Here is a 101,182-nt window from a genome sequence, read left to right as displayed (position 1 = left end):
ATTTTCTTAAAAATATTTCATTTGATTTAAACGATAGAACAGATTAAATGATTGCAAAAGATACATTTCAAATTTATGAAAGTAAAATTCAATGTAAATAAAATTTAACTTGTCAAGACTAATCTGTCTATTTAGTATATTTTTATTTCACTCTGGGAGAGCAAGTAAAATCAATAAAACTCATAGATTCATGAGTAACCATCTTTCTCTTGAGGTCAAGTTCTTAGATAGTTCAAAACCACACTCAATATCAAAAAAATTAAACTATTTGGCGTTATAGTTTTAAAGAATATTGCGAGTTTTAAGTTAGAGAAAAAGAAAAAGGCCTTTCCACTCAAAAGAACTTTTATTTAAGTATAGATTTATATTTTAGACTTCCAATAATTAGCTTTTTCAGGACTATATTTTGAACTACTATCATCCGAATAAATATTAAATAACAACTCTGCTCCAGATTTATTTCCATTGCGCACAGCTATTTCTGCATATCGGATTGATTCATCTAAATTCTGTTTCATACCTGCACCATTATAATATTTAAGAGCAGTATTATATTGCGCTAGCGCATGTCCATGATCAGCAGCGCGTTTAAACCAGACAAGTGCTTGAAGCGGATCTTGCTCTACACCATCACCTCGCTCATAAGCCAAGCCTACATTATTTTGTGACTCAAGATCTCCCTGTTCAGCAGCTTTTAATAACCACTTAAAAGATGTTTTGATGTCTTTCTCAACACCATCACCTACATATAATTGAGCAGCAACTACCGGCTGGGATTGTATGAGTCCTAATTCAGCAGATCGAATAAAATATGTAAAAGCTTTTGCTCTATCCTGTTTTACATTTAAACCTTTGTAATAGGCCAACCCAACATTGTGAATTGCGGAAGGATTTCCCTTTTTAGCTCCTTCTTCAAACCAAATTAAAGCTTTTTGATCATCTTTTTTAACAACTTCATTGCCATTTCGATAAATCAGTCCTAATTGAAGCATGGCATTTGAAGAGCCTAGTTGTGCAGATTTCTCAAATAATTCCAATGCTTTTTTTGAATCAAATTTTTCACCTTCGCCTGTAGCATACATAGATGCCAATACAAAAATAGCCTCTGCATCATTTGCCTTCGCAGCTTTTTCCAGATCAGGTTTAGACTTATATTCAGATACATCTTTATAATCTTTAGTCAAAGTTCCGTGAGTGTATTCTTCTTTCTGTTGGCTACATGCAGATGTGACTAATATTAGGGCAATGACAAACAATCTAAGTTTCATTAAACAACCTTTTACGTCAAAAATTTTTGTTATCAAAATAATCTTCTGGATAAGGGTCTTTCCCTTTCAGATTTTTTCTATATTTCATTACACTAATCTGGACACCATCATCCGTTAAAAAATCATTATAGAAATCCTGTTCTTTTGGATTTTCAAAACCTAATTTTTCAAATATTTGTTCAGATAAATAGCCAAAATTCTCGTATGATTTTCGAAAACTAAAATAATTTATGAATATAGAAAATGAAACTGAAATAAAAAATGTTATAAGCACTGCCTCAAAGAAGAATATTATACTCTCACCAGAATAATCAGAAGAAGAGATAAAACTGAATATAAGTATCACCATGAACAAGCCAAATGACAGAGCACTAAAAAAAACAAGACTGCATTATAATAGCTCTATATCCCATTTTTACTGAACGACCCATCTCATAAATCATATATAATAAACCAGACTTCGGGTCGAGAATTGCATAAACTTGATGACGCCCATTCACAGGTTTTTCGCTAATTACAGCAATCAACTCATCATTTTCTTCAAAACGTGTTGTCGTAAATTGCCCTATTACTGGATATCCATCTATTTCACCTGTAAAAGTTATCCCATCTTTTGCTTTTCCAGCCATTAATAAAATAGGTGAGCTTGTGAGTAAGGAGCTGCTTCCAGCAAGTACACCTGCAAAAGCGGTACCTGCTGCGATGCCACCCATATCCTGATTTACAGGTATTTTAGATTTGGCTTTATCTAGAGAATGGATTGGGCCCTGAACCAGTTGAAGATGTAATTTCAAAATCTTTACCTTTAAATAACCTTTTAGCCTTTAGTTATTATCCCCATTCTTTTATTTCTGCTCTATATAGCTTTCTGGATATGGATCACTTTCAATAACTTTTCTATATTCATATACTGATTCTAGTAACAAATGATCTTTTTCACTCAAATAACGACTTGGCAATAAAAAAACTTCTTGCGGATCTTTAAAGCCATACAAACTAAAAATTTGTTCTGACTTTTCTGAAAAATGTTTTAATGAGTTGGATGCATTTTTAATAATAAAAAATAAAATAGCCACTCCTAAAAAAATTAATATATCAACCTGATTAAAACCTCTTGCCCAAAAATAAATTAAAGATCCTAATAAAATTGTTATTGCGTACCAAACATTTCTACCTTTAGCTATAGAAGTCTGATGAGCTTTAATAGAAGCTCCCATCCCAACCTGCATATGAAGTAAGCCTGTTTTAGGGCTCAATACTGAATAAAGTTCATACAAATTTTTTTCAAGACGTCTTACGACACAAATGACATATTCATTATGTTCAAATAACGCACGATGGAATTGCCCTACGCAAACTTTACCATCGATTTCCATAACAACTGATTTGACATGTAAACGACTACGTGAAGCGAGAAATACAGTTTGTGCAGACAATGAAACATTTTCTGCCATACCACTCAAAATCGCTGAAGATGCAATTTGAGCATCACCAGACTTTCCAAATGCACTTAAAGAGTCATCATAAATCTCTAATCTTTGAATGCGACCTTCAAATTTTAATAAATCATACATTCCGCTCTTTTTGCTCTATATAGTTTTCTGGGTATGGATCTTTTTTAATAACCTTTCTATATTCATATACAGACTCTAAAAGAATTTTATAATCATCACTATAGTGGCGTCCAGATAATAAAAAAATTTCTGCTGGATTTTCGAAACCATAAATTTTAAATATTTCTTCTGATTTCTCTGAAAAATGTTTGAGGGATTTGACAGTCCCCTTCATAATAAAAATAATTACAAAATAAAATAAAATAATAACTCCACCAAAGATTATAAAGTTATCTATAGAATAATCATCTATATATATGAATAGTCCTATCATCATAACTACAGTAAGAGCATATAAAAATTTAGCTCCTTTCGTAGCTGAGGCCTTATACTTCTTAACGGAAGCCCCCATACCGACTTGCATATAAAGTAAGCCTGTTTTAGGGCTCAATATAGAATAGAGTTCATATAAATTTTTTTCTAATCGCCTAGCAACACAAATAACATATTCATTTTCAACTATTAGAGCACGATGAAATTTACCTATGCAGATTTTTCCATCTATTTCTATAACAACAGACTGTACATGTAAACGGCTTTGTGATGCTAGAAATACAGTTTGTGCACTTAAGGATATATTGTTAGAAACAGTAGACAAAATAGCAGATGAAGTGATTTGTTTATCTCCAGTTTGATCTAAGGTATTCAGGATATTGTCGTGCACCTCTAGTTTTTGAATACGCCCTTCAAGTTTAATTAAATCATACATAATCAAACACTCACTATTGCCTTATTAAACTCTTCGTACTCTTCATCTGCAGTTTTAAACGGCTTCTCACCACTTTTTGCTTTATGAAAGGCAGATTTTTGACACCAATCCTTTAAAGCATCATCTAAAACCCAATTCTTTAATGCAAATTCAAGTGCAACAAGACCAATAGTTATAATATTGATCCCTGCCAAGAATCTTGCACTTGCTAATCTTGCAACAATTACACTACTAGTTAATTTTATTGATAATTTTTTAGTTAATTGCCACTCTATATGAGATACAACAACACTTGTAAAAACCAAAGTTTGACTTACAGCTAATAGAAAATTAGCCGCTATCTTAAAAGTTAACAAAAGTTTTAAGGTATTATTAGTTGTATCTTTAAGATTCTTGCTATCCACAACCAAGCCTATAATTCCACCAATTACCCCCATCCCTCCTGCAGTAATTCTAAGTGCGGCAGTTGAATTAGCTACAGTTACTCCTTTTTTTGACCAAACCTCCCCTAACATCTCAAAAGTAGCAGAGGTTAAAGTAAACAAAGCACCCGTTAATTGTAAAGATAACTCTGGCTTATCTTTAATATCAGATTTCCAAGCATCATATTGAAAATAAAAATTCAGGAGCTCAAAAACCCCTACGATAGCAAGTATTCGGTTTTTGGTAATATCAGGTTGTCCTTTAACTGCTAAGGACACCGAGTTTTTAATTTCTAGCGCCCTAGTATTGCGATAAGTATAAGCTATACCACTTTGCGGTAAAGATGCTATTGCAGCGTTTCTAAATTCTAGGTTATACATCAATCTCGTTAATGGGACTTGTTGAGCTAAATTTCCTGACCTTAAATATAACAATTGAGCTGTATGCCTTTGAGCACCTTCACGTGCCATTATAGTAATTGTACTAATATTTATTGTTCTTAAACGTATATCGCCAAACTCTTTTAGAGCCGTATTCAGCATCAAAGATATCCAGTAAAACAGTTTATCTGGCCATTTAAAGTCATTTGTCGAGATAAACTTTTTCCCCTCAATACTACCCAACCAACTATCAAAGGCAGCATCGGCTGCGGTAAACATACTAAAACTCTGTTTACTATAATCCAGTAAGTCTTTTGCTGAACTTGGGCTTTCAAATATCTTAGCATACTCATCCATCAAGACTTTGTTATTAAAACAATAAGCTCTCAAGAACAAGTTTTTATCTGGAACCTTTTTTTCGCATATCCATTTATTTAATAAATCCTTACCTTTCTGCAATAAATTCATGCCATACATTAAATCCATAATGACTGCATGAAAAATAAAGCCATTGCTTTCTTTTGATACTTTACCCTCTTTCAATTCTTCACTTTGATCAAAATAGAATAGACCTTTTAAAAGATTAGAAGAAACCAACCAGTTATAATGATCATCTACATAGCGAGCCGCAGCAGCATAACTTTCTTCAGATTTTTTATCGATATCCTTGCGAAATTTATCTAGAGCATCCATATCGAGTTCTTCTCGATATTTCCCCCAAGCTTTATTCCCTTGCACGATTGCTTCTTGATGTGCGCTAACTTTATGTTGTTCGGCAGTTTTCTCAACATTTTTCTTGACTTGATCTAAAGCTTTCTTATCCAAATGTGCTGTAATTCTTGGGTCATATTGCAAATGACCTAACGTTGTATTTTTATTAGCTTCAATGTTTTTAAATTTTGCACTTATCAAATTTTGCTTCAAAGTAGACTCGATATTATCAATCAAAGTCATAGTTTGAAGCTTATGTTCGTTGCTAAAGCCGTCTTTATTTTCTTTTAAGAAGCTATCAACCCCTTTAAAGCTTAATATATTACGATCTTCATTTAATTTAGAAGTAATTCCAATCGGATCATAGAGCGCAACACCAATATGCTCTTTCGGTTTCTCACTAAATTTCTTGTTTATTGCTCCCCAACGAGCAGAACCATATGATTCCAAAGGTAATGTAACAGCACTTAACTGGGCACTAGAAAGACAATGTTGCTGGACAGCTCCTTTTGTTACATCAATTTTTTGCCAGTAGCCTGAAGTTGCATACTGATCAGCATTTTTTTCAAATTGTTCTCTCATTTTTTTGGTGAGTGGAGCGTGAGCATGAAGTAAATAGACCGTTTGGGCATCATCATTATTTACCGAAGGAATAGTAATTAAAGAAGCATTAGCACTATGTCCAGCTTTATTGCATGCAAAATCTTGAGCAACAATTGGAGCTTTACCCCCTATAGCAAACTCCTGATGAAAGCCCTTTTTATTAGTAATATACGCAACCCACTCTTTTTTCCCTGATTTTCTTTTTATGAGTAAGTAAATATATCCTGAATCAATCATTCGAACCGTATATTTATATTCCTTAAGTGAAACATTAGTAACATTGGCCCCTAATTGTGCCGGTAATGGTTTTACTCCTAAACGAGCTACCGAATATTTAAGAGGTAATATATTTATACCTGTAGGGCGACAAAAGTTAGTACATTCCTTTTTAGACATCTGAGTGACTGGTATTTTATTATTCTGAGTCGTCGATGCGGCAGCCTGCTGACTAATTTTGCTTGGGTTTGGACTAACCCCTAACTTTTGAACTACTTTCTGCTCTTGTTGTGCTGGCGTTCCAAATTTTTTCATTTGTTTCGCAAAAGTCGGTTTATCATTAGCCATGGTAGCTCTCTTTACATTCTCTTATAACTTGTGAATATTGATTTTCTTCTAAATAGTCCATTGCTTTGGTAAATGAGTTGGCCTTACTTCTATCAACCCAATAATGATCAAGTATGGCTGAAATCAAACGACTTTTTATAAAATTTCTATGTAAAATAACGGAATACATTCCATAAGCAATGAGATCCGTTACATGTAAAATTCCATAATGTGTTATTGCTTGATGAAGTGAATCTAATATCTCATCTTGACGAATCGATAAATTCTCGTCATATATAAGAGATTGTTTAATCACCGTATTCGATAACTCAATTAAATCTAGTTTTGCTGACTCAGCATTTGTAAAAGTAAGAGGAAAAAGCGACCTTTTTTCCTGAATTTTCACCTCATACAAACCGTTAAAAAAAACAAAATGCCAATTCTCTAAAAATGATTCAATTCGTTCGCTTTTCTTATCAATTATTGCGGGCAAGTAAACCAACACTCGTGGATCATACCAACGAAAAATAAATTTATTGTTTGTATCCTTTGCAATAACAAGTTTTTTAAAAGTTTGAACTGCAATTTTTAGATCAACAATTTTGCTAAATCCATGAATAAAATAACCATCCTCATTTTGATCTAAATTCATTAATAATGTATGAGTAATAAAGTCTAATGAATTTGCTAGATCTTCTTTCACTTTTATTTTTATAAAGAAAAGAGCTGGACGGCTATTTTTTTTAGCGCCAGCTGCAATCTCTATTGGTTCCAATTCATAATCTTTTAACTTTTCGATAAACTCATCAAAAAATCCATTCAATAAAGTCTCATCGCATAAAAAACTAATATGACCATTTTGTTCAAATATGTTTGATATTAAATTACTTAACTTTTTAGAATTTAATTCATCTTTAGAAAATAAAAGCTTCATCTTAGTCTAATATCACTTTTGCTGATCCATTTTTAGCTGCATCTGACTGTTTAGCAGAACAGTCAGGTAAATCTAATGCAGGTGGATTTATTGATGAGCCCCCCATAAATAAATGCTGCCCTGCTTTCACCTCAAGCTTACCACCCGTAACAGGGAAAATACCCGAACCATTCAACTTAACTTGAGATCCATTTGCAGTCAGATTAATTTCAGTTGGACTAGTAATAAAAACTGTGTCTTCGGTTGACGTAATCTGTACGCCCTTTCGAGCAATGACATCTAAGGCATCACCTTGTGCCTGAATTTCAACTTTACCTTGACCAGCAAAAAGCCGAGCACCTTCTTGCGCGGCAAACAGACTTATTTTTTGACTCGCATGACCCACTATATTTTTTTGTGTACTGATATTAATACTGTCACCAGCACTTTGAGTGAGCTGTCCATTTGCACTAAGGTGTATATCTTCATTACTACTTACAGCAATACTTTTTGGAGATGCCAGCAGCATCACTGCTGATTGAAACTCAGCAGCTTTTTTAGGATCTTCTTGTTTGAGAACTTCTAAGAAAGTCTGAATATTCTCAAGCATATCTAACGGGTCGGTTTGCTGATTTTTAGCAACTTCACTGAGTGCCTTGGCATTATTTAGGCTGCCTTCAATTTGTTGTTTGGCCTCATTTGCATCTAGGTGTACACCTTGAGCTTGATCCTGCTTGTGGGTACTAAGGAGTAAACCACTGCCTGCTCTTACTGCACCCCACTGGTCTGTTCTGAGTTCGAAACCTTCACCACGACCTTCACTCTCCGCCTTATCTTTTGGATGGCTTAAGTTACCCAAGTTTAGCTGACTTGCAGCATGGCTACTTTGTAGCTGGGCACTGATTTGGCCTGTGGTGTCATCAAAACGTAGCTGATTAAAGCCTTTACCATCGACTTCTTCTGAGCGGATACCGCTGAGTTTTTTAGTGTCAGGTAACTTGCCTTTCTGGTCAAACTGGGTCGGGTGGCGTTCAGCTTCATGAATGCGTCCTACCACAAACGGGCGGTCAATGTTGCCGTCAAAGAAGTCGATCACCACGATCTCGCCCACGCGAGGCAAGAAACGTGCGCCATAACCCGCGCCTGCCCACGGGGTTAATATATCGACCCAAGCCGAATCGGTGTCATTATCGTTACTTCCTGCACCACCATCATGACTATGGTCGTCAGTTCTGGTAAATAGGAAGCGAACTTTAATGCGCCCCCATTGGTCAACATGGATACTTTCGCCTTCCAAGCCCACCACTCTAGCGCGCTGCGGGTAAGCAGCTGGACGGTGCTCTAACGGATGGTACTCAGGAACAGTTTTAATATTTCTACGCGACAGAATGAGCTCATTAACCTGACGCTCAGTCTGGTCATTTAGCCCTGATTGATTGTTTTGCCATGGGCTTTGGCTAAAAAGTTGATTGATTTGCTGTTGCAAATCTTTAGGCAAATTATTTTGCAGATAGAAGCTTTTCCCAACAATCAGAAACTCTTTGTCTGATCCACTATGCGTATCTATTTCAGGGTGTTCATCCAATTCAAACCAATAGCCCACTTGCGCATCACGTACCGTGGTTTGTGCATGAAAGTATTTTGATTGAAATGCATAATAATCAGATAGATTCTGATTGAGTTTTTCTAACTGCTGGTGACCCGATGCAGTGGCTTGGTCTTCCCCATTTAAGTCTTGCATCCAAGCAGGACTGACATGCCATGCATGTTCTAGACTTAAACTCGCATTATCCTGATTAGCACTATGACTATGCTTTGACTGAACACTACCCATGCCTTCTTCTTGACTTAAAGCATCAGCCTGCCAGCGTTGCACATGCACGGCTGTAGATTGCAAGCTTCGAGTTGGCACAAGGCTTGTCATACTGTCTTGTTGTTCAACAGCGCTACTACGGTGATAACGGATATTTCTTCGGTCTAATGCTAAATATGATTCATTACTATCAATTAAACGTAACTTTTGTGATTGAATCTCATCCGAGCTATCAGTGGCAAACAAGTGAGCTTCATCAATTAACCAATTAATGCCTTCACTACGCCAAAGTCGGGTTAAAAACTCATAATCCGTTTCATTACTTTGCATGACAAAAGGTCGAACATCGTAGTCTTGGCTTAGTTTTTTTAAATCCAAAGTTAAGGTTGAAGCAAACAACGGGCTTTTGTTCTGCCACTCAGTAAATAGAATTTCAGTAATGTCCCGTACACTTTTATTCATAAATACACGGCTATTTCGGCGTTTATGCCATAGCGCAGTCGGGTCTTGTAATCTCAGTTTATACAATGTTAATGAACCATCACTCTGCCCCTGACTGGCTTCTGTAATAATTCCTGTAGTTCTAAATAGCTGCCCCTGATCAGTTACTTGATCGACTGCAACCTGACAACCAATAAATTGTTTTAATGAAATATGGGCATTGGTAGAAAGACAAAATAAATCAGCAGTTAGTCCTTCATTTAGTTGATGCTGTCCTTCAATACTTTGTAAAAAGACTTGAGTATTCAACGATGGATTAGAAAACTGAATATGAAGCACGCGTTTTTGCGAGCTGATACCCAAATCTTCTAGAATTCTATGTATATGAGATAACATCTTTTTTATGAAAACTTTGTCAGGATTGGCATTATTTTATAAAATACAGAAACATCTGTCTATTTTGTAAAGAGAAACTTAACCATTTGAATACACGAATGAATGGGGATGCTATCCGTGACAAATATAAAAAATGAATTAACGACTTATGTTATTAATTAAATTTTAACGATTATTAATTTTTTTAGTATTTCAAGAAATTTATTTTGAATTTAAATTTTTCAACAATATCTACAATTTTTTTGCTCACTACGTAGATATAAGGTTTATCAGTATCTCTAGCAATAAAAAAGCCATCTACTACTAGATCATTTTTTATAAAGTCATCTTCATCTAATAAATTATTTTTTCTTTTAATATACATAGCATAAATATCTGCTTCTTGATCTCTTACATAACATCGATAGAAATCACATTCATCTTCAAGGATTCCCTTCATTTCATTAAAAAAAATTTTTTGAAAATAGTAAAATCCCAAAAGATGAATAATAAAAATCAGTCCCTAATATCTCATTTAATTGATCAGAAAAAAATATTATCATAATCTAAATTTATTCTAAGATTTTTTTAAAAAGTTATCGCTTAAATCAAATTTAAAATAATTAACGATAATTTCTTTCTTCCCTTTCAAATCAAAATAAAATTCTCTATCAATATACTCAGATGGATAAATTGTATAAAAATTCACAGACCAACCTTTAAAACATCTTATTTCAAAGTAGTAGTTCTAAATAAGCATATAGAAATACTAATTATTTTTGAATATTACTTACACTTTAACCATAAAAAAATTCAATAAAATACTCTACATCTAACAATACTTTTTCATTTATAATAATTTTCTTTAACTCTTCTAAAAAACCTGTCTTATACCCTCCATTTTCACCTCTAGGGTTAGAGTCATATAGGTCAATAATTAGATTCTGCACAATATTAATTTGCGAAAAAAAATCAAATAAATTTTTAGCAATGATATGTAATTCATCACCTGAAATACATGCTCCTATCTCGCCACTATTATGATTTATGTATACGATATTTACATCATGCTGTGTTAGGAATACTGTAGCACTTCCCCCATCGAGTATATCTTCAAACATATATTGAATATTATCTAATGAATATTTTCCTAAAAAATCATTTATATTCCCTCCTAGATCAATATTAAAATCATTTTCAGGAATACAACTTAAATAGCTTTTAAACAGATCATCATTAACAGAATTAACCTGATTAATAAGAAATCTTTCACCATAAATTATTTCATTACAATCATCAATTTCCTCTAATAATTTTTTAAAACAAACCTGCACTATTAAGACTCCCTATTTAATACAATTAAATAGTATCAAATATTTTATCTAAAAATCATTAAACCCCAATACAAAAACTAAAAATATTCAAAGGGATATCTTTCATATAAACCCTCATTAATAGAATTGACTAATTTCTTAAATTGATCTTGTTCAACTTTATTAAGCTCTTCGTTTATATCCAATTCTTCTTCAAGTTGTTGATACGAAAATGCCATTTTAAGAAAGTCTTCAAAAGTAATTCTCATATCTATAAACTGATTAATATTCAAATACTCCCCTTGGTTATGATCATAAAACAAGATATTATTTTTTTCCTTACCTATAAACCATTCATCACCTTGACCGGTACGACCAATTATCCAAACTTTCTCACTAATTTCAGGATAATTTTCATGAAGATATTGATTTTCTTTTAATGCTGTTTCATATCCAAAAATTATAATATCGGGTGTAATCTCTATTTCTCTAAATTTACCTAAAAAAGATAAATAATTACCATCAAGCTGAGGTAGTTTGCTAAATTTCGTTATTTCGCTACTTCTTTCAATTAATTTCGCTTTAATTTCTTGATCTGTCATTAATTTATCGAACATTTCATATACCTTTTAACTTACTGTAATTGACAAAAGTTTGCACCCTTAACAGCTGTAGCATTGTGCTTTCCAATACGCTCTTTCCTTGCTAATGCTCTCAAGCGTTGCTCCAAGATTTCCTTCGATTCAGCTTGTGATAAATTCATAGCTTCAACTTGGTTTAAAATTCCTCCCCAAGTTTTATTCCAATTCTGACCAGTACGCGAACTGTTAGTATGAATACCAGGAGATTTAGTATGCTTTTCTTTTGGAAGATTATAATAATATTGTGGATTATTCACATCGATACCAGCTATATTTTTAAATCTTTCTGCATATTCTTCGGGAAAACCATGATGAATATCTGAATTAGTATGTTTACAACCTACATAATTTTTCCAATTTTTTTGCAGAGTTCGAGTTGGTGTTTTTGCTAGCCCAAGCTGATCAACCCAACCCACTGGATTAGGTGCATAAGCATAAATATTAGAGCCACCCAGCAATCCAATCGGGTCTTTACTAATAAACCGACCTACATACGGCGAATAATAACGATAACGATTGTAATGTAACCCTGTCTCTTCATCAAAATACTGACCTTGAAAACGGATATTATTTGAAATAATTTCAATGTTTTCGAAGAAATTCGACTTGGCTTTCTCTGCTTTACACTCGCCCCAAGCTTTATATTCGGCTTTCCAAATAATTGCACCTGTATAGTCGGTCATTTCTTGCGGTGTGCCTAAATGGTCGCAGTGATAGAACCATACATCATCAAAACCTTGGCTTTGTTTTACGGTATTCCACAAAGGGTCTTTATAAATGCTATATGTTTTTTCTGTCCAGTTTTGGGTTTGGTGTAGCTCAATTGAGTGATGATACGCCGCTTGCAACAAAGGCACGAAACTATCTTTTTCGTAGAAATAGTGTTTTGTTAAATCAGCGCTAGATTCATAAGCTAAAGTATCACCATCCCAACCATAAATAATGTTCTGCTCTTGACCTGTATGTTGATGCTTACTTCTTTTTAATACGTCGGCCTAAAGCATCGTAGCGATATTCTGCCGTGTATTGATTATTTCGGCTACGAACAAGACGTCCCAACACATCCCACTCAAGATTTAAATCACCTTGTGATGACTTTTGTCGAATCAGTTGCCCAAAAGCATCATATTGATATTGTTGGTCAAGATATTCTTTAACTATGTTATTAACTAAGCGGTTATAGCCATAACTTTTTTGATATAAAACCCCATTAAATAATGGGGTTTTTTCTTACTTATATATTTTAATTTTTTATTCTTCTTTTTCAAACTGCCAGTAAACTTCTCCCCAATCTTGTTTTTTAATTTCTGGAAGAATCTCTCCAGCATTAAAATATTGTCGAGAATTATTACTAGCTACTGTAAACCAATAACCCGATTGAGGAGCCTTCTCACCTGCTTTAATCGCTATTCTATTATAATTATTTAATAAATTTTCCTCTCCTGCTGTTGGATTGAATGAATGATAGAAAGCAATTAAATCTTTAGGATAATAAAGATAATCGTATAATTCTTTGTCATCATTTATTTCCAATAAAATAACGGCACAAGCAGCTTCAAAAGACCAATACCCATAATATCCACCATCAGCTTTATGGGTATCATGCCAAGGTGCACCTGCTAAATCTTTATACCATTTCTTTAAAAATTTATGTAAATGCTTCAGAGAAACCTTATTATCTTGGCTTACAAAAGCATTTGAAAGCTCAAAGTAAGGCTGGGGAAAAAGAACATCAGAACAGTCAAAACGATTATCATCAGAAAAAGCTAAAAATTCTTCAACGATCCAGTCTTTACCACCATTTTCTTGAGTCTCTCCATCTACTAATTTGGCAACACTCACCAATAAGTCATTTCTTTTTAATAAATAACAAAGACTAATTAACCAAATATATAAGCAATAATCATCAAGCAATTCTAAATCAAAGACACTAAAATTTGGATCTTTATAATAAGTTCTTTGCTTTTCAGATAAGACATTAAATAAATTTATAACACTCTCAAAATCTACACGTAAGTGATCAATAGATCTTCCAGCAGTATAGTCTAGTATAAATAGATCAAATTGATATCTTGCAGCTATAGAATAAGAATCAATCCATCCCGCTTCAACATCCTCATCACTATTAGATTCACCTAAAAAGTCTTGAATAGCATTTACTAAAGCAGCTCTGGTAGAGAGATAATACTTTTCATCCAAAAATTGTTGTCTTCGATTAAATTTATAATCTAGCATGCTATTACTTCCACTTACCTATTATTAACCACTACACTAATTTCTTTATCAGTCCATACTCTCGTCGCATGATGTGAAGAGTGATCTTTATCACTTACTTGTTGCTTTGCTAAAAATTTTAATAAAGCAACTGCATGCTCAACAACTTGAAGCCCACTAAAGAAAATAACATATCGTTCATATCTTCGCTTTTTTAGTATAATTGGAGCCAATTGAATTCCTACCGCTTTTACAAGGCGGTTAGTTATCCAATGATGACTCATTTGAACAACTTTACCTTTCGAATCTCTATACTTTTCACCACCTAAAGTTAAATTTTTATTATTTCCACTACTTCCAGTACGTGTTCTTGACCGTCTTCCAGACTTTTGTTGCTGTTGAGGTATTGATTTATCTATACCATTTTTATCGTTTGCATCCCCTAACAATTCTTTCAATGAAGATGCTGGATTCTGGCTGCATTTTGCCTCTACTATCACATAAGGTTTTGCATCACTCGTGTTTTTTTTCCATACACCATCAATTCCGCGTCCACGGCTCTTTGTAGAAAAAAGATTAACCATTTCACCCTTATCATTTAACTTATTAGGGTTTTTCGTTCCTAATTTATCATGAGATGAGTTTCCCCATCCCTTAACTTCTTGACAATAATAATCTGCCATATGTTCCCCTAAAATCCCTTTATATTTATTTGATAAATTTGTTATCGCTGTTTGGGCTATAGACGAATTATTTGAAGTTTTTGATTTCCCTTGATTTGTATTATGAGTATTTTGCCCCCCATTTGAAGGTGACTTAGGTTTTGTGGTCTGTGTTGTTGATTTTTTACCTGCATCAGCCGATGTTTTCCTACTTTTTATAAGCCACCCATCAACCTCTTTTTTAAATTCTTGTAGTTGTTTTCCCAAATTATTTCTTATTTGATCTACATTTTTACGAGCAGCTGGGCTTAACTGATTAAGAATTTTTTGATTTGTTAAGATTTTATCTAAATTTTTCTGTAAAGCATTTAAATCCAAACACTTTCTAATTAATTGTTCTGGATCACCTTTTCCAAATTTACGAATACCATCTAAAATACTATCTATTGGCAAAGCACCCTTTTTAACACTTTTAAGAGACATTTTAACAGCATCACCACCGCCAGGAACGAGCCCAATTAAAGCTGTAATTAGGTCAAACCAGCCTGCGGCACTAGAAGGATTTGCAGTTAAAATAATTATAGCTTTAATAATATCTCTAGCATCTACCAACTGCCCTAATACTGGTACACAACCAATAACGGTTTCAGCAATAATTGCCCAGCCCCCTGTGCTATCACCTTTAAGAAAAGTCATCGTGTCTTTTTTTAAGCTTTGCAACCAACCACTCGGGACTGAATCAGCTGAACGTTTATATTTAGCGACCGAACCCATTATTTACTCCCCTTTTGTAAATCAGATGTTAATTTTTTATAACTATCTTCATCTAGAAATGACCATAAATCATCTTCTAATTGATCGTCATCTTCAATTACAGCATCTAAATCATCTGGCTCATCTTTAATAAACTCAGAAGGATCCTCTCCATAATAGATTTCTGATTTACCAGAAGGAATATTTTCTAATTTTGCGTATCCTTTGCTATCTAAGACTCCCTCTCTATAACTACCATCTTCAAAAAAAACTTTAAATGGCGCACCTTTAACTGGAGATAAATCATCATAATGATAATTAAGTTCCATCCAATTATTTAATTTACCTAATAAGGGAAGACCTATATTCTGACTTTGCGCACTTCCTCCCCCCATAAATAAATGCTGCCCAGCTTTTACCTCAAACTTGCCACCAGTGACAGGGAAAATTCCTGAGCCATTAATCTTGATTTGAGATCCACCCACCGTGATAACGATTTCTTTAGAAGCACTAATTTCAATTTTGTCTTCTGTTGAAATAATCTGCACAGCTTTACGGGCAATTAAATCTGCTCCATCACCTTGTGCTTGTATTTCGACTTTGCCTTTGCCTGCATACAGTCTTGCCCCTTCTTGCGCCGCAAAAAGGCTAATTTTATTTTGGGCGTGCGCAATCAGGTTTTTTTGAGTGGTCAGGTTGATGCTGTCGCCCGCAGTTTGGCTTAACTGAGCATCTGCGCTGAGGTGAATGTCTTCATTACTGGCTATGGCAATGCTGTTAGGTGCAGTTAATATCATCAAGGCTTGCTTAAAAGTGGCAGCTTTGTCTTGATCTTTTTCTTCAATTTGTTCTATGAACGTTTTTAAGTTCTCAAGAACTTCCAATGGATCAGTTTGCTGATTTTTGGCGACTTCACTGAGTGCCTTGGCATTGTTGAGGCCGCCTTCAATTTGTTGTTTGGCCTCATTTGCATCGAGATGTACACCTTGAGCTTGGTCCTGTTTATGGGTACTAACGAGTAAGCCACTGCCCGCACGTACCGCGCCCCACTGGTCTGTTCTGAGTTCAAACCCTTCACCACGGCCATCACTTTCCGCGTTGTCTTTTGGATGGCTTAAGTTACCCAAGTTGAGCTGACTGGCCGCATGGCTACTTTGTAGCTGGGCACTGATCTGGCCTGTCGTGTCATCAAAACGTAGCTGGTTAAAACCTTTACCGTCGACTTCTTCTGAACGAATGCCGCTCAGTTTTTTGGTGTCGGGTAACTGGCCTTTCTGGTCGAACTGGGTTGGGTGACGTTCAGCTTCGTGAATGCGTCCCACCACAAACGGGCGGTCAATGTTACCGTCAAAGAAATCGATCACAACGATCTCACCGACACGTGGCAAGAAGCGTGCGCCATAACCCGCACCTGCCCATGGGGTCAGCACATCCACCCAAGCGGAGTCGGTGTCATTGTCGTTACTTCCTGCTCCACCGTCATGGCTATGGTCGTCAGTTCGGGTAAATAGGAAACGGACTTTAATGCGTCCCCACTGGTCAACATGGATGCTTTCGCCCTCTAACCCAACCACTCTAGCACGCTGCGGGTAAGCGGCTGGTCGGTGTTCTAGCGGGCTATATTCAGGCACAGCTTTAATGTTGCGTCGAACGACATTGAGTTCAGCAAAGTGGCGCTGCTCAGGGTTTTGGCTATCGAGTTGAGCTGCTTTGAGCTTGTCTTTTGGCAACAGACGCTCAAGTTGCTGTTGTAATTCTTTTGGTAAATTATTCTGGTTATAGTAGTGTTTGCTTAAGATTAAAAATTCTTTGTCAGCGCTGTCATGTTGATCGAGTTCTGGATGGTCATTCAGCTCAAACCAGTAACCGACTTGTGCATCACGGACGTTACCTGAAACCGTAAACTGTTTAGAATTTAGGTGATGGTAAGCATTGATGTGCTGGTTTAACTGTTCAATCTGACTATTGCCTGAAGCTGTAGCTTGGTCTTCACCCTTTAAGTCCTGCATCCAAGCGGGGCTGACATGCCATGCATCTTCAAGGTTTAGGCTGGCATTGTCATAGTGTTCGCTGTGTTTCTGCGTGCCTTGTACGCTGCCACTGCCTTCTTCTTGTTGCAGGGCATCGGCTTGCCAGCGTTGCACATGAACTGAAGTTGGCTGTAAACGGCGCTCTGCCTTGACTTGGGTAATGGTATCGAACTGTTCTGTGGCACTGCTACGTTGGTAGCGTAAGTTACAGCGTTCAAGAGCTTGATAGTTTTGGTTTTCATCAATTAAACGTAGCACTTGTGGCTGAATGGATGCATTCGGGTCAGCGACCAAAAGTTGTGATTCATCAACTAACCAGTTAATGCCTTCACTACGCCACAGACGGGTTAAAAAGTCATAGTCGCTTTCATTTGACTGCATCACAAATGGACGCACATCATAATCTTTAGCTAAACCAGATGTGTCGAGCGTTAGACTTGAAGCAAATAACGGGCTTTTCCCCTGCCATTCCTTAAATAGAATTTCGCTAATATCCCGCACGCTTTTGTTCATAAACACGCGGCTATTGCGGCGTTTATGCCAGAGTGCAGTTGGGTCTTTTAAGGTGAGATTATAAATGGTGAGTGAGCCGTCGCTTTGCCCTTGGCTCGCTTCGGTAATAATGCCTGTGGTTCTAAAAAACTGACCCATGTCAGTGACTTGATCAACGGCAACCTGACAGCCGATAAATTGTTTTAATGCAATATGCGCGTTTGTCGACAGACACAGTAACTCAGCAACGCTACCTTGGTTGAGGGTATGCTCGCCTTCAATGCGTTGCAAGAAGACTTGATTGTTTAATGATGGGTTGGAAAATTGCACATGAAGCACACGATTCTGTGCGACCAAACCTAAACTATCTAAAATTTGAAATATTTTATGGGACATCGTTATTATAAAACTGAGTCATAATCATCGATATTTTATAAAAAACAGACAGAATTGTCTATTTATATAAATTAGCTTATCTTCCATGACTTAGATATTTTTTAGTTTAACTGAAAGAAAGATTGACTATTAAATAATCTATAAATGCTCTCGTTTTGGCCGGTAAATTAGAGGTATGAGGATAAAGTAATTGAATACTTTGTAGCGGTAACGAAAAATCAGGAAATAACCGAATTAAGTGATTTTGTTGAATATCTTCATCAACTAACCATGCAGGACAAATCGCCACACCTAAAGATGAAAGAGTCATTTGATGAATTGCAGTCACCGAGTTTGATTCATACTGACTTCGAATAAAAGGTAATGAATATTGCTCCCCTAAACTGTTTTGCAAAATATATTGTGAATCTTGCCAATTTAATAAAGTGTGGCCAATCCAAGGAACATTCGCTAAATCAGATATATTTTCTATAGGATGGTCTTTTATAAACTGCGGAGTAGCCACAAGATAAATTGGATATTCTCCGATTTTTCGAGTTTTTAGAGATGAATTTTTTAAATTCCCTAGTCGAATAACCAGATCTAATTTTTCAGTCACTAAATCATCGAGAGATGAATTAAACGAATACTGTAAACGTAAATGTGGATAAAGCCGGCAAAACTCAGGAAGTAAAGGCAAAATGAAACGTTGGCCAAATTCATTAGTAGATGAAAACCGTAAAGTGCCTGTAATGCTTGTACCTAAGTGTTGGCTTCGTTCAAATGCCTCATCAATCTGAAGTTGGATTTGTTTAAAATCCTCATAAAAATGCTGACCAATTTCAGTTAATGCAATATTACGGGTGTTGCGAATTAATAGACTTGTATTTAGCTGTTTTTCTAATTGTTTTATATCAATACTTACCATTGATCGGCTTAACCCTAAAATTTCAGCAGCCTTGGTAAAAGAGCCAGAATCAACGACTTGTAAAAAACTGGTAATTTGCTTGAGGTTTTTTTGCACAATTAAGCCAATTGTTTAAAATTATCAAACAATGATTTTACTTCGCTTGCATCGACAATAAAAGAGCTGGATCTTACCCTGCCTGCACGGAGGTAGGTATGTCTTATCGATATAAAATAGCAACAGTGTTTTTACTTGGGTTCTTTATTGATTGCATCAACATTTTTATGTCTGCAATTGCATTGCCTAATATTGCATCGTCATTTTCAGTTAGCCAATCCATGGTCGCTTGGGTAACAAATGCTTATATTCTCGGCCTCATTTTAATTATGCCCATGAGTTTATGGTTAGCCACCAAACTTGGGAACCAAAAGTTATTGTGTTATTCGATGCTGTTATTCTCGATAAGCATCTGCTTTATTGGCTTTAGTGAATCGATTTATAGCTTAATTTTTTGGCGATTTATTCAAGGTGTAGCTGGAGGTTTATTAATTCCAGTCGGGCAAGCTCTCGGGTATGCATTCTTCCCGAACCAAGAACGCCAACGCATTTCTACATTAATTATGGCAATTGCTCTGATTGCACCAGCTTTTTCACCTGCTATTGGTGGCGTAATTATTGATTCATTGAATTGGAGATGGGTATTCTTATCTAACCTTCCTTTTTCTTTACTGGCGGCAGCTCTGGCATGGTTATGGGTTAAAAAAACAGAGAATATGTCGAGTGAAAAACCAGACATAAAAGGCTTGGTTATTTTTAATATGAGCCTGTTATGTTTGTTACTCTCCTTTTCATTTTATAGTGATTACCATAACGCCTCATTCGCTCTAATTAGTTTTCTAATTTCAATTGGAATGCTTATTTTTTACATTCGACATGCGAAAAAAATTTCCCATCCAGTTCTTAATCTTGAGTTATTAAAAAATAAAAATTTACGTAATGCATTTATTGTCTATTACGCCGTTCCGGGTATTTTTACTGGCGTTAATTTACTCAATATTTTTAATTTACAACTTAACTTTGGCTTTAATGCAAAACAAACTGGTTTATTCATGTTGCTCTATGCAACCGGGGCACTCGCAGCCATGATTAGTGGCGGCCTGCTCTATCAACGGTTAGGAAAAAAGTATCTTCTTATTATTGGAATAACCCTACATAGCATTGGCATATTTCTTTTATTTTGTATTTCAAACACTAGCCCTTTGAGCTTTTTAGTAATTGCTTATTTATTGATGGGTATGGGTGGCGGTCTAAGTGCCAATATTGCCCAAATTAGCTCATTGATTGATTTTTCAGGACAAGATTTATTACAAGGAAGTGTGCTCTGGAATATTAATCGACAAATTTCATTTAGTGTCGGTACTGTTGTTCTCATTTCGATATATAACTTGATGTCTGGCTCAAGCGATCTGCTTCGTTATCAACATACTTTTTTAATTGCAGCTTTGATCTGCTTACTTTCACTCATTCCCGTTTTAAAGGAGAAAACCCATGTCTAAACAAATGGATCAAGCCATTAAAAGTGTCATTGACCTACATGTTTTAATAGAAAATGTATTTACAGGCAAAAATGTAGAGCAAAGTCTTAAGCCTCTTTTAGATAGCTTTGATCAGAATTTTAAGATGGTTACGGTTCAAGGCCAGAGTATTGGTTTCGCTGAAGTGAATAGTTTATTTAGCCAGAATATCGGGAAGAAACCTTCATTAAAAATCGACATTATTAAGAGTACAGCTTTATACGAATTTGAAAATTATTGTTGGGTGCAATATCAGGAACATCAGCAAACTGATGAAACCGAGACAGTACGTACCTCTACAGCCTGCATTAAAGTAGAAGGCGAAAAATGTTATTGGGTTTACTTACATGAAACTTTAGTTCCCTCATCTTCTTAACTCATCTAAAGCATTTTAAAGATGGCACCTATTTTGCTTAACAATATTACGTTTTATGAAAATCGTAATACTGATCAAAATGGGGAGCTCTCGATATGGGTTATGTTGCAAAGGAATTTACGGGAAAGAACAAGCTGATTCTCAGTATTTGTTCTTTCGTTATTCCAATATGTCTTTGGTGCGCAATCAGTTACTTACCTTTTGTTTGGCATCCTCAAGTACAAATCACGAGTTCGGGAAGTGTTTCTTACTTACAAGTAGGAAGTCGCATTGATAAAAATGTGTTCTATCTCGAAGCACAAAATGCAGTCAATCGAAATTCTGCACCACCACAAGGTATTTTGGTTAATCCGATTTATTTACCAGCTCCCCATGAAGTCGCTAAGGCTTTGGTCACTGCCTTTACCACGCCACCAGAACAACCTGATTCGCCGTGGTTTCATCAAAGTTTATGGCACAGTATCAAACTGGTTTTTTCAGCGTTTTTTATCTCTTCATTAATCGGGATTCCACTGGGTATTTTGTGTGGTTTTTCTAAGCGTATATCCCTATTGACGGAACCTTTTGTTGAGTTTTTCCGTTACTTACCAGCTCCCGCCTTTGGCGCACTTGCAGTAGCAATTTTAGGGATTAATGACGCACCTAAAATTGCCATTATTGTGATTGGTACTCTCTTTCAGCAAATTCTAATTATTGCCAATACCACCCGAATGGTTGATCGAAGCTTAATTGAAGCTGGCTATACGCTTGGCACCAATAAGCTCAAAAGTTTATTTCATGTGGTGATTCCTGCTGCCTTACCTGATATTTACCGTGACTTACGTGTGTTAGTGGGCTGGGCTTGGACCTATTTAATTGTTTCAGAATTGATTGGTACGACCTCGGGTATTACATGGTTTATTACTCAACAGGCACGCTATCAAAACTTTGACAATGTCTATGCAGCTATTTTGATTATTGGGGTGATTGGTCTGGTCTGTGATTGGCTATTAATGAAGTTAGGTGAGCGGATGTTCACTTGGAAAGTAGGAGCAAAATAATGAACGATTCAACATTTAACGCACATGAATACTTTCAAAAAATTTATGAACGTCCTGTGATTTTAGAAGCTAAACAACTGAGCCAAGTGTTTAAGCATGGTCAAAGCGAACGCACTGTTTTAAATAAGCTCGATTTAAAAATTCATAAAAGAGAATTTATTTGTGTGATTGGCCCCTCTGGCTGCGGCAAATCGACATTAAGCCGTGTTATTGCAGGTTTAGACCCATACCATAGCGGAGAAGTTTTAGTAGACGGCGAATGCATTACAGGCCCATGTCCTGAACGCGGCATGGTGTTTCAGGGCTATACCCTTTTTCCGTGGAAAACTGTAAAAGAAAACGTGATGTTTGGTCCGCAAATGCGCGGCGCTAGTCAAATGACAGCCGAAGCTCAAGCACGTGAATGGATCAATATTATTGGTTTAGAAAAATATGAAAATCAGTATCCACACCAACTTTCTGGTGGCATGAAACAGCGTGTTGCGATAGCTAGAGCTTTGGTTAATCAACCTAAAATTTTACTCATGGATGAACCTTTTGGTGCACTCGATCCACACACCCGTCAAAAAATGCAAAAGCACTTGATGGATTTATGGCAAAACATTGATATCACCATTATTTTTGTGACCCATGACATGGATGAAGCTATTTTACTGGCAGATCGAATTGTGGCACTTAAAGCCAACCCCGGTGAAATTAAGGAAATTATTGAAGTTAATTTGCCACGTCCACGCTCACTCGACTTAATGAGCACACCTGAGTTTAAACAGCTTCGTTCACGAGTAGATTATTTAGTTCATGCTGAAGAAGATGAGCTTGACCCTGCTTTACAAGACTTACCAAAAATTCCGCGTATGACTCAGGTCAGTTCAGAAAAATAAGAAAGACATTAAAAAGCCCAAGTTGAACTTGGGCTTTTTATTTATTTGGCTTATTTGAGCTGTTCTATGAGTGTCGGATAAATCAGCCCATCTACATTTTGTTCAGTTTTATAAATACCATTTTCGACGTTAAATTTATTGACGTGATAGGTCGAGCCATAAATCGAGTCAAAGCCTTCAGATTTAGCAAATACTTTCTTATTGGCATTGATATCTAATAGATGTGTACCGCTAACCATCAACTCATATTGTTTTGGGTCGACGCCTGAACGGTTTGCCATGATTTTAACTGCTTCAGTATGGGTTGCAGGGTCATTAATATACTTAACGGTTTTGTCCCACACCTGAATGATCTTTTTCCATTCTTCTTGATGAGCAGTTAAATGGCTCATGTTGACGGTCAAGGTGTCATAAATTAAACCCGGCTTGTCTTTAGAGGTATAGATAATTTTTGAACCAGCCACTGCTTTTAATGCCTGACCTGCAACAGGTTGCCAAACAGCAATTGCAGAAATATCGGGGCTATTAAACACTTGAGGTAATTGGTTCGTCGCTGAATTTACCAGCTTCACCTCATTCGCTTTAATGTTATGGTCGGTTAAAGCTGTTGCTAGTAAAAGATGATCAACCAAGCCTTTTTCGACACCGATTGATTTTCCTTTTAGGTCTTGAATGGTACTAATGCCCTCTTTTGCAATAATGACATCATTGCCCGCAGAATAATCTGTTGCCATGATCATCATGCCTTGCGTACCGCCCGAAGCTGTTACCAAGTTATCACCATTAGTGACCAACACAGCATCGAGCTGATTTGCGGAAAAGGCTGAAAGCGAAGCCGAATAATCAAACCACTTAAACTCTACATTTAACCCTGCTTCTTTTAACCAACCTTTTTCAATGGCTACTTGCCAAGCCACCCAGCCCGGCCAATCACTATACCCAATGGTAATTGGTTTTGTATTTGTGGCTGCCTGAGCGTCTTGTTTGGCCTCAGGCACTTTAGCGGTATTGTCACACCCACCCAATACAACTGCCGATAAAATAGATACGGATAACAACGCTTTTTTAATCATATAGAAACTTCCCCAACATTTTTACTAACAACACTTTGAGCGGTTTGATTGAGTGACTGTATGTAAGCTCGCCAGCCTCCCAAATGGCTAATATCGGTTGCATCTTGAATGGCATACGCTTCGCAAATAAAGCCTTTGACCCATGTGCCATCTTTTAATTTGAGGTTCCCAATACCAAGTGGTGCGGGTACTTCAGCCACAATGGCTCCAAAATTTGCTAAAGGAACATCCCACACTTCAACTTCAATTGAAGTACCTTTCGCGTCGCATTGCAGCCCCGGTTTTGGTGGCGTAGTATTTTTTAAGGCAAAGAGTTTATAAGTGTCTGCTGTCTGGGTTTTCTTGAGCAAAGTAGCATTACGGCTAGTGAGCTGAAAATTAAGGGGCATGCCTGTTAAATGTGCTCCCACAACTGCTAGCTGTACTGAATGATTTGATTGGATCTCTAGACTTTTTTGATAATGCTGAGTTGATTTACCTAAACTCAGCGATGTTTCGGCTTGCCAAAGCTGCGCAAAATTGGCGATTGCCTGATCGTGCCAAGCTGGTGCAATAAAGGTTACGCCGCTTGGTAGGCCGTCTTCACGGAGTACATTTGGTAAGGCCAAAGCAGAAAAATCGGCAAAATTGACAAAGTTGGTATAGGCTCCCATATGTGCATTTTTAGTCAATGGGTCAGCTTCAACTTCGGCAATGGTGTAAATGGTTGGCGCTGTCGGAACCATCAAGGCATCAAAAGGTTGTAATGCCGAATTAATTTTTCGAGCAAGCACGGCGCGGTTATATTCGGCTTGAAGTGCATCTGTTGCCTTGAATTTATCTGCCTGCGCAATAATTTGAGCAATAACAGGATGAGCCTTTTCACGTGTTATCATGCGTTCAACGGCGACTGTTCTTTCAGCTACCCAAGCATCGTTATACAATGCGGCAGCAAGCTCATTAAACGCGCTGAAATCAATACTCTCAACGTCATAGCCCAGTTTTTTTACGCGCTCAATTGCCACTAAAAAAGCTTTTTCAGATTCAAGATCACCATAAAACTCAAGCTGAGCTGGAATAGCTATTTTTCGTTTAGAAAATTGAGTCGGTACATTAGCTGGATGTGCTCGTGAATATTCATCTGTTTCATCATAGCCCTGCATTAAATTGGCAACGGTCCACGCATCATCAATATTCAGCGCAAAAATAGAAATGACATCAATGGTTCGACAGGCTGGAATTAAACCTGTGGTAGAAAACCAGCCCTTTGTCGGCTTAAGACCCACAATATTGTTATGGCCCGCAGGAACACGACCTGAACCCGCCGTATCAGTCCCCAAACTAAAAGGCACAATACCATTGGCAACCACTACTGACGAACCCGAGCTTGAACCACCGCTGATATATTCGGGATTAAAGCTATTTTTTACTGCGCCATAGGGTGAGCGAACGCCGACTAGTCCAGTCGCAAACTGATCGAGATTGGTTTTACCAACCACAATTGCCCCTGCTTTTTTCAGCTTGGCAACTACGGCAGCATCTTGGTTCGCTAAATATTGAACCTCTTTACAGGCAGCGGTAGTGTGAAAACCAGCAACATCAATATTGTCTTTAACTGCAAATGGCACACCGTATAGAGGTAAGTCAGCAACATTCTGGTCTTGTAAAATATCAATTTGCGATTGAATCTGCTCGTTCGATGCAATTTCAATCCATGCATTATCATCATTTTTAATTTCTGCAACGTAACTAATCAGATCTTCAAGATGGATTTGTCCGTTTTGATATGCTGTTTTCCAGTCTAGGATGGTCCATAATTTTTTCAACACGCTACTCCTCATTTAGTCATTTTGCTGTATCGGCGGCATGACGGCATCCATTAGTTCTAAATGCCCTTTAATCACCCCTTTCAGCACAATAAATTGCTGGCTAATTTGTCTAAGCTCAGAACTAGCCCCTTGCATTAACATGACTTGCAATATCTTTTGTTGGTCGAGCTGGATATGAAGTGAGCTAATCACCTGTGCTAAAAACTGTTGTTGTAAATCGACCAATTGATTACGCAAGGTCATTTGGCTAGCGTCGTAAAGTAGCGTTAATGTGCCCACCATGACTTCATTGGCCTGCGCCTGCTCTGCAATTAAGTGTTTATTAATCATGTCGACAATGGCTTGCGAGCGACTTTCATAGTTCTGCTCGACAATTTTTTGGTCGAGTGCATTGAGGGTCGTTTCAGGTACGGTAATACTGATTCGAGCCAACTTTTGTTTTGCCACAGTCTTATCCTTTTGTTTTAGGCGGCTGATTGTTTTGCTTGATATATACGCCTGCACGTACGCTAAGCAATTCGACTAAAAAGGCTTTCAAAGTTAGCTTTGGTTGAACCACAGGTTTTACATCGTTCATATCGCACCTCTAGCTTGGTATTACCAAATTCATTTTTTGTATTACTAATAAGAGATGCAGAAAATGTGCCAGTTTTTAAGCGTCATTTTGATGGGCTTCGTAGGAATTTATGAGTGATTTTTGGGCAAAAAAAAGCCCCATGCACAGGGATGGGGCTATCTCTTTTAATCCTTAGTTATGTTTCAATAAATCATTCTGATTAAAAAGGAATCCATCTTTAGAAGCCTCTATCTTTATATTATTTATTAAACTTTTAAAATCATTAATCGCTTTATTTGTATCATTACCTTCGCCTTCATATGTCACTAAGATAACTCCAGCATTAGTACCTGATGAAGCACTGATAAGAAAACGTTTATCAAAGTTGGTTGTAAAAACATTCGCTTGATAATTCATACCACTACTCAATGGAATATTAATATCCTCATTAACCAATGTTACCCCTTTCATTTTCACTAGTCCTTGTTTCGGAATTTGTAGCGAAGCAACCAGATATTGCATACCCTCTTCTATACCTTTTGGATAATATATCGAAATTATAACTGCCTGTTTACTCGCTTGTTTTATTGCAATTAGCTCTTCATTTTGACCTTTGCTAATATCCCACTGATCTTTTAGATTAACTACAATATTTTTATATTTTACTTCCTGAGCGTAAGCCGGCATAAGTAAATAAAAAAATAGAAATGATAGTAATAGAATTCTCTTCATAATAATTTCCTTTTTATTCTTGAAGTATAATATTGAATATAATTAATACAGTCTAATCTATTTAATTTTTAATCTTCTGATAGACTAATCAAACTATGAGCCCATACATATAAAGAATCTAAAACTGGCTTAAAAGTTTTTCCAAAATCTGTCATTTCATAGACAACTTTGATCGGTGCTTTTTCACCATAAACCGTTCTAGAGATTAAACCGCTTTGCTCTAACTGCTTGAGTTGAAGACTTAATGTCATTTCAGTAATTGTAGGAATGAGCTGCTTGATTTCATTAAAGCGTTTCGGCTTATCTTTTAAATAATACAAAATCACGCATTTCCATTTTCCACCCACCAAGTCCATCGCCATACTGATATGACATGGATAAGTTTTTCCGTTTACCGTGACTTCACATGTATTTTCAGTATTTGCCATTTTTAACACTACCTATCAACTTTGATAGTTATTGTACGCCAATACTATAAAAATTATAGTGACTATTATTTTTATAGTTTAAAGGCACTCTCATGGCTTTACTGATTTTAGCTCATCCCTACTACGCGCAATCTATTGCAAATAAAACGATTGTGAATGAACTCGTAAAAACCTATCCAGACCTTGAAGTCCGAGATATTTTCCAACTTTATCCAGACTACCAAATTGATGTAAGTGCTGAACAAGAAGCCTTGTTGCGCCATGACACCATCATTCTGCAATATCCAATGTTCTGGTTTAATATGCCGGCAATTTTGAAATTATGGTTTGATGAAGTTTTTACTTATCAGTTTGCTTATGGCTCTCAGGGCGATAAATTAAAAGACAAAAAAGTCATTATTAGTATGACGGTCGGCCAAACAGAAGCCAACATGGTGAACGACCAAGAAAACTTAATCGATAGCTTTTTAAAAGCGGTTCAATATTCAATTCAATATACGCAAATGCAGTTAAGCGCCACTTACTTGCTTTATGACGTTTCGCCTTTATCAGGTAACCCAGAGTCAAAAATTAAATTAGAAGCGGTTGAACATGGTCATAAAGTATTAAAGCATTTATCTGAAGCATAAGATTTAAAGAGAGCATCAATATCGATGCTCTCTTTTTAATTTAGGCCACAGGTGCCAATGTAAATAGCACTTGTCCTGTTTTTACGGTTTGCCCTTTTTCAATGGTAATGGTTTCAACCTTCATGCGTTCGGGCGCAATAATTGGAATTTCAATTTTCATTGCCTCAATCACCGCAAGGGTTGCACCTTCTTCAACAATATCTCCCGATGCACATTCAATTTTCCAGATTGACCCCGGCATGTGTGATTCGACTGCACAACCGCCTTCAGGGATCACCACGGTTTCACCTTCATCTACAGCATCTAGGCTTTCAGAGATATATTCTTGTAAACCTGCTTCGTGCCAACGGCGACGTTCAGCCTCGAAATTGGCTTGTTGCATGTCTTTAAAGGCTTGAATGCTGTCTTGATGTGTTTTTAAAAACTCGTTGTATTCTTTTAAATTGAGTACACCGTCTTCAATACGAAGTTGTAGGCGGCCCGCCTTAAAGTCTTCACGCATTTGCAAAAGTTCAGTCTCAGAAACTTCATAAAACTTAACTTGGTCAAAAAAACGTAATAACCACGGTTTGCCATCTTCGAAGTCGGCATTTTTACGGTAACGACTCCACATTTGAGTGGTACGGCCAACAAACTGATAGCCACCCGGTCCTTCCATACCGTACACACACATATACGCACCACCAATACCTACAGCATTTTCAGGTGTCCAAGTTCGCGCAGGGTTATATTTTGTAGTGACTAAACGTTGGCGTGGGTCGAGCGGTGTGGCAACGGGTGCACCTAAATACACATCGCCTAAACCCATCACCAAATAGTTTGCGCTATAGACCACATCTTTAACTGCTTGCTTGGAAGCCAATCCATTAATACGGCGGATAAACTCGACGTTATCTGGGCACCACGGCGCATCTGGACGAACAATTTGTGTGTAGCGCTCGGTGGCAAGTTGAGTCTGCGAATCTTCCCAAGCCAAAGGCAAATAGACAGTCCGTGAAGGCACCTGCATATTTTGAATGTCAGGTAACTCGGCTTCTGCTTGCTGAAGTTTCTGTAAAAGTTCACGTTGATCGAGCTGGATTGAATCAAAATGAATTTGTAGTGAACGAATACCCGGTGTTAAGTCAATAATGCCCTGAATGTTTTGATCTTTGACCCATTGCATAAGCGCATGAATACGGAAGCGTAAATTTAGATCGAGTACTAACTCACCATATTCCACCAACAAATAGCTATTTCCTGCTGGTCGATAGGTCACGTTTGGTAAATCAGTTTTACCTTCTAAAGTGGCTAAAACAGCATCTTTTAAAGTGTCGAGTTCTGCTTGAATAGCTGGATTAAAATTGATCTGAGTTGTATCGGTCACGGTTAAGCTTTGATGATATTTTTGGTCGAGTGCTTTTGCTTGTGCATAACTCAAAGGCACAAATTTAACTTTATCGCCTGCTTTTAGCTGCCCGATTTTCCAAAGCTCGGAATGAATGACTACCGCAGGGCAAACAAAGCCGCCTAAGCTCGGACCATCCGGACCCAAAATAATTGGCATATCGCCCGTAAAATCAATTGCGCCAATCGCATAAGCATTATCGTGAATATTGGATGGATGTAAGCCTGCCTCACCGCCGTCTTCACGTGCCCACTCAGGTTTGGGACCAATTAAACGAATGCCTGTACGGCTTGAGTTATAGTGAATTTCAAACTCATTGGCAAAGAACGTATCAATATCTTGTTTGGTGAAAAAATCTGGCGCGCCATGTGGCCCATACATCACGGCAATTTCCCAGTTTTGGGTAAAGCTAGGAATTTGCGCTTGAGCTAGAGCTGTGGTCGATTGAGTGGAATATTCAGTAATTGGCAGCATATCACCAATTAATAAATTACGGCCTGCATGCCCACCAAACTGCCCTAAAGTGAAAGTCGCCTGTGACCCTAAATAGTTAGGAACATCGAAACCACCTTTAACACCTATATAGCTACGGCAACCTGAACGGATAATCCCACATTTTAAAACTTGGCCTTTTTTCACATTGATGGTTTGCCACATCGGGACAAGTTCGCCATCAAGTTTTGATGGCATGTCACCGCCCGTAATCACAATTTGGCTATCGCAGTGAAACTTTAAAGTTGGCCCTTGCAAGGTACATTCAAGCCCTGCGGTATTTGGTTCATTGGCTAACAATTGGTTTGCCACCGTTAAACTGAGTGGATCGATGGCACCTGATGGTGGCACACCAACATCCCAATAACCTAGTCGACCTGTTACGTCTTGAATGGCGGTTTGAATACCAGCCTGCAACACCTCAATTTTTTGAGTTTTCCATTCAAACGTATTTAAAAAACGAGTGGTTTGAGTACCAAAAGCAAATACATCACAAGCAATAATGTTTTGCAAATATTCCAGATTGGTTTCGATACCTGCCACTTGCGTATTTGCAAGACTAGCACTCATTGCCTGTATGGCTTGTTCACGTGTTGCAGAGGTCACAATGATTTTGGCAATCATTGGGTCATAAAAAGATGACACCGTTGAACCTGTTTCCACCCATGTTTCGACTCGGGCTTGCGGGTCAAATTTAACATGTGTGAGTAGACCTGCACTCGGCTGGAACTGTTTAATCGGGTCTTCTGCATAAAGACGTACCTGAATAGAGTGTCCTGTTGGCTCTAACTGTTGGGTCGGTGCTGACCAGTCACCGCTTGCCAAGGTAACCATCCACTCGACTAAGTCGACACCAAACACTTGCTCAGTCACACCGTGCTCGACTTGCAAACGCGTGTTGACCTCTAAGAAATAAAATTCTTGGGTTTCAGTGTCCATGACAAACTCAACCGTACCAGCCGAGCGGTAGTTCACCGATTGCATGAGTTGAATCGCAACTTTTTGCAGATACTCACGTTGCTGTTCGTTTAGGTGGGGTGCGGGTGTTTCTTCAATGACTTTCTGATTACGGCGTTGTACCGAACAATCACGCTCACCCAACGCTAAAACTTGCCCTTGCCCATCACCAAAGATTTGAACTTCGATATGGCGCGCATGTTGTACAAATTTTTCTAAATATAAACCTGCATCTTTAAAATTGACTTGCGCTAAATAAGATACGGTTTGATAAGCATCTTTTAACTCGGTTTCATTCCAGACCAGACGCATACCAATACCACCACCGCCCGCGGTACTTTTCAGCATAACCGGATAGCCAATACGAGCTGCTTCAAACAAAGCCTCAGCTTCATTAGCAAGTAGCGAACTGCCCGGAAGTAAAGGTACATTGCTTTTAATAGCAAGTTCACGTGCAGTATGCTTTAAGCCAAAATCGAGCATTTGGCTTGAAGTTGGACCAATAAAAGCGATACCTTGGCTTTCACACAAATCACAAAACTCGGCATTTTCAGACAAAAAACCATAACCCGGATGAATGGCTTCTGCTCCCGACTGTTTTGCAACCTCAAGGATTTTTTTAATATTTAAATAACTTTGATGCGCAGGCGCAGGGCCAATTAGGAAAGCTTCATCGGCCAAAGTCACGTGTAAAGAATCACGGTCGGCTTCGGAGTAAACAGCCACCGAAGCGATCCCGAGTTTTTTAAGGGTGCGAATGACGCGACAGGCAATGGCGCCACGGTTGGCAATTAGAACTTTTTTAAACATGCTTACACCCCTTCCGCTTCACGGACAACCAGTTGAATTTTGGTTGGGTTATAGGCATTACATGGGTTGTTTAACTGGGGGCAATTAGAAATTAAAACAATCAAATCCATTTCTGCCCGAACTTCGACATATTTCCCCGGAGCTGAAATTCCGTCATCAAATTTAAGCTGACCGTCTGGCGTTACTGGCACATTCATAAAAAAGTTAATGTTTGGGCCGATGTGACGCACATTTAAACCATGCTTTTTTGCAATCGGGTGTTTTGCCAAGGCATACATAAAGTTGTTACGGCAACTATGCATAGGATACGTTTCATGTGCATAGCGAACTGTATTACTTTCACATGAACAGGCGCCGCCAATGGTGTCATGGCGCCCGCAGTTATCATCATGAATAACCGCAATTGGGCGGCCAAAGTTACTATAGAGCTTGGTGCCCTTTTCTAAATAGATTTGTTGGTTGATGGCCAAAGTGTCCATTGCGCTATAACGCTCAGTTGGATTTTCGGCACTCATAAATAAAGTATCGACCGCTTGGTTTCCCTCAAGGTCAATAATTCGAAAATATTGGCCCTTTTTAACCTCGCACATCCACGCTTCACCCGCAGGACAAACTTCATTTAAAACTGCTTTTTCAAATGATTGTAAAACTGTCATGATGCTTCTCCTGATTTAAATATTGCTAAGTGCGTAGTAGCGGGCTGTGTTTTGAAACGCACGCTGATTTTGCGAACATGCATCACGACAAATATCGCTGTCTGTTAGAGAATTGGCTTTAAATAAACTAAGTTGAATATCGGCAGGTTGATAGCTTGGGCTGGTGTCTAAACCATGCGGTGCAGCAGATAAAAATATTAAACAGTCCATTTCAAAGCGCAGTTCAATGCTTTGATCAGTGTTATCAGAACCGACATAAGACAAAGCACCGTTTTCATCTGGCACAACTTTAGAAAATAGGTTAACGGCGGCACTCAGGTCTTGGCTGGCAAGTCCGTATTTACACATTTCAATGAGTAAACTGTCTAAGCCGTTTTGGTACATATCATTTCGGGCATCTTGAAATGTGCGATTGCCGAATTGCTTTTCAATTTGCTCAGGTCGGCTTGGGCCACAAAGCGCATCATTCCAACCATGATCGTCATGAACAATGGAAGCCATCACACGGCCTAGGTCTGAATAGAGCACATTGGAAGCTTTTAAATAGGCCGTGTGTTGCCCTTTTAAACTGTCAGGCATGTTAAAACGTTCAAGCACATCGGCAGCATTTACACAAAACAAAGAAACATTTGCCTGAGCGCCTAGCGATGTAAATCTAAGAATACTTCCCTTTTGAATACGACCTGACCAGTGATGTCCGCCAGGTAAAAGTTCGGTCCAAATCGCCTGATTGTTATGATAACTTGCAGTGTTCATAGCTACTCCTGTCGGATAGTTTTAGACTTCCTCCCGGGCTTTTATCCCTCCGTGTAGTTCGCTAGGAACCGTGAACTCTCGGTCCAGTCATACATAAAGTATCGGAACCCTAGATCACTTTTGATTGCTTAAGACTATGCAAAGGACATGCCAGCTTAGTATTACGTTTTTGGCTAAAAGTAATACTAAACTTGAGCTGTTTAGGTGCAATTTAAGTTCAAAAATAAAAAGCTGCACTAAAAATTGTGCATTTCAAAGCATCAGTACCGCAGTAATTGTCTTTATAGATATTTGAGTAACAATTAACGAATGCACAGCAATTTTAATTAGGAATGTTTTTCTTATTGATCTAACAAAAAGCCAATCATCTCTACAGTAAAATGATTGGCTCTACTCTAAGAGTTTGAATTAATCTAACTTAAGTTGCTGTCTAAGCTTTAAGATATCGACCAGACCTTTATCTCTGGTTTGATATAAATCGATATTTTTATATTGGGTTAAAAGCTGGTTGGTTTCTGCTTCCAACAACTCTGCTGTCTCATCTGAATGTTGAAATGCATGCATATCGTTCCACCATTCTGTCATTGGTGGGCCTAAATGATGAATTGCCTCTTTAAACCCCTTTTGGTGGGCAAGCTGCATATTAATGTAGGGACCAAATAACGCCCATCTTAAACCTGGGCCACTAGTAATCGCGACATCGACATCTTCGGCAGAGCACACGCCTTGTTCAACCAATGAAAAGGCTTCTCGCCATAACGCAGCCTGCAAACGGTTTGCGACATGCCCTTTTACTTCTTTATTTAAAACGATTGGATTCTTGCCAAGTTGTTTATAGAACTCAGAAGCCTGTTTTAAAATTTGAGGATCAGTCAAATTTCCACCAACAATCTCGACCAAAGGTAAAAGATGAGGTGGATTAAAAGGATGACCTAATAAAATACGTTCAGGATGTTGTGCCTCTTTTTGAAAATCAGACACTTTTAAGCCCGATGAACTTGAAGCAATAAGAGTATGTTGAGGGCAATATGCTGTAATTTCTTTATATAGCTCTTGTTTTATATCGAGACGTTCAGGGGCATTTTCTTGAATGAAATCTACGTCTGAGACTGCATCTTTTAAATTATTAAAAATTTCCAGATGAAGCAGCACATCTGGTTGAGTATGAGCGTGTTCAGCGTTTTGATCTAAAGCCAATAAATCACTTAAATTTGCAGATATTCTATTTTTAAAGACCGCTTCATCTATAGGATACGGGTCGTAAACCTTAACTTTAAATCCTTTATATAAAAATAAGGCCGTCCAACTTGCACCTATTACACCAGCTCCAACAACACCAACCGTTTTAATGACTTCCATATTTTCCTCGTAAAAATGTTGTTTTATTCGAAATTTCTTTACTCAATTTAATGCTAAATAAACATAGCAGATTCAACCAATCAATAAATTTAATTGTTTATATTTTATATAATTTGTCCTATATTCCTTAGCTTGAAAATTGATTCCTTTCATTAGTACAACTTAATCTTTTACCATTTTTTAACCGTTATTTACTGAATTTTATGTCAAAAAATCTAGCAACATTGATTGGTTTAAGTGCCATTCTCATGTGGGCATCTCTGGTCGGTCTGATGAAGCAAGTTAGTGCCGCCCTTGGACCTGAGCTAGGTGTTACGCTTATTTATTCTTTAAGTGCGCTACTGTTACTGGCCATTTTCAAAGTCCCAGACTTTAAACAGATCTCTAAAAAATACTTAATATTTGGCACAATTCTATTTGTGGCTTATGAAGTGTGCTTTTCATTTGCGATTGCTTATTCTCAGACGGCACGACAAGCAATTGAAATTAGTATTGTTAACTATTTATGGCCGAGTTTAACGGTTTTGGCTTTCGTGATTTTTAAGGAATTAAAGTTTAATTTTCTTATTATTCTTGGCTTACTTATTTCAATTTCTGGCATTATTTTTATTCAAACTGGAAGCGGTGATTTTAGTCTAAATAGTATTGTCGATAATTTTCACAGCAACCCACTGAGCTATATTTTGGCATTTACAGGTGCCATCATCTGGGCTTTTTACTGTGTAATCACTAAAAAAATGAGTAATGGGCAAAATCCAATTTCCATTTTCTTTGTTGGTGTCGCGCTCACTTTATGGCTCAAGCTGCTTGTCTCGGGGCAATTCGCTATTCCATCAATCGATATTCCAGCAGTCATCACCCTTTTAGTGGCATCTGCTGCCATGGGTTTTGGTTATGCGGCTTGGAACATTGGCATCATTCATGGAAACATTACCATGCTTGTGGTTGCCTCTTATTTCACCCCTATTATTTCATCTATTTTGGCGATGTTTGTTTTACAAACTCAATTGTCCTTAAGCTTTTGGCAAGGAACAGCCATGGTTACGGCTGGTTCATTTATTTGCTGGATTTCAACCAACTGGTCTGTGATTCAACCTTTCTTTAAAAAATTAAGAAATAAAAAACCGTAACGAGCAGAATTAAAACGGGTCACAATTACTCGTTATTTCACCGTAGTACTGTAAAAGTTATCAATGGCATCAACCATTTGAGATAAACCCGGTTGCTCTAATGGGTAATGCCCTGCATTTTCCAATATTACGCTTTTTACAGGTACCTTCTGAATACGGCTAAGAAATGGTGTACTTAAATCAAGTGGAGTCCAACGGTCTTTTTCCGGTTGAGTTAACAAGACTGGGCACACATCAAACTCTTCAGGCGTCACTTCAGGTTTGTAATGCATATATGAGTCTAAAAATGTGAGTGAAACCGAGTTACCAGCCGAGGTTTTATCTTTCATAAAAGCCTTTAAAGCCTCTTTATTATTCACCAAGGTACTCATTTTACTTGCCCAGCTCATTGGAATCCGCATTGAGGCCAGAGGTGTTTTTGCAGTCAAATGCGCAATTGGTGTCCCTACTCGACTCATAAATAAGTTACTTGCTACAGTGTCTGTAACCTTCTGACTACTTGTGTCAAGAAAGGTCATTCCTACAATTGCTTTCACTTTTTTATTCTTAGCTGCAACGTGATACGTCAGCATTCCACCCGCGCTTAAGCCATAAAGCACAACCGGACGACTATCTTTTGCTAATTCAATATCAATTAAATCACTACCAGCCTGCACCCAATCGTTATAGCTAATAACCTTGCCTTTGCTAACTTGAGTGACACCATAGCCCGGCATATCGACTGCAATTGTTTCATATCCCCGATCAGCCAATGGTTTACCTAAAATCATCGACATTTGTCGGCCATTCGTACCTACACCATGAAATAAAATCACTTTAATTTTTGCATTTGGATTTCGATAAGTATCCAAATGGATGTTATTACCATTCCAAGCCCACCATTCTTCTTTTGGTAACTGGTCTTTAGGAATATGAAATTCTTGAGGAAGAAATTGTTCAATTTGTTGCCAAGCAGCTTGATTTTGATAACCCATTGCCGAATCTCCTGATTTTATTTCTTTAGCGGCAGATGCACTTGTAACACAGACTACAAGGCCTATTACACTCAGTTTACTTATTAAATACCGCATAACACCTGCGGGCTTTGTTGGTTGAACAGCATTCATTTTTGTTGTACTCGTTCTTATCCCAAGCATAGATATTAGGCGTTTAAATTTTAATTAACCATGTTAGGTTAAAGCAGATGTTTTAGTATTTAGGTCAATTGATAAATTCAGGGTCTGAGTGCTGAAGTCTTAAAACTCCGATGAAGTAGAATTCCCCCATTGCCCAAAGCGTGATAATATCCAAAAACTGACAATCACCAATGTCAAAATTATTTTCAGAGGAAATAAGATGTTAAAAACTCAAAAAATCAACATCGTACAAGAATTTGATGCACCCGTAGACAAGGTCTTTGCAGTCTTGAGTGAACATGAAAACCTAAGCAAACTTTTCGCTCCAGCTAAAGTGACTCGTATTAGCAACGGCAAAGACGCCCGTAATGGTGTTGGCTCTGCACGCAAAATGTCTATTCCACTCACCCCTTCATTTGTAGAAACAAATTTAGTCTATAAAGAAAATGAACTGATCGAATACGCAATCACGAGCGGAATTAGCCCAATTAAGGGTCACCGTGGTGTAATGAAATTTACTGACTTGGGAAATAACCGTACTCGTTTGGATTACACCATTAGCTTTAAAGGTCGCGTTCCTTTTATTGGCCCGATTATTAAGGCAGCCTTACAAAATGGTGTGAGTCGTGGGCTTAAAAAACTCAAGTTTTAATCAAGATATAAAATAAAAAGCCCTTTATCGGGCTTTTATTTTTAAAGAGATCTATGGATGAACTGCTGCATCAATTTATACAAATAGGAAATTAGAGAACCTAACCACAAAAACAAAAGCCGACTCGTTAAAGTCAGCTGAATACTACAGTTTGAGAAAATTGCTTAAATAGTTCTTGTTCGTGGCAATCTTCTATCTATTTTCTTTTTCTAAAATTAATTTAACCCTTAATTATGACTATTTGATTAAAAAGAAATCAAAAATCTTCAATAAAAAGTAAAATAAATCACTACATGTAAAATTAGTGCAATTCAAATCACATTTAATAAATGTAATGTATATCAACAAGATCTTTAGAAACTTTCTAAAGTTTAGTATGCTAAAAATAACTTACTAATTAATAGAAAATAATCAATCCAATGGAACATCAAAGTTTGTTAAAGGAATTAAATTCACTTATTGAATATTATTCCAAAAGAACAGATTGTCCCCCTACCCGAATTCGTATAGGTTACAGAGCCTATGCCAAACTCATGCAGAATCCAAAATTTGCTGATGAAGTAACAAACTCTGCTTTAGATCCAAATAAACGTAAATATAAAAAGATGAAGATCAAAGTCACTAAAGATGATGATCAACTTGAACTCGAATGAATAAAAAGCCCAATGACTGGTCATTAAAATCATTAATATTCATATATTTAATTAATTACAAGGTGCCCCACAATTGTCACTTCACCGTTTCTAGCTTTAGGTAGAATTTGCTTCACTAAGTTGATTACTGACTCGTTTTCGACAGTAATCAAAAACTTTTGTGACTCTAAACCACAAACTGAAGTGTAGATAATATTTAATCGATTAAGGGCAATGTTAATATCATCTAACTCTTTTGAGTAAACTCTTCTAGATTTTTTTTGCTTTTTTATTTGTACCCATTTTTGGATCTAGAGATTTAAGAAAATCTTTTTGATCACTATTATCAGCGAATAAAACTATAATTGTATACACAGGTTGATGTTGAATATACATATCTGCATACTTAGATCATTAGCCTGATTTAGCTTTTAAGAAAGTGCTAACACATCATTTTGTAAATCAACTCGCATATTCGCTTCTTCTGAAGAGATATTGTACTTTTTTGAAGATAATCAACATTAGCTGTTACATCAGTCAAAGAAGTAAAGGGATGTACTAATTAATATGCTTGATAATAATTTTCTTTACAAACTACTTAGTTTTATCATTTTTAATGTCTCCCGGTAGTGCCAATCTTAGCTCACAATAACTCGGTATATTTTTATTCGATTTCATTTTTTCTTTATCTATAGCCAAGCCTCCTAATAACAATGATTCACCTAATTTGTATTGTTCTTTTGACTTACTATCTTTAAGTCCAGCAATATTATTTTGATCATCAAATATGATTTCATAGTTCTTAGGCACTACTAAGGTATGAATAGTTTCTTTATCGCTTTTCACTAGAATGGATAAGCAGTTGTTGTACAAGACTAATTTACCAGGCCATACCGCTTCTAACTGATGTAAATCTTTATCAAAATTTAAATCTTTTGAAAGAAGAAAAAACTGCTTATAAGCTTTTTCCGTATTTACTTCATGAGTAATGTTACTAGCAGAAACTTGGTCTAGTGTAATAGTTATTGAGTTGACATTTTTGTCTTCAGCAGAACATCTATATAGGAATGACATATATAGTGGAAAAATAGAAAACTATACTCTATTCACAAATTAAATCCTTATATAATATTGATTGTAAAAATATTTATTCAGTTTATTGGCAATAGAGAAATTTTATCATTTGGTATATTTTTTAAGCTCCCCCACCTAAAATACAACTTAATATAATAATAAAAATTTAAATATATATTTAAATCAAATTAATAAGTTTGCCTATCTCAAGTGAAAGTTATTAAGAATCATTTAAAAATTGAATGTCTTTTATAATGATTTCACCCCCATACTGTCATTTTTGTTAATCGTATGAGCTGTGCATCCTGATAACAGAATGCACAGTAATATTTTTATTTAATTTCTACCCAATCGGTATGAAAACCAAATGGTACAAAAAAGTGGGTTTTAAAAGGACTGCTAAACTCTAAGGAAAGTATTGTTAACTTTGCTTCTAATATTCATTCTATTTATTTGAAACTTAAATATTTTAGATTATGAAAATCGAATTTTAGCAGTTGACTCTCAGAAACATTGTCATTTTTATCTTCAAATTGGATTAAAATCGTTAGGGCCCTTTGCATTTTATTGTAAAGAAGATCCATGCGCACAATTGAAAGATAATTTTGATTCCAATCTAAATTATCTTTTCAAAAAGCTTAATCACATAATAAACACTTAAACATTCGTTCGATAATCCGCTTTTTTCGCACCCAATTGCTTTTTAATAAGTTGATCAAATAGTTGCAGAGCATATTTGTCAGATATATTGCGAATTCCAGGCAATTGAGGAAAACGATTCGCTAGTTTTAATCCTACTACAAAAGAAGGTGTAGCAAGTTTTGCCCATAAAGGAACTTTTACTTGAAGATCATGTGCAATATCTTTATTACTCGGGGCGGTGTGGTTAGGAGATAGTAAATAACTCACCATCGCTGCATGCATTGTACGCGACATACCAAAAAGTGGTATTTGGCTTAACCCGTTAATCATTGCATCAGTCAAAGCAATTGCTTCAGGACTTACAGTATACAAATATTGATAAAGCAAATAATCCAATACTTTCTGATCATCATCATTTGTACCAAGCAGTTCTGGCACAACACCCAAAATCCGTGTAACCCAACGCCACATTAAATTATAGCTTTGTTGTTCAGCTTCACTAACTTTAGTTCCTAGAGCACGAATTATATTGATGCGATATTGTCCAAAGGCATATACCCCAGCTGCTGTGGTCAATTGATCAATTGGATTGAACCACTCAGGATTCCATTTTTTACTACTTAAAATTCCCATTCGAACCATTGTGTGCATGAGCCTAATCCGCACCCAGATCTCCCAGCGCGGTCCTAAAGGTTTCATTCCGGCAACATCTAATGCTCCTACAAAACCTGTCGCTGTTTCCCAGTATCGTCGTGGAAAATCTCCTGCTTTATCAAGTCGTCCAGTAAATGCCATTACACGTGCTACATTCGGTGTAACATAAGTCATAGCCATTGAACCATGAACACTAAACATCAAGCCTAATGGATTGCGCAACCCCAAAGTTGCACCCAAGCGCATTTTTTCAAAGTCAGCCCAAGATGGTACAAACTCAACATCTTCAAAGAACTTACGTGCCGACTCGTTACCTTCAGACTCAAGCTTTCTGGCAGCAGCGTATATATCCCGAGTCATCATCTTTTTTTGTCGTAGTTCTAAGATCAATGCCTCCGCCAAGGGATCACCAATATGTTTCCATGGTTCTAAATCTAGCATTTCAGGTTCTATGCGTGCTATGTTTTTTGCAGGATGAGATGCAATCTCTTTTGCTCGTGCGATTCGTACCTCTAACGGATCCGAGTGACTGTTTGATTCCCAAGTTAAAGGATCAACGCCATTGTTAAACTTCAAAACTAAACGCTCAATACGTTTTTCTGCTGTGTCGAGTAGTTTATCGCTATAGGCAGTTTTTTGATCCACCAACAGTTCTTGAATGTGTTCATCAGCCGTAATATTTGATGTGTTCATAATGATTAAAAACCTCGATTTGCTTTAAGCCAAAACTATCATTTGATGTGATGCTGCAGACTATTTCGAATGAAACAAACTAATAAAAAGCTCTTTAGTAACAAAAAGTTGACTGGACAAAAAACCACTGATCTTAGGTACTGAATCATGGATACTCTGCAATCGTCGATGATAAAAAGTATGAGCTCGCACAGGTGGTAAAGAGTCGATCACTGGAAAATTCTGAGTAGGCACAAATACGAGCTTAACGAATTGCACAGTATCAAGAAACCCAACTACAGGAGCCTGACATTTTGAACATAAGCCTCGACGCAGAGCTGGCGAAGAACGATATTTCTTAAACTGAATGCTATGTTCTTCGGGCAAACTAATGTCATTTGCAAAAAAAACAGTGACATCAGCAAAAGGTTGCTTATAAATGGCTTGACAAATTTCACAATGACAAATGAACCGTAATAATGGTGTCCCCTTTACAGCAAATGTAGAGTGACCGCAGCTGCATGCGCACGATTGATGAATCATTTTTAAATTCCTATACTTAGTAATCAAATCAAATTTACGACTTCCGTAACTTTGCAAATGCCGCACTTCGCCCCCCATCCTGCCCACTGTTTTGTACCTTTAATGGTGTGGTACTTTGTTTATGTAACCCAAGCTTATTTCAAAGCCTACACAACATGAGGAAAGCCTTTATTTAGTGTGAATTGAAGATTAATGCCCGACAATTTAAGCTTGAAGATATTCTAATCCCTAGCGATAATCATTGGTGTACTACCATAATGTGTACGGCATACACATCATTAATCATATAATGTAGGAGGATGTATACCTTGTCAACATCGACGAAGCTTGGGAATGCAATTTCTTCAAACTATCATCATGGCAATTTGCGCGAGGCTCTTGTTGCTGCAGGGTTAGAGATATTAGAATTGAGGCAGAGTACGGAATTTAGTCTTCGTGAATTAACAAAACAAGTAGGTGTCACGGCTAATGCTATCTATCGGCATTTTGCTAATAAAGATGAAATACTTACCGCATTAGCTATTGAAGGATTTAAGCGATTAACCGATGTGCAAGAAACTGCCATACAAAATCATTCCAATCTCATCGAGCGTTTTTTAGCGGGTGGTAAAGCATATATTAATTTTGCACGTCAAAATCCTACACTCTTTCGTCTTATGTATGGACGCTTATCTATCATCAGCCAAAACGTAGAGGTTCAAGCTGCAGCCCAATCCGCGTACAATAGAATATGTTATGGGATAGCGTTGATATTAGACAAACCTATCGAAGATGCACAGGTCACCATTGGCACTATACATGCTTGGGGGCTTGTCCATGGGTTGAGTCATCTTATTATTGATGGTCAAGTAGATTCTCACACTACTGACATTGATAACCTAATTGATGCTATTATGTATCAAGCAGTTCCTTTATTTTCCTTAAACAAATTTGACCAACTAAAATAACAATTAAGGCCTTAAAGGACTTTCACACAGATACCAACATTCACATTGCAATTGATCATATGAGCTGTGTATCCTTATAAAAGAATACTCAGAAAATCAGAACTAAGACTTTTAAAAAGCCCAGCTTTCGACATGCTGGGACTAAAATTCAGTTAGGTTTAAAACCAGGTGAAAATTTTTATAAACCTCGTCATTCTGTATATAAAAATTATTGCAAAATTAAAAGAACAGCTAATAAAAAGAATATACATCCACTAATCTTATTTAATTTTTCAAAATTATTTCCACTAAGCATTTTTTCTTTAAATATAGAAGAGAAATTTGCATAAGCCAAATGAATTAAAAAACCAATTAAACAAAAAGTTAGGGATAAAATTAAGAATTGATAAATAATTTGTTTTTTAATATCAATAAACTGAGGAAATAGTGCAATAAAAAAAACAATAGTTTTAGGATTTAATAAAGATGCAAAAAGACCTTGATAAAATAACTTAGCCTTACTCACATTGGATTGAGTTGACTCTTTATTTAAGATTGTTTCGGAAGGAAGTTTGTTTATAAAATTTTTATATCCTAAATACATTAAGTAAAAAGCACCAATATATTTTAAAACAGTAAAGACTGCAGGATTACTAGTAATAATGAGGCCAACCCCACTTGCTGATATAACAGCAATTACAAACATTCCGATTATTAGTCCCAAGATACCAAATAATGAAGTTCTTACACCATAATTTATAGAGTTAGTCACTGTAAATAGGACACCTGGACCTGGACTAGATAACGTTAAAAAAGCTATTGTAATGAATACTATAAGACCACTCACCTATTACATCCTATTAAGTTATTAATTTTTTAAAATATTTAAACACCTCCTGATAATTAAAACAGGAGGCCATTTTCAATTATACAGTAATTAATGATGCATCTGATAACTCTTTAATAGAATCACGAGTACTCTTGTCTCGAACTTCAAATGCAACAATACCTTTCCATTTACTTTTATTTAGAATATCAACGAATTCAGTAAAATTCACAGTACCACGCGAAATACTAAAATGTTGATCTTGTTCACCATTATTATTACTGAACGATATTGCCTTAATTTTTTTATGATATTTTTTAACAATTTCTATTGGATCACCCTCTCCAATATTTGCATGACCAGCATCCAAGAAGAAATAGACATTATCATTATTAATATTAATATTATCAAACACATAATCATATTCCTCCATATGTGTAAAAACATAATAAAAAGGGCGATAAAATTTATAATTTGATAAATTTTCTAAATAAATATCTACAGATTTATCTTTAGCATATTCTGCTAGCTCTTTTACGGACTTAATAAAATTATCTAAAGCTTTCTGTTTGGCTAAGACAATTTTTTTGGGTTCAACAATCCCTCCACCATGAATAATTAAAGGTGCTCCAATTTTTGCAGAAATATCAATTTCTTTTTTAACATATTCCACAGCAGCTTCTCTTAAATAATCAACATCACTACCTAGTGGAGCTTTAAAATTACCATGGAAAATTGGTTGAACATTATATTTTTTTATTAAACTATTTATATTTTCGATTCTTTCAGAAGACCAATCGGGAACCATTTCGCCATGTAAACTTCCATCCACATACCAATGAGTACAACCATCTTTTGCCGCTTTTAGAATGCCTTCTTCAGCTGGAAGATACTGTTGGTGCGCAATCCCAGTAGCGAAACTTGGGTAATTTGATGTGTTCATGATTTTTTCCTAATTTAAATTAATATTTCAATCACAGTCAAATCATTAGATTGATGACCAATGTTAATAATTCATCCCTATTAATAATGATCTAAGTGAATAATCTTATTATCAGGAACAACAATACAGATTTGTACGTCCTTTTATACGGAGGAAATATTACAATTTTATAAAATATTTTATCCAAATTAAATTAATTAAAATTTATCAATGCACTACTTGTCTTGTAAAATTTTTATATTAGTTTTTCATATTTATTCAAATAGATAGTATGAACCAATAGGAGGCTTTTAAATTTGTTTCAAGCCTATTGAACATTAATTTAATTATATTTTTGACTCATTAAAGCTATACATCCAGAAAATAGAATATATAGAAGAATTCATACTTCATAAAGAAACCCTGTTAGTCACCCAGCTATAAAAGAACTCCCCCCTTGGGCTGGATTCCACTCAGCGATTTAACTTTAAATTTGGATTGTCATGCCGAGTCAAAACACTACTTGCATAAAATAGTATAAGCATCTGTTTACTATTAATTTTAGCCATAGATGAAAGTTAATATTATTAACAAGCTTAAATTGTAAAATATACAACTAAAAGATGTGGGGAATGGAGCTATACAGAAAGATAAATAAATTTTAAATATACAAACACATATATTATAAATTACATTTTTTAACACTTGGTCAAATTTTATTCACTATTTTAAATAAGAGTAATAACAAACCTAATTAATTTCATAAAACAGGAAAAAAATATGAAACTTATTGTTACTACCCTAGCAAGTTTTATAGCAATATGCTCTTTTCAAGTTACTGCTGCTACTATTGATAATGAATTAACCACTCAAGCAAATGAATATATAAAAGATCATAGAGTTAGCTTAAATGAAGCAAAAAAACGGCTAATTATTCAAAATTCAAAAGAACCTTTAATAAATCAGATTAAACAACAATATAGTTCACGTTTAGCAGGTATTTATATTGAACATGACCCTACTTATAAAATTATTGTTCGTTTAAAGGGTGGACAACCCATCCAGAATTTTATGGGGAAAGTACGAGGAAATTTTGGTTCTCTTAACAATACAGATTTAGATATACCAGTAGAATTTCAAACAGGAGCTAATGAAACTCTCGCTGAAGGTTTAACTAGATTAAAAACTAATATCCCTAATTTAAAAAAGCTTTTTCCTGATCTTCAAGCTACTTGGTATGATGAAAAAAATGGTGAGATTGGCTTATTAGTTTATACCGATGGAAAGACTAGTAAATCTACATTAGAACAAAAATTAAATACTCTCTCTAGTCAAAACAAAGGTTTACCTTTTAGAATTGAATATACAAACCAAAAAGTAACAGATGCTGCGAGTATTCGTGGAGGTGCTTTAGTTTCCTCATCGGCATCTTATTGCACATCTGGTTTTGGTATAAAAAATAGTGCAGGCACTAGATATATGACTACAGCTGGCCATTGCGATAACTCCCTTCAAGATAATGCCAGTGGTGCGGCACTTACATTTGTAAGTGAAAGACGCAATGCTTCACAAGATGTTCAATGGCATTCAGTTTCGTCAGCAAATACAATAACACCTGAGTTTTATGCCGACTCTCAAACTACTCCCCGAGTATTAACTGGTAGGAGAACGAGAACAAATACAACACAAGGTGATAATGTTTGTCATCAAGGCAGAACAACTGGATATAGTTGTGGCTACGTAGCACAGATAAACTATGCTCCCACCTATGATAATGCGTGTAATGGCCAGACCTGTAGTCCTGTTTGGGTTCGAGTAAAAGGAACAGCATCAGGTACAGGTAATGGGACATTAAAGTGCTATCCAGGTGACAGTGGTGGTCCTGTTTTTGCCTCGCAAACTGCATTTGGTTTATTAAAAGGAACCTCGACTTCAGGCACTGGAGCTGAACAATGTAATGAATACTATTACATGTCTACTGACGAACTTTATAATTTAGGCTTTTCATTAGTATATTAAGTATGAATAAACAAAATATTTTAATTACTCTTCTAACTGGATTGGTCATCTTGCTTAATGGATGTACTAATCCTCCTCAGCCCCAAAATAAAATTATTGTGCCGAAAATTGCTTACTCAGGTGGTGCTGATAATGCAAGCTATAGTGAGGCACAAATCAAAATTGAAGGCTCTTGTGTCTATTTTATGCATGCAAGTGATCGAGTCCTTCCTATTTTTGCGACTAAAGATGCTCATTGGGATAGCAATAAGCACCTTTTAATTGTTGACTCAAAACAATATAAAGATGGTGACACTATTGCTTATGGTAGTGGAGAAGCGTATCCCCTTAATTTGAATGACTACAACTGGATCGTTAAACCTGATACTGCTTGTGACCTGAATAAAGGGATTATTATCAATCAACTTATAGATCCTATTACTAAAAAGTAAATAAAAAGCCCAATTACGGGCTTTTACTTTTAGAACGTGTGTGGATTTCTCTCTAAGACAGCATTATTAAAAAATACTCGAGTAGCTTGTCTCGCTCATCTACACTGTTTTTACTTAAAAGCTGCACCATTGCCCCATCAATCACGAACAAAAACATGTGGGCGTCTTTCATTGAAGCCGTAGTTTTGACGGTTAAAAGTAGTTTATAAATTTCGTTGATTAGCCAAGTTCTATATTCAATCACCACGCTATAGGCTTTTGGGTAGAGCTTTTCAATTTCAAAAATGGCTTTAAAGGGCAAATGATAAAAACTATTTAAGTCGGCATGTAATAGGTAAATCTGCTTAAGTTTATCTAGCACCATTTGCTCTTTGTATGAATTAAGAATGGAAAATACTTTTACTTTGAGCGCATCTTTTTGAAAAGTCAGACACATCTCGATCAGTCGTTCTTTTGAGTGAAAGTCGTTATAGAAAGTAGCTTTGGGAATTTTGGCTTCTGCAATAATTCGGTCGACACCGACTTTATGAAAGCCATCTTGATTAAATAAATCTTTTGCTACGTGAAGCACGCGCAGTGCTCTAAATGAAGATTCTAAATTTTTCATGTATACCGCTTAAAATAATTTTTTGTTGTATCTAAAAGAGATAGAAATGCCGTTACTCTTAAAATGAGTGCTAAAAACAGGCATGCAAAAGCGGCACTAAAGGTGTGCTCACCTATCTCGGTTTTATTGTTGCTATGATTTTTTAGACGTAACGATTTAAGGTCGTAGAAAACCTACAAACGGTTAAAGCGTTTTAAAGACCAGTTAAGCGGTATGGCTAGAGAAAGTTTGGCAAAGGCCAATAACTGAGATGAATTAGTACGCATGAGCGAACTCCTTTGGCTATAAAGAAGCTTCACCACATTACTGTCAAATAATGGTGGTGAAACGAGAGAAGGTTGACAGACTGATAGCCAAAAGATCAGCACACCCGAAGGTGTCCCCCTCCCGTTCCACCGCAGAGGGGGCACGCAGGGATGCCCACAAAAAAGAGAGACTTTTTCGTGTGCGTTGGCTATCCGACCTGTCAAAGTCGGCTGGCAATGTGGCCAGCACACAAAGGATAGTATTCGTACTTGTTGGCGTCAAGCGTACGAAATGACAATCGTATTAAAGTAGAGCGGTTGAAGATGTAAGAAAAATATAACTAAATGGACAATCAACTAAATACCTAGATAAAAAACCAGTAGATTTAATTTTTTATAAATAATTTGATTTTGTTCTTGAAAAATAAACCATTATCCTCATTATTGTTAGAACGTAGCTTCTAATTTTCATCTTTGCGAGTTGCGCTGCACGTATCCAAGCGGCATTGTGATACCACGGTCACTAGTTGGTCATGGGTCACTGGCGTGTCTCTGGACTATTCATTCGCCCATGACGGGCTGAGTAGTCATGAGATTTCTAGCTTGGACCCGTCTTCTTCCCTAGGTAATGTCGGGAAGGCGGGTAAAGAGCGCGTGGGGCAGCCCATGAGCACGGATGGGGAAGCGCGTAAGTCGCCACCTCACTCTGGCTGTGTTTTCGATTGGCTTTCATACGGTATTTGCGCCCTATTAAGTCATTTACACATTTGTTATTGGGAGGATTTGGATTTGAGTGAGTTAAATAATTTGTTATTGCGTCTCATTCTCATTTGCTCGGCGGCGGTTGCGCGGTTTACGGTTTGCATCTCTTTGCGAGTTGCGCTGCACGTATCCAAGCGGCATACTGATACCACGGTCACTAGTTGGTCATGGGTCACTGGCGTGTCTCTGGACTATTCATTCGCCCATGACGGGCTGAGTAGTCATGAGATTCCACCTCTTTAACGCAAACCTAGGGTTAGACATTTGCGGCAAGAATTACGATGACAAAAAAAGTAAAAACTGCATTAGTTCAGGTTGCGAGCCTTGCTAATCTTGAAGAAGCTTGGGACCATATTTGGAAAAATTCAAAAAAACAATCTAAAAACTCTTTGGATTTAAATAATATAAGCCTCAATGATTTTAATCATAATAAAAAACAGTTATTGAAAAAAATTTCAAAAAAGTTGTTAGATAGATGCTATGCATTTAATGATCTCCATCCATTTTTAGTTCCTAAATCGAATGGTAAATATAGGTTAATTTGTGTACCGACTATTGAAGACCGTGTAGTACAACGAGCCTTATTAAATGTATTGAACAATTATTATCATAATCAACTTGATAATGGGATAAGCTATGGTTTTATCACTAAAAAAACAGTCAAGGATGCAGCTAGAAAAGCCTGTGAGCTTCGTAAAACGCACAATTGGGTTTATAAAACTGATATCACTGCATTCTTCGATAATGTAGACCGTGAAAAGCTTAAGGAAAAAATTAAATCTTTAGTTAAACATCGTTCTCTACATCCATTATTATTTTCGATAATAAATCGTGAAGTGCGTATCACTTCAAATTCTCAAGCATCAAGGATTAAAAAACTTGGAATTAGAAGAGGACATGGTGTCCGTCAAGGAATGCCTTTGTCTCCTTTTTTTGCAAATTTATTTTTAGGAAATTTTGATAATGAGATTAAAGCTACTGGTTTTAGTGCTGTAAGATATGCCGATGATTTAATTTTCTTTGCTAAGAGTAAGGATGAATGTGAACAAATTGACAGTTTTTGCCGTACATCTTTAAAAAAATTAGATTTAGATATTCCCCTACTTGGTGAATTAAATTCAAAAACAGTAATTTACAACCCAGACGAAACAGTTGAGTTTTTAGGATTAGGTTTAAGTAAGAATAAATGTAATGCTGACTATGAGCTTATTTTGACAAATGAACAATTACAAATGATCCGTATTGAATTACTACAATTAGGCTCAATCAAACAACTATTGGATAGTAATATTAAGTTAGCTAACCTTGGGATTGCTATTGAATCACGTATATCTGGCTATAAAGCTGCATACTCAGATTGTATTACTAACTACACTGAACTTGAAAACCATATGATTGATTTACATCAGAAAGTTCTCCATAGAATATACGGAGTTGGTGGTTTAAATATTAACTTAAGTTCTCTTTCTAGTGAAAATAGAAAATTTCTTGGTTTAACTTAATCTACTCAACTACATAGAAAGGTTTAATCAATCCATCAACTTTTTACGGCGATACAACCCACAATCTCCTGAAAATAACGCTGCCAATAAACAAGTAATGATGGCGTAAGTGGCAACATTCATTCCAAATAGCTCAACAGCTAAAATAATAGACGTTAATGGTGCCTTACTCGCCCCAGAAAACAGACTCACCAAACCTAAGCCTGCAAGTAATGAAAGTGGTAGGTTTAAAACCGCACCTAAAGCATTACCTAATGTCGCACCCACGTAGAACAACGGCGTAATTTCACCACCTTTAAAACCTGAACCTAAAGTAATAGCGGTAAAAACAGTCTTGTTAAAAAAGTCATAAAACTCAATCGGCACATAAAAAGATGCAATGATTTTATCTGTACCCAAACCATTGTATTGCTGATGCGCAGTGAACAAGGTAAGTAACATAATCACAATACCACCGACCATGGTTCTTAATGGTAAGTAGCGAATGTACTTATAAAAGAGATCACTTGCCAAATGAATAGCAGCAATAAAGAAACGCGCAGCTAAACCAAAAACTAGCCCTGCCGCAATTAAACTCATGAGCGTGCCAAAATGAATGGCTGGAAACTCACTAATGACGTAGTAAATATGTGGATGAACAATATCGAATAGCTCAGGGATGGTCGATGCAATAAGCGCCGACACAAAACATGGGAAAATGGCTGAATATCTTAAATTACCTAAAGCAGTAATTTCTAAACCATAAATTGCACCTGCCAGAGGTAAACCAAACACCCCTGCAAAGCCAGCACCAATACTGGCGATTAAACAGATTTTTCGGTTGTCTTCCGAGATTTTTAATATATGACTTAAATGATCAATTAAAGCACCCGAAAGCTGAACAGCTGGTGCCTCACGCCCCGCCGAACCACCAAACAACTGGGTTAAAATTGAGGTGATAAAAATGATGGGACTCATCCGTTTCGGAATAAAGGACTTAGGCTGGTGAATTTCATCAAGGAGTAAATGAGTTCCCCGCTCAATCGGTGAACCATATTTTTTAATGAGATAACCAATACCAAACCCGATAAAAGGCAAAAAGTAGATGAGCCAATGATGCAGACTTCGGACTTTATTTGAAATATCAAAAGCCACAAAAATTAAAGTCGAGGCCAACCCCGCGACGACTCCAATCACCACAGAGATGACGAGCCAATAGACACTGTATTTTAGAATTTGATCATATTCAGATGAAGGTAGAATTTTCATTCGCGTTCTTCAATTAGCCTTTAAAATGGATGATAAATTCTCAATTTTTTTATGCAGCCAGCTCATTAAGTGAGAAATGCTTAAACTGGGCTAAAAATTAAAGCTCGCATAGGCGAGCTTTCAATACAGTGATTAATTTTGATATCACCAAACAGGGCGAAATATCTCATAACCCTTTCTGGCTTTCAAGTTGAAAATGGTTAACGAGTACTGTGAAAATAGCTGACTGAGTTAATAAATAAGCATTTGATTTGACCCGATCAAACTAAAAACAAAATCAGGCCAAATCATTTATTCAAAACTTAATTAATGCTACCAATCACAGTTTCTGCATGGCAGGTCGCGCCTTTCTCTGCACTAATCTGAATAACGCCACTGCGATGTGCCAGTACCTGCACTTCCATTTTCATGGCTTCCATAATGGCAACCACTTGGCCTTCGGTAACTTGCTCACCATTTTCGACTTTCCAAGCACTAATCACACCATTAATTGGAGCAAGTAAATGCTCGGCACTCACTTCTGGCTCGGCTGATTGTGCTTGAACTGCGGTTGCTGGGCCTTGTGCAAACATACCCGCAGGTAAACCTAAGCGGTGTAACTTGCCATCAATTTCAATGTAGCTCAGCAACATCGGTTGTTGATGGTTTGGAATGCCGCGTTTAGTCGGTTTCAACTCTTGTTTAAAGTCGTTTTCGATCCAACGCGTGTGTACATTAAACTCATCTGTAAAGTCAGGCTCATTGAGTACCGCGCGGTGAAAGTCTAAAACTGATGCCACGCCTTCAATTTTAAATTGTTTTAAAGCACGTTTAGCGCGAGCAATTGCAACTTCGCGGGTTGGACCAGTGACAATCAGTTTTGCCATGAGTGAGTCGAAGTGACTAGATACTAATGAACCCGTGCGAACACCTGTATCGACTCGTACACCGTTACCAAACGGCGCTTCAAATAAACTCAACACACCAAACGCCGGAATAAAACCACGTGCTGGGTCTTCGGCATTAATACGAAACTCGATGGCATGACCTTGTGCTTTTGGTGTTTCTTTAATAGAAAGCACTTCACCTTGCGCAACACGAATTTGCTCAACCACCAAATCAACTTTTGAGGTTTCTTCGGTCACTGGGTGCTCGACTTGCAAACGCGTGTTTACTTCTAAAAATGAAAGTTTGCCGTCACGACTCAGTAAATATTCAACTGTTCCCGCACCCACATAGTTTGCAGCCTGACAAATGTTTTTTGCCGAGGTTAAAATTTGCTGATAAATCGCATCGCTAATAAATGGCGCGGGCGCTTCTTCAACTAACTTTTGGTTACGGCGTTGCAACGAACAATCACGTGTGCCAAGCACCACAATGTTTCCATGTTGGTCAGCAATCACTTGCGCTTCTACATGGCGCGGTTTATCAAGATATTGCTCGACAAAACATTCACCACGGCCAAAGGCAGCTTTTGCTTCACGTACTGCCGACTCATAAAGCTCTTTGACTTCTTCGAGTTTCCACGCGACTTTTAAGCCGCGGCCACCGCCACCAAATGCCGCTTTAATGGCAATCGGTAAACCAAATTGTTTAGCAAACTCTAAAGCTTCATCTGCATTATTAAGTGGGTCTTGCGTACCTTGAACCAACGGCGCACCCACCGAAGCAGCAATTTTACGTGCTTCGATTTTATCGCCTAGTTTTTCAATAGCGCTTGGTGATGGCCCGACCCATTTTAAACCTGCATCAATCACGGCTTGGGCAAACTCAGCACGCTCAGATAAAAAGCCGTAACCCGGATGCACCATCGTCGCTTTTGATTTTTTTGCAATTTCGATAATGGCAGGAATATTTAAATAGGTTTCGCTGGCGGTAGCACCAGCCAAGCCCCATGCTTCATCTGCAAGTTCGACATGCATGCTGCCAATGTCGTCATCTGCATATAACGCGACCGATGAAATACCCATATCACGGCAAGCATGAATAATACGAACGGCAATTTCACCACGGTTAGCAATCAATAATTTTTCTGTATTCATCATTCATTCTCAAAATCTGTAAATTCGGCAATTTTTTTAAATTTGATGCGGCAACCTGCTGGTATCTGCGCCACCAAATCCCAATGGTGTTTAGCAACAGCGCCAATGACCGGATATCCGCCCGTTAAAGGGTGATCATTCATAAACAAAACCGGCTGACCACTCGGTGGAATCTGCAAAGCACCAATGCATGTGCCTTCACTTTCCAGTTCATGGGTAATTTTGCGAGTTAAAGGCTGCTCACCTGAAAGTCTTAGCCCAACGCGGTTGCTTTCATTGGTCACGAGCCACTCTTGCTGACAGAGCAGTTCAATACTGTCTTGTTCAAACCAGTTAGTGCGTGGCCCCATCACAATATCTAGCTCAACCATATCACCAGCTTTTGGCAAATCGAACTTGCCCACTTCATTTACACTAATGTTAGCTGCCTTAACCTGTCCTAGATAAATCGTATCTCCGAGCTTTAAAGGCTCTGGCCCTAACACCGCTAAGCTGTCAAACGAGGCACTATTGAGTACAGGTTCAACGTCTATGCCACCACGAATAGCCAAATAATTTCGAAGCCCTGCTGTCGGTGGCTGAATTTGAAATTCATCACCTTCATCCAAATCAATCGGTTGATAGCTTTCAAAGTCTACGGTTTGACCATCAGCAAATTTCACTCGAATGTTTGAAATAGCACCTGCAACTGCAATAACGCCTGCATGCTGCATTTTGGCTTTTAGGCCGCCATTTAAAACTTCAATGACGGGTGTATCGGTTGGATTACCCACAACACGGTTAGCACTGTGCATGGCCGACAAATCCATTGCACCAGCCACGCCAACTCCAATATTGGTCTGGTTTAAACGCCCTTCGTCTTGAATGAGCATCTGTAAACTTGGTGCAGTGATCGTAAACAACGGTACAGATTGTTTCGGCTCAACCGTACGAGTAATTTGCTGCGGTACATTTACGGTTGTTGGGCTATGCGTAACATCTTCAAAATGGATGGTCATGCCCGGTAACAGCAATGCAGGATTTTTACGCTCTAAATCCCACATTTTTTCTGATGTTGTACCAATAAGCTGCCAGCCACCCGGACTGTCTTTTGGGTAAATACCAGAGTATTTCCCAGCCAAGCCCAAAGAACCTGACGGTATTTTTTTACGCGGAACCGTTAAGCGCGGAATATCGGTAAAAGGCTTATCGGGACTACTCATATAAGCAAAGCCCGGTGCAAAACCAATAAAAGCGACATTCCACACGCTTTGGTGGTGTTTTCTAATCACATCGGCAATAGACAAACCTTGTAGCTCGGCAACCTGAGCAAGGTCTTCACCATCGTAACGAATCGGCACAATCACTTCTTGGCTGCTACGCTCAAAGCCAGAATCAACTTTGAGGCTCTGAATTGCAGCGACCAGCGTTTTAAAGTTGGTTTCGATCTCATTGAAAAAAACCAAAATTGTTTTTGCAGCAGGGACTAAGTCTTTAATTCCATTCAATTGCGTATTTTGCAATTTATTGTACAACGCCAAAGTTTCTTCTAGGCTCGCAAGCTCAATCAAGAAACAATCGGCGTTTACCGATAAAAAACGCATTTGCTTATCCTTTTAATTCTTCTTTAGTCCAATTAGCCAATCCAAGCGCGGTCAGGAATGTCGGTAATAAACATGTGACCTGGTGCATGACTAATCGCAAAAGGAATTTTCGAGTTCATAACGGCGGCTTGCGGTGTTACCCCACATGCCCAAAACACTGGAATTTCACCCGCTTCAATACGAGAAGCATCACCAAAATCAGGCTTGTTTACATCTGAAATTCCTAAACTTTCAGGGTGACCAATATGTACAGGTGCGCCATGTACACTTGGCATACGTGCTGTAATTTTTACCGCTTCACTAATTTGATGCGATGGAATTGGTCGCATAGAAACCACCATATTTCCTGAAATACGCCCTGCCGGTTGGCACTGAATATTGCTCAGATACATCGGTACATTGGTATCGTCATGAATATGGCGAACTTCAATACCCGCTTCTTGCAAAGCTGTTTCAAACGAAAAACTACAGCCAATTAAGAAAGTCACCAAATCAGGATGGGCGTTGTAAATCTCGCTCGCATCGGTCACTTCATAGACCATTTCGCCATCTTTCCAAATGCGATAACGCGGAAAGTCGGTTCGAATGTCTGAGTCTGCTGCAAGCTTAGTTGCATAGATACCTTCTTCGAGCACATCAAGCACTGGGCAGCTTTGCGGGTTACGGTGTGCATAGAGTAAAAAGTCATATGCCCACTCTTTTGGCACCGAAATCATGTTGACCTGAGTCATGCCCGCAGCCATACCTGCTGTCGGCTTATCAAAACCTGCACGGATTTTTAAACGCGCATCTAAAGCGGCTTCAAGCTGAGCTGGGTCGACTTTAATATCCTTATACATTGTGCTCATCCTTATGCTTTGTTTACAAACGGGCGAATTTCAATATTATTTTTTACAAGCTCGGCTTTAATGGCTGCTGACATTTCTAGTGCACCGTCAGTGTCGCCATGTAGGCAAATGGTGTCGGCCTGAATTGGAGTAAATACACCGTCAATTGACTCTACCCCACCATTTTTAAGCATTGAAACCACACGGCTCGCAACAAATGCCGAGTCATGTAAAACCGCACCTTCCAAACGACGAGACACCAGTGAACCATCGCTGTTATAGGCACGGTCTGCAAATGCTTCAGAGACTACTTTTAAACCAGCAGCTCGTGCCTGCTCGACTAAGTTCGATCCAGCCAAAGCCACTAAAACCAATTCAGGGTTATACATTTTAATCGCATCAATCACAGCTGCTGCCTGAGCTTGGTCATGTGCAATGGTGTTATAAAGCGCGCCATGCGGTTTAACGTATTGCACTTTTGAGCCTGCCACTTTCGCCAAACCATCGAGTGCAGAAATTTGATAAAGCACATCGGCAATCAGTTCATCACGTGATAAATCCATATTACGGCGACCAAAGCCTACAAGGTCTGGGTAAGACACATGAGCACCAACGGTCACACCAAGCTCCACTGCTTTACGAACCGTTTTTAAGATGCCAAGTGGGTCGCCAGCATGGAAGCCACAAGCAATATTGGCACTGGTCACGACAGGTAAAATCTGGTCATCATTACCCATTTTCCATGAACCAAAGCTTTCACCCAAATCACTATTTAAATCTACAAACATGGCATTATTCCTTTATTACTTCACGCAGTCTGGCTTAAAGCTTGGTCAAATAGTTAAATACTGTCGTAAATGACATATAGCCCATCCACCATGTCAATAGACATGTTAACCCACCCAAAATAAGCAACCATTTTGGATAGTTATAATTACCCATTAAATCTTTACGGCACGCAGCAACATACACAAAAATTGTAAGACCAATTGGCAACACCAATCCGTTAAAACCACCTACAAAAATGAGTAGACCTGCTGGAGTTGCACCCAATAACACATAAAGCAATAAAGCTAATGCAATGAAGGTAATGGTTGTATAGTTGGTTTGTTTTGGTGTTAAGTTCTTTTTAAACGCAGTAAAGAATGACACTGAAGTATATGCTGCGCCAATAGTGCTACTAATACCGGCTGCCCAGAAAATTAAACCAAATAATTTAAAACCAAATGTACCCGCTGCATATTGGAATGCTTGAGCTGCTGGATTGGCGTCATGGCTGGCTAAATCAATTGTTGCGCCACTCACCACCACACCTAAAAACGCTAAAAACAACACGTAGCGCATGATGCCGACAACAATAATGCCCTTGGTCGCAGCTTTCGCAACTTCATCAATATTTTCAGGGCCAACAGCGCCTTTATCGAGTAAACGATGGGCACCTGCATAGCAGATATAGCCACCAACTGTACCGCCAACAATGGTGGTAATAATGGCAAAATCGATTTGGTCTGGAGCAAAGGTTTGGTGTACAGCCTGGCCCACAGGAGGCATTACAATGACGGCAACAATAATAATCAGTAGGATTTTAAGCAATCCCAACACGATCATACTTTTATCCATGGCAAGCGTTGCTTTTCTTGATGCAAAAATCAAAATGGCTAATGCACCACTTAAAATACCGCCCCACTTTGTGTCTAGGCCAAAAAGTGCATTTAAACCTAAAGCTGCACCTGCAATGTTACCGACACTAAAGAAAAAACCACCCAAAATCACCAGAAACGCCAGTAAATAACCACTACCCGGTAATGCTTTATTGGCAATATCTGATGCACGCATTTGAGTAAGTGTGACCACTCGCCAAATATTTTGTTGAACTACATAATCAATCAGAATGGAAACTAAAATTGCGAAGCCGAATGCTGCACCTAGCTTGACTGTAAATACAGCAGTTTGGGTTAAAAATCCTGGCCCCATTGCAGAGGTCGCCATCATAAAGATTGAGGCAACAATGGCCCATTGGCGATCTGATAAAAAAGAAGATTTCAGTAAAGACATATTAATGCGTTCCTCATCCATTTGAGCTTAACAACGCTATTTGCAAGTTGAACCAAGAACATCATTTTTCCCAAACAATATTCTTTAATCCTTTAAAATGACAAAGATTCCCTGTTCCCCAATCAGCACAATCGGTGATCAAATCTTGTATCTAAAATAAAAACATAGCTAAACCTTACGGACAATAAGACTTTTTACATAAAATTAAAAATTCAAGCATTTGATTTTAAAAGATTTATATCTTATTAAAAAAGCAGGATAAGTTTTACTTATTGAACGAGATAAGCTGCTTTTATGACTTTGCATGCAAGCAGCCTATTTAAAATAATAAAAAATATTTTATGCGAAATAAAAGTATCGCTTATTTTTGGATTTTCTCATTGAGGCTTTTCATGGCACTTTCCGACACCCTAACGGCAACTTCAGTTAGTTTTTCTTTCAAGGCAACATCATTTCCTTGAATGTAGATTGAAGTGAAATGAAAGGTCTTTAATTGAATGGGAGTATTTAATATTTCTAGTCGTCCATCGGTAATTTCTTTTAGCGCCGTTAAAGTCGGTACAACAGCAATACCTAGGCCCTGCTCGGCTAAACGCAATAAAGTCGCTAATGAATAACTGGTAATTGAGAGTGGTTCATCAATTCCTTGTTCTTTCATTCTGGCTTTCAATTCTTTATAGGGATAGGTAATTTTGGGGTAAGTTAAAATGGTATGTGACATTAATGTTTTAAAAGACATTTGAGCTACACCGCCTTTAAAGGAAGGTGAAGCCAAGAAACTTAATTCAAAATCACATAAGGCCTGTTCAATACACTCAAAAGCCAGCGTTGGTCCAAGCAAAAAAGCCATGTCTAAATCGCCTGTCCGAACACCTTCTTGTAAGTTCGGTGTCAGGTCTACCACAATTTCTACTGAAATTTTTGGGAACTCTTGTTGAACCTTTTCGATATATTCAACTAACCACGTATAAACAATGGTTTCGGAAACGCCTAAACGAATGGTGCCAGTCAGGTGCTGGTTTTCGGTCAGTTCTGCGACCAGATCGGTTTCTAGGCGCATAAATTTTTCGGCGTACTTAAATAAAGTTAAGCCTTTATGAGTCGGTTTAAACTGCCGATAGTTTCGATCTAAAACTTTAAAGCCTAATTCATTTTCAAGAGATGTGATTTTTTGAGATACCGCAGGCTGGGTAGTTTGCAATTTAGTCGCAGCCTTATTGAAGCTATTTAAAGTCACAACCCAATAAAATGCTTCAAGATTCTTTAAATTCACGTTTCATCCTGTCTTCAAAATTCCTTTACTTTTATAGTATGTGAGTTCTTAGCCTGATTAGGCTAGCCATTTATTCATTTTTATTTAAATCGATTTAAATCTTTATCATTAATATCAAGCTCAGTACTAATCAACTATTGCACCAGCGGTCATGTTTACCACTGTTGCCGTCATTGAGTTCGCATGCTCCGATGCAAGAAAAGCGACAGTTTCTGCAACTTGTGAAAGTGTTGGTAGCCGTTTTAGCATAGTGCCTTGAGCCGCCCCCTCTAGCCATTGTCCTATGCTGAGCCCCATTGCCTGTGCTTTTGACTCAAATAATTCACGCGTGTATGAACCAGCTTGAACAGCGTCAACAATTGCATGTGAGCGAACACCCAGTACTCGTATATTCTTAGGCCCTAGCTCACTAGCCAGTGCTTTAATAAAAGCTTCGATTCCGGCACAGCCCACAATATGCCCTAGATGGCCCGGTATTGCCATCCGAGCTGAAGGTGCCACAATTGAAATCATTGTTCCGCCACGATCACCACCCATAAAAGGCACCACAGCTTTAGATATATTAAACTGCGCCGTTAGAAATGGGTTTATTCCCCCAACGAACTCATCAAGGTTTAATTCCAAAATTTCTTTGCCTTGATTATGTATAAAACTGGTCGCATTGATGACTAAATCGAGCCCACCTGTATCTTGAGTAATTTGAGCCACGGTATTATTAATTGACTGACTGTCTAACACATCAACACTAACGGTATGTACTACGTCTTCATGTTTTTGTAGTTGTGCCGCAATATTTTGAAGTTTATTTATATCTCTTGCACACAAATAAACATGTGCACCTTCACGAACAAAAACCTTCGCAATTGCAGTGCCAATTGCACCACTACCTCCAAAAATGACAGCCACTTTTCCCTTAAACAACATTGCGGCATCCTCTTGTTATTATGTGCCATCATTAAGTTATGTCACACAATCAAGAGTGATGCAATTCTATACAGTTGAGAGTTTGTATGAGCTTATTTAACTTTGACAAAAATAATATCTAGGTCATTTTTAGGTACAAACTTGGTTTTAGTCATTTGAAATTGAGTTGGGCTAATCTTTTTAACTGGCCCATTCCAACAAAATGAAACCAGTTCGTCTTTATCGCGCTCAATGGTTAACTTAAAGTTTTCAATCGGCTTTGCCCAATTTGCACCTGTCGTCAAAATATAGCCCAAAGCACTAAACGGCGAATTTTCTGAACTGGCTTTTTTTAAACCCTGCTTAAATTGTTTATCCATACAAAATTGCTGGTTATATTCGTCTGGATAGAGAGCAACTGAACCACCCACTAACGGTTTATATTCATGCTGAATTTTAGTCAAACTATTGGCTTTAAAGGTCTGCTTCCAACTATAGATCACTTGAGATGACCACGGAATTACATCATCTTTTTTAAAATTGGCTAAAATTTTCTGTATTTGTGGCTTATTACACTTCTTTAACTTATCTACATAATATTCATAATCATAGTTATTACGCAGCCACGGGTTGAGCATATCTTTTTCACTAAAACCGCATTGCTTAAACTCATCTGTTGCATCAATCAGAGGCGATTTTTCATCTTTTTGAATAAACGTTCTGACATGCATTTCCGGTTTTATATTTTTCCCATCCACCACAATCTTAAAACTTTTTAGAAGTTCTTCTGTGTGGGCAAAATCAGACTCAAAAAAATTATCAATGCGCGGTAGCGGAAATAAAATCGTTTCAGTGACCTCTTTATTGCTTAGGTTTTTATAGAGGTAATCGACCTTAATCAGTTTTTTACTAATAAATAGATCTTCGCTTTGCATGGCAATCTGCGAATTTTTGAGATATTGAATCCCACCCGTACCAACGTAACCCGTAGAATCATTGGCTAAGCCATAGGTCGATAGTTGAACCAAAACAGCAAAGGTTATTGCAAGCTTTTTCATTTTAAAGTTCTCTATGTCATTTTCTAATTATGAAATGTCGATCTGCAATAAAGCATAACTGTTTAAGTCCAGATGCTGTTAATTTTTTCGTCCATGCATAGAAGTAAACAGAGTAATCTATTCTATATTTTTCAAAAAAGCCTTTTAGGTGGCAACCCTACCTATTTAAGTCTAAAAAATTTAATGAAAAGTTAGTTTTTGTCTTGTCATCTTTTTAGGCACACTTATTTTTCCTATAAAGTTCGTTAGCCATAAAATGCATTCATCACGGTGTTCAAAGTGAGGAATCAAACTAAGGTCAATTTTTATATCTCGATCTGCTAAAGGTAAGCTCAAGCAATATTCAAAATCGATCGATTTATATTTCAACTTTAGGTCTTTTTCTTCGGCCTGCTTTTTGATTTCCGCCATAATGCGGTTAAGGTTAACAATCAAATTATTGGAAACTTGGTTATTTTCATAGACCCGTTCATAGACGTTTTCAGCAACGTCTATATATTTTATAAGCTCTGCATTTTCATTCATATCATTCATCTCTCTTTTTTTAAAGATTATGAACAGCTAAATGTTTAATTGCGTTACTAGACACATGGCTTATGTGAAAAGTGTATATTTCTCTTTATTAAAGAATACAGCCAATATATTGTTATTTATAAAAATTAGTTAATCTTGAGTATATTTATATACATTTAATATTCTCAAAAATATGCCTTTACTCAAAAAGAAAAGTTAACTCAGTCTTTATTTTTGAGTAAAAAAAACCGCCCCAGAAGGCGGTCGCTGAACTTTAAAACCAGCAGTATATAGAAGCAAGGTGGACGTTCACTTCTATATTCTTTTATGAAGGAGTTTTATTAGTTTTAATAAAATCCTCAGATTTAAAATAATTGATGATCATGTCAGCATGCTCTTCTTTTACAGGAGCAACAGTCACAGGAAACGCATCTTTCGACATCTTAAAACCTGGTGGCAAAAAATGCGAAATTGGTGGTAATTTAGGTTTTCCCCCTTCTGTGATTCGCTCGATAAAACCAGCTAACCAAAGAAGATACTCACCTTCATTTGCGAACTTCGGCATAACACTCAAATCAATCTGGACCTTGCACTCACTTAACGGTTTCGTTAAGTTTTCTTCAAAGTCTATATAGTTGAACTTGAGCTTAAACTCCGTTCCTTTAATGGCTTTTCGAATCTGACTAATTAAACAGTTAAGGTTCTGAGTAATGTCATCAGTGAATAAGCTATCTTTTTTAATATTTTTATAAACCTTTTCGGCTACAGCTAGATACTTTGGCATTAACCTCTCTCCGTACTATTGTTATAAAGTGCTGATCTATGAATGTTTTCTGTCTTTGATTATGCTTAAAGTAGTGTAATTAAAGGTATCCTTATTGGAGTGCTTTGTAAGTAATTAGAACTTTATGTAAAGTGCACCATAAAAATACCTAAAAAAATTATGGTTTTGATAACTCATCCGCAAAAATGAATGGTTGAATAGAGATAATTAGAAACATTTATTTTCATATTATTTTGACCGTTTGGTAAAATTAATATGTTTTCATCTGTTTATCTCGTCTCACTAAACCTAAAACGGCTCTACGTACTCGTATTTCTTCTTCAGAAAAAGGTAACTGTTCAATGAGTTCCTGAATTGAAAGAAAGTTATTTTCGATCAGGAAGCAGTCTTGCTCTGTGGTCCAAGTGGAAGTTGTTGATTGAGTTGGTTTTAAATAACGTTTCATATTTCCTAGCAGATTTGCCTGCACATATAAAAAGCCTGCCTTTAGAGCAAGCTTAGATTTTACTTTGATCATTATTATAGCAGTTTATAGATCATATGTTCAGTTGATCTTGTAGCCACACTAAATAGCCTTCATAAAAAAGCCCACAAAAAGTGGGCTTTCTAATGGTTATTTTGCGGCATTTACCCCAACAATAAACTGACTACAATTAGAACCTTCAGATGCGTTACCTAATTGCTTTTCAGAGAATTTGAATTTGGATGCAACTGACTCATAATCTTTTTTAAGGCTTTGACCTGTTAGCTCACCTAGCTCTTTCACTTGTTCTGGCTTCAAGATGCCATGTTCAACCGCTTGATTTACCATAACACAGGCTGTAGTCATCGCGTCATAACGTGCAGCAGTTTTAGAGTAACCAAGAGCGCCTATTACACCACCAACAATTAAACCAATAATGACCGCTAAAGTTACGTGCATTTTATTCATTTTTTAAATACCTAAAAATCTAACGAAAAAACGAACACTTCAAAAGGATGTGCTCAAGTCCAATTAGGATAGTCGTATTTACATGATATAAAAAGTTAGATTCTGTCACATTTATTGATAGGTTTAGATGCACATAAACCATTAAGGTAAAAATGGCTTTGTTAGAAATACAAATCCGACGGAGAAAAAAGCATTATTGTGATGAGACATTTGGTTGCCATAACTTGCGTTTAATTGCACAAGGTCTTTATAGACCATGTATCGAAAACCTGTTTGGTAAAAGGCATCATTTCGGTCATTACCATATACTTCGGCAGTGAGTGTTAATGGATGAGCAAGTTGTGTTTCGGTTCCAATTCCCCACGTAGTTTGATTTTTATGCGTAGTATTTTCACGTAACCAACCAAGGTTGGCATGTATTAAAAACTTATCATCTAATGTAGAAAGACTTAAAGGAACGTTGACCGTCCAATCTTTTTTTGAAGAATCATTAGCATTTATTTGTGTGCCAAAAGAAAAGCCGATTCCCCAATCATTCGTTTCTAAGGGTTTTAATAAAGTTTTACCTTGTAAAGTTGCATAACTGACGTGCTCAGTATCATCGTTTACTCTTCCCATCCCTACCGCAAATTCAAAATTTCCACCAAAATTACAGGCTGGTGTTGCCCAATATTCTTTGTTGTCAGGGTTATGCTGCGCCCAAGTTTCTAGCTGACAAGTTTTTGGCGAAACAAGAGCAGCATCGTCAACAACCATAGGTCGTCCACTATGACTCGCGTTAGATAATGCGAATAAACAGAAACCAGAAATAAGTGAGCGTTTCTTTAAAGTAAATAACACTGGCATCACTCCCATAAGTTATGGAGCACATGCAAGTACTGCAACCTGTCATGAATAAATCATGGGTTCATAATAGAAATGAAAAGATGAAAATAAAAAACCTCTTCTTGCATCCACAAAAAGAGGTCTGTCAGGACTTCAGTGGATACTTAGACTATTACCGATCGACTACCGTCACTCGAGCAAGTACTCACATTGAAGCTCCTAAAAATTAGTTGGGCGGATTCTAAAATTACCTTAGTTAAATATCAAGTTAAAATTTCGTGACAATCTAAGCTATAGAAAAACTGCTTATTTTTGCTGGGTAAGATGCTGAGTTACCGCATTAAAAAATAAACTTTTTTCATTATCAAGCTCAGCGGATGGCATTGCAGTTTCCCATGTACTCCACTGCATCATGACAATCTTGTCTTTAGGGTTAATGGCTAACATCTGTCCAAAAATACCCAGTCCCCAGAAAGTTTCATCAGAATTTTGTGTGCTTAATGGCGAACCTTTTTTGGCATGTGAATTCCACCATTGAAAACCATATATTCCTTTTGGGTAGTTTTCTGAGACAGAGCCTTTCGCTTGATTCCATTTGGTCGCTTGGGCTGTCCAACCATCGGGTAACATCTTGTCTCCATTAGAAACACGTCCCTCATTCAATATAAATTGTCCGAAACGCGCATAATCACGTAACGTTGCATTAAACCCATGTCCACCCATGTCAACTTGATTGCGGGTATAAGACTGCCAAACACCTTCTCGCTCCATACCTACACGTTTCCAGACATTGTCCTCGAGATATTTAGCAATATTTTCATGTGTTGCAGCTTCTAAGACTTTACCCACCAAATATGCCCCACCTGTGCTATATGACCATACCGTTCCCGGTTCATATTTCGCTTTCAGGTTTTTTACATTTTTATAGACACAAGCATCGGGATTATTAGCTGCCTCACAGTAGGTCATTTTTGCAAAATCTGAATTTGGATCTTTATAGTTTTCATTCCATTCAACTCCTGATGTATGCTGCAAAAGCTGTTTTAAGGATACTTTTTCCCAAGCAGTTCCTTTCAAATCTGGTAAGTATTGAATGATTGGATCATCTACTGATTTGATTTTACCTTGTTGAATAGCGACCCCAATTAATGTTGCCACAATAGACTTTGCAACTGAACGAGAAGTCCATAGAGTCGTTTCATTGTTCCCTTGTCCGTAATATTCATAAGCAATTTTGCCGTCTTTCAATACGATCAAACCTGCAACACTTTGATTTTTCAAGTAATCATTTAAATTATAATTTTTGCCATCTACCGAGTAATGGATATCCTTATTTTTAATGCTGTTCTTTAGTTTTGGAAGTGCAAGTATGTTCTTCTTATCAGGGTGAAAAACACTGCCATCATAACTACGGAATGTATTTCGAAAACCAATCACCCTTTGTTGTTGTGTCCATGTCAACATATCATGTGGGTCAGGTAATTTTTTATCCACGGTTGTTGGACAGTCCTTTAGTTCCAACTGCTGACAGCTATATTCAGCACAAGCGACACTACTGACGAATAGACCAGTGAACAGTAGGCTCATTTTTGTAATCTTCATCTTTTTTCCCTTAGTAGAGCTTAATTTGCGTGACTAAACCGACAATCACATTGCTATTGAAGGTTTTTCCTGTAGAGCGGTAGTAGTTATCTGGATTCCAGATGTATTGTACGAATGGGCTTAGAGTTAGGCGTTTGTAATTAATATCGGTATCTAAAGAAAGGAAAGAGGTTGTTTTATTATTATTACCATTAATTTTCTCTGTCATTAAAACATAATCATCATTGAGTTGAGACTGACCGAACTTAACGCCTAAATGATTTTTACCTTGATTGATTTTGTAGCTTAATCCGAGTTCCCAATAATTTTTATAAGGCTGGTTTTTTTCATCAATATATGAGTAAGCACCAAATACAGTTGGAATATTCTGATTATTAAAATCATGATTAAATCTAAAATTTAAACCATCTGTACCATCATATTTTTCTTGAGTATATGCATTACGATATTCAGAATTATTATAAAAATATAATAGCTCTGCTTTACTATTTTTATCTTTATATCCCACACCATATACTTGGGTGTAACCTAGCTGATGATGAAAGGAAAAATCTAATCCTTTTTTCTTATAGACATAATCATCTGTGTTGACCTCAAAAACCCCTGCATGCATATAGATATGGTCTGATAAATTATATTTGGCATAACCGCCCCAATACGCATAGTTAGTCGGCAATGAACCCATTGCGCCTTTAATTGGGTCAGTACACAACAGGATATTTTGACAATTGTTATAGAGGAAATATCGTCTTAGATTGGTACGCCCAACGGAAGTATAGAGTTTCTTATCATTCCAATACTTATCCCAAGTCAGTAAACTGAGTTGGGATGAAGCTAAATCATTGGCAGCAATTGCTCCACCAACATAACTTCCTACTCCGCCAAACCAATTGTTTGAGGTATTTAGCTGTGCATCATCATTTAAACCATTAAACACATATTGTGCTTTTAAAACCCCAAAATCCTGACTTTCATTCGCTAATTTAATTTCAGTATTTAAAAACAAACCTGCTGAATTAGTAAAATTGTCATCTACATTACTTTCTTGGCTATACATCGCTAAATCAATAAAATTAGCTGTGAACTTAAAATTATCTTTTAGGCTAATTTCTGCATTTGCACTTATGCTATATAAAAGCACGAGTGTACCTATACATCCTTGTTTAGATATATACATAAGAATTCTTTCCTTTAAATATAATTAATCACTTTCCAAGTTTTATATTTTTATAATTAAAAACTTGGCATAATGATTATTTCTAGCTCAATTTAATATTTATTAACCCTGATAGTTTCTGAATCTCCTCCACCACAAATTAATAAATTATATTTAATAAATATCGATAACTTTAGGCTTACTGATTTATTTCAGTCCCATTTGATAGATCTGATTTCAACATATTTATATTGGTTTGACTTGTGTGCTAATGACATCAATTTTGTCTAAAAATGACATATAACCCTTAAACACTTAGGCTATTAAATAATCAAAAAAATTACCCAAACCCCAACAAAAAATACTCAAGTAACCGCTCTCTTTCATCTGGTTTGTTAGGGTCTAAAAGCTGAACCATTGCCCCATCAATCACAAACAAAAACATGTGTGCATCTTGTTTTGAAGCATTTTCATTCGTTGTTAAAAGCAGTTTATAGATTTCATTAATAAACCAATTTCGGTAGTCAACTACGGTCTGATAGGCCTTTGGATGCGTTTTCGCAATTTCAAAAATAGCTTTAAACGGCAAATGATAAAGCCCGTCTAAGTCGGCATGTAAAAAGTAAAGCTTGCGCAGTTTTTCAACTAGGGTTAATTCTTTTTGAACATGGATGATTGAAATCACTTCTTGTTTAAGACCATCTGTTTGAAAGGTTAAGCTCATTTGAATTAGCCTTTCTTTTGAGTGAAAGTAGTTATAAAAAGTCGCTTTGGGGATTTTCGCCGACTCAACAATTCGGTCTACCCCGACATTGTGAAAGCCGTATTTATTAAAAAGATAGCGGGAAGTGTGCAATACGCTTAAAGCACGAAATGGGAGATCTGAATGTGGCATAGTTTTACCGTTATAAAAAATTATTGTTGTATATAAATGAGATATAAAAACCGCTGCCATTTTTTGGGAGAAAAAAGGCATAGCAAAGCCTATAAAGACTGTGCTTGGCACATCTCAAGTTTTATTGTTGATTAAGTTTTTTGGTCGTGACGATTTAAAGCCTGAAAAGTCTATAGCCCATCAAACTGCTTTTAAAGTTTAAGTCGTGTCGATATAGACTTTGGCAAAGGCTGCCAAGAAATAATGGATGTGCAAAGCCAACTCCTTTTTATTGGGAGTTCTGCCAAAACATTATAAATTATGGTGGCAGAACGGAAGAGGGTTAGCAGACTGGTGAAAGATATAACCAGCACACCCGAAGGTGTCCCTCTCCCGTCCTACCGCTACGGGAGGAGACTAGGAGTTTACACATAAGAGTATCCCTCAGACGGAATAACTCTGATGCGATCTTTCATCACGGTCTGCTAAAACCGACTGGCAATGTGGCCAGCAGGCAAAGGATAGTGCTCAACCTTTTTACAGTCAAGCACGCAAAATGACATTTGTTTTAAAAATAGATCATTAAAAAGTAAGGATAAATAATGAATAAGATATTGTTAAATTGGGGTTTATAAAACGCTTATCAATCAAAGTTCTAACGAGGTCTTAAAAGATACGACTTGCAAAAAATTATCTACGATAATATTTTAGAGTAATTACTCTAAAATGAGAGCTAATCATGAAAACTAAAAGAATTGGTTCATATCACTGGATGCAAGCTACAAATGGTCAGCTCAGCTTCAAAGAGAAAGTTAAGTTAATTCAAAAAATTATGCTGCCAAGTGTTATGGCCTCTATAAAAATAAATTATTTTCGATTCAAAACTTCTAGCGATTTTGATATCGATCAGATCGTGATACCAGATACTCAAATGGTTAAAGTCGCGCTTGATGAACTAGAGGCCAAAGCAGATATATCTATCTATAATCATTCATGGCGCACCTATTTCTGGGGCGCTGCCCTAGGCAATATGCAAAAACAGCAATTTGATGATGAGTCACTTTTAATAGCCTCACTTTTTCATGATATTGGTTTAACTGAGCAACATATTCATAGTAAAGGTTGTAACTGTTTTACCTATGAGAGTGCTAAACAATTTGAGCTAAAGGCTAAAGAATATAGCTTTGATGAGAAGAAAAGTGGAGTTATTAAAGATGCTATCTGCTTACATATGAACGGCTATATAGATCACTCTAACCCAGCAGAAATTACGCTATTACAGCAAGGCGCATCATGCGATGTGATTAGTGACGGTCTATATAGACTCCCCCTCTCTTTTAGAAATAAAATTTTGGAAAAATATCCTAGAAAACAATTTAATAAAGAATTTATTGAGCTTATTGATTTAGAAAGTAAGAATGTACCAAATTCTCGAACTAGTTTATTAAATAGTCTTGGTTTACCACTCATGATTAAGTCAAATTTATATGAAGAGTAATTTAACTAGAGCTATTAATCGTAAAAAATCTCAAAAGACTTCGCTTGAAATCTCAGCTAACAACTGTTTAATAGTGCTTCACCTGAGTATGCCTTACCATAGCTAAAAGATATAAGCTTGAAGGCATCCGTTGCAATGAATGACTCAGTTAAGTGGTTAGAAACTTTAAATAAAATTACTGGTATTGCTCAAACAGGTTTGCATTACTCAAAAGATGTTTATGACAAAGAACGTTATGAACAACTTCTAGGACACATTGAGTATTTATTAGAATTAAAAGAAATCAAAACAGAAAATTTTATTAATAACGTGCTTCAAGACGTGGGTTATGCGACTCCGAAACTAGATGTCAGAGCAGTTGTTTTTAAAGAAAATAAATTATTATTAGCAAAAGAAATTGGAGACGGGAAATGGTCTGTTCCGGGTGGATGGGCTGACGTAGGTTACTCAGCATCGGAAAATGCTGAAAAAGAGGTTCTAGAAGAGACAGGTTTACGAGTTAAGGCCATTAAATTATTAGCTTTAACTGATAGAACCAAGCACCCACACCCTCCCATGTTTTTACATGTGTATAAGGCTTTCTTCTGGTGTGAAATTATTGATGGTGAACTGACACCAAGTATTGAAACACCCGAAGTTGGATTCTTTAGTAGAGATGAGTTACCACCTATTTCTACAGCACGGGTAACAGAAGAACAAATACTGCAATTTTTTGATTATTTAGAGTCAGTACCAGAAATTACTAAGTTTGATTAGTTAAAAAAATCAATGTAAGGCAGATCTCTTATATTTGGAGTTCTGTTATTACACTACGGACTAAATAAATGCTTAATTAATTAAGCATTTACAGCATATTGATCTAGATTTTTTAATGCAAAATGAATCACTTGATCAAGTTCTTCTTTTGAATATCCATCTCTGGCCTGAACAGATAGCCCATGAAGAACAAGCGCGTAATATTGCCCTAAAGTTTTAGGGTCTGCATCTGTGACCAATTGACCGTCTGATTTTGCTTGAACAAATCGTTCGACTAGACTTTGGCCTCGTATAATACGCTGTGCTTTCATCCACTCCAAAACAGCTTGGTTCTCTTCCCCTAGCACACTCGCTGCCGACACCACCATGCACCCATAGGAATGGTTGGTTTGCGTGTAAAGCGCTAGTGCATCTTGAAATAATTGGTTTATTGCATCCTTAATATTTTTTTGCTTTAAAGCATTTAGGGCGAAATTACCTTCGTTCTTTTCATAGTGATTTACAGCCTCTCTAAACAAAGCCTCTTTTGAGCCAAACGCTTTATAAATTCGAGCGGAGGCAATCCCTAAAACTTCAACTAAATCTGACATGGATGTGCCTTCATAGCCGTGAAGCCAAAAGAAATCTCTCGCTTTTACGAGGGCTTCTTCTCGATCAAACTCTCTTGGTCTGCCAGCCATAATGACCCTTTATCAAATTTAGTACCTCTTTTTATTATTATTCGAAAAAAATATTTTCACAAATAAATCAATGAGATTTATTCAAAATAGTCCTGTTTTGTTTTGATTTTCAAATAAAAAGTTGTTTTTCTCAAAAATTAAGCCTATTGTTTGTCGATCGACAACTAATTAGGTTTTATTATGGAAACCATCAAAGGCCCTAGTATTCATCTTGCTCAATTTAGCGATGATGTTTTTCCTTTTAACCGCCTAGAAGATATTGCAGCTTGGGTAGCAAACCAAGGCTTTGAAGCGGTACAACTTCCTGCTTGGGATAAGCGTTTATTTGATGTCAATTTGGCAGCAGAAAGCCAAGATTATTGCGATGAAATATTAGGTACTTTAAACAATCATGGCTTAAAAATTAGTGAGTTAACGACTCATATCTTTGGGCAGTTAATGGCGGTGCATCCTGCTTATGACTCAATGTGCGATAACTTTGCCCCATCTCATTTGCATGGCAATTCAGAAGCTAGAACCGAGTGGGCAAAACAACAAATGCTCGCTTCAATTCAAGCATCTGCCCGCCTAGGTCTTAAAGATATGGGGACATTTTCAGGCTCTTTGGCATGGCCTTATGTATTTCCATTTCCTCAAAGACCGTCAGGACTCATCGAAACGGCGTTTGATGAATTAGCGCGTCGCTGGCTTCCTATTTTGAATGCTTGTGATGAACAAGACGTCAACCTTTGCTATGAAATTCACCCCGGTGAAGATTTGCATGACGGCATTACATTTGAAATGTTTTTAGAGCGGACTCGCAACCACCCTCGTTGCCATATTCTTTTTGACCCAAGCCATTTTGTTTTGCAGCAACTGAACTATGTGGAATATATCGATATCTATAAAGATTTCATTCGCATGTTTCATGTTAAAGATGCCGAGTTTAATCCAACAGGTCGCCAAGGAATGTATAGCGGCTATCAAAGCTGGGGAAATCGAGCGGCTCGATTCCGTTCTACGGGTGATGGTCAAGTTGACTTTAAAGCGATTTTTTCCAAGTTAGCACATTACGACTACGAAGGCTGGGCCACATTAGAGTGGGAATGTTGCCTCAAAAATAAGGATGATGGCGCACGCGAAGGTGCCGAGTTTATTAAGCAAAATATTATTCATGTCACCGATAAAGTGTTTGATGACTTTGCTGCTGCCCCTGTGAATCAGGCTCAAATTAATCAGTTATTAGGTATTTAAGGAATCGTAAGAGATCAACATGAAAAATCACCTATTCAATGAAAACTCGTATAACGAATTCCAACATCATTACATTCACATCGAAAGTAAAAAATTACACTACGTCACCTTAGGGGAAGGCCCAGCTGTATTACTTATTCCAGGTTGGCCACAAACATGGTACGCGTGGCACAAAGTCATGATTGAACTGGCGAAACAGGGTTATCAAGCCATCGCTGTTGATTTACCCGGAACAGGAAATTCAGCTCCACTGGATGGAAGTTACGATACGGGGCGTATCGCTAAAATTTTATCGATGCTCATGACTCAACTTGAATATCCAACTTATTCGGTGGTTGGTCACGACATTGGCATGTGGGTTGCCTATGCGCTTGCATCTGACTTTCCTGAGTCAGTGACTCGTCTTGCGGTAACAGAAGCAGTGATTCCCGGTTTAGCACCCGCACCTCCTATTTTTGTTGAGCCGAGTGAAAATATCTTTCTTTGGCATTTCATGTTTAACCAAACCCTAGACTTACCCGAAGCCTTAATCGCGGGCCGTGAAGATACTTATTTAAATTATATGTTTGATAAATGGTCGTGGCACAAAGATAAAGTGGCGATTGAAACTTATATTGAAGCCTATAAAATTCCGGGTCGATTAACGGCGGGTTTTAATTATTACCGCTCTATTCCAGAGACCATTCGTCAAAATAAAATCAGAGAAACTAAAAGTTTAGACATGCCAGTTTTAGCCATAGGCGCTGAACATGCTACAGATAATGCCCCTTATGAAACCATGAAAAAGGTTTCACCACATTTAACCAGTGCGATTGTAAAAGACTGCGGTCATTTCATTATGGAAGAACAGTCAGAAATATTTAGCTCACTCATTTTAGATTTCTTGCAGCAGGAAAAAAGCGATGCCTCTACTTGCTGAAATTGAAAGCTGGCTTAAGTCCAGACCAACCACACAGGCTGTAAACTCGTTACAGGAGCTAAGAGAACAAGTAAATAAAGACATTATTGATCAGCAAGGCATTCAGCATGATGCAAGCTATCAGCAAAGTTTCTATGTTGCTGTTTCAGATGGTGCCGAAATTGAGGTTCGTGTTTATGTTCCTTATTCACTGGAAAACACTGAGCAACGGCCTGCTTTTGTCTTTGCGCATGGTGGAGGCTGGTGCCTTGGAAGTTTAGATGCATGGAACCGCTCGTGTCGGTTGTTAGCAGAAACCACTCAACAAGTTGTATTTTCTGTGGACTATCGCTTGGCTCCAGAGTTTAAGTTTCCAACTCCTCTAAATGATTTTTTTACAGCATTCCGCTATATCCATGAACATGCTTCACTATTTGGAATTGACTCAAACCGTATTGCTGTAGGTGGAGATAGTGCGGGCGCAAACATAGCGGCCGCTGCATGTTTAATGGCAAAACAACGCCCAGAAATTAAGGTAAGCCATCAACTTCTTTTCTATCCTGCTTTAGATGCCACGATGAGTAGCAAATCTTATGACCAATACGCCGAAGGTTATGGTTTGGAGTCATCCACAATGGTTTATTGTTGGGATCAATATGTGCAAGATGAAAGTGAAAAACAGAATGAACTTGTAAGTCCGTTACTCGCTCAGTCTTTAGATGGACTGCCAGATGCAACTATTTTTGTTTGTGAATATGATCCAGTCCGAGATGATGGCGAAAGATATGCTCAAAAACTGTGGGATGCTGGCATTCAGGTGAACTTTCATTTGTTAGAAGGGATGATTCACGGCGCGATCCACATGCTGGCAATTAGTCCTGAAAAGGTAAAATCTATCTATAGTAAAATTCACATATAGATAGATTTATTTCCATCATCTAAGTATTTCGATTAGTCGGGCCACTCTTCAAAATTGTTTAATTAAACATTGGGAGTGACCCAGCTTACTTTTGACTATAGATGTTGGCTATTCAAGTTGCGCTTATGACACCGTAAACTTAACGCTATTATTTTGATAAATTGGCGTTATATCCTTGCCATTAAGTGTCACTTTTTTATAGGTGCCTTGGACTTTTTTAGCAGATAACACCGTATAAGTTCCCGCCGCTAAATTGTCTTTTGTAACGAGCTGCAATGTTCCATTTAAAGTAAGCGTATTTGCCACCTGAACTGCTGGAAGTACATTCGATTTAAACGTGATATTGAAGGTGGTTCCTGCAAGCTGAGTTAAATTACCCGCAATAGTAACAGTTTTAGCTGAGTTGGTTTTTAATAAGCTATTTTCATGCATGTAAATATCGCCTTGACCAGCACCATGCTCAGACAATATTTCTAAACCACCCTGCTTTAAATCAATACCGCCCGTAAATGCGTTATTTCCTGTCAGTGCTAAAGTTCCCGTGCCTAATTTTGTGAGTTTACCTGCACCCGTAATATCATTACTCCATTGGTCATATTGGTTAAAGCCACCTAAACTTGCATCCATGGTCAGATTTACGTCACCATCAAAACTGCCATAACCTGCGCCCGCTCTAAACAGGTTTAAGCGACCGTATCCTTCTACGTCATCCATAACAGGATACCCCGAAGCAAGCGCAGTCGATTTCAAAACTACACGGCGCTGATCGGCTGTTAAATAAGGAAGTCGGGTTTCTAATAAAACTTCGGCCCCTTTAGGCACAGTGGCTATTTTTGTTTTATCGCCAATTTGGTTAAAACCATAGGTCATCCAGTGATTCACCTGCTGTTTTAATTTTTCAAGATCAGCAAAACGGTCATTCGCATCATACGGTGTTTTAGACAAACCATAAAATGATTCAAACGTTGAGCTATTGGTTTCTTTCATAAGCTGTGTTTGAGCTTGTAAATAAGCTTCTTTTCGTTGCTCTACAGTCATGGCATTTAAGTTTGCAACATCTGCGGCAATCGATTGAAGACGTCCACCAATCACGTCCATCGCTGAATGCATGCCTGCAATAATACGTGAATCGCCAAGATCTAAACCACGCGCGATCAGTTCCTGATAACGTTGAGGCACTAAATAAGCCATTGCAATTGCATTTCGGCCAGCTTCAGCTGTGTGCCCACTCGGGAATCCACCGTCAGTTGCAGGCGTACTACTTTTTGCAGACTCTAAACTCGGTACAACAATAACTTCTGAACTCCAACGCCACGGGCGAGCATATTTATAAAAGCGTTTTGCTGACTCCGTCGATGAGTTATTCCCCATCGCTTGAACAAACTCAACGACTTTTCCAAAGTTGGCGTTTCCATCAGCCGTCGTCAGCCCACTATTATTTCCTTTGTCATCATATTTTACTTGTGCGGCATCGGCTGGCACTGAATTGATTGTTGTAGTCTGCCCAGTGAGTTTTCTCCACGGATCGGTTAATGCTCCCATCCCTGTCGTTACGCTATAACTTTTTCCACGTCTATCATCTAAATAGGCACGAATAGCTTCTTCTTCTGTACGCTTATGGGTGGTCTCAATTGAATAATTAATGTTGTAGTTCAATACATCCGCATTCTTTTTTGTACCGTCCGTACTGTCGCCTGGTAAACCTGTCCAGTTTGATGCGACTACAGCCGGAAAGCCGTCTTTTGCCTCAGCAGATTGGCCTGCATCTACAAATAAACTTGAGGGCGTCCATACATCTAGAAAGCCACTCAGCACACGCACCCCAGCATTTGTTTCAACCGTTGCGTAACGTGCATCACCACGTTGATTGGTCGTCCACGAATCTACAATGGTGCTGATATTCGATGGAACTGGAGCAGTATCTTCAAAGCCTACACCCTTGGGCGCTGCGGGTATTTCTTGATTTGCTGCCGAATTATCATCAGAAGAATTGCTGTCATTACACCCTGAAAAAAAGACTGAACAAGAGATAAGGGAAAGTAAAAGTGTATTTATTTTAAAGCTTGACATGGTGTGATCCGTTTAATAAATATCCATATCTTTCACCATGAATGTTTAGCTGTTATTACATATTTGAAATTAATTTAAATTTTTCTAAACAATCCTAACTCTCTTTTTACTTTCTATACTTAACTGCTGAAATAGTTGTTTTGCCTATTTTTTGAAGTAGGCAATCTGTTTTAAGAAGTCATTTAACGGCATCGGACATCCCCATAAATAGCCTTGAAACTCAGTGCATCCATTATTTTTAAAAGCACTAAATTGTTCAGTCGTCTCGATGCCTTCTACTAACACCCGAAGGTTCAAATCTAGTCCAATTTTAATAATGCCAGTGACGAGTTTATTGCTACGTTTATCATCTAAAGCTGCCTGCACAAAGCTACGATCAATTTTGATTTGGCTGATGGGCATTTTTTGTAAATAGCTTAAAGATGAATAACCTGTACCAAAATCATCAAGGGAAAGCTGAATTCCATTTTTTGACAGGAAATGCATTTTTTCGATCATGCTTACACAATTATTTAAAGCAATATTTTCGGTGATTTCTAAAATGAGCCGCGATGGATTTATCTGATATTTTTGAACCATTCCAATTACGGTTTGCTCAAAGCTAGCTTGCATAAAATGATCAGCACTAATGTTGATGGAAAGCGTAAGATCTTTGGTCTCGGCTTTTTTGCTCCAGTCTTGTAAAACTTTGCAGCCTTGAGCTAACACCCACTCCCCAATCTCTGGCATTAATCCAAACGTTTCAGCCGCTGGAATGAAATCTTTTGTAGGAACATAACCTAAAGTAGGATGGTGCCATCTTAATAAAGCTTCTGCACCAATCAGCGTTTCAGAAGAGTTGATTTGCGGCTGATAAAAAAGCTCAAATTGTTGTTTAGCAAGAGCTAAGCGTAAGTCTTTCACCATGCTGTTTTCTATTTGTATCTCTAATTGCATGGTATAAATTGAAATACAAATCATTAATGTGGCAGCACAAGTTGCAATCCATCCACCATGATCACGAATATCTTCAGATAGCGGTATAGCACTCTCAAGATTAAAAGAGCTTCCACTAAAAAATATAAAACACCCAATCGATAATAAAATTAAAATGAATTGTAAATAGCTTGGGTCTCTGCGGTAATTCAAATACCCCAATATCGCTCCAGCAGGTAAAAATAAATGAGCTACCTGAGGACGATCAACGGTAGCTATATCAAAAAATAGGCAGAACACCACTGGAAAAACCAGCAGTACGACTTGTGAAAGAAGAATACCCGCTGAAATTCGATTTATATAAATAAGAAAAAGGCTAAATATGGAGATCAATGTAAAAAAGATATCCATGTAAACAATCAACCACATTTGTGCAAATGCAAAATATATGGTCCAGAACAAGCAAAAAATGATGCAAATAAAGATATTTGCTTTGGCTGCAATTGTAAGCTGCTGGTCCTTTACGCTGCGGTAATTTTTCTTGTGTTTCTTAAAAAAAGACGAAGCGAACATAAATAAATCAACCATAAAATATTTCTTCATAGACCCCCATCTGGATCATTGATACCCCACTTCAAGATTCACCAATAAAACAAAATGTTTTATTCCTTGTTATTTATACGACTCATCTTGAGAACGTTGTTGTTTTATCGTGGTGGTATAGTTTGGTTGTTTAATTGAACGATGTTGCTTATCAAACACCTTATAATTTTAAAGGATCATCCCCTAACGATACATGTGTCTGCGACTAAGGTACAGGCTCTAAATAGCGAAAAATTAGAACATTATTGTTTCTAGAATATATTGTCCCAATGATTGATATTAATAATAATTATCATTACTATTTAAGAATAATTTAAATGTGTGTTTAATTGCGCTACTCAGTGCCAATTTGTGGACTTCACTGCTATGAACCTCGATGTAGACAAACAGGTATGGTTTAACCAAATTTACCGTTCTCAGCAAACTACGCTTTTATCATGGTTTAAACACAAACTTCAGCACCATCATCAATCTGAAGACCTAAGCCAGGAAGTGTTTTATCGTGCTTTAAAAAGTGAATATTGTTTTCAAAAAATTAAGGAACCACAGGCATGGCTTATGGGCATTGCCAAACATGTCATGATTGACTATTGGCGTCGTCAACATATTGAAAACCTCTATCTAGACGCCCTACAGCATCTTCCAGAAGAATATTATCCCTCCGCTGAACATGAAGTTTATATTCAAGAAACTTTATATCAGGTCCATTTAATATTAGAAAAACTGCCTACCCGCACAGCTCAGGTCTTTTTAATGTCTCAACTAGATGGCATGACTTATCGAGAAATTAGTGAAAAAATGAATATTTCTGAAGCCACTGTAAAAAGAGATATGAAACAAGCTTTTTTAGCTTGTATAGACCTTTATAATTAACCTTGTTAGCTGCGCTTAATTTGTTACCTTATGTCAGATATTACTAAAATCCCTCCTCATGTTTTAGATGCAGCCGCAGACTGGTTGGTAATCTTACATTCGGGTGAAATGACCGCATTACAACAACAACAGTTTGAGCAGTGGAAAACCGAAAAAAAAGAACACCAGCTAGCACTCCAGCAAATGGAAAAATTCAGCCATGGTTTATCAAACCTTGCAGCTAACTTCCCTTCCGAAGCTTTAGTTCAGTCTAACCAAAAATTTAATCTTGCTGCAAAACGCAATATGCTGTTAAGCCTTTCAGGTTTAATGATCGTTGGTTTGTCTGCCTATTTCATACCTTGGGAAAAATGGCAGTCGGACTACCACACCAAAGTGGGTGAAATTAGAAAAGTATCGTTAAAAGATGGTTCACAACTCATTATGGCAAGTAATTGCTATGTCGATGTAAATTTCACGCAAGAGAAACGTCAGATAAAACTGATTGATGGAGAAATTTATGTTGAAACAGCAAAGGATGCTCAACATCGACCATTTATTGTCGAAACCAAGAATGGTTCAGTAGAAGCCTTAGGTACTCAGTTTACGGTACGCCAAGAAAATAGCGAACAGACCAAAGTCAAAGTCTATAAACATGCAGTCGCAATTGAGCCAGAGAACTCATCTAAACGGCAAATATTAAAACAAGGCCAGCGTGCTTTTTTTGACGAAAAATATATTTCAAAGTCTCTTCCTCTTGATAACGATCAACCGTATTGGACCCAACAACTTTTGGTTGTAGATCAATGGCCACTTCAAAAAGTGCTAGATGAGCTATTTCGTTATAAAAAAGGAAGCTACCATCTCGACCCAGAATTGAAAAATATAAAAATTTCGGGCGTATTTTCTCTAAAAAATCCTGAGCAAAGCTTAGAAACTTTAGCCTATAGCCATCAACTTGAACTGAATTATTACAGCCAATATTTGTTAAATATTAAAAAAAGATAAAAAAATATGATCCTTTTTTTGATCTGGTTCGACTTATAGAGAAATACACTCCCTGTCGAGAAGACCACATGAAGGATTATCAAGCAAAAAGTAAATTGGCTTTGGCTATACGTGCAGTGCTATGGAGTACGCCATTGGTGGTCACGGCGCTTACCTCAACTTCTATTTACGCTGCGCAAACTTATAGTATTTCAATTCGCCAGAGCACGCTTGATCAGGCCATTAAACAACTGGCTATTCAAACAGGCACAACCATTAGCTACGATAATGCCAGTTTTTCAAAAACAAAAAGCAAAGCGCTTCAAGGCAATTACGCTGTTGAAGATGCTTTAAGTCTGTTATTACAAAACCATCCATTTGAAGCCGTTAAAGTAAACAATGGTGGTTACAGCATCCGAGCGAAGGCTCCACCCGCTCCAATTGAACCCAAAGTTTTTCAGTTAGAAGCCATTAAAACAAAAGCAAATAACAATAATGAATTTGATACGGCAGGCAGTGAAACAGGTACGGCGCATTTAGCAACAATTCATGTTAATGCTGATCATGGTGAAAATTTAACAACCGAAGGTTCAGGTTTATATACGGCGAAGGCCACCACCGCTTCTAATGGCTTAGCTTTAAGTTTGCGAGAAACACCTCAGCTGGTCAGTGTAATCACCAACCAACAAATGAAAGATCAGAACCTCACCCAATTAACTGATGTTGTCAGTCAAGCAGCAGGACTCTCTATTAAACAAGGTGGGAATATTGGTAGTGATAATTCACCTATTTACGCTCGCGGCAAAGAAGTAGATAGTTATTTACTCGATGGCGTGAAGCTCATGAGTTCATATGCAAGTATTTTCCAAAGTCAGGACATGGCTTTATTTGACCGAGTCGAAGTCGTGCGCGGTGCAAATGGCTTAATGACAGGTGCTGGCAGTGCAAGCGCAAGTATTAATCTGGTCCGAAAAAAACCATTACAAGACTTTAAGGCTTCGGTGAGTGCTGACATTGGTTCATGGGATTCCTACCGTACCGATATTGATGTTTCTACACCCCTTAATGAGTCTGGAAGTATTCGTGGCCGTACCCTTTTTGCCTACCAAAAGTCAGACTCTTATATCGACCGCTACAATGAAGAACGTAAAGTTGCTTATGCAGTCGTAGAAGCTGATTTAACAGACCAAACCAAAGCAAGTTTAGGTGCAAGTTACCAACAAATTGATTTGACTGGTGTGGCTAGAGGTGGTTTACCAAGCTTTTATACAGATGGCACACTCATTAATTGGTCCCGTTCAGATTCAGCGGCAGCAAGTTGGACGGGTTCAGATCGCTCAACGACATCTTACTTTGCCGACATTGAGCACCAGTTTAATGACCGCTGGAAATTAAAAGGTGTAGTATCTAGAACCATCACCGATTCAGATGAAATTGTAGGCTATACCTACTCAAGTAAAGGGATCGATAAAGCTACTGGTAGCGGGGCGATGTTATATGCAACCCGTTGGGATTATCGCCCTACTCAAGACTTGTTCAATTTAACCTTAAACGGTTCATTTGATTTGTTTAATCAAACTCATGACGTGGTGTTAGGCACGACTTACACAAAAAGTAAAAATAAACGTCCTACCTATTCAGGCTGGAATAACACAGTTGACGATAAAATGACATGGGACGGCACTCTAAAAAATATTTTTGGTTGGGATGGCAGTACACCTAACCGCCCTGAAACCAAAATAGATGGTTGGTACAGTGGAGATGATCGTAGCCAATCTATTTTTGGTGCTGTTCGCCTTAAAGCCACCGACAATCTTGCAGTCATTTTAGGCACTCGAATTGAAGACTGGGAACGCGTAACGGGCGATCATTCAGATGCTAAGAATACGACTACCTACACAACACAAGAAGAAAGTGGCAAGGTAATTCCATATGTGGGCATTACCTATGATTTCACTGACAACTGGACTGCGTATGCAAGCTACACCAATATTTTTTCACCACAAGATAAGAAAGCCGTTACAGGCGAATACATAGACCCATTAATAGGTAATAGTACCGAGCTGGGTATTAAGGGTGAGTTTTTTGATAATCAGTTAAATGTTGGTGCTGCTATTTATCAAACTAAAGAGGACAATACAGCGATTGCATTAGCAGATGTATTTGCCCCAGATGGTTCTCAAGCCTATCGGACAGAATCTGGCACAAAAAGCCGCGGCTTTGAAATTGAAGCGACAGGTAAGTTGACTGATTTATGGCAAGTTTCCACAAGCTTTAGCCGTAACTTATCAAAAGATAGTCAAGACAACCGATTAAATACCGGTGTGCCAAATAACACAGCCAAGCTGTTTACCACCTATACCCTGCCTTATCTTGATGAAGCCCTCACCATTGGTGGCGGTGTTCGTTGGCAAAGCGAAATTTATGAAAAAAATGCAGTCTCTGCAACAGGTCGATTCACTCAAGAAAGTTACGCTTTAGTCGACTTAATAGCACGTTATAAGGTCAACAATAATCTTATGCTCAACTTTAATGTTAATAACTTATTTAATGAAAAATACCATTTAGGCACCACAAATAGCTATTACGGCGCTCCGATCAATTTCCGAGTGGGTGTTAAATATGACTGGTAAATAAATTACTCGTCATTTAAAGACCTTACTTCAGAGGAAAATAATGTTCTTCTGAAGTAAGACTAAACTAACTTAATCAATTGGAATGGAATACTTTGGCTAAGCTCAGGCTATAATATTAGACATGCTCTATTATTTTATTTAACTCTCCTATGAAGAATGCGTTTTCTGACAGCAAACAAATTAGACAAGTGTCTAGTTTCCCTGAACTTGTAAATACAAAGTTCCAAGGAGAGACAAATGCGATTTGCTGGCACAGAAATTTGGTTGGCGACTTTAAAGAGATTGTGAATAAACTTCATTTAAAAGAAAATATTACAGAGGTTTCTGTTGAAGACCTTTTAGCGCTACAACTTTCTGAAAAAGGCAATCTGGCAAGAAAAACTATTTTAGAAGATATCGAGCAGTTAACTGATTTCGGCGCATCGCCAGTACTTAACTTACTTAAACATTATGAACGCGATGAAGAGCTAGATTTCATTTCAACAGATGTATATTCATTTCATGTGGATCGCTCTCCAATTGAAACTGATACTTTCTTATGTACCTATCACGGCGCTGCCAGTGATATTGTTTCCAATGATCAGGTTGAACAAAAAGTTTTAATTCCAGAAATTAGAGAAAAGCTCAAAGAATTACATGATGGCCCAGAAGCTGAATTTGAAGCTTTCTTGGCAGAGTATTTCTTTGATTTGCATTATCAACCTAAACCCGCTGCCCAACCTGTAAATTTAGGCACGGGCCATATTTGGCGTTTAGCAGTAGATCATCCCACTCAAAAGGTTTTGCCTTGTGTTCATCGAGCCCCTGTTGAAAAAGATGGCGAGTATCGGTTGCTATTGATTTGTTAAATGTTTTGGTGGCTTCCCACACATATTCACTAGCTTTTTCCTTCACCAGCCACATGCATCCTTTTCAGGCTGAAATAACCCTATATACGATCTGACTAGCCATAATAAATAAACAAAGCACTCCTACGCTATATGAAATTGTGCGCCATGGCTGCATAGAAGTTAGATATGTCAAAGTATGAGTGACTCTAAAAAATGTAAAAATAATAAATAACCACTTCGTGATGATATAGTCTGTATTTAAGAAAATACATAAAGCACCCAACACCCAGAAAATTGGAATATTTTCTAAATCATTCAACCAAGCCTGTTGTGCTCTAGCCACTTGTGGTAACTCGGCAGTATGTGCTGGCACTCTTAAAAAGCCCGCGTCTTCTATATTCTTAAAAGCCTTATTTTTAATTCTGTAATATCCTTGATATGCAGATATTCCGAACATTTTTACAAATAATAAAACCGTACATAATGCGTAAACATATAAAAGACTATTCATTTATTTCTCTGAGGCACAAATTATAATTTATGTATCTATATAATATTTATCACATTGTTATTAATAAAAAAATACTCCTTTAGTACTTATGGTAATTTGACTTTAAATACGATCCAAAGTCGATTTAAATAAGATTTGGGTAAAACTCTTTTTTGATAACTTTCAGACAGGACCTCTGTTATGACCCCAAACATCATACTTTCAAGTGATCGTATTCGGTTACGCCTTTTAAAGATTGAAGATTCAAGAGATTTAGTCGCCGCTGCATCAGACGGAGAACTATGGAACCTTCCTTTCACTGTAGTCCCTTCAGCAGAAACAATAGATGACTATATTCACCTTGCGCTAGAAGGTTATCAAGCAGGTACAGTTCTTCCTTTTGTTGTTGAAGATATCGCTACAGGAAAGATCATTGGATCTACGAGATTTTGGAAAATAGATAGAAAAAATTTAAAGTTAGAAATTGGAAGTACTTGGTATTCGAAATCTTGGCAGCGAACATACGCAAATACGGAAGCAAAATATTTGCTTCTTAAATATGCCTTTGAGGAATTAAATTGCGTCAGAGTTCAGCTTACAACAGATGTGCTCAATGAAAAATCACAGAATGCGATTTTAAGACTCGGTGCCCAGAAGGAAGGTGTTGTAAGAAATGAGAGAATTATGCCTGATGGAAGAAAAAGGAATTCTGTCAGATTTAGTATCATTGATGAAGAGTGGCCAAAAATAAAAGAGAATCTTATTAAAAAGTTAAATTGTTATTAATTTTTCTTCTCTTTTATTCCTCTTTAAAAACATTGCAAATGATTCTCATTTATATATACTTTACACACTTTTTTTGAGTCTAGTCGGCTCTCTTGCTCGCTTGAATAGTCGCTCTTTTTTAGCCTTTCACGATGTTTATATCACTTAGGTATACGTATGTTTTCTTTCTCCCCGCGTAAAAATTTAATTACTGTTGAAATTTTAAAACATAGTAGCCCCTTGCTTTTATCCCTCATCCCTATTATGTCTTGGGCAGAAACAACTGCGATCCCACCAGCGCAGCTAGAGACTATTAAAGTTCAGGCGGAAGCGAACTCAAGCTATATCGAAAATCAAACGGCATCGACCTTACGAGGCAATCAAAAAAATCTAGAAAGCCCACAAACCGTAAATGTCGTTTCTAAGCAATATATGAAAGACTATTTACCTGCAAATCTGGACAATGCACTGACCCAAGTCAGCGGCATTACGCAGGGTAATACTTTAGGCGGTACGCAAGATACAGTAATGAAGCGTGGTTTTGGTGATAACCGTGACGGTTCAATTACCGTAAATGGTATGCCGATTGTGCAAGGCCGAACCATGAATGCGGCTGTTGAACAAGTTGAAGTTTTAAAAGGCCCGTCTTCGTTACTCTATGGCATTATGGACCCGGGCGGTGTGGTTAATGTCATTACAAAGAAACCTGAGGCTACTCAGAAAACTGAACTTTCAATATATGGTTCAAGCTTTGCTGCGGGCAAAAATGGTTTAGGCGCAAGCATCGATACCACGGGCGCGATTAGTGATAGTAACTTTTCCTATCGCTTTATTGCCGATCACTCAGATGCAGACTATTGGCGTAATTTTGGTAACCTCAAACAGTCACTAATTGCTCCATCTTTAGCGTGGGATAATGGTCAAACTAAAGTGAACCTGAGCTATCAATACCGCCACTTTGATGTACCTTTTGATCGCTCTATCGTTTTTGATCCAAAAACAAACAAAGCCCTACCCATCTCTAAATATCAACGTCTAGATGAAGCTTTTAACCAAATGAAAGGTGAAGATCATTTAGCTCAACTGTTGGTAGATCACCAAATTAATGATAATTGGTCGGCTCACTTTGGTTATACCTACAACTACGAAACCTATGATGCCAATCAGTTACGTGTAACCAAGTTAGATACAGCCAATCATACGGTTACACGCCGTACCGATGCGACTTTAAATGCAGAAAGTATAGACAGTAACGCCCAAGCGTATATCAATGGTTCAACCAACTTATTTGGTTTAAAGCATGATATTCAGTTCGGTTCAGACATCGAATATCGCAAATATTTCCGTCCAGATATGGTTCGTGGTGATACCTCAACCTTAGATTATTTAAATCCAAGTTTTGGAACTGTTGAACCATCTCAAAATGTTGTCGCATCAGATAGCGACCAAACTGATAAACTACATACCTATGGTTTTTATGTTCAAGATGCCATTCATTTAAATGAAAAATGGATTGCTGTACTTGGTGGTCGTTACCTTAACTATGAGCAAACTGCTGGACGTGGCAGACCATTTAAGGAAAATACCAACACCAACGATGATGCTTGGCTCCCACACGCAGGTTTAGTCTATCAATGGAATGACCAACTTTCATTCTATGGTAGTTATACCGAGTCACTTAAGCCATCTTCTTCAATTGCTCCTTTAGGCGGCGACGCTGTTATTAATGCAGATGTTCAACCTGAACAAGCTAAGTCTTATGAAGTTGGTGCAAAATATGAGTTAAATGACCGTATTAAAGCCAATTTTGCAATCTACGATATTAAAAAACGTAATGTTTTAGCCAAAATTACCAACTCATCTACTAATGAAGTTGAACTGCATACAACGGGTGCTGTTCGCTCTAAAGGTGCTGAACTCGACCTGACAGGCCGTCTAACAGATCAGCTTGATGCGACCCTCACCTATGCCTATACAGATGCTAAAGTGACTGAAGATGAAAGTGGTCTAGAAGGTAACCGCCTAAACAATGTGGCACGTAATACAGCTTCTCTGGCATTGGCCTATAATTATGGGCAGCTCTACAACGGTAACTTACGTTTAGGCTTGAGTGGTAATTATGTAGGAAAACGTGCTGGTGATTCGGAAAATACCTTTGACCTACCTGACTACACACTAGCGAATGCCTTTGTGGGTTATGACACCACCATTGCTAAACAAGCGGTCACTTTCCAATTTAATTTAAATAATATCTTTGACACCACCTACTACACAGCTAGCGTCAATAATTTGGCCGTATCTCAAGGTGACTCTCGCCAAGCTGTATTACGCGCAACCTTTAAATTTTAAAACACAGGATCAGAGCAGTGTTTAAAGCGCTGCTCTTTCGAGATCAATATGAAAAAGCTTCTTTCTACGGTAGTGTTGATTGGCACACTGTTTAGCTCTTCTGTTTACGCCCAAACACGAATTGCCCTGATCTCACAGGTTAAAGGTGCATCGGCCAGTACAGATGTCGCTATTCAAAAATACTTGCAGAGCAAAGGCTATCAAGTTGAGGTATTAGATCAATCTGTTTCACCGAATAATTTAAAGAACACAGATTTAGTCATTATTTCTTCTACAGTCGCGTCTAAAAATCTTCAATCGGGTTGGCGCCAACTCGCCATTCCACTGATGACGTGGGAAAACGATTATCTTGATGATTTGGCTATGACAGGTAAACGAATTAATAGCGATTTTGGCGAAGTCGAGAAAGAACGTTATTTGTGGTTGGTCAACGCGCCACATCCACTCTCTGCACATCTTTCTGCGGGAACTCACAATGTGTATAAAGCCCAAGCACCTATGAGTTGGGGCAAACCCGGTTTAGGTGCCACCATTATCGCGACTGTGTATGGGCAACCTGAAAAAGTGGCAATCTGGGGTTATGAGAAAGGTGCAACCATGGACTATGAATCTTTAGCGCCAGCAAAAAGACTCATGTTTTTTCTTAACAACGACACATTTACCAATCTATCTGACGATGGATTAAAACTGTTTGATGCCTCAATTCAATGGTTGAGCAATAAATAAAATCATTTATGTAGCTCAAGAAGGTTCTACTCATTGCACCTTGTTGAGCTATGCAAGAATTTGATATCAAATCAGGGTGATTAAAATATTGGCCTTTCAGCTTTACAGCAGAAGCGCTTTATTTATTATTCTTTTATTAATATATAACGTTTACCCGTACCCAATCTTCATACTTGGTCGCCTGAACATTGGTACTTGATGTAATTGCCCCATGAATAGGAATATTTTCTTTCATCCCTGTGGCAACTCCTGAATATATTTTACTTCCCTGGCCTCCCCAAATTTGAGTATGACCAGCATCTTGATAAAGTACATATGCAACAGATGCTGGGCTAGCAGCAGATTTAAGTTCAAAGTTATTGTCTGAAGTTACCGCCAATTGATACGGTGTATTTTGACTACATTGCACAGATACATCCGTTCTTGCAGCAGCAACTGGCTGAGAACGAACGACTGAACCAAAATCTAAATTTCCTTGTGTAGAAACTTCACACGTTTCAATAATCGTTAAACTGACTCTTAATGATGTAGATGCATTTCCAGCATCTGCACTATTTATTGTCAGCATACTCATCAGAGAAAATAAAGTGTATTTAAGGACTTTCATTTCTTCTCCTTAACTTTTTGTTCTAATGTCTATTCATCTTTATATTGTGTTTTTTCTGTTCTGGTTAAAGAAACAGCTTCAGGATCTTTTAGTTATAAAACTTAATATTGCACACTGTCAATAAATACTAAACGCATGATTTGAATGTTATTTTTATATTTTGTGACGTACTACACGAAATCTAACTAATTTAAAAATTAGTTGATGTTTTTAGTCCTCTTCAGCATAAGTACCATCATTCCTTATCAAACTATATATTTACTTAATCTATCTCTCATTCTAAAAATTATTAATAATTTATTATCAGCTTTTAAAACCTTATTTAATCATTCTGTCCATTCTCGCAATTGCATAAATAAATTGATCAAAATAATATTCATGCAAATAGATTATAACTTCACATATTGTTTAGCTTAAAGATTCAATACCAAGAAAACTGTGAAGTTAAATTTAAAATGAATAATTCGGACCTTTAAAACCATCCATTTTTAATTTGAGAAATGCTTGATATGAAAAAATATTTACTCTTACTTTTACTTAGCTTTTATTCAATTCATTCATTTGCTTCGGACAAATTACATGGTAGTGTTTGGAAAACAATTGATGATGCAACCAATCAACCAAGAGCACTGGTAAGATTCAGCGAGGATAAAAATGGCAATCTGTCTGCGAACATCGAAAAAATACTTGTTCCAAATGAAGCTAACAAATGTACGATGTGTGAAGGTACTTACAAAAACAAATCTTTGATTGGCCTAACCATTGTCAAAAATTTAAAAAGTGTTGGTCAAAATAAATATGACAAGGGATCTATCCTCGACCCACAGTCAGATAAAACTTATAAATTTAGTGTAACCGTATCACCAGATGGTGAAAAACTTACCGCGCGTGGCTACATTGGTATTTCTGCAATTGGCCGAAACCAAACGTGGTATCGAATTAAATAAGCTCCTAAATCGTTAAAAGCCCTACTTATAAATTGCATGGTTTTTTGAAGTGATCATTTACCTCAAAAGCCATGTATTTTTTGAATATTCTTAAGTTAATTAATAATTTTAATCATGCACTAAACCTATAAATAAATAATTTTTAAGAGCTCTTATTTTTTTCAGACACCAATTTCAACTCAAAATATAACTATCAATTTTAAGTGATAAATAATTCTTTTTTAATGATAAATATAAACTCATCTTTGCATATATCCATTCCACTTTTTCATATTTTTATTAATCATAAATTTTCACTAAGATCGAATAAATTTCGAAAATTACTGGAAATATAATGTTGTTTGCAACACGTTTTCACTTAAAAAACGCTGTCTTATCAGTAGGGGTTCTCAGCTTTGCACTTTTAACCGGTTGTGGAAATAATTCTCAGCAAAATAATGAAACTAAGGCAGAAGCTTCTCAAACTGCGGCTGCCGCTGAACTGCCTAAAGAAGTACGTTTTGCTTGGGGTGGTGGTCCACGAGTTTGGGTTCTTGGTAAGGCTGATGGAGATTTTGAAAAAGCTTTAGGTACAAAAATTAAGTGGGTTGAATTTGCTTCGGGTGCTGATGTAATTAATTACTTTGCCGCAAATGAAATTGATATTGCTCGTTTTGGCTCAAGCCCAGCTGTTGCAGGTATTACTCGCGGATTACCAATTGAAATCATTGGTTTGGAAGGTCTAATTTCTGGTGCAGAACGTTTAATTGTTCGCCCTGATATTAAAAATCTGCAAGGTCTGGTTGGTAAAAAAGTTGCCTTCCCTGCCAACTCCACCGCGCAATATGCTTTAGAACAAGCGCTTGCATTAAATAAAATTGATAAATCAAAAATCAAATTAATCCCACTTAAGCCTGCTGAAATTGTATCTGCATGGACACGTGGTGATATTGATGCGGCCTATGTTTGGGGACCATTTACTCAACAGCTAGAGAAAGAAGGCGGTAAAGAAATTTATCGTACAACGACGTTAAATGAAAAAGGCATTTTGGTTTATAACAACTTCGCTGTCCGTAAAGAGTTTGCAGAAAAACACCCTGATCTTGTAATTAAATTCCTGAAAGCTTACCAAGATCAAGTTGATGAATATAAAAGTGATCCTAAAGCTGCTTCTGAAAAAATCTCTAAATACTTAAGTCTTCCATATGACCAAGTCGAAACCACACTTGCTGGTATCGAATATATTCAACTAAAAGATCAAGCCTCTGAAAAATATTTAGGTGCAACATCAAACGATGAAAACTCTGGCTTGGCTAAAGCAACTCAAGATATCGCTAAATTTTTAGTCAGTATTGGCGAGTTGAAACAATCTGATGTTCCAAAGAGTTATGCGCCTAATATCGACAGTAAATACCTTATTGAAGCGACAAAATAAGGTTATCAAATGATTCAGTTGAACCCGTTTAAAGTAAAAGTGATTAGTACATTATCGCTAATCACTTTTGTGATTATTTGGCAACTTGTGTGTACATTTAAACTTGTCTCACCCATTTTGTTGCCCTCTCCTCTACAGATTTTAGATACAGTTTTAGATTTATTTAAAAACGGTTACCGAGATGCTCCTTTTTATCAACACATTTTAGTCAGCACGGCGCGCGCCTTCTTTGCTTTCTTCGTTGCAATCGTTATTGGTGTGCCTTTGGGATTATTAATGGGCCGTAGTCCTGTACTTAATGCCATTTTAGATCCATTTGTACAATTCTTACGTCCTATTCCCAAAATTGCCCTCATTCCATTGGTTGTTGTTTGGCTAGGAATTGGTGAGGAATCTAAATTTTTCCTTATTTTTATTGCGACTTTACTGAGTGTCATTGTGGGTGCAACCGCAGCAAGCCAAAACGTTCCATATGGTTTGATTCAAGCAGCACAAACGATGGGCTTAGGAAAAACAGCAATCTTATTCCGCGTCATTTTACCCTCTTCGCTTCCTGAAATTTTCACCACCATTCGTTTATCTATTGGTATTGGTTGGACATCATTAATTGCAGCGGAAATGGTTGCAGCGACTTCTGGTTTAGGCTGGATGATTATTAATGCGGGTTCTTATTTACGTACAGATGTGGTGATTGTCGGGATTATTTTACTTGGAACAATTGGCTTTATTTTAGATTGGCTCATTGTGAAAGCACAGCAAAAATGGGCCCCTTGGACAGGAAAAGCATAATGACTCAACCATTTATTGAGCTAAATAATGTTCAGAAAATATTTAAACAAAACAAGACGGAAAATACGGTCTTAGAAGATATTAATCTTAAAATTCCTGAAGGTCAGTTTGTTTGCTTACTTGGGCCTTCTGGCTGTGGTAAATCAACTATTTTGAACTTGCTTGCTGGTTTTGAAAAACCAACTTTAGGTGAGATTTATGTAGATGGTCAAACCGTCTCAGCACCGGGCATTGACCGAGCTGTTGTATTTCAACAAGCTCAATTATTTCCTTGGCTCACAGTAAAAGAAAATATTCAATTTCCACTTAAGCAATCAAAAGCTGAAGCTAAATATATTGCTGAGCAAACTGAATATTACTTAGAAAAAACGGGTTTAAAGAAGTTTGAAAATCATCGAATCTGGCAAATCTCAGGCGGTATGAAGCAACGTGTTGCCCTTGCCCGTGCGTGGGTCATGAAGCCAAAGATTTTATTAATGGATGAGCCTTTTGGGGCTTTAGATGCTCAAACACGTATTTTAATGCAGGAAACACTGACTCAGCTTTGGCAAGACAATAAAACTACCGTTTTATTTGTTACTCACGATATTGATGAATCTCTACTTTTAGCAGATCGCATTATTTTAATGGCAGGCCATCCCGGGCGTATTGCCAAAGATATTCAAGTGAATTTACCTCGTGCGCGTAGCATTGAAAATATTACGCCACAGCAAGAATTTATTGAAACCAAAAAACATATTTTAGAAATTATGCGCAAAGAAGTAAGCCGCATGATTGATTACATACATTAAATTTTAGGACATTATTATGTTATTAAGTCATTTACCGCGCGTTCAACTGGTTCATGCGCCTACTCCTCTAGAGTTTTTACCTAACTTAACTAAAGCGTTAAATGGTCCCCAGATTTACATCAAACGAGACGATGCTACAGGGCTGGCTACAGGTGGCAATAAAACTCGCAAATTAGAATTTTTAATTGGTGATGCACTTACAAAAGGTGCAACCCATGTACTGACTCAAGGTGCAACTCAATCTAACCATGTTCGCCAAACGATTGCAGCAGCAAATAAATTTGGTTTAAAGGCATCTGTTTTACTCGAACAGCGCGTTAGTGATGGTACAGATGAATATTACAACAATGGAAACTTATTGCTCGACGAGATTTTAGGTGCAACATCAATTGAGGTAGTTCCGGGTGGCACCGACATGGTGGCTGCTTTAGAAGCCAAAGCAAAAGAATTAGAACTACAAGGTGAACGTCCGTACATTATTCCGGGTGGTGGTTCAAACGCTATTGGTGCTTTAGGTTATGTATCAACAGCAATTGAATTAATTAACCAACTTAACCAAATTCAACTGGCTCCGACTCATCTTGTACATGCAACAGGTAGCACGGGTACTCAAGCTGGCCTTTTAGCGGGTATTGCGGCAACTCACTCAAACTTACCAGTACTCGGTATTAGCGTTCGTGCTGAAAAATCTAAACAAGAAGAAAATGTTTATAAACTTACTCGTGCAACATTAGAACATCTTGGTTTAAGCGCAGATCTTATTGCCCGTGAAAAAGTGATTGCAAATAGTGACTATGTCGGTGATGGCTATGGTATTCCAACTGATAGCATGGTTGAAGCTGTTAAATTGCTGGCTCGAACTGAAGGTATTTTGCTTGACCCTGTTTACTCAGGTAAAGGTTTTGCGGGTTTAGTCGACCTCATCCGTCAGGGTCATTTCACTAAAGATGACAAAGTGATCTTCCTTCATACAGGCGGTGCCGTAGGCTTATTCGGTTATCGTAAAACCTTCTCTAACAAAGATGCATACCGTTTGTAAGATGACAGAATTTTCAGAACTCCCCACCCTTGGAATTTTGGGTGGTATGGGACCGGGCGCTGCTGTTGATTTTCAACAGCGTCTGCTCGATGCAAGCCCTGCTACTAAAGATCAGGAACATATTCCAACAATCGCTTGGAATCACGGCGGTATTCCTGACCGACAACTTGCACTTAAAAACCTAGGTGAAAGTCCTTTAAATGCCATGTTACATGGACTAAAAATTTTAGAGCGTAGCGGTGTCTCTAAAATCGCCATTCCATGTAATACCGCACACTTCTGGCATTCTGACTTACAGCAAAACACCCCTATTGAAATCTTAAATATGGTTGAAATTACGGTACAACAGATTTTAAAGAAATATCAATCTGGTGATAAAGTCGGAATATTAGCAACCAAAGGCGCCCTTTCTACTCAGTTGTATCAACTTGAGTTAAGCAAGCATGGCATTCCTTTTGTCATTAATTCGGATCAAGAAATTGAACAGGAATTTATGCCCGCTGTTTATGCTGTAAAACGCAATCAATCGGCAAAAGCGGGTATCGTTTTTCAAGAGTTAAGCCAAAGACTCATAGATCAAGGTGCTGGTTCGATTATTTTAGCTTGTACAGAAATTCCAATTGGGTTACATGCAATCCAGTCTCCAATTTTAGATGTGAGCTTTGATACCACACAAATTTTGGCAGATGCTTGTGTACATTGGTTTTATAGGAATACACAACTCTAAAATAATGTTCTTCGAATCTAAAAACTGAATAATTAGCCGAAACCAAACGTGGTATCGAATTAAGTAAGCTTCTAGATCACTTTCATATTAACTACACTCATGCTACAGCCAACAAAGTGGCTTTGAGCATGAGTGAATCATTTAACCTTTCTCTTGTAATCGTTTTGGCGTAGCCCATATCAATAGTGCAATACACACAACACATAAGCTTGCAATAATATATAGAGCGGGCGTTGTACTACCTGTTATGTCTTTAATATGGCCAACCATAATAGGACTAACAATCCCGCCCATTTGCCCTAATGTATTAATGAGTGCTGTACCACCAGCAGCCCCCGCCCCAGCTCCGACCAAGACTTTAGGTGGTAAATTCCAAAAAGAAGGAATTGCAGCAACAATACCCGCCCCTAATAACGCAAGCGAAATGACGACTACAACTGGGTTTGCATCAAAGAAACCGGCGGTGAAGAAACCGATAGCACCTAAAGAGAGTAAACCAGCAGTAAATTTTAAACGCTCCCCAGATTTGTCCGCTAAACGCCCAACAATTACCATCGTAATTGCTCCCATGAGATATGGAATGGCACTAAGAAAACCAATCACTTGAGTATCATCAATACCTGAGCTTTTTATTAATTGTGGTCCCCAGAAGTTTAGACCATAAGATGCAATCTGAATCAGAAAATAGATAACACCTAAAATTAATAATCCCGGCGTTTTAATGGCAGCCCATAATGAGTGAGAAGCTTTTTCTGGTTGTTTAGGTTCAACCAAGCGTTTCAAATGAGCTTTTTCTGAGGATGATAACCACTGCGCATCATCAATACGATCTTTTAAGTAAGTTAAAACGCAAAGACCCAACAGAACACACGGAATACCTCCCAATAGAAATAACCAGTGCCACCCACGCATGTTCATTACACCATCAAGTGATGACAACAACACGCCTGAAATTGGTCCTCCAAAGATGCCTGAAAAAGCAGAAGCAAGGAAGAATAAGGAAATAATTCGACCACGATAGGTTTGAGGAAACCAAAGGGTCATATAATACAGTACACCCGGAGCAAAGCCAGCCTCCATTGCACCAATCAAGAAACGTAATACATAAAATTGCCATTCAGTAGTTACAAACACCATTAAGGCTGTTGCAACACCCCAAGAAACCATGATGCGTGCAATCCATTTTCTCGCACCAAATTTATGTAGCAATAAATTACTAGGTACTTCAAATATGACATACCCAATTACAAACAAACTGGCACCAAGGCCATAGGCTGTATTACTTAGAGATAAATCAGCTTGTAACTGAAACTTGGCAAAACTAATATTAATACGATCAAAAAAGGCAAATAAGTAACACACCATAATTAATGGCATGATTTTCCATGCTACTTTTTTTATTAATTGCTTTTCGGCAATTGCATCAGCCGATAATTCCATGCTTTGCTTTAAACTCATTTATTTTCTCCTGAAAATGAGCCTCAAAACACGTCTTCTCAAGTTTTTAAAGACGAGTTGACCGATGACGATACGAATATCGTCTTATCTCGAACTAACTTGAATGACGTATCTTAATTAAGTGATTTGATATAATCCGGTATCGGATGTAAGTCTATATTTCGACCCGCCTTGGCAAGCTGGCTTGGTGTGTCATGCCCTAAAAGTGCGGGTAGCGTTCTCGAAAGTTGAATGAGAGCATCTAAATCAATAGTGGTCGGTATTCCCATTTCTTCGCACATATTGACCAAATCTTCAGTACAGATATTTCCTGAAGCACCTGGTGCAAATGGGCACCCACCTAAACCTCCCAATGCAGCATCAAACCGTCTTGCTCCTGCTTCATAAGCTGCAAGAACATTAGTTAGCCCCAAGCCACGTGTATTATGAAAGTGTAAGGTCAGTTGCTCAGACGAAATTAACGATAAAACGTGAGAGACAATTCTTTTCACTTGCACTGGGTTCGCCATGCCAGTGGTATCTGCCAGTGTAATATTATGAATACCCAGCTCTAAATAATGTTCAACTAAGCTAAACACTTCCCTTTCACTAATCTTGCCTTCAAATGGACAGCCAAAAGTTGTTGCAACAGTTCCGTTAAACTGTGTTTTACCCTGTAGTTGCTCCACAATTTCGGTAAATCCTGCAAACGATTGAGCTTTTGTCATACGCATATTGGCAAGGTTATGGGTTTGGCTAGCAGAGAGCACAAGATTCAACTCATTTGCATTGGCTTCAATTGCCCGAAGCGCGCCTTTTAAATTTGGAATTAACCCAACATAAATAATATCTTTATGGCGTGTAATTCCAGTAAAAACCTCACCACCATCTCTCAGATTCGGAATCGCTTTTGGAGAGACAAAAGACCCTGCTTCAATTCGAGAGAAACCCATTGTCGACAACTGATTAATTAAATCAATTTTCTTTGTCGTGGGCACCCAAGTCGGCTCAATTTGCAAACCATCTCTTGGAGAGACTTCTTGTACGACAAGTAAGTCGGTAAATGCTGTCATTGCACTACTCCCGATACACGCAGGCTTTCAATATCTTCAGCTTGATAACCATATTGTTTTAAAACAGATTCGGTATGCTCACCCAGCTCAGGACCACGCCATTTGACCTGTCCCGGTGTTTCGGAGAGCTTCGGAACAATACCCGGCATTTTTACCACCTGACCATCAGGTAACTCGGTTGAAAGCAACATATCACGTGCATTAAAGTGCGGATCATTGACCATATCGGCTACAGAATAAATTCGCCCTGATGGAACCTCAGCCTGTTCGAGCTGCTGCAAGACTTCATCAATTGAATGCTGTCGGCTCCATGATTCAATTGCGGCATCTAGCAAATCACTTTGTTGCGCACGCCCATCGTTGTGTTCAAACTCAGGTCGATTTGCCAAATCTTCACGACCAATCACATGCATCAAGCGCTTAAAAATTGGATCACTGTTTCCAGCAATTACCACAAAAGCGTTGTCCTTGGTTCGATAGGTATTTGAAGGTGCAATGCCCGGTAACGAACCTCCAGAACGCTCACGAATAAAGCCATGCAAGTCGTATTCTGGGACAACACTTTCCATAATATTGAAGACACTCTCTGCAAGAGAGACATCAACAATCTGTCCGTTGCCGTTATTTGTTTTGATATTTACAATCGACATTAAAGCGCCAATCACCGCATGTAATGAGGCAAGTGAGTCACCCAAACTCACCCCAACTCGTGCAGGCGCAGAATCTTGGGAACCCGTGGTATAACGAATTCCACCCATTGCCTCACCAATTGCACCAAAGCCCGGTTTGTCTTTATAAGGGCCAGATTGCCCATAACCAGATATGCGAACAAAAGTCAGTTTAGGATTAATTGATTTTAAGGTTTCCCAATCTAGACCTAATTTTTCAAGTGCACCGGGACGCATGTTTTCGACCAGAATGTCGGTATCGACAATCATCTTTTTGATTAAAGCAATTGCTTCCGGTGACTTGAGATTAAGCGCTAAAGATTTCTTATTACGTGACTGTAAATACCACCACAAAGATGTTCCGTGATGTAACTTACGCCATTTACGAAGTGGATCGCCTTTGCCAATAGGCTCAATTTTTATGACTTCAGCACCGAACTCGGCAAGAATGCGTGTTGCAAAAGGAGCTGCAATTAGCGTTCCTATTTCTAGGACTTTTATTTTCTCAAGGGCTAGGCTCATAACAATCCATATTATATCTACTTCCGATAGAATTAAATTTATGGCGCAATGAGTAGTAATACAATTCTTAAAAGATCAACAAGCCTTCGTGTTTTGCGAAACCCATGAAAGTCATTCAGATTTAATTTCTTTATGTGGATGCATAAAATATTGTTTTAAAAGCAAAGTTACTGGATTTAAAAACTCATCATGCTTGGACACAAGATATAAGTCTCTTTTTGCCCAATCATCGGTTAACTCTACACTTGCCAGTCCCAAAGGTTTACCAAAGATTTCAAAAACCTTATGAGGCAAAATTCCAATCCCCATACCAGCCTGTACCATACGGCAAACAGCATCAAAACTTGTTACCAATATTCTGAGTTTGAGCTGCTTTCCTAGCGCTTCAGACTTTTGCTGCAAAATCCGATTAATCGCACTTTGAGTATGCAGACCAATAAAGTCATAATCTAATGCATCTTCAAAGGAAATGATTTTCTGGTTACTTAAATATTGCTGGTTTTGTATGACCGCAACCAGCCGATCGCTACGATAATGATAATAATCCAGATCTTCTGACAAATTCTCAGCAATGCAGATGCCTAAGTCGGCAATTTTATTACTTACATTTTGGATAATTTCTATACTTGGACGTTCTTCAAGCTCAATCTTAATTTGAGGATTTTCAACAATAAAAGGATGCAGACTTTCGGGTAAAAACTGAATGATTGTTGATAAATTTGCCTGTAATCGTACAAAACCTTTAATACCTATTTTGTATTCTTCTAATTCAACCGAAGCTTTATAAACCGAATCTAAAATGGTTCTGCAATGGTAAAGCAGGCTTTCACCAGCAGGTGTAATTTGCATGCCCTTACCATCACGAATAAACAATTTGGTTCCAATCAAATGCTCCAAATCAGTCAAACGCTTACTTGCAGCAGACAGCGCAATCATATTTTTTTCAGCGGCCTTACTCAGAGATTTTTCATCACAGACCGTCTGAAATATCTTTAAAGTTACTAAATCTAGTTTTCGAATAATATTTTCAATATGCATTACACATTACCAATCTTATAACTTGAAGCTTATGAGGCTAATCATGTAATAACATCATAAAACTATCACAATTCAGTTCATATATTTTATTGCCTCACAACTCTTGAATAATACTTTTATCTTGCTCTACAGTACTCATAATTGTGGGGTTGAACACTGCATCAAAATAAGCAATTACAAATCATATTCCAGTAGCTTTCTCTCTCATCTGCCTGCCCCGCACTTAAAAACTGAATAATTGCGCCTTCAATCATATATAAAAATAGTTTTGCGTCCTGAAAAGTCGCATCCGTTTTGAATACTCTAAGCTGACTATAGATTTCATTGATTAGCCATGTACGGTATTTAATTGCGACTTGATAGGCTTTTGAATAAGTCAGTTTTATCTCAAAAATGGCTTTAAATAATAAATAGTACAGTCCCTCTAAATCGGTATGTAAGAAATAAAGTTTCTTAAGTTTATCGGTGGCACTTTTGCTGTGGTCGTACTCAACAATTGAAACCACTTTTTCTTTTAAACGTTCTTTCTGCACAGTCAAACAGATTTCAACAAATCGTTCTTTCGAGTGAAAGTAATTATAAAAAGTCGCTTTTGGAATCTTTGACTCTTTTACGATTCTGTCGATTCCAACCGTATGAAAGCCATGATGGTGAAATAAATCAATCGACCTATTAATGACTTGAATGGCACGTGTAGGGAGAACTAACTTTGGCATTGTTTTACCGTTATAAAAAATTATTGTTGTTTCTAAATGAGATACTTTTTTGGGAGAAAAAAAGGCACAGCAAAGCCTATAAAGACTGTGCTTGGCACATCTCAAGTTTTGTTGTTCAAATAAGTTTTTTGAGCCGCAATGACTTAAAGCCTGAGAACCTTAGGGTGATCAAGCTACTTTAAATTTTTAAGCTGTGTTGTTATAGCTTTTGGCATTGAGAGCCAAGAAATAATGGATGTGCAAAGCCAACTCCTTTTTATTGGGAGTTCTGCCGAAACATTAAAATTATGGTGGCAGAACGAAAGAGGGTTGACGGACTGGTCATAGAGCCAGCACACCCGAAGGTGTCCCCCTCCCGTTCCACCGTAGAGGGGGCACGAGGGGCTAGACACTAAAGATATAAAACCTTTAATGCTTCTATGATACGGTCCGTCAAAACCGACTGGCGATGTAGGCCAGCAGGCAAAGGATAGTGTCCAACCCTCTTACAGTCAAGCACACGAAATGACATTTGTTTTAAAATAGATCATTAAAAAGTAAGGATAAATAATCAGCAAATTATTGTTAAATTGGGATTTATAAAGAGGCTTTTATCTGCTTAAAGTAGGAGGCAAAATCCATTAACGACTATATAGCGGATCTTCCTCAACAAAAAACACCTCACCCGATGAGGGTAAAACCCATTGATAAGTTCCTTCTATTTTCTGCATCTTTTCTTTAAAAATATCATATATCGCTATAAGGTTATGTTTTTCATCATATTCCCCTACATAGCCAAGTTCCTTTTCTTCATGAAAATCTCTAAACATTTTATGCATTTTTACAGCTCTAAGTTCCATATCTTTTCTCCTTTTTATTATCAATATAATTATTATGATCTCTTTTTATTTTCAATACTAAAAAAAATGTACCAAAATATATCTTATAGAAATATCAATTAAATAGTTATCGTAAATTTAATATTTATCAAACCTAAACTTTTCCATATCGTATGGTATGTCTAATTTCACACTCCATTGGTTTATTTTTTCACTCATTATAACGGCATCAACTTCAAAAGCATCTCGCTCACTAAAACCTTTTGTTTTTAAAAAATTAACAAAACTGGAAGAATTTATTTTATTAAGATATCCAACTCTTAAAGTATCTATATACACTGCAATTTTATTTGTTTCTTTTTCAAGGCATATTACAGCATTTTTAAAGACATTAGTTCTATCACTATTTTGATTGCCGACTAAAGTTATCAATTCTTCTTGGTATAAAGTTACAATTATTTCATGTTCGAAAAAGTTCTTATTCTCTGTAAATATTTTTCCAGCTATTTTTAGAGTACTTTCGGGGAGCTCCAGTTTAACTGTAGAAAAAACCTTAAATAAAATATAAGCAAAAACAAACAAAATTAAAATTATTATAATAAAAGACATATTAAAAACATTCCTCTTAATTTTATAAATTGGCAAAAAGAATCATTATTCTTTCTACCAACCCATCATTTAAGAAAAAACAAATTTATTATATTATTATTTTTTCTCAATTTTATCAATTTGATCAACTTTTTCTACAGCATTCTGATCAGGACTTTTAGGCTCAAACTCTTTACCGTCTTGCTGTTGCTGTTGTTGCTCTTTTGATTTGTCTTGATCGTTTTTAACTTGGTTTTGTTGAGACATTAGAGTCTCTCCTATTTAATGTTGTGTAGATGATTATCTAGCACTTAGTTAACATAGTCCTTTTACCTTTATATAGATACAATGCAAGTGTATCTGAATGTGATACCCTTGTTTAACATCATAATTATTAATATTTTAATTAATTTATAAATTATCTAGAAATTAATATACTTAAAAAACAAAAAAAAGCACCTAAGGTGCTTTTTTTCTAATTATATTATTGAACAACAATATTAATAGCAGAAGGACCTTTTTGTCCTTGAGCTATATTAAAACTAACACGTTGACCTTCATATAAGGTTTTAAAACCTGAACTACTGATTTCTTTAAAATGTGCAAAAACATCTGGACCTGCATCTTGTTGAATAAAACCAAAACCTTTAGTTTCATTAAACCATTTCACTGTACCAATTGCTGTATTAGACATAATATATCCTTTGATTTTTAATAATATAAAGCCATATTTTATGACTCATTGAACTTTGAAAATAATAACAAATTGAGTTTAAGATCTTAAAAAACGAAGGATTATGAATAAAACTACGATACTAAAAGAGGATTTACTAATAAGTCTTTTTTTCTAGTTAAATTGAGTATACGCTAAATAAATATTTATACAACAAATTTAAAAAATATTTATTTTATTTGCTATCACACAACAATTTAAAAATAATAACTTCTAGATACAGAAATACTTTTTATAAAACTTACCAACCAAAGAATAAATTCATATTGATTCTCAAAATTAGGGAGAAGGCTTAAATCAATTTTAACAATACGCTCTTTCATTGGCCTGTTTAAACAGCTTTCAAAATCAATAACAGAATATTTTAA

At 37.3% G+C, this 101,182-nt stretch carries 91 protein-coding genes, 3 pseudogenes and 1 riboswitch (1 of these 95 cut by a window edge); of the genes and pseudogenes, 30 read left to right on the top strand and 64 right to left on the bottom strand.

Annotated elements, in window-relative coordinates:
• Positions 1 to 362 precede the first annotated feature (362 nt).
• The 15 genes and pseudogenes from I7H67_RS05645 to I7H67_RS05570 all read right to left on the bottom strand — a co-directional run bounded on the left by I7H67_RS05645 (position 363) and on the right by I7H67_RS05570 (position 19,296).
• On the bottom strand, positions 363 to 1,268 hold the full coding sequence (locus I7H67_RS05645; protein ID WP_198307326.1) for a tetratricopeptide repeat protein: 906 nt from the start codon (positions 1,266 to 1,268) through the stop codon (positions 363 to 365).
• A gap of 16 nt (positions 1,269 to 1,284) precedes the next feature.
• Positions 1,285 to 2,062 (bottom strand): annotated as a pseudogene (locus tag I7H67_RS05640) (putative type VI secretion system effector).
• A gap of 51 nt (positions 2,063 to 2,113) precedes the next feature.
• On the bottom strand, positions 2,114 to 2,842 hold the full coding sequence (locus I7H67_RS05635; RefSeq protein ID WP_198307325.1) for a putative type VI secretion system effector: 729 nt from the start codon (positions 2,840 to 2,842) through the stop codon (positions 2,114 to 2,116).
• A complete protein-coding gene (locus I7H67_RS05630) occupies positions 2,835 to 3,590 on the bottom strand; it encodes a putative type VI secretion system effector (protein ID WP_198307324.1) in 756 nt (251 codons plus the stop codon). Before I7H67_RS05630 ends, I7H67_RS05635 begins: the two co-directional genes overlap by 8 nt.
• Before the next feature lie 2 nt (positions 3,591 to 3,592).
• Entirely contained in the window at positions 3,593 to 6,271 is a 2,679-nt protein-coding gene (locus I7H67_RS05625; RefSeq protein WP_198307323.1) for a T6SS effector BTH_I2691 family protein, read from the bottom strand.
• The gene (locus I7H67_RS05620; protein WP_198307322.1) at positions 6,264 to 7,184 is read right to left on the bottom strand and encodes a hypothetical protein; all 921 of its coding nucleotides are present in this window, start codon (positions 7,182 to 7,184) and stop codon (positions 6,264 to 6,266) included. The genes I7H67_RS05625 and I7H67_RS05620 overlap by 8 nt, the downstream gene beginning before the upstream one ends.
• A 1-nt stretch (position 7,185) precedes the next feature.
• Positions 7,186 to 9,813 (bottom strand): type VI secretion system Vgr family protein, encoded by a 2,628-nt coding sequence (locus I7H67_RS05615; RefSeq protein ID WP_198307321.1) that lies wholly within the window; start codon positions 9,811 to 9,813, stop codon positions 7,186 to 7,188.
• 346 nt (positions 9,814 to 10,159) lie between these two features.
• Positions 10,160 to 10,501: pseudogene (locus I7H67_RS19655) on the bottom strand (hypothetical protein); the annotation flags it as partial.
• An 88-nt stretch (positions 10,502 to 10,589) separates the two neighbouring features.
• Positions 10,590 to 11,126, bottom strand: coding sequence for a hypothetical protein (locus I7H67_RS05605; RefSeq protein ID WP_198307319.1), 537 nt, complete (start codon positions 11,124 to 11,126; stop codon positions 10,590 to 10,592).
• A gap of 77 nt (positions 11,127 to 11,203) precedes the next feature.
• Complete coding sequence (locus I7H67_RS05600; RefSeq protein WP_013198301.1) at positions 11,204 to 11,722, bottom strand: hypothetical protein; 519 nt, start codon at positions 11,720 to 11,722, stop codon at positions 11,204 to 11,206.
• Between the two features lie 17 nt (positions 11,723 to 11,739).
• Positions 11,740 to 12,943: pseudogene (locus tag I7H67_RS19650) on the bottom strand (RHS repeat domain-containing protein); the annotation flags it as partial.
• A 54-nt stretch (positions 12,944 to 12,997) separates the two neighbouring features.
• Positions 12,998 to 13,981 (bottom strand): PoNe immunity protein domain-containing protein, encoded by a 984-nt coding sequence (locus tag I7H67_RS05585; protein WP_198307318.1) that lies wholly within the window; start codon positions 13,979 to 13,981, stop codon positions 12,998 to 13,000.
• A 14-nt stretch (positions 13,982 to 13,995) separates the two neighbouring features.
• Positions 13,996 to 15,396, bottom strand: coding sequence for a hypothetical protein (locus I7H67_RS05580; RefSeq protein ID WP_198307317.1), 1,401 nt, complete (start codon positions 15,394 to 15,396; stop codon positions 13,996 to 13,998).
• Entirely contained in the window at positions 15,396 to 18,293 is a 2,898-nt protein-coding gene (locus I7H67_RS05575) for a DUF2345 domain-containing protein (RefSeq protein WP_198307316.1), read from the bottom strand. The genes I7H67_RS05580 and I7H67_RS05575 overlap by 1 nt, the downstream gene beginning before the upstream one ends.
• Positions 18,294 to 18,399: 106 nt before the next feature.
• Positions 18,400 to 19,296 carry a LysR family transcriptional regulator gene (locus tag I7H67_RS05570; RefSeq protein ID WP_198307315.1) on the bottom strand — a complete coding sequence of 299 codons (897 nt, stop codon included), beginning with the start codon at positions 19,294 to 19,296 and terminating at the stop codon, positions 18,400 to 18,402.
• A gap of 98 nt (positions 19,297 to 19,394) precedes the next feature.
• Here I7H67_RS05570 and I7H67_RS05565 point away from each other — a divergent pair, with 98 nt between their 5' ends.
• The 4 genes from I7H67_RS05565 to I7H67_RS05550 all read left to right on the top strand — a co-directional run bounded on the left by I7H67_RS05565 (position 19,395) and on the right by I7H67_RS05550 (position 23,050).
• Positions 19,395 to 20,735, top strand: a complete 1,341-nt coding sequence (locus I7H67_RS05565; protein ID WP_198307314.1) for an MFS transporter — start codon at positions 19,395 to 19,397, stop codon at positions 20,733 to 20,735.
• On the top strand, positions 20,728 to 21,129 hold the full coding sequence (locus I7H67_RS05560) for a hypothetical protein (RefSeq protein ID WP_198307313.1): 402 nt from the start codon (positions 20,728 to 20,730) through the stop codon (positions 21,127 to 21,129). Before I7H67_RS05565 ends, I7H67_RS05560 begins: the two co-directional genes overlap by 8 nt.
• Before the next feature lie 95 nt (positions 21,130 to 21,224).
• Positions 21,225 to 22,169: an ABC transporter permease gene (locus tag I7H67_RS05555; RefSeq protein ID WP_198307312.1), complete on the top strand. Its 945-nt coding sequence runs from the start codon at positions 21,225 to 21,227 to the stop codon at positions 22,167 to 22,169.
• Positions 22,169 to 23,050 carry an ABC transporter ATP-binding protein gene (locus I7H67_RS05550; protein ID WP_198071320.1) on the top strand — a complete coding sequence of 294 codons (882 nt, stop codon included), beginning with the start codon at positions 22,169 to 22,171 and terminating at the stop codon, positions 23,048 to 23,050. The genes I7H67_RS05555 and I7H67_RS05550 overlap by 1 nt, the downstream gene beginning before the upstream one ends.
• Positions 23,051 to 23,100: 50 nt before the next feature.
• Here the strand turns inward: I7H67_RS05550 and I7H67_RS05545 are convergent, their stop codons facing one another.
• The 6 genes from I7H67_RS05545 to I7H67_RS05520 form a co-directional block, all read right to left on the bottom strand.
• On the bottom strand, positions 23,101 to 24,123 hold the full coding sequence (locus tag I7H67_RS05545; protein ID WP_198307311.1) for an ABC transporter substrate-binding protein: 1,023 nt from the start codon (positions 24,121 to 24,123) through the stop codon (positions 23,101 to 23,103).
• On the bottom strand, positions 24,120 to 25,931 hold the full coding sequence (atzF, locus tag I7H67_RS05540; protein WP_198307310.1) for an allophanate hydrolase: 1,812 nt from the start codon (positions 25,929 to 25,931) through the stop codon (positions 24,120 to 24,122). The genes I7H67_RS05545 and atzF overlap by 4 nt, the downstream gene beginning before the upstream one ends.
• Before the next feature lie 12 nt (positions 25,932 to 25,943).
• Complete coding sequence (locus I7H67_RS05535; RefSeq protein WP_001118705.1) at positions 25,944 to 26,378, bottom strand: CopG family ribbon-helix-helix protein; 435 nt, start codon at positions 26,376 to 26,378, stop codon at positions 25,944 to 25,946.
• Between the two features lie 4 nt (positions 26,379 to 26,382).
• The gene (locus I7H67_RS05530) at positions 26,383 to 26,508 is read right to left on the bottom strand and encodes a hypothetical protein (RefSeq protein ID WP_002048439.1); all 126 of its coding nucleotides are present in this window, start codon (positions 26,506 to 26,508) and stop codon (positions 26,383 to 26,385) included.
• Positions 26,509 to 26,679: 171 nt separating this feature from the next.
• Positions 26,680 to 27,219, bottom strand: a complete 540-nt coding sequence (locus tag I7H67_RS05525) for a hypothetical protein (RefSeq protein WP_198307309.1) — start codon at positions 27,217 to 27,219, stop codon at positions 26,680 to 26,682.
• Positions 27,220 to 27,287: 68 nt separating this feature from the next.
• A complete protein-coding gene (locus I7H67_RS05520) occupies positions 27,288 to 27,647 on the bottom strand; it encodes a winged helix-turn-helix transcriptional regulator (RefSeq protein WP_198307308.1) in 360 nt (119 codons plus the stop codon).
• A gap of 92 nt (positions 27,648 to 27,739) precedes the next feature.
• On the opposite strand from I7H67_RS05520, the gene I7H67_RS05515 reads away from it, so the two are divergent.
• Positions 27,740 to 28,276, top strand: coding sequence for an NAD(P)H-dependent oxidoreductase (locus I7H67_RS05515; protein ID WP_013198312.1), 537 nt, complete (start codon positions 27,740 to 27,742; stop codon positions 28,274 to 28,276).
• 40 nt (positions 28,277 to 28,316) lie between these two features.
• Here I7H67_RS05515 and uca read toward each other — a convergent pair whose 3' ends face one another.
• The 4 genes from uca to I7H67_RS05495 all read right to left on the bottom strand — a co-directional run bounded on the left by uca (position 28,317) and on the right by I7H67_RS05495 (position 34,693).
• The gene (gene uca, locus I7H67_RS05510; protein WP_198307307.1) at positions 28,317 to 31,922 is read right to left on the bottom strand and encodes an urea carboxylase; all 3,606 of its coding nucleotides are present in this window, start codon (positions 31,920 to 31,922) and stop codon (positions 28,317 to 28,319) included.
• Between the two features lie 2 nt (positions 31,923 to 31,924).
• On the bottom strand, positions 31,925 to 32,578 hold the full coding sequence (locus I7H67_RS05505; protein ID WP_039255520.1) for an urea amidolyase associated protein UAAP2: 654 nt from the start codon (positions 32,576 to 32,578) through the stop codon (positions 31,925 to 31,927).
• A gap of 15 nt (positions 32,579 to 32,593) precedes the next feature.
• Entirely contained in the window at positions 32,594 to 33,334 is a 741-nt protein-coding gene (locus tag I7H67_RS05500) for an urea amidolyase associated protein UAAP1 (protein WP_198307306.1), read from the bottom strand.
• A 28-nt stretch (positions 33,335 to 33,362) separates the two neighbouring features.
• Positions 33,363 to 33,458: riboswitch (guanidine-I (ykkC/yxkD leader) on the bottom strand.
• A gap of 284 nt (positions 33,459 to 33,742) precedes the next feature.
• Positions 33,743 to 34,693 carry a 3-hydroxyacyl-CoA dehydrogenase NAD-binding domain-containing protein gene (locus I7H67_RS05495; RefSeq protein WP_198307305.1) on the bottom strand — a complete coding sequence of 317 codons (951 nt, stop codon included), beginning with the start codon at positions 34,691 to 34,693 and terminating at the stop codon, positions 33,743 to 33,745.
• Positions 34,694 to 34,896: 203 nt separating this feature from the next.
• Here I7H67_RS05495 and yddG point away from each other — a divergent pair, with 203 nt between their 5' ends.
• Positions 34,897 to 35,823: an aromatic amino acid DMT transporter YddG gene (gene yddG, locus I7H67_RS05490; RefSeq protein ID WP_198307304.1), complete on the top strand. Its 927-nt coding sequence runs from the start codon at positions 34,897 to 34,899 to the stop codon at positions 35,821 to 35,823.
• Between the two features lie 32 nt (positions 35,824 to 35,855).
• On the opposite strand, the gene I7H67_RS05485 is transcribed toward yddG, so the two are convergent.
• Positions 35,856 to 36,929, bottom strand: a complete 1,074-nt coding sequence (locus I7H67_RS05485; protein WP_171496066.1) for an alpha/beta hydrolase — start codon at positions 36,927 to 36,929, stop codon at positions 35,856 to 35,858.
• Positions 36,930 to 37,158: 229 nt separating this feature from the next.
• Here I7H67_RS05485 and I7H67_RS05480 point away from each other — a divergent pair, with 229 nt between their 5' ends.
• Together I7H67_RS05480 and I7H67_RS05475 are read left to right on the top strand one after the other, a co-directional pair.
• Positions 37,159 to 37,590 (top strand): SRPBCC family protein, encoded by a 432-nt coding sequence (locus I7H67_RS05480; protein ID WP_151768179.1) that lies wholly within the window; start codon positions 37,159 to 37,161, stop codon positions 37,588 to 37,590.
• A gap of 419 nt (positions 37,591 to 38,009) precedes the next feature.
• Entirely contained in the window at positions 38,010 to 38,243 is a 234-nt protein-coding gene (locus I7H67_RS05475; RefSeq protein WP_003651015.1) for a hypothetical protein, read from the top strand.
• A 573-nt stretch (positions 38,244 to 38,816) separates the two neighbouring features.
• Here I7H67_RS05475 and I7H67_RS05470 read toward each other — a convergent pair.
• From I7H67_RS05470 to I7H67_RS05460, 3 genes are all read right to left on the bottom strand, one after another.
• Positions 38,817 to 39,296, bottom strand: coding sequence for a hypothetical protein (locus tag I7H67_RS05470; RefSeq protein WP_151768178.1), 480 nt, complete (start codon positions 39,294 to 39,296; stop codon positions 38,817 to 38,819).
• Between the two features lie 657 nt (positions 39,297 to 39,953).
• Complete coding sequence (locus tag I7H67_RS05465; protein WP_151768819.1) at positions 39,954 to 41,285, bottom strand: oxygenase MpaB family protein; 1,332 nt, start codon at positions 41,283 to 41,285, stop codon at positions 39,954 to 39,956.
• A 60-nt stretch (positions 41,286 to 41,345) separates the two neighbouring features.
• Entirely contained in the window at positions 41,346 to 41,807 is a 462-nt protein-coding gene (locus I7H67_RS05460; RefSeq protein ID WP_171496088.1) for a GFA family protein, read from the bottom strand.
• 308 nt (positions 41,808 to 42,115) lie between these two features.
• Here I7H67_RS05460 and I7H67_RS05455 point away from each other — a divergent pair, with 308 nt between their 5' ends.
• Positions 42,116 to 42,754 (top strand): TetR/AcrR family transcriptional regulator, encoded by a 639-nt coding sequence (locus tag I7H67_RS05455; RefSeq protein ID WP_171496089.1) that lies wholly within the window; start codon positions 42,116 to 42,118, stop codon positions 42,752 to 42,754.
• Between the two features lie 208 nt (positions 42,755 to 42,962).
• On the opposite strand, the gene I7H67_RS05450 is transcribed toward I7H67_RS05455, so the two are convergent.
• Together I7H67_RS05450 and I7H67_RS05445 are read right to left on the bottom strand one after the other, a co-directional pair.
• Positions 42,963 to 43,580: a LysE family translocator gene (locus tag I7H67_RS05450; RefSeq protein WP_198307303.1), complete on the bottom strand. Its 618-nt coding sequence runs from the start codon at positions 43,578 to 43,580 to the stop codon at positions 42,963 to 42,965.
• Between the two features lie 79 nt (positions 43,581 to 43,659).
• Positions 43,660 to 44,502 (bottom strand): sugar phosphate isomerase/epimerase family protein, encoded by an 843-nt coding sequence (locus I7H67_RS05445; RefSeq protein WP_198307302.1) that lies wholly within the window; start codon positions 44,500 to 44,502, stop codon positions 43,660 to 43,662.
• 759 nt (positions 44,503 to 45,261) lie between these two features.
• On the opposite strand from I7H67_RS05445, the gene I7H67_RS19645 reads away from it, so the two are divergent.
• A complete protein-coding gene (locus I7H67_RS19645) occupies positions 45,262 to 46,500 on the top strand; it encodes a S1 family peptidase (RefSeq protein WP_227602531.1) in 1,239 nt (412 codons plus the stop codon).
• Positions 46,501 to 46,502: 2 nt separating this feature from the next.
• Entirely contained in the window at positions 46,503 to 46,931 is a 429-nt protein-coding gene (locus I7H67_RS05435; protein ID WP_151767704.1) for a hypothetical protein, read from the top strand.
• A 52-nt stretch (positions 46,932 to 46,983) separates the two neighbouring features.
• Here I7H67_RS05435 and I7H67_RS05430 read toward each other — a convergent pair whose 3' ends face one another.
• Positions 46,984 to 47,538 (bottom strand): TetR/AcrR family transcriptional regulator, encoded by a 555-nt coding sequence (locus I7H67_RS05430; RefSeq protein WP_151767703.1) that lies wholly within the window; start codon positions 47,536 to 47,538, stop codon positions 46,984 to 46,986.
• 1,288 nt (positions 47,539 to 48,826) lie between these two features.
• On the opposite strand from I7H67_RS05430, the gene I7H67_RS05425 reads away from it, so the two are divergent.
• Positions 48,827 to 50,047, top strand: a complete 1,221-nt coding sequence (locus I7H67_RS05425; protein ID WP_151767702.1) for a reverse transcriptase/maturase family protein — start codon at positions 48,827 to 48,829, stop codon at positions 50,045 to 50,047.
• Between the two features lie 27 nt (positions 50,048 to 50,074).
• Here the strand turns inward: I7H67_RS05425 and I7H67_RS05420 are convergent, their stop codons facing one another.
• The 17 genes from I7H67_RS05420 to I7H67_RS05340 form a co-directional block, all read right to left on the bottom strand.
• Positions 50,075 to 51,295, bottom strand: a complete 1,221-nt coding sequence (locus I7H67_RS05420) for a chloride channel protein (protein ID WP_198307301.1) — start codon at positions 51,293 to 51,295, stop codon at positions 50,075 to 50,077.
• Between the two features lie 302 nt (positions 51,296 to 51,597).
• A complete protein-coding gene (locus I7H67_RS05415; RefSeq protein ID WP_198307333.1) occupies positions 51,598 to 53,316 on the bottom strand; it encodes an acetyl/propionyl/methylcrotonyl-CoA carboxylase subunit alpha in 1,719 nt (572 codons plus the stop codon).
• Positions 53,316 to 54,899 (bottom strand): urea amidolyase family protein, encoded by a 1,584-nt coding sequence (locus tag I7H67_RS05410; protein WP_198307300.1) that lies wholly within the window; start codon positions 54,897 to 54,899, stop codon positions 53,316 to 53,318. The genes I7H67_RS05415 and I7H67_RS05410 overlap by 1 nt, the downstream gene beginning before the upstream one ends.
• Positions 54,900 to 54,931: 32 nt before the next feature.
• Entirely contained in the window at positions 54,932 to 55,747 is an 816-nt protein-coding gene (locus I7H67_RS05405; protein ID WP_198307299.1) for a putative hydro-lyase, read from the bottom strand.
• Between the two features lie 2 nt (positions 55,748 to 55,749).
• Positions 55,750 to 56,514, bottom strand: coding sequence for a LamB/YcsF family protein (locus I7H67_RS05400; RefSeq protein ID WP_004793259.1), 765 nt, complete (start codon positions 56,512 to 56,514; stop codon positions 55,750 to 55,752).
• A 34-nt stretch (positions 56,515 to 56,548) separates the two neighbouring features.
• Positions 56,549 to 57,802: an NRAMP family divalent metal transporter gene (locus tag I7H67_RS05395; RefSeq protein ID WP_081399177.1), complete on the bottom strand. Its 1,254-nt coding sequence runs from the start codon at positions 57,800 to 57,802 to the stop codon at positions 56,549 to 56,551.
• A gap of 340 nt (positions 57,803 to 58,142) precedes the next feature.
• On the bottom strand, positions 58,143 to 59,054 hold the full coding sequence (gene mumR, locus I7H67_RS05390; RefSeq protein ID WP_005303905.1) for a LysR family transcriptional regulator MumR: 912 nt from the start codon (positions 59,052 to 59,054) through the stop codon (positions 58,143 to 58,145).
• A 126-nt stretch (positions 59,055 to 59,180) separates the two neighbouring features.
• Positions 59,181 to 59,978, bottom strand: a complete 798-nt coding sequence (locus I7H67_RS05385; protein WP_151823187.1) for an SDR family NAD(P)-dependent oxidoreductase — start codon at positions 59,976 to 59,978, stop codon at positions 59,181 to 59,183.
• Between the two features lie 92 nt (positions 59,979 to 60,070).
• Positions 60,071 to 61,015: a DUF4424 family protein gene (locus tag I7H67_RS05380; RefSeq protein WP_198307298.1), complete on the bottom strand. Its 945-nt coding sequence runs from the start codon at positions 61,013 to 61,015 to the stop codon at positions 60,071 to 60,073.
• Positions 61,016 to 61,195: 180 nt separating this feature from the next.
• Entirely contained in the window at positions 61,196 to 61,540 is a 345-nt protein-coding gene (locus I7H67_RS05375) for a hypothetical protein (RefSeq protein WP_151767691.1), read from the bottom strand.
• Between the two features lie 313 nt (positions 61,541 to 61,853).
• Positions 61,854 to 62,312: a hypothetical protein gene (locus I7H67_RS05370; protein WP_005303898.1), complete on the bottom strand. Its 459-nt coding sequence runs from the start codon at positions 62,310 to 62,312 to the stop codon at positions 61,854 to 61,856.
• Between the two features lie 250 nt (positions 62,313 to 62,562).
• Entirely contained in the window at positions 62,563 to 62,757 is a 195-nt protein-coding gene (locus I7H67_RS05365) for a hypothetical protein (protein ID WP_034591023.1), read from the bottom strand.
• Between the two features lie 168 nt (positions 62,758 to 62,925).
• The gene (locus I7H67_RS05360) at positions 62,926 to 63,243 is read right to left on the bottom strand and encodes a hypothetical protein (RefSeq protein WP_005041709.1); all 318 of its coding nucleotides are present in this window, start codon (positions 63,241 to 63,243) and stop codon (positions 62,926 to 62,928) included.
• Between the two features lie 141 nt (positions 63,244 to 63,384).
• Entirely contained in the window at positions 63,385 to 64,089 is a 705-nt protein-coding gene (locus I7H67_RS05355; RefSeq protein WP_198307297.1) for a hypothetical protein, read from the bottom strand.
• Positions 64,090 to 64,374: 285 nt separating this feature from the next.
• Positions 64,375 to 65,670 carry a serine hydrolase domain-containing protein gene (locus tag I7H67_RS05350; RefSeq protein ID WP_198307296.1) on the bottom strand — a complete coding sequence of 432 codons (1,296 nt, stop codon included), beginning with the start codon at positions 65,668 to 65,670 and terminating at the stop codon, positions 64,375 to 64,377.
• Between the two features lie 10 nt (positions 65,671 to 65,680).
• Positions 65,681 to 66,847, bottom strand: coding sequence for a carbohydrate porin (locus I7H67_RS05345; protein ID WP_198307295.1), 1,167 nt, complete (start codon positions 66,845 to 66,847; stop codon positions 65,681 to 65,683).
• A 319-nt stretch (positions 66,848 to 67,166) separates the two neighbouring features.
• Complete coding sequence (locus tag I7H67_RS05340; RefSeq protein WP_198307294.1) at positions 67,167 to 67,721, bottom strand: TetR/AcrR family transcriptional regulator; 555 nt, start codon at positions 67,719 to 67,721, stop codon at positions 67,167 to 67,169.
• Between the two features lie 718 nt (positions 67,722 to 68,439).
• On the opposite strand from I7H67_RS05340, the gene I7H67_RS05335 reads away from it, so the two are divergent.
• Entirely contained in the window at positions 68,440 to 69,198 is a 759-nt protein-coding gene (locus I7H67_RS05335) for an HD domain-containing protein (RefSeq protein WP_198307293.1), read from the top strand.
• A gap of 135 nt (positions 69,199 to 69,333) precedes the next feature.
• Complete coding sequence (locus I7H67_RS05330; RefSeq protein WP_198307292.1) at positions 69,334 to 69,954, top strand: NUDIX hydrolase; 621 nt, start codon at positions 69,334 to 69,336, stop codon at positions 69,952 to 69,954.
• An 80-nt stretch (positions 69,955 to 70,034) separates the two neighbouring features.
• Here I7H67_RS05330 and I7H67_RS05325 read toward each other — a convergent pair whose 3' ends face one another.
• On the bottom strand, positions 70,035 to 70,634 hold the full coding sequence (locus I7H67_RS05325) for a TetR/AcrR family transcriptional regulator (protein WP_198307291.1): 600 nt from the start codon (positions 70,632 to 70,634) through the stop codon (positions 70,035 to 70,037).
• Positions 70,635 to 70,814: 180 nt separating this feature from the next.
• Between I7H67_RS05325 and I7H67_RS05320 the strand changes: the two genes are divergently transcribed.
• Genes I7H67_RS05320 through I7H67_RS05310 form a run of 3 tightly spaced genes read left to right on the top strand, consistent with a single transcriptional unit; the run spans position 70,815 to position 73,684 of the window.
• Positions 70,815 to 71,867 (top strand): sugar phosphate isomerase/epimerase family protein, encoded by a 1,053-nt coding sequence (locus I7H67_RS05320; RefSeq protein ID WP_198307290.1) that lies wholly within the window; start codon positions 70,815 to 70,817, stop codon positions 71,865 to 71,867.
• Positions 71,868 to 71,886: 19 nt separating this feature from the next.
• Positions 71,887 to 72,786 carry an alpha/beta fold hydrolase gene (locus I7H67_RS05315; RefSeq protein WP_198307289.1) on the top strand — a complete coding sequence of 300 codons (900 nt, stop codon included), beginning with the start codon at positions 71,887 to 71,889 and terminating at the stop codon, positions 72,784 to 72,786.
• Positions 72,770 to 73,684 carry an alpha/beta hydrolase gene (locus tag I7H67_RS05310; protein WP_198307288.1) on the top strand — a complete coding sequence of 305 codons (915 nt, stop codon included), beginning with the start codon at positions 72,770 to 72,772 and terminating at the stop codon, positions 73,682 to 73,684. Before I7H67_RS05315 ends, I7H67_RS05310 begins: the two co-directional genes overlap by 17 nt.
• Before the next feature lie 123 nt (positions 73,685 to 73,807).
• On the opposite strand, the gene I7H67_RS05305 is transcribed toward I7H67_RS05310, so the two are convergent.
• Both I7H67_RS05305 and I7H67_RS05300 read right to left on the bottom strand, forming a co-directional pair.
• Positions 73,808 to 75,754 (bottom strand): acid phosphatase, encoded by a 1,947-nt coding sequence (locus I7H67_RS05305; protein WP_198307287.1) that lies wholly within the window; start codon positions 75,752 to 75,754, stop codon positions 73,808 to 73,810.
• A 144-nt stretch (positions 75,755 to 75,898) separates the two neighbouring features.
• On the bottom strand, positions 75,899 to 77,272 hold the full coding sequence (locus I7H67_RS05300) for a putative bifunctional diguanylate cyclase/phosphodiesterase (RefSeq protein WP_198307286.1): 1,374 nt from the start codon (positions 77,270 to 77,272) through the stop codon (positions 75,899 to 75,901).
• A 366-nt stretch (positions 77,273 to 77,638) separates the two neighbouring features.
• Between I7H67_RS05300 and I7H67_RS05295 the strand changes: the two genes are divergently transcribed.
• From I7H67_RS05295 to I7H67_RS05275, 4 genes are all read left to right on the top strand, one after another.
• Positions 77,639 to 78,145, top strand: coding sequence for a sigma-70 family RNA polymerase sigma factor (locus tag I7H67_RS05295; protein ID WP_198307285.1), 507 nt, complete (start codon positions 77,639 to 77,641; stop codon positions 78,143 to 78,145).
• Positions 78,146 to 78,175: 30 nt separating this feature from the next.
• The gene (locus I7H67_RS05290; protein ID WP_198307284.1) at positions 78,176 to 79,132 is read left to right on the top strand and encodes a FecR domain-containing protein; all 957 of its coding nucleotides are present in this window, start codon (positions 78,176 to 78,178) and stop codon (positions 79,130 to 79,132) included.
• A gap of 68 nt (positions 79,133 to 79,200) precedes the next feature.
• The gene (locus I7H67_RS19640) at positions 79,201 to 81,744 is read left to right on the top strand and encodes a TonB-dependent siderophore receptor (protein WP_227602530.1); all 2,544 of its coding nucleotides are present in this window, start codon (positions 79,201 to 79,203) and stop codon (positions 81,742 to 81,744) included.
• Between the two features lie 152 nt (positions 81,745 to 81,896).
• The gene (locus I7H67_RS05275) at positions 81,897 to 82,595 is read left to right on the top strand and encodes a DUF1826 domain-containing protein (protein WP_198307282.1); all 699 of its coding nucleotides are present in this window, start codon (positions 81,897 to 81,899) and stop codon (positions 82,593 to 82,595) included.
• 64 nt (positions 82,596 to 82,659) lie between these two features.
• Here the strand turns inward: I7H67_RS05275 and I7H67_RS05270 are convergent, their stop codons facing one another.
• Entirely contained in the window at positions 82,660 to 83,088 is a 429-nt protein-coding gene (locus I7H67_RS05270; RefSeq protein WP_198307281.1) for an MAPEG family protein, read from the bottom strand.
• A 180-nt stretch (positions 83,089 to 83,268) separates the two neighbouring features.
• Here I7H67_RS05270 and I7H67_RS05265 point away from each other — a divergent pair, with 180 nt between their 5' ends.
• The 3 genes from I7H67_RS05265 (at position 83,269) to I7H67_RS05255 (ending at position 86,907) form a co-directional block, all read left to right on the top strand.
• Positions 83,269 to 83,853, top strand: a complete 585-nt coding sequence (locus I7H67_RS05265) for a GNAT family N-acetyltransferase (RefSeq protein WP_198307280.1) — start codon at positions 83,269 to 83,271, stop codon at positions 83,851 to 83,853.
• 156 nt (positions 83,854 to 84,009) lie between these two features.
• Positions 84,010 to 86,181: a TonB-dependent siderophore receptor gene (locus tag I7H67_RS05260; RefSeq protein ID WP_198307279.1), complete on the top strand. Its 2,172-nt coding sequence runs from the start codon at positions 84,010 to 84,012 to the stop codon at positions 86,179 to 86,181.
• 48 nt (positions 86,182 to 86,229) lie between these two features.
• Positions 86,230 to 86,907 (top strand): hypothetical protein, encoded by a 678-nt coding sequence (locus tag I7H67_RS05255; protein ID WP_198307278.1) that lies wholly within the window; start codon positions 86,230 to 86,232, stop codon positions 86,905 to 86,907.
• A 136-nt stretch (positions 86,908 to 87,043) separates the two neighbouring features.
• Here the strand turns inward: I7H67_RS05255 and I7H67_RS05250 are convergent, their stop codons facing one another.
• The gene (locus tag I7H67_RS05250) at positions 87,044 to 87,514 is read right to left on the bottom strand and encodes a spore coat U domain-containing protein (RefSeq protein WP_151823205.1); all 471 of its coding nucleotides are present in this window, start codon (positions 87,512 to 87,514) and stop codon (positions 87,044 to 87,046) included.
• 509 nt (positions 87,515 to 88,023) lie between these two features.
• Between I7H67_RS05250 and I7H67_RS05245 the strand changes: the two genes are divergently transcribed.
• From I7H67_RS05245 to I7H67_RS05220, 6 genes are all read left to right on the top strand, one after another.
• The gene (locus tag I7H67_RS05245; RefSeq protein WP_049837319.1) at positions 88,024 to 88,461 is read left to right on the top strand and encodes a DUF2147 domain-containing protein; all 438 of its coding nucleotides are present in this window, start codon (positions 88,024 to 88,026) and stop codon (positions 88,459 to 88,461) included.
• Positions 88,462 to 88,795: 334 nt separating this feature from the next.
• Complete coding sequence (locus I7H67_RS05240; protein ID WP_198307277.1) at positions 88,796 to 89,875, top strand: ABC transporter substrate-binding protein; 1,080 nt, start codon at positions 88,796 to 88,798, stop codon at positions 89,873 to 89,875.
• A 9-nt stretch (positions 89,876 to 89,884) separates the two neighbouring features.
• Positions 89,885 to 90,664, top strand: coding sequence for an ABC transporter permease (locus I7H67_RS05235; protein WP_013198368.1), 780 nt, complete (start codon positions 89,885 to 89,887; stop codon positions 90,662 to 90,664).
• Positions 90,664 to 91,455: an ABC transporter ATP-binding protein gene (locus tag I7H67_RS05230; RefSeq protein ID WP_198307276.1), complete on the top strand. Its 792-nt coding sequence runs from the start codon at positions 90,664 to 90,666 to the stop codon at positions 91,453 to 91,455. The genes I7H67_RS05235 and I7H67_RS05230 overlap by 1 nt, the downstream gene beginning before the upstream one ends.
• Positions 91,456 to 91,471: 16 nt before the next feature.
• Entirely contained in the window at positions 91,472 to 92,494 is a 1,023-nt protein-coding gene (locus I7H67_RS05225) for a D-cysteine desulfhydrase (RefSeq protein WP_198307275.1), read from the top strand.
• Between the two features lies 1 nt (position 92,495).
• A complete protein-coding gene (locus I7H67_RS05220; protein ID WP_198307274.1) occupies positions 92,496 to 93,221 on the top strand; it encodes an aspartate/glutamate racemase family protein in 726 nt (241 codons plus the stop codon).
• A 141-nt stretch (positions 93,222 to 93,362) separates the two neighbouring features.
• Here the strand turns inward: I7H67_RS05220 and I7H67_RS05215 are convergent, their stop codons facing one another.
• The 10 genes from I7H67_RS05215 to I7H67_RS05170 all read right to left on the bottom strand — a co-directional run.
• Complete coding sequence (locus I7H67_RS05215; RefSeq protein WP_198307273.1) at positions 93,363 to 94,679, bottom strand: MFS transporter; 1,317 nt, start codon at positions 94,677 to 94,679, stop codon at positions 93,363 to 93,365.
• Positions 94,680 to 94,792: 113 nt separating this feature from the next.
• Positions 94,793 to 95,731, bottom strand: a complete 939-nt coding sequence (locus tag I7H67_RS05210) for a hydroxymethylglutaryl-CoA lyase (RefSeq protein ID WP_198307272.1) — start codon at positions 95,729 to 95,731, stop codon at positions 94,793 to 94,795.
• On the bottom strand, positions 95,728 to 96,921 hold the full coding sequence (locus tag I7H67_RS05205) for a CaiB/BaiF CoA transferase family protein (protein WP_013198374.1): 1,194 nt from the start codon (positions 96,919 to 96,921) through the stop codon (positions 95,728 to 95,730). Before I7H67_RS05205 ends, I7H67_RS05210 begins: the two co-directional genes overlap by 4 nt.
• Before the next feature lie 111 nt (positions 96,922 to 97,032).
• Positions 97,033 to 97,959: a LysR family transcriptional regulator gene (locus I7H67_RS05200; protein ID WP_198307271.1), complete on the bottom strand. Its 927-nt coding sequence runs from the start codon at positions 97,957 to 97,959 to the stop codon at positions 97,033 to 97,035.
• Positions 97,960 to 98,120: 161 nt separating this feature from the next.
• Positions 98,121 to 98,675, bottom strand: coding sequence for a TetR/AcrR family transcriptional regulator (locus tag I7H67_RS05195; RefSeq protein ID WP_198307270.1), 555 nt, complete (start codon positions 98,673 to 98,675; stop codon positions 98,121 to 98,123).
• Between the two features lie 620 nt (positions 98,676 to 99,295).
• Positions 99,296 to 99,484 carry a hypothetical protein gene (locus I7H67_RS05190; RefSeq protein WP_081309099.1) on the bottom strand — a complete coding sequence of 63 codons (189 nt, stop codon included), beginning with the start codon at positions 99,482 to 99,484 and terminating at the stop codon, positions 99,296 to 99,298.
• 147 nt (positions 99,485 to 99,631) lie between these two features.
• Positions 99,632 to 100,102, bottom strand: a complete 471-nt coding sequence (locus tag I7H67_RS05185) for a hypothetical protein (protein WP_140947396.1) — start codon at positions 100,100 to 100,102, stop codon at positions 99,632 to 99,634.
• A 96-nt stretch (positions 100,103 to 100,198) separates the two neighbouring features.
• The gene (locus I7H67_RS05180; RefSeq protein ID WP_198307269.1) at positions 100,199 to 100,348 is read right to left on the bottom strand and encodes a hypothetical protein; all 150 of its coding nucleotides are present in this window, start codon (positions 100,346 to 100,348) and stop codon (positions 100,199 to 100,201) included.
• A 217-nt stretch (positions 100,349 to 100,565) separates the two neighbouring features.
• Positions 100,566 to 100,775: a cold-shock protein gene (locus I7H67_RS05175; RefSeq protein ID WP_013198382.1), complete on the bottom strand. Its 210-nt coding sequence runs from the start codon at positions 100,773 to 100,775 to the stop codon at positions 100,566 to 100,568.
• A gap of 236 nt (positions 100,776 to 101,011) precedes the next feature.
• Positions 101,012 to 101,182, bottom strand: partial view of a hypothetical protein gene (locus tag I7H67_RS05170; protein ID WP_013198383.1) — the 3' portion only. The gene runs 150 nt beyond the window's last position; only the last 171 of its 321 coding nucleotides appear in the window; the start codon falls outside the window, past its right edge — the gene reads right to left on this strand; its stop codon occupies positions 101,012 to 101,014.

The organism is Acinetobacter sp. ACIN00229 (assembly GCF_016106645.1).
GTDB lineage: Bacteria > Pseudomonadota > Gammaproteobacteria > Pseudomonadales > Moraxellaceae > Acinetobacter > Acinetobacter oleivorans.
The sequence above is the reverse complement of the archived record's forward strand: the minus strand, read 5'-3'. Positions and strand labels throughout refer to the sequence as shown.

Excerpts from the sequence above, each read along its gene's own strand:
- I7H67_RS05290 (WP_198307284.1), top strand. The coding sequence starts at position 78,176 with ATGTCAGATATTACTAAAATCCCTCCTCATGTTTTAGATGCAGCCGCA.
- I7H67_RS05180 (WP_198307269.1), bottom strand. The coding sequence starts at position 100,348 with ATGTCTCAACAAAACCAAGTTAAAAACGATCAAGACAAATCAAAAGAG.
- I7H67_RS05235 (WP_013198368.1), top strand. The coding sequence starts at position 89,885 with ATGATTCAGTTGAACCCGTTTAAAGTAAAAGTGATTAGTACATTATCG.
- I7H67_RS05210 (WP_198307272.1), bottom strand. The coding sequence starts at position 95,731 with ATGACAGCATTTACCGACTTACTTGTCGTACAAGAAGTCTCTCCAAGA.
- I7H67_RS05220 (WP_198307274.1), top strand. The coding sequence starts at position 92,496 with ATGACAGAATTTTCAGAACTCCCCACCCTTGGAATTTTGGGTGGTATG.
- uca (WP_198307307.1), bottom strand. The coding sequence starts at position 31,922 with ATGTTTAAAAAAGTTCTAATTGCCAACCGTGGCGCCATTGCCTGTCGC.
- I7H67_RS05565 (WP_198307314.1), top strand. The coding sequence starts at position 19,395 with ATGTCTTATCGATATAAAATAGCAACAGTGTTTTTACTTGGGTTCTTT.
- I7H67_RS05635 (WP_198307325.1), bottom strand. The coding sequence starts at position 2,842 with ATGTATGATTTATTAAAATTTGAAGGTCGCATTCAAAGATTAGAGATT.
- I7H67_RS05545 (WP_198307311.1), bottom strand. The coding sequence starts at position 24,123 with ATGATTAAAAAAGCGTTGTTATCCGTATCTATTTTATCGGCAGTTGTA.
- I7H67_RS05295 (WP_198307285.1), top strand. The coding sequence starts at position 77,639 with ATGAACCTCGATGTAGACAAACAGGTATGGTTTAACCAAATTTACCGT.
- I7H67_RS05350 (WP_198307296.1), bottom strand. The coding sequence starts at position 65,670 with ATGAAGATTACAAAAATGAGCCTACTGTTCACTGGTCTATTCGTCAGT.
- I7H67_RS05385 (WP_151823187.1), bottom strand. The coding sequence starts at position 59,978 with ATGTTGTTTAAGGGAAAAGTGGCTGTCATTTTTGGAGGTAGTGGTGCA.
- I7H67_RS05480 (WP_151768179.1), top strand. The coding sequence starts at position 37,159 with ATGTTAAAAACTCAAAAAATCAACATCGTACAAGAATTTGATGCACCC.
- I7H67_RS05260 (WP_198307279.1), top strand. The coding sequence starts at position 84,010 with ATGTTTTCTTTCTCCCCGCGTAAAAATTTAATTACTGTTGAAATTTTA.
- I7H67_RS05410 (WP_198307300.1), bottom strand. The coding sequence starts at position 54,899 with ATGCGTTTTTTATCGGTAAACGCCGATTGTTTCTTGATTGAGCTTGCG.
- I7H67_RS05345 (WP_198307295.1), bottom strand. The coding sequence starts at position 66,847 with ATGTATATATCTAAACAAGGATGTATAGGTACACTCGTGCTTTTATAT.
- I7H67_RS05365 (WP_034591023.1), bottom strand. The coding sequence starts at position 62,757 with ATGAAACGTTATTTAAAACCAACTCAATCAACAACTTCCACTTGGACC.
- I7H67_RS05465 (WP_151768819.1), bottom strand. The coding sequence starts at position 41,285 with ATGAACACATCAAATATTACGGCTGATGAACACATTCAAGAACTGTTG.
- I7H67_RS05380 (WP_198307298.1), bottom strand. The coding sequence starts at position 61,015 with ATGAAAAAGCTTGCAATAACCTTTGCTGTTTTGGTTCAACTATCGACC.
- I7H67_RS05215 (WP_198307273.1), bottom strand. The coding sequence starts at position 94,679 with ATGAGTTTAAAGCAAAGCATGGAATTATCGGCTGATGCAATTGCCGAA.
- I7H67_RS05615 (WP_198307321.1), bottom strand. The coding sequence starts at position 9,813 with ATGTTATCTCATATACATAGAATTCTAGAAGATTTGGGTATCAGCTCG.
- I7H67_RS05190 (WP_081309099.1), bottom strand. The coding sequence starts at position 99,484 with ATGTTTAGAGATTTTCATGAAGAAAAGGAACTTGGCTATGTAGGGGAA.
- I7H67_RS05500 (WP_198307306.1), bottom strand. The coding sequence starts at position 33,334 with ATGAACACTGCAAGTTATCATAACAATCAGGCGATTTGGACCGAACTT.
- I7H67_RS05485 (WP_171496066.1), bottom strand. The coding sequence starts at position 36,929 with ATGAATGCTGTTCAACCAACAAAGCCCGCAGGTGTTATGCGGTATTTA.
- I7H67_RS05575 (WP_198307316.1), bottom strand. The coding sequence starts at position 18,293 with ATGTCCCATAAAATATTTCAAATTTTAGATAGTTTAGGTTTGGTCGCA.
- I7H67_RS05240 (WP_198307277.1), top strand. The coding sequence starts at position 88,796 with ATGTTGTTTGCAACACGTTTTCACTTAAAAAACGCTGTCTTATCAGTA.
- I7H67_RS05175 (WP_013198382.1), bottom strand. The coding sequence starts at position 100,775 with ATGTCTAATACAGCAATTGGTACAGTGAAATGGTTTAATGAAACTAAA.
- I7H67_RS05245 (WP_049837319.1), top strand. The coding sequence starts at position 88,024 with ATGAAAAAATATTTACTCTTACTTTTACTTAGCTTTTATTCAATTCAT.
- I7H67_RS05265 (WP_198307280.1), top strand. The coding sequence starts at position 83,269 with ATGACCCCAAACATCATACTTTCAAGTGATCGTATTCGGTTACGCCTT.
- I7H67_RS05430 (WP_151767703.1), bottom strand. The coding sequence starts at position 47,538 with ATGAAAAATTTAGAATCTTCATTTAGAGCACTGCGCGTGCTTCACGTA.
- I7H67_RS05555 (WP_198307312.1), top strand. The coding sequence starts at position 21,225 with ATGGGTTATGTTGCAAAGGAATTTACGGGAAAGAACAAGCTGATTCTC.
- I7H67_RS19645 (WP_227602531.1), top strand. The coding sequence starts at position 45,262 with ATGAAACTTATTGTTACTACCCTAGCAAGTTTTATAGCAATATGCTCT.
- I7H67_RS05275 (WP_198307282.1), top strand. The coding sequence starts at position 81,897 with ATGAAGAATGCGTTTTCTGACAGCAAACAAATTAGACAAGTGTCTAGT.
- I7H67_RS05420 (WP_198307301.1), bottom strand. The coding sequence starts at position 51,295 with ATGAAAATTCTACCTTCATCTGAATATGATCAAATTCTAAAATACAGT.
- yddG (WP_198307304.1), top strand. The coding sequence starts at position 34,897 with ATGTCAAAAAATCTAGCAACATTGATTGGTTTAAGTGCCATTCTCATG.
- I7H67_RS05620 (WP_198307322.1), bottom strand. The coding sequence starts at position 7,184 with ATGAAGCTTTTATTTTCTAAAGATGAATTAAATTCTAAAAAGTTAAGT.
- I7H67_RS05425 (WP_151767702.1), top strand. The coding sequence starts at position 48,827 with ATGACAAAAAAAGTAAAAACTGCATTAGTTCAGGTTGCGAGCCTTGCT.
- I7H67_RS05600 (WP_013198301.1), bottom strand. The coding sequence starts at position 11,722 with ATGTTCGATAAATTAATGACAGATCAAGAAATTAAAGCGAAATTAATT.
- I7H67_RS05305 (WP_198307287.1), bottom strand. The coding sequence starts at position 75,754 with ATGTCAAGCTTTAAAATAAATACACTTTTACTTTCCCTTATCTCTTGT.
- I7H67_RS05330 (WP_198307292.1), top strand. The coding sequence starts at position 69,334 with ATGAATGACTCAGTTAAGTGGTTAGAAACTTTAAATAAAATTACTGGT.
- I7H67_RS05325 (WP_198307291.1), bottom strand. The coding sequence starts at position 70,634 with ATGGCTGGCAGACCAAGAGAGTTTGATCGAGAAGAAGCCCTCGTAAAA.
- I7H67_RS05405 (WP_198307299.1), bottom strand. The coding sequence starts at position 55,747 with ATGAGCACAATGTATAAGGATATTAAAGTCGACCCAGCTCAGCTTGAA.
- I7H67_RS05375 (WP_151767691.1), bottom strand. The coding sequence starts at position 61,540 with ATGAATGAAAATGCAGAGCTTATAAAATATATAGACGTTGCTGAAAAC.
- I7H67_RS05340 (WP_198307294.1), bottom strand. The coding sequence starts at position 67,721 with ATGCCACATTCAGATCTCCCATTTCGTGCTTTAAGCGTATTGCACACT.
- I7H67_RS19640 (WP_227602530.1), top strand. The coding sequence starts at position 79,201 with ATGAAGGATTATCAAGCAAAAAGTAAATTGGCTTTGGCTATACGTGCA.
- I7H67_RS05525 (WP_198307309.1), bottom strand. The coding sequence starts at position 27,219 with ATGAAGAGAATTCTATTACTATCATTTCTATTTTTTTATTTACTTATG.
- I7H67_RS05205 (WP_013198374.1), bottom strand. The coding sequence starts at position 96,921 with ATGAGCCTAGCCCTTGAGAAAATAAAAGTCCTAGAAATAGGAACGCTA.
- I7H67_RS05460 (WP_171496088.1), bottom strand. The coding sequence starts at position 41,807 with ATGATTCATCAATCGTGCGCATGCAGCTGCGGTCACTCTACATTTGCT.
- I7H67_RS05625 (WP_198307323.1), bottom strand. The coding sequence starts at position 6,271 with ATGGCTAATGATAAACCGACTTTTGCGAAACAAATGAAAAAATTTGGA.
- I7H67_RS05505 (WP_039255520.1), bottom strand. The coding sequence starts at position 32,578 with ATGACAGTTTTACAATCATTTGAAAAAGCAGTTTTAAATGAAGTTTGT.
- I7H67_RS05395 (WP_081399177.1), bottom strand. The coding sequence starts at position 57,802 with ATGGATGAGGAACGCATTAATATGTCTTTACTGAAATCTTCTTTTTTA.
- I7H67_RS05495 (WP_198307305.1), bottom strand. The coding sequence starts at position 34,693 with ATGGAAGTCATTAAAACGGTTGGTGTTGTTGGAGCTGGTGTAATAGGT.
- I7H67_RS05550 (WP_198071320.1), top strand. The coding sequence starts at position 22,169 with ATGAACGATTCAACATTTAACGCACATGAATACTTTCAAAAAATTTAT.
- I7H67_RS05200 (WP_198307271.1), bottom strand. The coding sequence starts at position 97,959 with ATGCATATTGAAAATATTATTCGAAAACTAGATTTAGTAACTTTAAAG.
- I7H67_RS05300 (WP_198307286.1), bottom strand. The coding sequence starts at position 77,272 with ATGAAGAAATATTTTATGGTTGATTTATTTATGTTCGCTTCGTCTTTT.
- I7H67_RS05370 (WP_005303898.1), bottom strand. The coding sequence starts at position 62,312 with ATGCCAAAGTATCTAGCTGTAGCCGAAAAGGTTTATAAAAATATTAAA.
- I7H67_RS05400 (WP_004793259.1), bottom strand. The coding sequence starts at position 56,514 with ATGTTTGTAGATTTAAATAGTGATTTGGGTGAAAGCTTTGGTTCATGG.
- I7H67_RS05335 (WP_198307293.1), top strand. The coding sequence starts at position 68,440 with ATGAAAACTAAAAGAATTGGTTCATATCACTGGATGCAAGCTACAAAT.
- I7H67_RS05580 (WP_198307317.1), bottom strand. The coding sequence starts at position 15,396 with ATGGGTTCGGTCGCTAAATATAAACGTTCAGCTGATTCAGTCCCGAGT.
- I7H67_RS05630 (WP_198307324.1), bottom strand. The coding sequence starts at position 3,590 with ATGTATGATTTAATTAAACTTGAAGGGCGTATTCAAAAACTAGAGGTG.
- I7H67_RS05520 (WP_198307308.1), bottom strand. The coding sequence starts at position 27,647 with ATGGCAAATACTGAAAATACATGTGAAGTCACGGTAAACGGAAAAACT.
- I7H67_RS05185 (WP_140947396.1), bottom strand. The coding sequence starts at position 100,102 with ATGTCTTTTATTATAATAATTTTAATTTTGTTTGTTTTTGCTTATATT.
- I7H67_RS05310 (WP_198307288.1), top strand. The coding sequence starts at position 72,770 with ATGCCTCTACTTGCTGAAATTGAAAGCTGGCTTAAGTCCAGACCAACC.
- I7H67_RS05355 (WP_198307297.1), bottom strand. The coding sequence starts at position 64,089 with ATGCCAGTGTTATTTACTTTAAAGAAACGCTCACTTATTTCTGGTTTC.
- I7H67_RS05415 (WP_198307333.1), bottom strand. The coding sequence starts at position 53,316 with ATGAATACAGAAAAATTATTGATTGCTAACCGTGGTGAAATTGCCGTT.
- I7H67_RS05645 (WP_198307326.1), bottom strand. The coding sequence starts at position 1,268 with ATGAAACTTAGATTGTTTGTCATTGCCCTAATATTAGTCACATCTGCA.
- I7H67_RS05560 (WP_198307313.1), top strand. The coding sequence starts at position 20,728 with ATGTCTAAACAAATGGATCAAGCCATTAAAAGTGTCATTGACCTACAT.
- I7H67_RS05315 (WP_198307289.1), top strand. The coding sequence starts at position 71,887 with ATGAAAAATCACCTATTCAATGAAAACTCGTATAACGAATTCCAACAT.
- I7H67_RS05270 (WP_198307281.1), bottom strand. The coding sequence starts at position 83,088 with ATGAATAGTCTTTTATATGTTTACGCATTATGTACGGTTTTATTATTT.
- I7H67_RS05585 (WP_198307318.1), bottom strand. The coding sequence starts at position 13,981 with ATGCTAGATTATAAATTTAATCGAAGACAACAATTTTTGGATGAAAAG.
- I7H67_RS05435 (WP_151767704.1), top strand. The coding sequence starts at position 46,503 with ATGAATAAACAAAATATTTTAATTACTCTTCTAACTGGATTGGTCATC.
- I7H67_RS05255 (WP_198307278.1), top strand. The coding sequence starts at position 86,230 with ATGAAAAAGCTTCTTTCTACGGTAGTGTTGATTGGCACACTGTTTAGC.
- I7H67_RS05445 (WP_198307302.1), bottom strand. The coding sequence starts at position 44,502 with ATGAACACATCAAATTACCCAAGTTTCGCTACTGGGATTGCGCACCAA.
- I7H67_RS05195 (WP_198307270.1), bottom strand. The coding sequence starts at position 98,675 with ATGCCAAAGTTAGTTCTCCCTACACGTGCCATTCAAGTCATTAATAGG.
- I7H67_RS05230 (WP_198307276.1), top strand. The coding sequence starts at position 90,664 with ATGACTCAACCATTTATTGAGCTAAATAATGTTCAGAAAATATTTAAA.
- I7H67_RS05320 (WP_198307290.1), top strand. The coding sequence starts at position 70,815 with ATGGAAACCATCAAAGGCCCTAGTATTCATCTTGCTCAATTTAGCGAT.
- I7H67_RS05225 (WP_198307275.1), top strand. The coding sequence starts at position 91,472 with ATGTTATTAAGTCATTTACCGCGCGTTCAACTGGTTCATGCGCCTACT.
- I7H67_RS05250 (WP_151823205.1), bottom strand. The coding sequence starts at position 87,514 with ATGAAAGTCCTTAAATACACTTTATTTTCTCTGATGAGTATGCTGACA.
- I7H67_RS05515 (WP_013198312.1), top strand. The coding sequence starts at position 27,740 with ATGGCTTTACTGATTTTAGCTCATCCCTACTACGCGCAATCTATTGCA.
- I7H67_RS05470 (WP_151768178.1), bottom strand. The coding sequence starts at position 39,296 with ATGTCATTCCTATATAGATGTTCTGCTGAAGACAAAAATGTCAACTCA.
- I7H67_RS05475 (WP_003651015.1), top strand. The coding sequence starts at position 38,010 with ATGGAACATCAAAGTTTGTTAAAGGAATTAAATTCACTTATTGAATAT.
- I7H67_RS05360 (WP_005041709.1), bottom strand. The coding sequence starts at position 63,243 with ATGAATAAAATGCACGTAACTTTAGCGGTCATTATTGGTTTAATTGTT.
- I7H67_RS05530 (WP_002048439.1), bottom strand. The coding sequence starts at position 26,508 with ATGAACGATGTAAAACCTGTGGTTCAACCAAAGCTAACTTTGAAAGCC.